The organism is Pseudobutyrivibrio xylanivorans, from assembly GCF_010906925.1.
Taxonomy (GTDB): Bacteria; Bacillota; Clostridia; order Lachnospirales; family Lachnospiraceae; genus Pseudobutyrivibrio.
Map to the genome: position 1 here is coordinate 230,686 of NZ_VTVE01000003.1, position 115,343 is coordinate 346,028.

Consider the following 115,343-nt stretch of genomic DNA (forward strand, 5'->3'; position numbering starts at 1 on the left):
AACTATAGACTTATGGGCAATCGAGACGTTTGGGACTATAGAGGCAAGGCAAATTTCGTTTCTCGATTGAACCAGAAATTCTATGAGTATGCTAATGAGCACACAGGATTTTACATTAATGATATTGATTATCTGGCAGCTGATTTTGGCATTTCTCAGTGGAACGATGCTAAATATTGGAACATGTACAAGTGCATAAATATGGATGCCATTACATATATTGCTCAGTCGGTAGCCTTCATTATTAAGTCTATCTACGGACGTAATAAAAAGGTGCTAGCACTTGATCTTGATAACACTCTCTGGGGTGGCATCGTAGGTGATGACGGTGTAGAGGGAATCAAAATCGGACCAGAGGTTCCACAGGGACAGGTATATGCCGAGTTTCAGCAGTACTGCAAGAATCTTAAGGATATAGGTGCGGTGCTTGCAGTAGATTCTAAAAATGAAGAGGCAAATGCCCTGGCAGGTCTTAATCATCCGGATGGGGTTCTTCGCCCAGATGATTTTGTAGACATCAAAGCAAACTGGGAGCCAAAGGATAGAAATCTGGAGCAAATGGCATCTGAACTGACACTTGGCGTCGATAGCTTCGTATTTGCGGACGATAATCCTGCAGAGCGAGAGATTGTATCAGCTCAGCTTCCTGGAGTAGCAGTTCCTGCTATGGATGGAGCGGAAAATTATATTAAGGTACTAGACCACAGCGGATATTTTGAGGTTACTAATCTATCTGCTGAGGATATGAAAAAGACAGATATGTATCATGCAAAGGCTGAGGCTTCAAAGGCCAAGGCTGCATTTGCAGATTATAGCGAGTATCTTAAGAGCCTAGATATGAAGGCAACCATCACAGGCTTTGAGCCTATAATTGTACAACGAGTTTCTCAGTTGACAAATAAATCAAATCAGTTTAATCTTACAACCCTCAGATGTAGCGAAGATGATATCAGAGCTATGGAAGAGTCAGATGACTATATATGCATGGCTGGCCGTCTTGTAGACAAGTTTGCGGACAATGGAATTGTCACTATAGTGGCTGGCAAAATAGTAGGGGATGCACTGGATATTAGTCTGTGGCTTATGAGCTGCCGAGTACTTAAACGAGGCATGGAGGACCTGATGATGAATCAGCTTGTGGCTGAGGCCAGAGCAAAGGGCATTAATAAAATTGTTGGACATTACTATCCAACACCTAAAAATGCCATGGTCCAGGATTTCTTTGATGACTATGGATTTAGTCTGACTGACACGGATGACGCTGGAAATAAAAAATGGGAGTTAAATGTTGGGGATTATAGTGAGAAAGTGAGTTATATAGAAAATGAAATCCTTGACAGAGAAGTTCAGTAGTTTTAAGAAGTATGTTTGGGTAGCAATTTTCGTTGGCATGTTAGCCTATGTTAGCTACCAGTATTTGTTTGGCAAGATTATTTATTTTGCAGCAGATGCCAAGACCGAGTTTGAAGCGTCAAAAGGCTCTGTGACTGTAGATGAGGAGGGTGCAGCAGGCTCTATTATATATGGCCATGCAGTATATCTTCCAAAGGGTACATACAAGATTGTAATCGATGGCGCCAATAAATCAGAGGAGAATACCTATGATTTCTTCTCAGCCAATTACGACAAGGTCTATGGCCAGGGGGTATTTGAGCCTGGCAAGAAAATAAAGCTTACCTTGGATGAGCCAATAAAGGACCTAGAGGTAAGAGTTTTCTACGGAGGCGATGGCAAGGTAACTGTATCTAGAGTTGCCATCACAAAAGTAAAGACTGTTGCCGACTATATAAAAGTATTTGCAGGCATTGCCGTGGCTACAGCTATTGCATTTGCCCTATATATTTGGCGAGAGAAGAAGGCTGCAAAAGTAATTTGTAGAGTGCTTGAGGCCGTAGCAGTAGCTGGATTTATCATTTTCCAATATCTGTTTGTAGAGGCTCTCTACAATGGAAGCACTCTATTTGATGCAGAGGTTATCTCGTTTTTAGCGAAAGATAGACCGGGCTACTATGTAATTGCAAACTTAGCAGGCTTGGCACTTCTAAATATAATCCTGTTGATGGCAGTGAAGCTGTACTCTATCTACATCCCTCTGGGGGTGCTTTTATCAGGAGTATTTGCACTGGTTGGATACAACTATTACGAGATGAGAGGCGAGGCATTTACTTTCTCCCAGCTACAGATGGCTGGGGAGGCTGCCAAGGTCGTTGGTGGATATACAATCGTCATCCCAAAGCTATTTTGGATTAGTCTGATTGTATCTATATTGGTAGCAGTATTGCTTTGGAAAAAGCCAGTTATTAATAATAGGTACGTGCGCTTGGCTGGTTTAGGCCTTGCCACATTATCATTTGGTCTCTACTTACATAATCTGGATGATTATATCGTGAAAAAAGAGGGTGAGACTGTTGTCTTAAACCTCCAGGAGTACTATACAAGCAACGGATATTTTGTAGGTACTATGAAGGCTCTGCCTAGAGAAATACAGGCTCCAGATGGATATTCAGAGGAATTTGTTGATACATTTATTGCGGACAATGGAATAGGTTCGACAGCTTTTGATGGCGAGAAGCCGGATATAATCTACGTCCAGTGCGAGTCCCTCTATGATATGTCAAAAATATATGATTGCAAGTGGAATACAGATCCCCTCAACTATCTACATGAGCTAGATGAGGATTTCTACGTAGGAGACCTTGTAAGTCCTCAGGCTGGCGGTGGTACGCTGAATGTAGAGTATGAGATGCTTACAGGCTATCGCCACTCTAACACAGGAGGATTTCCTCTCAACAATCAGATTTCTGATGGGGAGACATCACTTGTCAGCATTATGAATGACATGGGATATGAGACTGTAGGTCTGCACACCAATACAGGTGAGTTCTACGATAGAAGAACAGGATACGGCTATCTTGGATTTGATAGGATGATTTTCTCTGAGGAGCTTGGTGATACACCTGAGGAGTACATGACAGGCGCATGGGCCAATGATTTATATGCCTATATCTCATTGATAAATGACTACAATAATCGTGATAAGTCAAAGCCATATTTTGCCCACGTTGTGACAACTCAGAATCACGGTGCATACAGCTACTCATTCCACGGTGGTATCGAGATAGACATGAATACAGACATTCCTGAGAACAAGGAATTAAAGAACTATCTGAACCTAGAGGCAGCCTCTATGGAAGAGCTGAAGGCTCTCTTAGAGTACTTCTCGGCAGTTGATAATCATGTGATTATCGTATTCTGGGGAGACCACTGCCCAGCTCTCAGATATTTTGGAGTAAATCCAACCAGCACTGAGAAGATAATCCAGGAGTACCAGACACCTATTTTAGTTTGGAACAATTATGGCGCTGAGTTTGATTTCGGCGCTGACGTGCCAGCATACAGATTTACACCTATGTTTTTAAGCCAGCTTGGCATGGCAACAGATCCATATATGAACTATGTGGCTACTGCTGATGTACCTACGGTGGTATCCGGAAATATCAGCATCGACCCAGAGACTGATGAGATGATAGAGCTTACCGACGAGCAAAAGCAGGTGCTTTCTAACATGTGGATGATGCAGTACGATAGGATGTATGGAGAGAAGTATTCGGTGAGGTAAAATATTAAATAGAAGGAGCCTAAATTATTTAAGGTCTTCTTTATAAAAAAGGCCGCGGCGTGAGCCGCGACACTTTATCTTCACCATGAAATGAGAGCCCGTTGGTCGGGTTCTTATTTAGTTTATAAAAATATATAGACAAAATGAGATATCAAATTTTAGACAAATAAAAAGGCGCCGCTATAATAATGGTTACCACACAGGCAACTTATGCAAAAAATAAACGCACATCATTATAGGCTTACACGCCTAAATTTCTTATTGGAATTATATTCTACTATGTATATCGGAAAAAGGCAAGAAATAATTAATTACTTACCAAATTTCGCGGGTGGAAAGATGATTTTGTGATGTAATATGGGTTTATATAAGTCATAATAGAGTGAAAGGTTGTATTCATAAAATGAATAAACCGAGTTAGCAACATAATCAGCGGCTTGTACCGAATAAGCATCTGCAGCATCAGAATCTTTACTTTGAAAAGTAAAATTAATGTCATAACCTTTTTCATATATAAAGTGAAGTTGCAAATACTCATTTAATGAATTGACTGATCCAACCTTAGTAGTGTGATTGTCGTAAATTATATTTATGGTTTTGCCATTATCTTTAGAGCTTAATAGATAATCTAAAAGCAATCTCATTAAATAATTATAAAATATATTTTTTTCTTTAAGTAATGTAGGTTTAATATGAGATAAATCAGCAACTATATACGAAATTTTGATATCTTTTTTTGCCAAAGTCTCCGCAATATGATATTTAATGCATGGATAGGCGTCTTTGGCCTTTATTTCATGAGAATGCAGAGTAGCTAAATCAGGAAAGATATTTTTAGCTTTTCCTAATTTACGTTTCATTACATGGTTTAAAGTTTTATAATTTGTCGTTTCAACACAAGCGATAACAAAATATCTACCAGTTGAACCGAGATTTCCTGATTCATCGAAAATAAAATACTTTTCAGAATTCATTACACACCCCTGAAACATATGTTTGGTAAAGCTATGATATCAAAGAAATGATTAATTTACAAGAGCTAAAATGGGTAGGAGAAGAACTTCCAGATGATTTCATCTGCTCTATCTGTAAGCATCCAAAGGCAGATTTTGAAAAGATTGTAAGATAGAAAAGAATTGATGAATTAACAATTTGGTTGAGCACAACTTAACTTGCTAAATCCCTTATAATTACATATAATTACCTACAGCTAGTGACTGATTATTTACAGGTTAATAATTAGGATATAGATCCTGCGGATACACCTGTTAAGGCACTAGCTGTTTGTTTGTATACGGCATTATAGTGAGCTAGATAAATTTTGAATAATAACAGGCTGAAAAATTAAAATATATAAACTGATATAAGTCGAGAGAAAAAACATGCAGAAGAAAATATCCTTAGTAGTTTCAGTGTATAACGAAGAAAAAGGAATAGAGGAATTCTACGGTGCCACTACCAAAGTAATGGAAAGTGTTGTTAGTGATGGGAAATGGGACTATGAGCTGATTTTTGTCAACGATGGAAGTCTTGATGGCAGTCTTAATCTTCTCACTAAATTTGTAGCAGCTAATGACAAGGTTAAGGTAGTTAATTTTGCCGTTAACAGAGGTCATGAGGCGGCTATGATAGCTGGAATTGACTATGCAAAGAGTGATGCTGTGATTTGTATGGATGCGGATTTACAACACCCACCAGAGGTGATTCCTGAGATATTAAATAAGTTTGATGCTGGATACGATGTAGTATCTATGGTGCGAACAGGAAGAAAAGATGGAGGTATTTTTAAGAAAGTCACCTCATCAGCCTTCTATCGAATTATGAACAAAATGTCTAAGGCAAATTTTGAGAATAATTCGTCGGACTTTTTTGCTATCTCTAATCGTGTGGCTATGGTGCTCAGAGAGGATTATAGAGAACGAGTTAGATTCTTAAGAGGCTATGTTCAGAATGTGGGTTTTAAAAAGACTACTGTTGAATTTGAAGCGGGAGCAAGAGTAGCAGGTGAGAGCAACTACAACCTGAGGACTTTGGTGAAGTTGTCTCTTAATGCAATATGTAATTTTTCTGACGCACCGCTTAAAATAGGCATCTACGCAGGAATAGTGTCTCTGATAGCAGCCTTCATTTTGATGATTTATTCTGTAGTGCAGTTTTTCCTTGGAAATGCGCCAGATGGTTATTCGACTATAATAGTGGTATTATGTATCATGTTTGGCGTTCTGTTTATGATACTGGGATTTATATCAGAGTATTTGGCTATTATATTCCTAGAAGTTAAGGGGCGTCCTATCTATATAGTAGAAAGCATAATTCAAAAGGATAATATTGATGTTAAAGACAATAAAAGCGAAGATTAGAAATACTTCTCCAATGGAAAAAGACCTAGGATTAGTATTTGTAATAAGTTTTATAAGCATAATCATTTCCATGTTTACATTTGGACTCACTTTTATCCATTCCGATAATGCGGTTGAGATTTCAGCTATTCGTGCAATTGTAAAACATAAGGATATATTTCCTGAGCAATGGATATATGGAAATGGTGATATTAATCTGATGAGAATTCAGATTTTTCTTATGCTGCCATATTTTCTAATTGGAAACTTGCCTGTAGCAAGAATGATTGGTACATTGCTCATTATTATTTTTGCAAGTATAGCAATCATCAATATGTGCAAGCGTATTTTTAAAGACAACTCTTGGCTGTTAGCTATTCCGTTGTTTTCAGTTGTGGTAAGTGGAGTAAATGCTAGAGATGTAATTATCTACTCTGGCATGTATACATCTACAATACTATGGATTACGTTACTGCTGACTCTGTTTTTTGAGATTAGACAGGAGTCTGCAAATATAAAGAAAAAAGTTGCTTTTTGTATTATAGAAGCGCTTGTTTTATCTGGTGGCTTGAGATGGGCTGCTGAGATTACACTTCCATTTTTATTACTGGTATTTATAGATGGATTAGCAAAATATAACGATAAAAGCGTAGCTAATTTTTTCAAGAACATATATAAAAATTTATTGTACATACTGATTCCATCAGTGATAGGCTTTGGCTTCTTTAAAGTGTTAGGACGCAAGCTTACTTTTTTTGTAAGCCAGTCAAATGATTTGGTGCTTCCTGATACATTAGAAAAGCTAGGGAAAAATTTCCTTACAGTATTCAAAAACTTTTATCTTTGCTTTGGATATTTTGGAGGATCTTCTATCGCATCAATAAAGGGCCTGGCAACATTGGTAGTGTTTGTGGCATGTACTTTGATTTGTTTCATATTGCCTATTTCACAATTGATAGCAATAAAAAGAGAGAATGAATCTGTAAGATTTTTCCTTATTTATGCTTATCTTCATAATGTTATTCTTTTGGTGATTGCGATTTTTACTACTAAATTAAACGATTACCATATTATTACAGTAATATTTGTTGATGTTTTGATTTCTGCAAGATATGTTTATGCATACTTTTTGAACAAAAAGACGATGATTAGTGCAGGTATTGCAGCATCATTTGTTTTGGGAGTAATTGTATGCGTTTGTAGCATGCTAGAAGATTCGATTGGCTGGCATAAAATATATCAGCGTCAAAGAGAATTTGCTAATACAATAGCTGAAAAGGGTCTCGAGAAGGGCTATGGCTCATTTTGGAATGCATATGCTAACGAAGTGTATTCTGATGGGAAATTGAGACTTGGAGCGATTGTGGTAGATGAATACAATATCGCTACATACGAGTGCCTTGTAGATAAGACAGTCTATGAAGATGATGATTGTAAGACTTTTTTAATTCTTGATGAGAATGAGAATCAGGAATATGGCCTTATAGAGTACTATTTTGAAAAGCCAATCGATGATTGGTTCGAAGAGGATGTACCAGTATTTAATCAAAGAACAAAAAAGATGGAGAATCATAGACTCCATGTTTTAGTATATGATTATGATATATGCATCCGTTTTAATAATGGTGTATTTGATGGCGTAGTAAAGCCAACAGAAATGGTATTCAATTCCGAGGGTGAGAAGACATGGGAATATATCCTGATGGATAATGGGGGATTGGTTCATGGTCCATATACTCCTATCTACAAGGGGAAATACACTGTGACAATCCAGGGAACTAACGTGGATAATCTAGATATAGATTTCTCTACAGGATTTAAAGATGCTCTTTCATATAAAGTTATTGATAAAACTGATAATGGAGTAGTTGTTAGCTTGGATGTTAAAAAATCGGTAGATGATTTTGATGTAGTGCTTGAAAATAATACCAATGATGAAATCATATTAAAAAATATGCTTTTTGTGAAAAACTAGTTTGGAATATATTATGAAGAAATTATTAGAGAATAAGTATATAGAGAACTTTTTTCTGGCAGCGATGTGTGCGACAGTTTTCACAATGTCCCTATGCTACTGGATTCTCGAACTCACATACAAATATAATCAGAATACAGACTCATTTGTTGATATCAATTGGGTGGCAGGAGCGGGACTGATTATATCTGCCTATTTTCTTTTTCGTAAAAAGCGGATAGATATGGATCCAGCAATTTTGTTATTGTTGCAAGTGGCAGTATTACTAGCTGTTGTAGATTACAATAATGGCGAGTTTATTAAAGTGTGTTATGCTTGGTTTCTGCCAATCTCATACATATGTGGTAAGCTAGCTATTACCTATGATGATAAAATCATTAGCAATACTATAGACATTGAAAAAGATAAAAGAGTCGTAGAAAAAAGGACACTTCTAATTGTAGCGGCGCTTGTTATAGGTATGTTTTTGATTTCCTTTTCTGACTTTTGGCCTAACTGGAAAAGTGGATGGGCTTTTGGAACAGAAATATGGAGTTCTGCCTGGGCAGAAAATACAACTGCGAGAACTACCTTTGGTTTGGGATTTGTTCCTACCATAAGCATTTGTTTTATTATATTTTTTATTTATAAAAAGCATATTTTCCTATCGCTAGTAATACTAGTATCAAATATTGTCGTTCAGTACATATCATATAAGACAGAGGGTCGTACATTTATGATGATGCTTCCATTGGCTGGTATGGTGATGGGCTGCATGGCGCTCTATGATAATTGGAAAACAATAGATAAGAGAAAGAAGACACTGATAATTTTAGTACCATGTCTATTGATTGTACTTGGGGTTATCGCTTTTTATGCTAATGCATTTGGAATTCAGGATAGATATAATAATTCTTTTATGTCAGCAGGCGGTGGTTTTTTAAGAAACGAGAGAATCAGATTAAACGTAAATGCGATTAAAAACATTATAGCTTATCCCACAGACAATATTCATACACGATATGGACTCCATACAGGACATAATATAAGCATTACTTTTGGAGCAACTTATGATGTGACTATAATGATTTTGGTTGTGTTAGTTCGATTGTTCTATACAATTGAGGCTTTTAAGATGGCTTTTAACAAGAATATAGGATTTATAAAGTATATACTTTTCCCTATATTTGTTAATTTAAATATTTATTATTCTCTGGAGCCAAATGCAGCATGGGCTAGAGAATATTGGATGGCTGGACTATTAATAAGCGGTATGATTGCAGGATGGAACAGCAAGGGGAGTATTAGGAAAGGTTAATCCGCATGAACATTTTTAGCAAAATAAAGCACTGGCACAAGGTAGCATGGTTTTTGGTCGCATACGATTTTATTACAATAATTGCGGCTTTTTTCCTTGCGCTTTGGTTTAGATTTGATTGTAAATACTCGCTGATTCCGGACTATTATTTTATTCCGTACAAGCAGATTATATTACCATATGCGGTGCTCACAATACTTGTATATTATTTCTTTGGCCTTTATCGTAGTATTTGGAGATTTGCCAGCTTCTTTGAACTTAAGAAGCTTACTTATGCATGCATTACTTTGTTATTTATCAAGGCCTTTGTAGTCACTTCATTTGTCACTAGAATGCCTATCTCATACTATGTATTTGGTATAGGATTTCAGTTTTTGTTCTCTGTAGTGATTAGATTTTCCTACAGATTCATTTTGCTATTGAGAGATAGTAGAGCGGGCACAGAGGTTGAGAAAAAGGTAATGATTATTGGTGCAGGAGATGCTGGCCGAATGATTATCCGTGATATTAACTATGTTAACAATGGCAAGAACCATGCCAAGGTAGTATGTATCATCGATGACAACCCTAACAAATGGGGACGCTACATTGATGGCGTAGAGGTCGTTGGTAATCAGGACAAGATTCTTGCGAACGTAGAGAAGTTTGGAGTAAATGAAATTTATATCGCCATTGCCAATATTACTCCTAGCCGCAAGCGTAATCTTATCAATATTTGTAAGGAGACTAATTGTGTAATCAAGCAGCTTCCTAACATCTACGCGGAAAAGGCTGCTATTGTCAGTGTAGGTAGCCTTCAGAATATTACTATCGAGGACGTGCTTGGGCGAGATATTATTGATATCCATCACGAGGGCGTAGCCAATCAGCTGAGAGGCAAGGTAGTACTTGTTACTGGAGGTGGCGGTTCTATTGGCTCGGAGCTTTGCAGACAGATTGCAAAGTATGATCCAAAACAGCTTATCATTTTTGATGTATATGAGAACAATGCCTACGATATACAGCTAGAGCTTAAGAAGAAATTCCCTGAGCTTAATCTTGTGACACTGATTGGCTCTGTCAGAGATACAAGACGTCTTGAGAATGTTTTTGAGAAGTATCGTCCTAATATCTGTTATCATGCAGCAGCTCACAAGCATGTACCTCTTATGGAAGACAGCCCATGCGAGGCTATTAAAAATAATGCAGTAGGTACATACAAGACTGCATATGCTGCTATGAAATATGGCTGCGATAGATTCGTGCTTATCAGTACAGACAAGGCTATTAATCCTACTAATGTTATGGGTGCCACAAAACGTATATGCGAAATGGTCATCCAGACATTTGATAGAATGATTAGAGAAGGTAGAGTAGATGAGATACCTATGCTATTTTCTCATTCTGATGACAATAAAGATGTGATAGCAAAACAAGGTGGAGTAGAGAAGCCTCACACAGAGTTTGTAGCAGTGCGTTTTGGAAATGTACTTGGCTCTAATGGTTCGGTTGTTCCTCTTTTTAAAAAGCAGATAGCTGAGGGAGGTCCAGTTACAGTTACCCATCCAGATATCATCAGATATTTCATGACTATTCCTGAGGCAGTTAGTCTAGTGCTTAAGGCAGGCTCTAATGCAAGCCATGGAGAGATATTTGTTCTTGATATGGGTGAGCCTGTACGCATAGCAGACCTTGCTAAGAATATGATTGAGCTTGCTGGATACAAGCCTGATATCGATATAGAAATCAAATATGTAGGACTTCGTCCGGGAGAGAAGCTATATGAAGAAAAGCTTATGGATGAAGAGGGCCTCAAGAAGACTGATGACAAGCTCATCCATATAGCTGAGCCTATTCAATTTGATTCGGCTGAATTTATCAATGAATTAAATGATTTGATGTATTTTGCCTATGAAAATGAAGATGAGAAGGTGCTTGATATCATCAGAAAGACAGTGCCTACTTATACAGGTTGATTAATTTTTGATGAAAAAAATCTAAATAATGGCAGGAGTTTGCTTGTGAAAAAAATTCTGGTTACGGGAGCCAATTCCTACATTGGCAAGAATTTTATAGATTATGTTAATAGCTTGGGTGATTTTAAAGCCCAGGCTATTTCTGTTAGAGATGCTAGTTGGAAAGAGGTAGATTTTGGTCAATATGATGTGGTCTACGATGTGGCAGGTATCGCTCATATAAAAGAGACTGATGAGAATAGACATCTATACTATGAGGTCAATCGAGACTTAGCGGTGGCACTAGCAAAAAAAGCAAAAGAAAATGGTGTAAAGCAGTTTATATATCTTAGTTCCATGAGTGTATTTGGTATGATAGAGGGACATATAACAAAGGACACTCCAACGGGGCCAGTGAATGCCTATGGTAAATCCAAGCTGGAGGCAGAGCGTCAGATAATGGCTTTGGCGTCATCTGATTTTGTTGTGACAATAGTCCGACCTCCTATGGTCTATGGACCTGGCTGTAAGGGAAATTACCAGCTGCTTAGGAAATTTGCTCTTAAGATAAAGGCCTTTCCAAATGTAGATAATCAGCGCAGCATGATTAGCATAGATAACATGTCTAGGGCTGTGGTAGGGATGATAGAGCATCCGAAGACTAGTGTATGGCATCCACAAGATCCTGAGTATATCAGGACCTACGATATGGTAAAATCTATTACAGAGGAAGAGGGCACCAGGTTATTTACAATCAGAGGATTTAACTGGCTAATAAAGCTGCTTACAAAGCGCATAGGTGTCTTTAAGAAAGTATTTGGTAATCTTACATACGATATGGAGATAGATAAACATTGAAAAAAGAGCAGGGAATGGAAAATGCTAAATATATAGCTGGATTAGTATCCATTGTTATGCCTATGTACAATGCTAAAAGATTTATAGCAGAGGCAATTGAGTCGGTGCAGAAGCAAGACTACGATAATTGGGAGTTGCTAGTAGTTAATGATGGCTCTACAGATGGATGCGAAAAACTAGTTACTGAGATAAGCATACAGGATTCGAGAGTTAAGCTTATAAACAAGGAAAATGGTGGCGTTGCATCGGCAAGAAATGCAGGTATCGAAGCGGCACGAGGTCAATATATAGCTTTTTTAGATAGCGATGATAAGTGGCTAGAAGGAAAGCTAAGTAAGCAGATATCTTTTTTACAGAGAAGCAGTGACGCGGGAGAGCGAAGACAGTTTTGTTATGGAGCTACCTCATTTATGACTGAGGATGGGACTCCACTGGAAAAATGGTGGCCTGTGCCAACAATGGTTGACTATAAAAAACTGCTCCATGCTAATGTAATACCTTGTTCAACAGTGCTGATAGATAGAACCGGACTACAACCATTTTATATGCCTAATCAAGGTCACGAGGACTATGCTACATGGCTGACAGTTCTTAGGGATAATAGGATAAAAGCTTATGGTATAAATGAACCATTATTTATGTACAGAAGGTCATCTTCGGGGGTTAGCAGCAGCAAGTTTAAAACACTCAGTTGGACGTGGCATGTCTACCATGATAGCCAGGGGTTTAGCTGGCTCAAAAGTACCTGGTGCTTTTTGAGATTTGAGTGGTTGACAGTGTGGAAGTATTTACAAAGATAACATAGTATTGGGATTTTCATTTAGTAAAACAAGAGGAGGTATCATTATGGGAGCAATGGACACAAAGGCAATGTTTAAGTTATCTTATGGACTGTTTGTGTGCACAGCAGTGCAGGGGGCTAAGATTAACGGATGTATTATCAACACAGCTATTCAGGCTGCATCTGAGCCTAATACCATCACAGTGGCTATTAACAAGGCTAATTACACTCATGATATGGTAAAGGCTACTGGTGTGTGCAACGTATCGGTAATCAGTGAAGAAGCAAGCTTTGATTTGTTTAAGCATTTTGGATTCCAGTCAGGTAGAGATGTAGATAAGTTCTCTAACTATCCTGCAACTAATTACAAGACAGCTGAGAATGGTGTGCCTTACATTACAGCAGGAACTAATGCATACTTTTCGTTGAAAGTAAGAGATACAGTTGACTTGGGGTCTCATACATTATTCATCTGTGAGCCTACAGAAATGGAAGTATTAGCTTCCACTCCATCATGTACATACACCTATTATCAGGATAATATCAAGCCAAAGCCTGAGGCAGTGGGTACCACTCCTAAGGGTGAGACTATTTGGCGCTGCCGTATATGCGGATACGAGTGGGTAGGTGAAGAGCTTCCAGATGATTTCATCTGCCCTATTTGTAAGCATCCAAAAGCAGATTTTGAAAAGATTGTAAGATAAAGGAGATTTAATGAATAAATCATTGAGAGAAAGATTTCACACAGAACTAATAAAGCTTCCAGGACGACTGGAAAAGATAGTGGCAGCCATTCTATTTATAGGAGTAGGCTATGGCTGCGTACAATTATTTTTACATGTAATTGCATTTGCAGATATGCCACTGGGCGACTACATGGATGACATTTTGATAGTAGCATTTAATGTAGTCATTGTAGTAGAGTTTGTCCGTATGCTTATAAAACACTCTATGAATACAATTGTAGAGGTGCTTATATTTGCCATAGCTAGAGGGCTGGTAGTAGGTCATGAAAAACCAGTTTATGCATTGATTAGTATTGTTTCTATAGCGATACTACTTGCCAGCAGGAAGTTCTTGTTCTGCGAGCATGATTTTGAAGAGGAAGAGTAGGAGTTGAATAACATTAGTCTATCAACTATACTAAACCAGTAAAAACAATAAAAGAAAGACTAAAAGGTGACATAAATATGCAAACATACGGAGTTATCATGGCAGGTGGCGGTGGAACACGCTTTTGGCCATTATCAAGACACGAAGTTCCAAAGCAGCTTTTAAATCTTAGTGGTAAGGATTTAATGGTAAATGAGACAATTGACAGAGTGGCAACACTTTGCGATAAGTCCGATATATTCATCGTTACCAATGTAGATCAGGTTCCAGGGATGGAAAAGGCCACAACAGGGCGAATCAAGCCAGATCATATTCTTAGCGAGCCATCCGCTAGAAACACAGCGGCATGTATCGGATATGCAGCATTTGAAATTGTAAAGAAATATGGTGATGGTGTAATGTGCATCTTCCCATCAGATCACTATATCAAGAACGAGGCAGCTTTTACAGCTACTCTTAAGGATGCTATAGCAGAGGCAGAGCAGGGTTCTCTTGTTACTATGGGTATTACACCTACTTTCCCATGTACAGGTTATGGATATATCAGATTTGATAAGACAGAGACTGCTACTGCAAAAAAGGTAGTAGAGTTTAAAGAAAAGCCAGACTTGAAGACTGCAGAAGAATATGTGGCTAGTGGCGAATATTCATGGAATAGTGGTATGTTCGTTTGGAAGGCTTCTGTAATTCTTGCTGAGTTTGAGAAACTCCTTCCAGATGTATATGCATGTCTTACAAAGATTGCAGATGCTATGGGCACAGCTGATGAGAAAAAGGTAATTGATGAGGTATATCCTACAATTCCTAGTATCTCAATTGACTACGGCATTATGGAAAAATCTGATAAAGTAAAGGTTATTTCAGCTGAAATGGGCTGGAATGATGTAGGAAGCTGGGATAATCTTGGCGTTCTTCACGAAGCTGATTCAGATGGTAATGTATTTGCAGGAGACCATCTTGCAATTGATACAAAGGGATGTATTACATATTCCAAGAAGCGCCTTATTTCGACTGTTGGAGTTGAAAATCTTATCATTGTAGAAACTGATGACGCTATCATGGTAGTTGATAAGAGTAGAGCTCAGGATGTAAAGCTTATTGTAGAGGAGCTTAAGAAACAGGGAAGAAATGAGCTGCTTTAATCAAAGTAAGCTAATTTGCTAGAAATAAAGTATCAAAGTATAATAGGGGCTAGGTGTATTTCACCTAGCCTTTAATACTATATAAATATTTATATGGAGCAAATAAAATGAAATTATTAATAGATGCGCGAAATCTTGGTTCAAAGCCTAGTGGTATAGGAATATATGCCTATAACTGGATTAAGGCTTTTGAAGAGAATGGAAGCCTTGAAGTTCATGTGATAGTTGATGTTATCGAAAGTGCGCAGATTAAAGAATTAGACTTAAATGGTAGAGTTAAAGTGCATTGTTATGGAAGGACATCAAATAAGAGCGCAAATATATTTCAGTATTTTAAATATGTGAAGCGCCTGATAGAACAGGTGCAACCAGATATTTTTTGGGAAGTCAATAACCTGGCGCCAATAAAGATTAAAAATCCATACGGGAAATATATAGTTACTATTCATGATATGTTCCCTATAACTATGCCTGAGTGTTTCGGGAAGATATATCCATACTATTTTAAATATGGAGTTGCTAAGACAATTAAATGTGTAGATGCAATACTATATGACTCTAACTATTCCAAGAAGGAAACGGAGAAATACTTCCCACTGGCTAAGAAGAAAGATTCGTTTATTTCATACATAATCATTCCGCCTATTCCTGAAATGGATGTGGAGGAAAAAGATTATTTCCTTTATATTGGCAATCTTGAAAAAAGAAAAGGCACTGATATTCTTCTAGATGCATACCAGCTATACGTAGAGCAAGGTGGTACACGTGAATTAATATTAGCTGGGAAAATCAGGGAAAATGATATAGAGACAAGGATAAAAGAATTAGACAAAAAGCTACCAGGATTTCACTACCTAGGATATATAGATGATGAAACAAGAACTAGGCTCTATAGAGAATGTGGTTGCTTTGTATTTCCATCTCGAGCTGAGGGATTTGGTATGCCAATAATAGAGGCCATGCAGTGTGGCAAGCCTGTTATTGCTAGTGATTTGGAAATATTTGAGGAGTTGGTAGGACAAGCTATTGACATGTTTGAATATCGGAATGACTCAAATGACAGTGAAAGATTATTCCAAAAGATGATTGAACAAGATAATCTTTCAGATGAAAGAGATACGAAACGGGTTGTGAATAAATATTCTGCAGATAATTTAGATAAAAAACTGATAGATTATTTAGCAGAAATATAAACGAATAATATCAATGAGTTAATTGAGAAGAGGTCATTTAAGTAGATATATCAGTAAAATGCTGAATCATCAGTGGAATTCAGCATTTTTTATGTTAAATGTGTTATAATCATGTGCTAGAATGAAATAACTGTGTAAAGATAAAAGGTAGTAGTTATAAGTATGAGCGTAACTGATAAAATATATACGATGTTGGTTATCATAAAGCCAGCGTTGACAAAAGTAATACCATTGTCATATTTGCAGAAGAAAAAGTTGCAATATGTCAATTGGTCTACTAAGCGTCTGAACAAGGTAAAACTAAAGGCATACGATAAAAGCCTTTATCCTCATGGAGTAAATTTGATTGGACCAATTCAGGATCAGACTGGTCTTGGACAGAGCTGTAGACTATTGGCAAATGCGTTGGATAAAGCAGATGTACCACACAGCATAATTGAACATCATATTACAAAGAATAGAGATAAAATTGATCATACCTTTGACAGCGAAATAGTTGATGAGCAGAAATATGATATCAATATTTTTCATATAAATATGCATGAGTTTGCCTATGCATTCAAGCATTTCGGGAAAAAATATTGGGATTACCATTACAATATTGGATATTGGTTGTGGGAATTAGAAGAATTCCCTGAAGAGTGGGTCGGTTGCATTAGTGTACTAGATGAAATATGGACTCCTTCAGAATTTGTTAGCAATTCAATCAGAAAAGTGACAGATAAGCCAGTAAGGACGATTCCGTACATTATTGAGGCACCTATAGATAGCAAATACGATAGAGCCTATTTTAATCTGCCAGAGGATAAGTTCTTGTATCTCATGATGTACGCAAGCGATAGCATGACAGAAAGAAAGAATCCTATTGGTGCTTTAGAAGCATTTAAAAGGGCTTTTGATAAAGATGATGAAAGTGTTGGATTAGTTATAAAACTAAATGGCAACAATCAAGATGATATCGACTATATATCATCATTTTTAGATGGTTATAAGAATGTTTATTTCATGACAGATAGATTGACTAAGATAGAAGTAAACAGCCTTATTTCAGATGTAGATGTGTTTGTCTCTCTACATAGAGCAGAAGGATTTGGACTTGTTATGGCGGAGGCTATGCTAAATGGTACACCATGTATAGCTACAAATTGGTCCGCAAACACTGAGTTTATGAATGATGAAGTTGCCTGCATGGTTAAATATACTAAGGCGGCACTGAAAGAGAAAATTGGGCCTTATAAAAAAGGTAGTGTTTGGGCCGAGCCAGATATTGATAGTGCTTCGGGTTATATGAAGAAGTTATATGAGGACAGTGAGTACAGAAATAGACTTACAGAGAACGCACGAAAATATATATCAGATAAATTAGGTGAGAATTATGTTACTAGCCTTATTAAAGAGGCGATAGGAAGGATTTAACAAGATAATTAGTTATGGAAGATAGTAAGAAAAAAATATGTTTTGTAGTGCAACGATATGGTTTGGAAGTAAATGGTGGTGCGGAGTTACAATGCAGACTATTTGCAGAACACATGTTGGAAGCAGGTTATGAAGTCCATGTTATTACAACAAAAGCAGTTGATTATATGACATGGAAAAATGAATATACAGAAGATACAGAAACAATAAATGGTGTAGTTGTCCATAGATTTGCTACTGAAATAGAAAGAAAGAAAAAGAAGTTCGATTTTATAAATCGTATTTTCCTGACAGGTCTTTTGCCTAAATGGGCTGAAAAATACTGGTTCAAGGCACAAGGTCCATATTCTCCTGAGTTGGTAGAATACATCAAAGAAAATAGAAACAATTATGATGCATTTATTTTTTCTACATATCTCTATTACCCTACGGTTGAAGGTATGAACTATGTAAAAGATAAGGCAATATTTATCCCAGAGGCTCATGAAGAGCCAATGATTTACCTTAATGCTCTTAAAAAAGTATTTGAAATGCCACAAGCTTATTTCTTTAATACTGATGAAGAAAGAGTTATGGCTAATAAGCATTTTGATATTAAAAATATTCCATATGAAATAGGTGGTATTGGTATAGATAAGCTAGGCGATGTTTCGGCAGAGCGATTTAAGGAAAAATATGGATTAGATAGGTACTATCTGTATGTTGGAAGAATCGAGCAAGCTAAAAATTGTGAATTGATGTTTGAGTATTTCAACAAATATAAAAAAGACAGTCACGATGAGGATATAAAGCTTGTTTTAATCGGCAAAGAGTGCATGGATATACCTGAGAGTGATGATATTATCAAGTTAGGTTTTGTCAGTGATGAAGACAAAAATGATGCGATGGCAGGAGCTGTTGCATTACTTATGCCATCGAAATTTGAAAGTCTTTCAATGGTAGTTTTAGAAGCAATGAGTCTAAATACGCCAGTATTGGTTAATGGCGAATGCGAGGTCTTGAGAGGTCATTGTAAAAAGAGTAAAGGCGCATTTTATTATTATAGTTACGAAGAGTTCTTACATGAACTGAACTATATTAACCATAATACTGATGACATGAATCATATAAAGAAAAACGCTTGTGAATATGTTGAGAACAACTATAGTTGGGATGCTATAGTTAGAAAACTGTCAAAGTTGATTAATCTGACAATTAAGGAAAAATAGGTACTAAGTATGAGTAGAGAAAATGAATATCCAGAGATATTAGAAGAGATTAAAAAAGAGGTAAAGGACGTCGATTTGTGGGTTGCTAGTTTTGATGTAATTCCTGTTAGGATGGTTCAGGTGGATGAAACTGGAGCATATAATGCATTTTTAACAAATAAAATATCATCTCGACTTAAAGGCACATTATATTGTCATGTATTTATGAAAATGCCCAAATCTATGCAAAATTTCTTTAGAAGAATAGTTGGGAAAAATCCAAAATAAAGAGAGGTACGAGTCTATATGAAAATATTACAGCTTTTGCCATGTTTATCCTATGGAGACGCTATAGGTAATGATGTAATGGCATTAGATAAAACTATAAAAGAAATGGGATATGAGACTGCAATTTATGCAGATATTATCACAGATAAAATGAAAGACAAAGGCATTAGTGTAGACCGTATGCCAAAGCTGAAAGATGATGATATAATTATCTATCACCTTGCTGTAGCATCTAAAATTAATAAGATGTTACCAAAGATGAACGGAAGAAAGATAATCATCTATCACAATATTACTCCAGGTGAATTCTACAAGGACTATAGTAAGGAATATTACTATGCATGTGATGCTGGAATTAAGGAAGCTATTGAGTTAAAAGATGTCGCAGACTACTGCTTAGCTGATTCGGAATTTAACAAAAATGATTTAATTAAAATGGGTTATACTTGCAAAATCGATGTATTGCCTATTTTGATTCCATTTACAGATTATGAGAAAAAGCCTAGTGAAAAAGTAATTAATAAATACAAAGATGACGGATATACAAACTTTGTATTTACAGGTAGAGTAGTTCCAAATAAAAAGCAAGAAGATGTTATAGCAGCTTTTTATGCTTATCAGAAGCAGTACAATGAGAAATCTCGTCTGTTTTTAGTTGGCAATTACGCTGGAATGGACAAGTATTTAACCAGACTAAAAGAATACATAGACTATTTGGGCGTGGAAAACGTGATCTTTACTGGTCATATTCCATTTGATGAAATTCTTGCATATTATCATCTTGCTGATATCTTTATGTGCATGAGTGAACATGAGGGATTCTGTGTGCCTATAGTTGAGGCTATGTGTTTCAATAAACCAATTATAGGTTATGATTATGCTGCTGTCGGAGAGACAATGGGAGAAGGCGGCTTTTTAGTAAAAGAAAAGAATCCAATTGAAATCGCTGCAATTGCTAATAGAATTCTAACTGATTCAAAGTTAAAGGAAGAAATATTAGCAAAGCAACAGAGTAGATTGGCTCATTTTTCAAACGAGGGTGTTAAAAAATTATTTGAAGAGTATATTAAGAGTTTCATAGAAACAAAATAATAAATACTTCTTTTTGAAAGGGAAAAAATGATACAAACATTTAAAGAGATATATGATTATAGGGAAATGATATTTAGTTTGGTGAGAAAAGAGCTTAGAGGACGTTACAAAGGCTCAGCATTAGGGTTCATGTGGACTTTTATTAATCCATTATTACAGTTGATGGTTTACACTGTAGTTTTCTCGGTAATCATGAAGGCTGGCATAGATAAATATTATATTTTTCTATTTGTTGCACTTGTTCCATGGATGTTTTTTAGTTCTGCACTAACCGGTGGAGCGAGTTGTATTATGGCATCCCAGGATATGGTAAAGAAAATATATTTTCCACGAGAGGTCTTACCTATCGCATATATTACAAGTGGATTTGTGAATATGTTACTTACTTTCTTAGTGGTGTTTGCGGTCTTGATTATAAGTGGGTTTGGTATTAATCCAGTCGCCCTTTTATTTATGCCAATTATAATGATTATTGAGTATTTGCTCGCAATAGGTATTGCTTTTTTAGCATCTGCTTTATCAGTTTATTTTAGAGATTTACAGTATATTTTATCGATAATATCAATGGCTTGGCAGTTTTTGACTCCAGTAATGTATTCTCAGGAGATGGTAGAAAAGCAATTGGCTCATCATCCTATGTTGTTGAGACTATGGAACTTAAATCCTACCACTCCTATGATAAATGCATATAGAGATATTTTGTATTATCAGCGTATACCGGAGTTAAAGACATTAATAGCTGCAATAATTATGGGCGTAGTTGTATTACTAGTTGGTTTGATTGTTTTTGGTAAATTAAAAAGAGGGTTTGCAGAACAGTTTTAAGGGATAACTATAATGAACAAAGAGAATGCAATAGAAGTAAGAGATGTAAAAAAGACGTTTAAAGTATATTACGACAAGGGCACTCAGCTCAAAGAGAAGCTTCTGTTTTGGAATAGAAATAAATATGAGCGAAGAGAAGTTTTAAAAGGAATTTCCTTTGATGTAAAAAAGGGCGAAGTGGTTGGACTTATAGGCCATAATGGTTGCGGTAAGAGTACAACTTTGAAGCTTCTCACTAGAATTATTTATCCGGATAGTGGCTCTGTAGAGATGAAAGGTCGTGTGTCTAGCTTGATTGAGCTGGGAGCAGGTTTCCATCCGGATATGAGTGGTAGAGAAAATATATATACTAACGCATCTATATTTGGATTATCCAGAAAAGAAATTGATAGCAGAATACAGGATATTATCGATTTTTCAGAGATAGAAGAATTTATAGATAATCCTGTTCGTACATATTCATCTGGAATGTATATGAGATTGGCCTTTTCGGTAGCTATTAATGTAGATGCAGATATATTATTGATTGATGAGATTCTAGGTGTTGGTGATGCTGGTTTCCAGACAAAATGTTTTAATAAATTGCGTGAAATAAAGCAACAAGGGACCACTATAGTAATTGTTTCTCATGCAATGGGCCAGATAGAGCAGATTTGTGATAGATCTATATGGATTCACGAAGGTTTGATAAAGGCTGATGGAACGCCTAGAGAGGTGCATCCTCTTTACATGGATTACATGATAGAGGAAAGAAAGAGAATTGAAGAGAAGGAGCTGAAAAAGAAACGAGAATCTGGAGAGATTTTCGAAGAAGATTTAGTGGAAGAAAATAATGGCGCCGCTAATAATATGAGATGGGGCAACTTCTATTCTAAGTTTAAAAAAGTACAATTATTTGATAAAGAAGATAAGGAAATCACATCTTTTTCAACAGGAGATTCTGTTAGAATTCATGCAGAGTATGAATGCAGAAAGACAATTACCGATATGGTATTTGGATTTGGAATTTATACACTTGATGACGTCTGGGTATATGGTTCGAATACTATGATTGACAGAGGTGAGAATTTTGTAGTAGAAAAGGATGGCTCTTTTGATGTCATATTAAAGGATGTTCCAATAATGCCTGGCAAATATAGAATAGATGTCAGCTTGGAGAGCGCATCAGCTGTTACAGTGGATTTCTGGAGAGATACATTAGATTTTACAGTGTATTCAATTATTGACGATAGAGGAATATTTAGAATAGAACATGATTGGAAGACCCAAGCGTAGCATACAAAGTTGAGAGTACTTTGATAGTGTGCTATACTAGGTCAGTGATTTGAATGTCATTAATGAGGAGATTTTAAATGAAAAAAGCATTAATTACAGGTATAACAGGACAGGACGGAAGCTACCTTGCAGAGCTTCTTTTAGAAAAAGGATATGAGGTACACGGTATTACTCGTCGTATTTCTATATCTAACACACAGAGAATTGACCATCTTCTTAGAGATAATAAAATCAAGATTCATGATGGAGATCTTTCTGATGGTAATAGTATTACCAGAATTATTAGCGAGGTACAGCCAGATGAGATTTATAATCTTGCTGCACAGTCACATGTAGGCAATAGTTTTGATGTGCCTATCTATACAGGCGATGTTGACGCACTTGGCGTTTTACGTATCCTTGATGCAGTTCATCAGCTCGGTCTTGATAAAAAGACAAAGATTTATCAGGCATCTACATCTGAGCTCTATGGGCAGGTTGAGGAAGTTCCTCAGAATGAGAATACTCCATTCCATCCATTTAGCCCATATGCTGTAGCTAAGCAGTATGGATTCTGGATGATTAAGGAATATAGAGATGCTTACGGTCAGTTCGCAGCCAATGGTATTCTTTTCAACCATGAGTCAGAGAGACGTGGAGAGACATTTGTTACTAGAAAGATTACACTTGCAGCGGCTCGTATATCACAGGGATTACAGGAGTGCTTGTACCTTGGTAATCTTGACTCTAAGCGTGATTGGGGTTATGCCAAGGACTATGTTGAGTGTATGTGGTTAATTCTTCAGCAGGATGAGCCAGATGACTATGTTATTGCTACAGGTGTACAGCACACTGTTCGTGAGTTTGCTACACTTGCATTCAAGCATGTAGGTATTGATGTTGAGTGGCAGGGCTCAGGTATCGATGAAAAGGGTATTGATAAGGCTACAGGTAAGGTGGTAGTTGCAGTTAGCCCTGATTTTTATCGCCCTACAGATGTAGTAGATCTTTGGGGAGATCCTACTAAGGCTAAGACAAAGCTTGGTTGGAATCCACAGACAACAAGCTACGAGGATTTAGTTCGTATTATGGCTGAGCATGACTTAGAATTAGCTAAGCGTGAAAAAGCATTTCAGTAAGATATATTAGCAAGTAATGAAAGGGTATGCTCGTGCGAGGATACCCTTTTTGAGATTAAAGGAGAATTATTTATGAAGTCGCTTGTTATAGGTGGAGCAGGATTTGTAGGTGCGTATTTAGTTAGACATTTGAAAAATGATTTGGGACAGGATGTTGTTGTTACAAAGATGGAACACGAGAGTCTTGATATTGATGGTATAGATATGAATAGTATTGAGATAGAAAATCTCAATATATTAAACGAGGACGAGATAGTAGAACTTTTTAATAAAGATAGACCAGATTATATTTTTCACTTAGCAGCGCAAAGCTCGGTATCTGTATCATGGAAGAATCCGAAACTGACAGTAGATGTAAATATAAAAGGCGCGGTAAATCTGCTTGAAGCTTTACGTAAAATAGATTTTAAACCTAGAACACTTATAATCGGTTCGGGAGAGGAATATGGTCATATACGGGCCAATGAAACACCTATTACAGAGGATAATAACACACGCCCAGGAAACATATATGCAGCTACAAAAGCATGCCAAAATATGCTGGGAAAAATCTATGCAGATGCTTATGGATTAGACGTGGTTATGGTAAGAGCTTTCAATCACATAGGTCCTAATCAGACACCACTATTTGTTGTGGCAGATTTTTGCCAGCAGGTAGCTATGATTGAGGCTGGAAAACAGGAGCCTGTTATAAGAGTTGGAAATTTAAGTGCCGCTAGAGACTTTACTGATGTCAGAGATGTGGTAAGAGCCTATGCTATGTTAGTTGAAAAGGGCGAATCTGGAGAAACATACAACGTAGGAAGTGGTAAGGCTGTTGTTATAGATGATATCTTAAGGATGATTTTGAAGAATTCTACAAAAGAAATAAAAGTAGAAGTAGATACAAACAAACTTAGACCAGTGGATGTGCCTATTATTGAGGCGGATATTACAAAATTACAGCAGGCTACAGGATGGGCAAAAGAGATTGAGTTGGAACGGACCATTAGGGAGACGCTTGATTATTGGAGAGTAAAAGTATGAGAAATCGGTATAGAGTATTAATAATACTCGAAGTAGTTCTGATAATGTTAATTCATTGTGCTTCTATAAAGTATTTTTATGGTTTTACAATGTCTGAAGATGAGCTCGGATATTGGGGGGCAGCCGCCAAATTTGCAGGATTAAACTGGGGGAATGTACTTGAGAATACATCATACTATTCTTGGGGGTACAGTCTAGTACTTAGTTTGTTGCTTCGATTTGTTCATACTCCAATAATAGTGTATCGAATAGGACTGATAATGAATGCAGTCTATTTGGTGATATCATTTCTTGTCAGCACCGCGTTATTTAATAGGATATTTAAGGATACATCAAGAGAAATAATCAGTATAGTATGCTTTGTAGTAAATCTAAGCGCTGGTTATTATGTTAATTCTAAAATTGCATGGGCTGAGTGTTTCTTGGTGATGATGACATGGCTTGTATTGTATCAAGCTTATTTGATATATGAAAAAAAGACTGTTATGAGACAGTTGATTTTTGTTGTTGAATTGATTTATGTATATTTTGTACATATGCGGACAGTTCCATATCTAGTGTTTGGAATAATATATTTAGTTGTTGTAAATATATGTGATTCCAAAACACAAAATAGGAATATTAAGAAACAGGTAGTAATATCTGCCGTGCTTTTAGTGGTGCTTTGCGTACTGTTTATAAGCGGTAATTATATAAAGCAATATATACAAGCCAATTTGTATGGAAATAACATTTTAAATAATGACTATTTTTCAATTATTTCTTCTGTAGGGAGAGATTCAGTAGCTACTACAATAAAGAAAATATTGAACGAAGCAATGGGAGTTTTTTTCTATTTCTATTCAATTTCTTTTGGGATGATAATGTGGGGATTGATAGAAATAATTATTAAAACCAAAGAATGGATCAGAAACAGAGAGATTTCACTAGCCGCGTTTAATTATTTCGCAATGCTTTTGTTTATAGGAGAATGCGCTGTTACATGTGTGTTTATGAGAAATGATGGTAATACATCTAGAATTGACCAACTGATATATGGTCGCTATGCAGAGCATGCAATGGGATTTCTACTTATATATGGCATATTGAAATTTTTAACCATAGATAAAAGTAAGAGAAAAGTATTTTGGGGCCAATCTATATTTTATGTTCTGATATGTTTATTATTTAGTCATCACATAAAAGGGTGTGATTTTGGAGAAGATGTATACTATCAGTCTGCTTGTGCAGCAGGATTATTTAAAATCTGGCAGAAATATGGACTTAACATATTATACATAGCTGGAATGGTACTTTTGATAGGAGTATTATTATTAATTTCAACTATGATTAAGATGAAAACAAAAAGGTGTTTTGCATATGCATTCCTATCGGTAATCGTGGTGTTAGTGTGGCTTATAAACGGTAGAGCTTCAGTTAGTCAGTATGCCCCATACCAAGGAAAGGTAAAAATATTATTTGATAATCAAAATGCTCTAAGGGATTATAATGCAGATGATGAGATAGCTTTTGTATCTGATTCTGCATATAGTACTCGCGGCAATGTGCAATTGTATGTGAAGGACAAACCTATTCAATGTTTACATACTGATATTAGTATGGACGAATATAGCAAATATAAAATGATTATTACAGAATTTACAATGGACCAGAGTGAATTCGAAGGACAGTTAATAGACGCTGGATATGAGCTTAAGTCTGATTTGGGATTTTATAAGATATATAAGAATATGAATTAATAACAGAAGAGAAAGCCTTAAAGTGTAAACTTTAAGGCTTTGTATTATTAGAGTCATAATCAACTTTGCGCGAATGATACTGAATATCCTCTAGTATTTTTCTGTTAGCAGCAATAGTATCTCCAAGTAAACCGGCTATAAATGTCATAAAACTTGCAAGTAACAAAATAACTGCTAAAAGAAGTGATTGAATGTGCCCATCTGCTGTGTGATTAAAGTAAAAATATAAATAACGAATACAAATAAGTAAACCTAATGTAAAAGGTACCGTACTAACTAATGTGAAGAATTTGAGTGGCTTATACATGATATAAGCTCTTATGATTGTAAGCATAGACCTTTTGACATAGCCCAACATACTACTAAAGAGTCTTGAAGGGCGTAACTCTCCATTAGTACGAATTGGAACCCATGTCATAGGAAGTTTTGAACGACCAGCCTGAACGATAGTTTCAAGTGTATATGTGTAGTCATTTGTAACATTCAATCTGAGTGCAGCATTTCTGCTATATGCTCTGAAACCACTTGGAGCATCAGGTATATCAGTGTTTGAAGCTTTTCTTACAACCCAGCTTCCAAAATGTTGGAGTTTCTTTTTTACAAAAGAGAAGTGTGCTGTTTCATCAATAGGACGAGCACCAATAACGATGTCAGCTTCTTTGTTAATAATAGGACGAACAAGCTTTTCAATATCATCACCATTATATTGGTTATCAGCATCTGTATTTACAATGATGTCAGCGCCATTTCTAAGGCAAGCATCGAGACCAGCCATAAAGCCCTTTGCTAAGCCTCTGTTTTGAGTGAAACTAACGACATGATGAACACCCCAATTTTTTGCCACCGCTACAGTGTTATCAGAGCTGCCATCATTTATAATTAGGTATTCGATTGTGTCAATGCCATCTATATGTTTTGGTAAATCATTTAAAGTGACTTCAAGTGTTTTTGCCTCGTTAAGGCATGGTATTTGAATAATTAATTTCATACTATAAACCTCAGTAATAAGTTTTCTACTACAATATAATACAATAATGTGTTAAAATCATAAAGATTAAAATTGGAAATATTAGGAGGTATTTTTTGAAAATAGTACTTATAGGCCCAGTTTATCCATATAAAGGCGGTATAGCTCATTATACAAGTTTGTTATATAGAGCGCTTTCAAAAGAAAATGAGGTGACACTCATATCATATAAAATGCAGTATCCTAAGTTGCTTTTTAAGAAGGAACAGAAAGATTATTCTAGTGATACCTTTAAGGTTGATGAGGCAAAGTTTTTAATTAATACAGCTAACCCATTTAATATTATTAGTGTTGCAAAGCAAATTAATAATATGAATCCTGACGCTGTATTAATACAGTGGTGGCATCCTTACTTTGCACCATGTTACAAAATATTGACTAGTCACTTAAAGAGACGAATAAAAGTATTTTATACATGTCACAATGTCTTTCCACATGAAAGATTTCCAATGGATCGATTTTTGACTAAGCTTGTACTAAAAAAGGGGGATGGATTTATTGTTCATTCAAAAGAAGAGTTTAATGAGATACATCTAATAAAGAGTGGTGCAAATTGCATATTTAATCCACATCCTACTTATAATGCGTTTAAAATTAGAAATATATCGAGGAATGAAGCTGTTAGAGAAATAAGAGAAAAAGATGGATTACAAATAGATATAGACTCTCAGCTTCTATTGTTTTTTGGCTTTGTACGTGAGTATAAAGGACTAAAATATTTATTAAAAGCACTTTCTGCGGTTGCCACAAATTTACCTAAAAGCAAATTGATGGTGATTGGTTCTTTTGGAAAGGATAAAGATGATTATTTAAAACTTATTGATGATTTACATATAAATCATAATGTTTTTATAAAAGATACATACACACCAGATGATGAGGTTGAAAAGTATTTTGCTGCTGCAGATATAGTGGTAGCGCCGTATATAGATGCGACACAGAGCGGAATAGTCCAAATAGCATATGGCTTTGAAAAACCTTGTCTAGTAACAGACGTTGGTGGATTGCCAGATGTAGTGACAGATAAAAGAACTGGGTATGTTGTTAGTGCAGGCTCTTCTGAAGAAATATCAGAAGCAATAATGGATTATTTTTCTCATAATAGAAAGAATACTATGGTTGAAAAGGTACGAGAAGAGGCGTATCGCTTTAGTTGGGAACGTATGTGTGAAGCGGTGGGGCTTTTGGCAAGGTACGAGGATTCATGATTCTTAGATTATTTGAATATTTAGTTCATATACTTCTATGATAATTAGTAGAAAGAATATAGAGAAAGGAAAATTCCAAGTTTTATAAAAATTAATTGGATGAGTATAGAATATGGCAGTCAAATTATTATATATAGCACAAGTTGATGTGTATGCCAAATCAACGGATGGATTGATGCAGGAGAGCAAACGGCATCGAGATTATCTTTCAAAAATGTATGATGAAGATGATATTATTGATTTGATGATTTGTAAGGGTACATCGAATGGAAATAGGTTATATTACTATCCCTTATTAAATAAGGTTATAAATAGGATGTTATCTATTAAAGGGATGAGTTTTTCAAATCCGTTACTTTTTCCTATTGCTTTGTTGCGTGTTAGAAGGTTGATAAAAAAAATAAATCCCGAAGTAATATTTATGGATGGAAGTTTATTGGGAGGAATGCTGCCTAGAAAGATTAAAGCTGAAAAAATAGTTTTTTTTCATAATATAGAATCTGAAAAGGTAAACAATAAGATTAAAAATAAGGGTATACAGTATTATCCAACTTATATCGCAGCATTAAAAAATGAAAAACGAGCTGTTAAGAATGCGGATAAAGCAATATGTCTTAATGAAAGGGATGCAGATTTATTAGAAAAAATATATGGAAGAAAGGCTGATCTAGTACTTCCATGTAGTTTTTTTGATCGTTTTATAGAAAGCAAGGCTAAATATGACAATAAAAAGAAAATTTTATTTGTTGGAACATTGTTTGCATCAAACGAGGATGGAATAAGGTGGTTTGTTGATAATGTGATGCCTTATTTTAAAGATGTAATACTGTATATTGTTGGTAAAGGCTTTGAGAAAAAAAGAGATGAACTGTCACGGGAAAATGTTATAGTTGAAGGGTATGTTGAGAATGTAGAGGATTACTACTATCACATTCCAATTGTAGTTATGCCATTATTATATGGTGCGGGAATGAAGCTAAAAACAGCAGAGGCAATGATGTACGGAAAGTGCATAATTGCTTCGGATGAAGCTTTACAAGGTTATGAGGTAGATGAGGTCGAACATATATATAGATGTAATACGGCAGACGAATTTATTAGTTCATTGAAAACAGCGTTAACAATTGACTATAAAAAAGGGTACTTAGACGATGTGAGAAATACATTTTTAAAAAAGTATGAGTCAGCTGGACAGTTTGAAAGATTTAGAGATGTCTTTCATAAGTGACTATCCGTTTATGAAAATATAACGTTTGAAAAAATAACGGTAGTATGAACTAAGTACATAATATAATTCTGAGTTATAGTAAGCCCTAATGCAAATGGATACTAAGGGAAAGAAATGGTGGCGTTAGATTATGAAAAAAATTGTATTCATAACAGCAAATGATTTATTCGATGAGAACGGGAATGGTGGGAGTAAGTGTGCTAAAAGAAATTATGATTTGTTAGAAAAACATTTTGGGAAAGAGAATATTTCAGTTGTGTTGCTTACACTCCCTAAGTATATTACTGAGGTTAAAGGAATCACAATGAAATGTTTTCCGCAACCGAGAAATATATTTGATATTATTATTGCTAATTGTATGGGATGTAAAAAATATAGACATAATGATGAGCGGAAAATACGTGACTACATTGATAGTGTGCAACCAGATTATGTTTATTTTGAATGCTCTAATATCACAAAATTATTGAGAAAAAAAGCGCTTTATAAGCAGGTGGTTTTTTTTCAAAATGTAGAGGCTGACTATGCATGGAATAAGGTAAAAAAAGAGGGTTGGAGATATTTACCTGCTTTTTTTACTTCATTAATAAATGAAAAAAAAGTTAAATATGCTGATATATTAATATGTCTCAATGATAGAGATAAAAAGAGACTAAAAGAAAAATATGGATTTGATGCAAATTGCTGCTGGCCAATAACATTTAAAGATTTATTTGAGAAAAGTAAACTGCGCGTTAAAGAAAAAAATAAATTATTGTTTTTAGGAAGTAATTTTGGTCCGAATAGGGATGGTATTAAGTGGTTTATTGAGAATGTTATGCCTCATTTAAGCGGATATATTCTTGATGTAGTTGGAAAAGGGTTTGAGGAATTAAAAGATAGTTATGCAGGATATTCGAATGTCAATATTATAGGCACGGTTGATAATCCAAGCGATTATTATTATACGCATAATATTGTTGTAATGCCAATATTATATGGAGCGGGAATGAAAGTTAAGACAGCAGAGGCAATGATGCATGGAAATACAATAATTGCTACAGACGAGGCTTTGGAAGGCTATGAAGTAGATGGAATTGAGGGCATATATAGATGTAATACGGTTGAACAGTTTGTATCAACGATAGAGAATATAAAGCAAATTTCATGCGGATATAATGAAAATGTTCGAACATGTTTTTTGGAAAAATATGAAACAAGTGTACTTAAGGGGACTTTAAATAGTTTATTTGTTGATTGATATTAAATGAGAAATAATTATAAAGAGATGTTTAGTTTAGTGTTTAAAACCTTATGAGAGGGATGATAGAACGCTTGGAGAGCGATATATGAGTTATTTTGTTTTATTTCTAATAAATTTAGTTTTTATTTTTATTGGTGTAGTTTGTAAGTACGGGGAAGAACAAATTGATTTTGGTGAGTGCTTTATGATATCAAATGTATTATTTTGCATTAGATACTTAATAATTTCGATACCGTTATTATATTTTGATTATTTTTCCGTAAAAAAAACACTTGTTATATTGATTTTTTTGAGCGCTGCTTATACGGTAATCTCATTTATCAGAAAAAAAGGGTCTAGAAGAGTGACATTTAATAAAGAGTTCTTATTTATACTCCTTCTTTTTTTGTGTGTGTATCCATTAATAAGAATAACGGCGCAAGATATTAGTGATGTTTCTGATCAAGGGGCATATTTTAAGCACTATTCATTATTATATTATGGAGAAAGTTATAATTCTTTTGAATTAAATGAAAAGGGAATTATTTCTCAAAATGTTGATCAAGGAGTAGATGATTTACAAAAAGATTTGGTTTGTTTTTATTCGAAAGATAGTACAATTTATTCTATTCATGCAATAAAAACATGGTGTGTGATTTGGGCGCTATTTGGAAAAATATTTGGTTTTTATAATGGACTATTATCAATTAATTATTTATATTATTTATCGGCACTGATAATATTTTATATATTAAAAAGAGTTAGTGATAATAGGATTACTTACTTTGGCTTGTTTATATTATATTCATTATCACCAGTAGTTCTTTATATTGCAAAAGCAGGGTTGACAGAATCTTTATATGGATTGCTGCTATTGGCTGGATTGTATGCGCTGATTAGGAGTAAGAATGAAAAAAAGTGGGCTTGTTTTGCTGGGATTAGCTTTGGAATATCTTCTTTTGTGCATATTTCATATGTTGTCTTAATCTTCCCATTATTTCTTTTGTTATACATACTATCATTCTTCGATAGACGATATAATATAGTTAATGGCATGCAAATGTTACTTTACGCCTGCTCGTTATGGTACATTAAGAAATTATCTCCAATATATTGTGAAGATCAGTATAATAAGTTGACTGGCGGGCATAATATAGAATTATTTTGCTTTATTTCTGCTTTTAGCATAATTTTTGTGTTTGTGCATCCATTTTTACAAAATAAGGTAGTAGAAGCTGAGAAGTGGATTTATATAAAATCAGTTTTTGAACAACAAAAGAAATGGTTCAGTAGAGAAATAAAAGCTGCATTGATTCTAATAGTTGTATTAATTAAATATAGAGCATCAATATTAATTAATACTAGAGATTATGAAATTGTAGGAGATGGAGCGAGTTGGAATTTACGCAATTCTTATGTAGGAACCAACAATGCCTTCTATCATTTGAATATTGTAAATATTGCTAGAGCTACAGGCATTGTTATTTTGGTGGTGGTCGTCTTATTTCCGATTATTTCTAACCATATGACTAGAGAACTAGGATGTTATTATGGCGTGTTCTTATACTTTTTATTTTATAATTGTGTGATTACTATAGACACACCATTTAACTATTATGCGTCTAGGTATTTTTATCCTATATTGTTACCGATGGTTTTTATCATCTTTTCCGTACTACCGCTTAGTAAAAACGTTATAATTGCGTGCCTGATATGTGCAGTTATTTTTTGGTGGCAATTTCTACCAGCATTTGCTCAGGGAGGGCCTAAGGTTGGAGAATATGAAATACTTGAGGATACGCTGGCGAAAATTCCGGCGAATAGCATTGTTTTAATGGATGAAGATAGTTCAGATTTGAACACCATGCTGACTAGTAATTTGAGAATTATTAACCACAACCTAGTTTATAATTATAAGGATAAAGAGGAAATTCTAAATTATTACGAAAATCAGAGTGTGTATGTGATATCGAGTGATGAAAAAGACGGAAAAAAAATATTAGTAAATGGTGTATATAGCGTGCAGGGAAGTTTCGGTAACGGAGCAAATGGTTCTTATGCAACTAGTGTAGGTGAATCTTTTGTGTCTATGAATATTTATGAGTTGAGATAACTTGAAAAATAAGATAATAACCATGAAATTTAAAAGAACCTAAAAAGGATTTGTACTTAAATCTTATGCGAGGATATACTGAGAATAGAAATGTCAGACGATGAGCCAGGAGATAGTTATATGGAATGATAACACTTGTGAAAGGCTATTATTGCGTGGAAGTAAATTGTTTCATATTTTTTTGACTTTGGCATCTGAAATGGTGCCATTTGTTTTATCTTGGTAGTCTACAATAAATGTATACGATTAAAAATATAGTATTGAAATTTTATAAGTTACAAGGAAGGAGTAATAAGCTATAGCGGAACGTTATTATTGATATCGTTCAAGAAATGGTGATTTGTGGTATATGCAAAAAAACAGATATTATGGTTATGATTTGTTGCGAACAGTTAGTTGTATAACGGTTGTCATGTTACACATCTCGTCTATGTACATAAAAGATGATTTTAGCACGATAGTAAGTATTAATGACTATAATGTAGCAGGATTTTTTAGAGTAATGTCTAATCTTGCTGTGCCATTATTTGTTATGTTAAGCGGTGCTCTATTAATAGAAAAAACGGAGAATATTGATTATAAGAGCTTTTACAATAAAATGTGGAATCGTATTGCGTTTCCAACTATTTTGTTTAGTGCACTATATGTTTCTATGCATTATGGAGAAATATTCGTAGCAGAAACTATAGGTATAGAATCACAGGATGATAATTATCTTTTACCAATAATTAATTGGTTAAAGGGTGAACCAAATCAGACAATGTGGTTTATGTATATGATAATAGGATTATATATTATGACTCCAATTCTTATTGAAATTAAGAAGACTATTTCTATTAGGATGTGGAGGATGTTATCGCTTGGGCTATTTGTTTTAGGCATTATTATTAATTATACGTGTGAATTAAGCTGGGTTCTCTGGTGGACTGAATGGATTGGTTACTTCACTCTCGGGAATGTTTTGTGTGGATTGAGAAATAACTGTATGGCTAAGAAAGAAAAATGGATTATTTTTTGGGTATTACTAGTTTTTTCCTATGGAGTGAATGTATTAAATTGGTTAATTAATTCCTTTAACAAAGAGGAAATATCTATTCCGACATCTTTTTCTCTTTCGGTTATTATAGGCTCAATTTTGAGCTTTATAGCGTTTTCTTTATGGGAGGGGGAAAAAGAGAATATTGTTATTAATGAGGTGGCAAAATACTCGCTAGGAATATATTTAATTCATCCACTATTTGTTGAAGTGATGATGCAAGTGTGTGGTAGAGTGCTTAAATGGTTTCCTCCTGCTTATTTAACTCCTTTATACGCTGTGTTGATTACTATGCTTTCTTATTGGATGTCTATTATTTTGGATAAATTTGGATTGTTATGCAAGAAATAGAAATTGATTTATGTTATTAAATGAAAGGAAATAAGATTAATTTAAATTAATCAAAAAAGAACAGTATGATTGAATTGTCTATATGTATTCCTACTTACAATAGATGTGAATATTTAAAACAAGCTGTAGAAAGCGTAATTAAGCAATTAAAAGGCGATTATTGTGAGAAGGTTGAAGTAGTTATTTCTGATAATTGTTCTACAGATGATACGGATAAGATGATTTCTATTATAGAAGAACAGTATCCTGATGTGAAAATAGTATATAGTAAATCAGCTGAAAACTTGGGGGCAGATAGAAATTTCTTGAGAGTCATATCGTTAGCAAGTGGAGATTATTGCTGGTTCCTTGGTAGTGATGATATGATAGCAGAAGGAAGTTTGGAACGAGTGCTTAAAGAAATCAAAGAAAAGCATACCATATATATATCGGATAGGTATAATGCAAGATTGCAAGATATGGAAATAGAGGGAAAGCAGCGTTTTTTTAAAGAAGATGTATTAGGAAATAAGGTATTCTATTTTAAAGATGAAAAAGACTGGGATTTTTATTTGAACAGATGTATTTCGTTGGGGGCTATTTTTAGTTATCTATCATCTATTGTGTTTGATAGAGGCAAGTGGAATAGTATTTCAACTGAATATTATAATAAATATATAGGAACAGCATATATACATGTTGTAGTGCTTATGCTGGTTTTGAAAAACTTCCCTGAGGCATCTGTGAAATATTTGGCAGAACCTATTTCAATAAACAGAGAGGGGAACGATTCATTTTTTGATAATGATTACAAGAGAGTTATGTTAGATTATAACGGGTATATTAAAATAAGTAATTTGTTCGAGGAATCATTACTGATTAAGAATGGTATAAGAGAAGTTGTTAGGCGTGAAAGAAATAGTTTGAATTTTAAAATTTTACTTTTAACTAAAAATGACGATTATCAAAAATTAATTAATACTATGAGAGATTTGGGGTATAGTAAAGGCGAGATTAAACTCATAGACACACTGAGATCTTGTAGAATTATTAGTTTACCCTTAGCTTTAATTTTTAAGTTGAAAAAAATGATTCATAAAAAGGAAAAAATGTAATGAAAAAGGCAGAATTGGGTAAATATATAGCAGATAAAAAAACACTTATCAGTATGGTAGCAAATATGTTTATTAAAGGCGCGGGTTTTTTATTAAGCTATTTGTATATACCGTTATTGCTTTCTTATTTAGAAGATGAAAAATATGGATTGTGGGCGACAGTTCTATCTATTGGAACTTGGATAACGCTTTGTGATGTTGGAATAGGAGGAGGCTTAAGAAATATATTAACAGCTGAGATATCAAAAAAACAGTATGAAAAGGCAAAGGAATCAGTTTCTACAGCATTTTGTGTACTTTCAATTTTATCGTTTTGCTTATGGCTTGTTTTGGTTTTTGTAACTATATCATATGGATGGTCACGTTTATTTGGTACTAGAATAAGTTTAAATGTGGCAATGTTTATTAGCTATTCGTTTATTTGCATTAATTTGATTTTATCTTTAGTTAATGTAATCCTATATTCGTTACAGATTTCGGAGCAAGTAGGATTAGTAAATTTGTTGGGGGGAATAATTAATCTTATAGGGATAATGTATATAAGTTCATTTTCACACGCCAATATTATTTATGTGGCGATAGTTTATGGATTGAGTATTACGGTTCCTACGATAGTCAATAATTATTGGGTTTTTAGAAAATATTCGTATTTAAAACCTAGTCTAAAATTTTTTAATAATGGAAAAACCAAAGAGCTACTTTCTTTAGGAGTGATTTTTTTTGTATTACAAATAGCAGGTTTGATGCTGATGGCGACTGATAATATTATTATTACAAGATTATTTGGTAGTGCAAAGGTTACACCAATAGAAATAGCAAATAAATTATTTAGTATTATAAAAGCATTTTTTGCTGCATTAGTTATACCGGTTTGGTCACGAACTACTATGGCATTTACGGAGCGTGATTTCGCATGGATTAAGAAAATGTACAGTCAACTCATTTTATTTTTAGTTGTTTTTGGAGTTGGAGTTATAGTTTTGTGTACTATTGTCCATCCAATCTGTAAAATATGGTTAGGTAAAGATATTGAATTTGGTAATGGGGTTTTAACTATAATTGCATTTGGAACGTTTGCTGAAATGGTTAATACTGCATTTTATAGTTTATTAAATGGACTTGGAAGGATAAAGATACAGCTATTGGTTTCAGTTATACAAATAGTTTTAAACATTCCGCTTTCAATTTATCTTGCTACTTCATGCGGTATGGGAGTGTTAGGAGTAAAACTGTCTACTACATTATTGTTTGTGTTTGGCTGTTTTGTTTATATTATTTATACAAATATTAGCATTAAAAGTCTAGAATAGGTAAGATAGAATTTTTGAAATAGCAACAATATTACAAAAATAAGGAGATTATTAATGAAAGTAGTATTACTTGCAGGAGGATATGGAACACGTATTTCGGAAGAATCACAATATAAACCTAAACCAATGATTGAAATAGGGGGCAAACCAATTTTATGGCACATTATGAAAGAGTATTCGTATTATGGATACAATGAGTTTGTTATTTGTGCAGGTTATATGCAACACTATATCAAAGAATGGTTTGCTGATTATTTTTTGCATAACAGCGATATTACATTTGATTATACTAATGGTGAGAGAAATATCATTGTTCATGATCAGTATCTAGATAAATGGAAGGTAACAGTTGTTGATACAGGCCTTAAGACTATGACAGGTGGTCGTATTAAGCGAATCCAGAAGTATATTGGAGATGAGCCATTTCTAATGACTTATGGTGATGGGGTTTGTGATGTAAATATTAATGAGCTTGTTGAGTTTCATAAGTCTCATGGAAAGATAGCAACTCTTACAGCTGTTCGTCAGGACCAATCAAAAGGGGTTTTGGATATTGGTGGTGACAACGCGGTAAAGCGATTTAGAGAGAAGAGAGCATCGGATGGTGTGCCTATTAATGCTGGTTATATGGTCCTTCAGCCTGAAATATTTGATTACATTGAAGGTGATGATACCGTATTTGAGCGTGAGCCACTAGAGAAACTCGCCTCTCAAGGAGAGCTTATGAGTTACACTTATGATGGATTTTGGCAGTGCATGGATACCAAGCATGAGATGGACAAATTAAATGAGATGCTTGAAAAAGGAAAAGCTCCATGGAAAAAATGGTAATTTAAACTCGCTATGAAATAGTATATATAAATTTTAGGAATGAGGAATTTTATGTCTAATTGGAAAACCGAAGAAGAAGCTAGAGAGCAGATTAAGGCTCTTGTAGCAGATTTTTATCATGATTTTAAAGCTCCAAAGGAGTCAAAGGAGAACTTTAAGCCAGGCGATAGAATTAGTTATGCAAGCCGTGTATATGATGAGAAAGAGATGCAATCCCTTACAGATGCAATGCTTGATTTCTGGCTTACAACAGGTCGTTTTTCGGACCAGTTTGAAAAGGAGTTTGCACAGTGGATTGGTGTTAAGTTTGCTCACCTTGTAAACTCAGGTTCATCCGCTAATCTTATTGCATTTATGACGCTTACAGCGCCAGAACTTGGTGATAGACAGATTAAGCGTGGTGATGAAGTGATTACTGTTGCGGCAGGATTCCCTACAACAGTTACACCTATGATTCAGTATGGAGCAGTTCCAGTATTTGTAGATGTCACTGTTCCTCAGTACAATATTGATGTTACAAAGCTTGAGGCAGCACTTAGTCCAAAGACTAAGGCTGTTATGATTGCACATACACTTGGTAACCCATTTGATTTAAAGGCAGTAAAGTCATTCTGTGACAAGCACAATTTATGGCTTGTAGAGGATAACTGCGATGCACTTGGAACTAAGTATACAATCGATGGCGAGACTAGATTCTCAGGTACATGGGGAGATATAGGTACGTCATCATTCTATCCACCACATCATATGACAATGGGTGAGGGCGGTTGCGTTTATACTAACAACCCACAGCTTCATAGACTTATACTTTCATTCCGTGACTGGGGACGTGATTGTATTTGCCCTTCTGGTCAGGACAACTTCTGTGGACATAGATATGATGGTCAATATGGTCAGCTTCCACAGGGATATGATCACAAGTATGTATACAGCCACTTTGGTTACAACCTTAAGGTTACAGATTTACAGGCTGCAGTAGGCGTGGAGCAGCTCAAGAAGTTCCCTTCATTCATCGAGAGACGACGTCATAACTGGGCTAGACTTCACGATGCTCTTGCTAAGAGCTCAGCAGCTGACAAGCTCATCCTTCCAGCTCCAGCAGAGAATTCTGAGCCTAGCTGGTTTGGTTTCCTTATCTCTGTTAAGCCAGAGAGCGGTGTAAAGAGAAACGATGTTACAAAGTATATCGAGGAGCACAATGTTCAGACTAGACTCCTCTTCTCTGGTAATCTAATTAAGCATCCATGCTTTGATCAGATTAGAGATACAGATGCTTATCGTGTAGTTGGTGAGCTTGAGAATACAGAGTACATTATGAACAATACATTCTGGGTAGGTGTATATCCAGGAATGACAGATGAGATGATAGATTATATGGCACAGGTAATTGTAGAGGCTATAGAGCAGAAAAAGTAGGAGTTTAATAGAATGATATTAATGACAGGAGCAACAGGATTTCTAGGTAGTAATCTTGCAAAAGCGCTTGTTGAACGCGGATTTGATTTAATTTGTATTTATAGAAATAGTTCATCTTTTAGTAGACTACACGATGTTTATGAAAGGATAACTTGGATACAAAATAATGAGGACGATATAACAAAAGCGTTTGAAGAGCATGAAATCGATGTTATTCTCCATTGTGCCACGGATTATGGTAGAGATAATACTTCAATGATAAGTGTTATCAAATCAAACATAGAATTTCCGTTATATCTTTTTGAATTGGCTATAAAGAATAAAGTGAAATTTTTTATAAATACAGATACTTTTTTTGAAGATGAATTAAAGAATGGATGGATATCTAATTCAAAAGTGTATTTGAATAATTATGTTAAAACAAAGTTTTTCTTTAAAAACATAGTTAGTGAAAATATAGAGGCATATGATATTTCATTGATAAATATGAAATTGCAGCATATTTATGGAAAAAATGATGATGATACAAAATTTGTACAATTTTTGACAAATTCCTTAAAGAATAACATGCAAAAATTAGAGTTAACAGCGGGAGTTCAAACTAGAGACTGGATATATATTGATGATGTTGTGGATGCTTATATTATAGTGATTGATAATCTTTCGAAGTTTAAAACAAGCGCGGTTTTAAATTTTGAGGTTGGAACAGGTATAGAGACTTCCTTGCGAGATTTTTGTTTGTTAATGAAGCAGATAAGCAATGCTACAACAGAATTTGTTTTTGGAGCGAGGGAAATGAATGAAAATGAATTACTTAGTTCTAAAGCAGACAATGCTTCTTTAAGGCAACTAGGGTGGAAGCCTCAAATAAGTCTAAAAAAAGGAATTCAATTGTTATTTGATGAATCTGATCGAAAGTAGTCAGTAAAAAATAAGATATCAGTTAAGAATTATGATGAATATTAAAGAAAAAAATGTAAATAATAAAATAATAACATACGGGATTGTGGCGCTTGCTTCAATCCTTTTATTTGTATCATTGTTTGGAGTGACTTGTCTCAATCCATTAAATATAGAGTGGTTATTAAAGAATCCTGATTTGTATAATCATTATTTGAAATGGGATGCATTTAGACATAGTGATTTTACTTTTCCTATTATGGGAAGTAATACCATATCTTATCCAGACTATTCATCATACATTACAAGAGATAATGTATTGTTTCTTGAGCTAATTTTTAAGATATTATCTCCTATATTACCTGTGAGTTTCCAATACTTTGGAATATGGGGATTGATATGTTTTCTTTTACAGGGGGTATTTTCGGTAAAACTGTTTTCAAAACTCTGTGAGGATAACAACAAGATACTTGCCTCTAGCATTATTTACTTGGTCTTTATGTCTATTATGGGCAGGATGTATATCGGAACAGCTATGTCTGCTCAGTGGATGCTTACTTTGATGGCTATTCTATTTTTTGATTATGTAAAAAAAGTCTATAGCTTAAAGCAAGTATATTGCTATACTGGTATTATTTCTGTATTGGCAGGATTGATTTCTCCATTCTATTCAATTATGTTTTTATGTTTTTTGTTTGGATGCGCTGTTTGGGAAGGACTGAATAAATCTGAAGTAATTGCAATAAAAGCTTTTGGTATATCATTAGTTATTAGTTATATATTATTAATTATTTTTGGTGGAACTGATGAGCTTGGTAATGGTATTACATTTAAAATGCCATTGTTGAGTTATTATGCAAAGAGTGAAGATGCCTATAGGGTCTATATAGGATTAGGAGAATTATTACTTTTACTATATATAGGCTACACATTATTCGAAGGGAAAAAGATAGTAAATATTCTGAAGAATCGATGGAGATATATAGTTTCGATTCTAGTTATTATAGCGCTTGTTGGTACAATATTGGTGTTAAAACCATCAATTAGTAGAAATATTGTTCGTACCCCAGATGCATTGAGTTTTTATAACACTTTGTTAGAAACTATAGTGGTTGCAGCATTTGTGATTGTTATTCCTATAGCATATGCGATAGTTTATGTTTTAAAACTGTATGATAAAAAGAAAATAGCACTGATTTTTGCCATAGTTCTTTTAATGCAACTTGATAATATAAATTCTGTGTATTCAGCAGCACATAGTAAAGAGTATGCAGTTAATGTATATGATATTGTGTTAGAAGATACCGAGTTTTGGAAGAGTATAGCAGATGATGGTGAATTACACGAGCTAGTATTCATGTACAATGCTTCAAATGACGATTTGGTTCGATGGGCGCTTGATAACGAAATGGTAATATCTAAGGGTGCATATTCTAGTGATAATCATTTTAATATGTATAGTGAATTATTAGATGAACCTGATAAAAATACTATATTTATTTTTAACGCCGAAGATAAAAGTATTGATTATATGAACTATGATAATCTTCATTATTATCTAGCTGATGGATATGTAATTGGCTGTAAGAATGAATTGGAGAATGCAGAGAGTGAATCAATAACTGCAAGTCAGCTGTGTACACGAGTTTTTGAATCAGATGAAATATACGTGGAAAGTGGCTACACATTGTTTGGCAAAGAGTACATACTACAAGGGGGATATACTTTTGGACCATATTGTAGTGTGAATGATTACACTTACATGGCAGCTATAAAGGGATATAACCTTACTGATAATATAGATGTACAGGTATACTCTGAGCAGGGCAAGCATAATTATGAATACGAAGTGGTTGAAAAAACAAATAAGATGTTAGTTTTAAATGTGAATGTAGATGAGCCTGCGGATAGTTTTGAGATAATGATTAGAAACAATTCGTTTAAATTTGTAGTGGTGGATAATATTACATTGACGCCTATTGAAAAAGAAGAAGAGGGAGTAGAGGAATAATGGAAAAAAGTATAGCTGTAGCAGGAACAGGATATGTAGGATTATCACTAGCTGTATTATTAGCGCAGAATAATCACGTGACTGCTGTAGATGTAATACAAGAAAAAGTTGAGTTGATTAATAATAGAAAATCTCCTATTCAAGATGAGTATATTGAGAAGTATCTAGCAGAAAAAGAATTGGATTTAACTGCTACACTTGATGGGGCCTCAGCATACAAGGATGCAGAATTTGTGATTATTGCAGCACCTACCAATTACGATAGTAAGATGAATCATTTTGATACATCTGCTGTCGAGCAGGTAATAGAGCTTGTACTTTCTGTTAATCCAAATGCGATAATGGTTATCAAAAGTACTATACCGGTAGGATATACAGAGTCAGTTCGTAAAAAATATAATACAAGGAATATCATTTTTAGCCCAGAGTTTCTTAGAGAGTCAAAGGCTTTATATGACAATCTTTACCCATCTAGAATTATAGTGTCTACAGACAAAAATGATGAAAGATTAGTAAAGGCGGCCCATGAGTTTGCAGATTTACTTAAAGAGGGAGCGATTAAAGAAGATGTAGAGACTCTTTTTATGGGATTCACTGAAGCAGAGGCGGTAAAGCTTTTTGCTAATACATATTTAGCCCTTAGAGTATCATATTTTAATGAGTTGGATACTTATGCTGAATTAAAGGGATTAAATTCTCAAAAAATAATTGAGGGTGTAGGTCTAGATCCAAGAATTGGTTCACACTATAACAATCCATCATTTGGATACGGCGGTTATTGCCTACCAAAGGATACAAAGCAATTATTGGCTAACTATGCAGATGTGCCACAGAATATGATTTCTGCAATAGTTGAAAGTAATAGAACACGTAAAGATTATGTTGCAGAAAGAGTGCTTAACATAGCAGGATTTTATGGTGACTATAATCGTGGCGATTTTCCACCAAATGTTGAAAAAGAGTGCGTAGTTGGTGTATATCGACTTACTATGAAAAGCAACTCTGATAATTTTAGACAAAGCTCTATTCAGGGTGTAATGAAGCGAATTAAGGCAAAAGGAGCAACTGTAATCATTTATGAGCCAACTTTAGAGAATAATAGTACATTCTTTGGAAGTAGAGTGGTAAATGATTTAGACGTGTTTAAAGAAAAATGTCAGTGTATTATTGCTAATAGATATGACTCTTGTTTGGACGATGTTGCGGATAAGGTGTATACTAGAGACTTGTTTAGAAGAGATTAAAGGATATAGATAGTTTTATGTTTGGAATAATTGTACTAATACTCGCATCTATCATTGAGATGGTGCTTATAATTAAAAAGAAATCTATCGGCACATTATTTATTGCGGTATGTGTGGAATCTTTATTACTTGTTATATATTCCATATTAACCTATGGCCAGACATTTATTCATTCAGATGTAGCAACACCGATACTGTTATGGGAAAGTATAGTTAAAAATCATAATTTATTTCCTGCGTCTTTTAATTACGCCAATGGTGATGTTTGGTTTTTATCATTACAATTATTCTGTGCAATTCCTTCTATTTTTATTAAGAGCCAGAGTTTGGTTAGAATGTTGGCATCGGCACAATTTGTCATAGTTGCAGTATTAGGAATAGTATATGCTTCTAAGAAATTATTTAAGGATAATTCTTGGTCATTGATTGTTCCAATTATATTTCTGATGATAACTGGTCAGAGGAGTATGCTTATTTATGAGGCAGGATATATATCCCTTGTATTATGGCTAACTCTTGTTCCAAGTTTATTTTATGTAGTAATTAACGGGCGGGCCAAACTAGGAATAGTTCAGTTTTTATTGCTTACTGCATTGGTTATGGCATCGCCTATCAGATATGCTGCTGAGTTGATATTGCCTTTATTACTTGCTTACATTTACGTTGAGTTTATTGCTGAAAAGGCAGAGTTTACATTTAAATCATTTTATAAATCAATGATTAAGCCGGCGGTATTATTAGTAGTGCCTACAGTAATAGGTTCAATATTATATAGTTGGTTATGCTCTTGGCATAACATGAATATTACAGATACAAGTAGCACTGTTTTTGTTAGTTCTGTTTGGGAAATTTGGCAAAATATTCAATCGTCAGTCCTCAATCTTTATTCTTGCTTTGGATACTTTGGCGGTGCTTCTTTGTTTTCACTAGAAGGAATTAGTAATCTCATAAGCATCGTTTTATGTACACTAGTATGTATTGTTGTGCCATATTTACAACTGAAGCGATTGAATAATGAGTCTAAGAGCGTACAGTACTTTTATGTTTTTGCGATGGCGCACAATGCTGTTTTATTTATGACTTGTGTATTCTTTGGGCAGGCTGCGGTTGTAAGATATTTGCTCACAACAGTCGTATTGTTTATTGTGATTTCAGCTAGATATATCTATGCTTATTGGCTTAGAGAAGACGTAGCAGGAAGAGTACTTGCCTATAGCTTTATCTTTTGTGTGATAATTGAGGGTGGATTAATTACTTCCGGAACTTTCGGATGGAAAGATACTCTGTTGCAGAAAAAAGAATTGGCAAATATTCTAGAGGAAAATGATTTAAAAAAGGGATATGCTTCATATTGGAATGCATATAATAACGAGGTTTATGCAGATTTAGAAGTTGATTTTGGTGCTATAATTATTGAGTCAGATGGGCTGACACCTTTTTATTGGTTAGTGGATAATTCTGCTTTTACACCAGAATACGAAAAGACATTTTTGTTACTTACTACAGAAGAACATGACTCATTAGGGTTTAATATCGTTAACACATTTGGTGCTCCATCTCAGGAGCTTGATAATGGAGAATACTATATACTAGTTTTTGATTATGATATAGTTCAAAATATGAAGGGCTTTTCTACTAATAAACAGTAGAAAACCATAGGAGGTAAAAAAATGGAACCCATATCTTTTAATGTTCCACCATGTGTGGGAACTGAAATAGAATATGTAGCAGATGCTATTGCAAAGCATAAAATATGCGGCGATGGTGAATATACAAAAAAGTGTAATGCTTGGATAGAGGAGAAGACAGGTACGCCAAAGGCATTACTGACAACATCTTGCACACATGCAACCGAGATGGCAGCACTTCTTGCTGACATACAGCCAGGTGATGAAGTTATTATGCCATCGTACACTTTTGTTTCTACAGCTGATGCATTTGTTCTTAGAGGAGCAAAAGTTGTATTCGTTGACATTCGTCCAGACACAATGAATATCGATGAGAACAAAATAGAGGCAGCTATTACCAAAAAGACTAAGGCTATAGTTCCAGTTCATTATGCAGGAGTATCTTGTGAGATGGATACAATTATGGATATAGCACGTAGACATAATCTCGCTGTAATTGAGGATGCCGCCCAGGGTATCATGAGCACATATAAGGGACGAGCACTTGGTACTATTGGTGATTATGGCTGCTACAGTTTCCATGAGACTAAAAATTATTCCATGGGAGAGGGCGGAGCTATTCTCATTAAAAGCCCAGATATGGCAGAGCGTGCAGAGATTATTAGAGAAAAAGGAACTAACCGTGCCAAATTCTTTAGAGGTCAGATAGATAAATATACATGGGTAGATGCTGGTTCTAGCTATTTACCAAGTGAATTGAATGCTGCATATCTATATGCTCAGCTTCAGGTGGCAGATAAGATATATGATAATCGTATGGCAGCATGGAATAAGTATTATGAATTGCTATCACCACTTGCAGATTCTGGAAAGATTGATTTGCCAGTAGTACCAGAGGGTTGTGTTCATAATGCGCATATGTTCTACATTAAAGCAAAAGATATAGAAGAACGTACTAGATTTATTTCATACATGAAAGAAGCCGGTATAGGATGTGTGTTCCATTATATTCCATTGCATTCGGCACCTGCTGGACGCAAGTATGGACGTTTCCATGGTGAGGATATATATACAACCAAGGAGAGTGAGAGATTGGTACGTCTGCCAATGTTCTATGGTATCACAGAGGAGCAGGTAGAGTTTATTTGTGATAGAGTAAAAGCATTTTATTCTTAAGGCAATAGTTAGGAGTATAAAAGTGAAGATATCAGTTGTAATTCCCATGTATGGGTGTCGAGAAGCTATTGGAGAGCTACATTCTCGATTAGTGACTTCTGTTTCAAAAATAACAGATGACTACGAGATTATAATGGTTAATGATAATTGCCCACAGAACTCTTGGGAAGTAATAGAGGAACTTTGTTCTAAGGACAAACATGTTAAGGGAATTGAATTATCTAGAAACTTTGGTCAGATGAAGGCTATCTTAGCTGGTTTAGACAATGCAAGCGGTGATTGGATTGTTGTTATGGATTGCGACTTACAGGATAGGCCAGAGGAGATTATTAGATTATATGAAAAAGCTCAGGAAGGATACGATGTTGTATTTGCAAGAAGAGCACATAGACAAGATAATCCAATAAAAATCTTTTTAGCTAATCAATTTTATAAAGTATATCGATACGCAGTAGATGGCGAATATGATGGAGCTATTTGTAACTTCAGTATTGTAAAAAAAGAAGTGATAGAAAAATATTGCCAGATGCGCGAGCAGCACAGAGCATATGTTATGTATCTGCGTTGGCTTGGATTTAGGCAGGCAGTAATTGATGTAGAGCATAATGAACGATTTGCTGGTAAGTCTGGTTATAGCTTAAAAAAACGCTTGAACATGGCAATAGAATTGCTTACCTCACAATCGGATAAGATTCTCAGACTATTTATTAGATTGGGCTTTGGTCTCAGTTTTATTTCTTTTTTGGCTATTATAGGTTTAATTATATATCATTTTGTAGCAGATGTAGCAATTGGATGGACTAGTCTGATCGCAACCACAGTATTAATGGGAGGCTTGATTATTTCTGTTATTGGTGTGGTTGGAATCTACGTAGGCAATATTTTTATAGAGACAAAAAATAGACCTTTGTATGTTATAAGGCAAATATTAAATTCAGACAAATAAAATAGGAGCAGTCTATGAAAAAGATTGTAATTTTTGGCGCCACAGGAAATATTGGCGCCTATTTAGTAGATTATTGTAATAGTCATATTGATAAGTCAAAGTATGAAGTTGTGGCCGTAGGCAGGAGAAAGACGGATTTCTTTAATAAGCATGGAATAAGATACTGCCAGGTGGATATCACTAAGGATGAGGATTTTAAGAATCTACCTACAGATGATGTCTATGCGGTTATTAATACTGCTGGATTATTGCCAGCATATTTAAAGGAATATGACCCTTTTGCTTATGTTGAGACTAATATAAATGGCGGACTTAGAATTTTAGAGTATGCAAGAAAAAATGGCGCTGATAGAGCGCTATATACTCAGACTTGGTCTGAGCTTGGTGGTTATTGGGGAAAGGAAGAAGTGTTGTCTCCGGATATGCCACGTAAGCTTATTTATACTGGAGATCATGCTTTTTATGCTATCACAAAGACTATGATAGTAGAGACGATGGAGCATTATAAGCAGGAATACGGTCTAAAGAATTTTGTTTTTAGGTTACCTAATGTTTATTTGTATCATCCAGAGAAATACTACTACGTAGATTGCATAAAAAAGCCTATAGCATATCGATATATGATAGATAGAGCAATAGCTGGTGAGCCTATTGAAATGTGGGGCAATCCTGATGCTTTTAAAGATATTTTATATATCAAGGATTTGTGTCAGATGATGTATAAGGCTTTGTTTGCTGCTGTAGATGGTGGTACATACAATGCAGGAACTGGAATTAAGACCACATTGCGTGAGCAAATTCAAGGCATGGTAGATGTATTTTCCAGTGATGGACATAAATCTGAGATAATTGAAAAGCCAGATGGAGCTGGGTTTACTAGCTTCGTAATGGATATTTCTAATGCTAAAGCAGATTTAGGATACGAACCAGAATATACATATATCAAATATTTAGAAGATTATAAAAAAGAGCAGCAAGAGAAGAGGTTTGATGAGCTGTGGAAAAGATAAAACTAGCAATTATTGGGGCTTCATATTTACAGGAGCCTTTAATTCAAAAAGCAAAAAGTCGTGGGATTGAAACTCATGTATTTGCATGGGCAGCAGGTGATGTTGGAGAGAAAAGCGCAGATTATTTTTATCCCATTAGCATCACAGAGAAAGATGAGATTCTTGAAAAATGTAGAGAGATTGGTGTAGATGGTATTTGCACTATTGCTTCTGATTTGGCAGCTGTGACGGTTGGGTATGTTGCAAATGGATTAGGATTAATTGGAAATCCTATGGAAGCAGTTAATGTGTCGACCAATAAGCACTTGATGCGTCAGTGTTTTGAAAAAAATGGTGACCCATCACCAAAGAGCATTCAAGTTATTTCTGTAAATGATTTGGATGGTATTGCATTGGAATATCCTATAATTGTAAAACCAGTTGATCGTTCAGGTAGCCGTGGTATTACAAAATTAGAAACAGTCGACGGTCTAGAAGAGGCTATAAAAAGAGCGATTGAACAGGGATTTGAAAAATGCGCTCTAGTAGAAGAATTTGCGGTTGGCCAGGAGTATAGTGTTGAGTATATTTCGTGGAAGGGACAACACACATTTTTAGCGTTGACTAAGAAATATACTACAGGAGCCCCAGATTTTATTGAAACTGGACATATTGAACCTGCTCCTGTATCAAGGGATTTATTAGCTAAGGTGCAGGCAGTAGTCTCACATGCCTTGGATAGTCTCGGTGTGCAGTATGGTGCATCTCATTCGGAGATAAAGATTGCCCCAAACGGTGATATCAAAATCATCGAAATCGGAGCTAGAATGGGTGGAGACAATATCGGTGCAGCCCTTGTTCAGCTTTCAACTGGATATGATTTCATAGATGCAGTAATTGATGTGGCATTAGGAAATGAACCAAAAAGTTGCAAGAGTAAAGAGTCTTGTGCTGGTATCAGATTCGTATTTACGAAGAATGATTTGAAGTGTCTCGATGAGATTAAGCGTTGCAACCCTGAAATATTAATCGAGGAAGATGTTCATGATATCACTGATGAAAAGGTTGTAGACAGCGGCTCGCGGTTTGGATACTTTATGTTTGCAGCTGATGATATCAAAACTATTGAAAAATATATGCCTGAAATGGGCGTTGAATAATTGGAGATATAGATGATAAAGTCAAAAATCAAAACGCTTTTTGTGTTACATCTAATGCTTATGGTTTATTCAATGAGTGGAATATGTAGCAAGAAGGCAGCTGGAGTAGAGTTCTTAAGTTTAGAATTCTGTGTTTATTATGGTTTGATAATATTATTACTTGGATTGTATGCAGTTGGATGGCAGCAGATAATAAAGAGACTTCCACTCACTACAGCATTTGCTAATAAAGCAATTACTGTAGTTTGGGGACTAATATGGGGCCTTTTATTCTTCCATGAAAAGATTACAATTGGGAAGATTGTAGGCGTTGTATTAGTTATTGCTGGTGTTATTACATACGTATATGCGGATAGGGAGGACTCATCGGATGAATAAGAAAGAGATTTATTATTCCCTATTTTTATTAGCAGGAGTGTTCGCAAGTTCTATATCTCAAGTAATGCTTAAAAAGGCTGCACTGAAAAAATACGATAGTAAGATAAAAGAATACTTAAATCCATTGGTATTTTTTGCTTACGTTATTTTTGTTGGAACGACATTTTTATCAATCTTAGCATATAGAGGAATCCCTATCTCGATGGGACCTGTACTTGAGGCAACTAGTTATATCTATGTTACTATTTGGGGTGTAACCATATTTAAAGAAAAAATAAATGCACAGAAACTGATAGCATTAGTATTAATTGTTGCTGGAATTGTGGTATATTCCTTTGCGGGATAATTAATGTAAATACGATATAAAGGGCGCAGATTATGAATATATTTTCAAAGAAAGATACAAATATTGTAAAAGGAATAGCCATTTTAGCCATGGTATTCCATCATTTGAATTCTAATAATCCGGGAATTCCATTGAAGTTGGAAGGGTTTTCTGATTTAACACTTTTATTTGCTACAACTGGAAAGGTTTGTGTTGCCCTTTTGACAATTTTAAGCGGATATGGTCTTACATGTAGTTGGGAAAAGAGAAATATCTCTTCTAGTAATAATATAATAAAAAAGATAGGGCGAGGGTTCTTGTTTTCTCTAGAGCACTATATTCAATTATTGTCTATGTATTGGTGTGTGTTACTATTTGCATTCATATGTGTATATTTTTATTATGGATCGGTTATATCAGTATATGGAATTGAAGAAAAAGCATCTTTATATTTTTGGCTAGATGTTTTTGGAATTGGAGCAGTGTCAGATGGCCCTTCGCTTTTAGGTGGATGGTATCTTTCAGCAATTGTTTTACTGTATTTCTTATTTCCAATAATTTACATTCTTGTGAAAAAGCTCAAAATTTTTTCGGTGTTAGTATTGTATATTCCCTGGGTGTATTATTTGATTAAACAAGATTACAATATGCATACCGATTGGTGGTTGTTCTATGTGTATGCTTTTGCCTTAGGAATATATTTTGCATATAATAACACTATCGTTAAAGTTTCAAGTTTTTTCGATAATAAGAAATTACTAGTGTTATGTTTATTAGCTTTATCAGTATTTATAAGAGCTTTTGTGGCATTGCCTGCAGATGGGCTTGTAGCATGTGCTATAATCCTGTTTGCAAAGGTGGTTATAAATGAAGCAGGAGTATTTGGAAGAGCTTTATCCTATATAGGAGAGAATAGTGCTAATATATGGCTTATGCATATTTTTATTAGCATGTTATTAAATGATGCAGGCGTTATCGTGAATATTGGGCATTACATAATAAGAGTTGTTATATGCTTGGGTATTTCCATATTAATTGAATCAATGAAGACAGCAATTAATTATAATGGTTATGTAATGAGCCTTAGAAATAGACTTATGAAGATAGGATAGTAATAGTTAGTTGGTAATTTTGTAGGTATAAAAAATGAAGTGTTTAGTTTTAGCAGGTGGTGCAGGTGATAGACTCTGGCCACTTTCAAGAAAAGATTTTCCAAAACAGTTTATAAAGAGTGAGGGAGAACTTTCGCTTTTTCAGGAGACAATTACAAGAAATATTCCATATTGTGATGAATTTGTAATTGTTACAAACAAGAAATATGAAAATATAGTAAAGGGCCAATTGCAGCAGTTTCAGGGAATTTCCTACAGAATTATTCTTGAGACAGTTGGAAATGGAACTGCAGGAGCAATTGCTGTGGCGACAGCTGTTTTTTCTGCAAAGGAAGAAGTGTTGGTGGTTCCAGCTGATACTGTAATGGGTCAAGATGGTTATTCTGATGCTATATATAAGGCTAAGGAATATATTAAGCAGGGACAGCTCTGCCTATTTGGCACTACAGCTACTAGTGCTTCCACTGAGTATGGATATATTCAAACTGAAGGTGATAAAGTAATCAGATTTTTAGAAAAACCAACATCAGATTTAGCTGATAAGATTTTCTGGCAAGAGAATACGCTTTGGAATTGTGGAATGCTTATGTGTTCAAATAAGATTCTGAAGGAAGAATTAGAAAAATACTGTGGAAAGATACTGGTGGTTGTTTCAGAGGCAGTTGATAATTCTAAGACAACAAAACATGGCAGCATTTTGTTGGAAAGCAAAGATGATTCTAGAGTAAGTTTTGAAAGAACAGTTCTTGAAAAAAGTGATAGACTTGCAGCTGTAAAAATCTATTGTGATTGGAATAGAGTAAGCGATTTTAAGGCATATGAAGATTTGTATGGTGATGGCTCACTCAATACTATTTTCAATAAATGCGACGATGTATCTGTAATTAATAAATCTGAGAATCAGTTGATTGTAGTAAATGAGCTGGATAATTTATTGGTTGTTAATACTCCAGATGCTCTTTATATTTCAGATAAGGATAAGGCTGATGAGATAAAAGGAATTATTGATACAGAAGGTGATGAGAAAGATTATTTTGTTCGCACCCCTGTAATTTATCGTCCATGGGGTACACGAGAGCTTATTCAAGAGGCAGAAGGATATAGAGTAAGAAAGATATCTATCTACCCAGGTATGCAGCTTTCTAGTCATATCCATGAAAAGCGAAATGAAAATTATACTGTAATAACAGGCGTACTTACTGTTATACTTCCAGATAAAACAGTTGAAGTGGATAGTGGAGAGATAATTAATATCGAAGCTGGTGTGGAACACAGACTTCAAAATAATACAGATGAGACTATTATTGTTATCGAGGTAGATACCGGAAAAATTATTGATGAAAACGATATGGTCCAAGGCCAGAAGTCTTTTGATAAGGAGATCGAGCTCCCTTCATTATATCGACTTCATCCAGCATATAAGGATTACCTCTGGGGTGGAAACACTCTTGTAGAGAAATATGGCAAGGACTCTACTTATGAGATAACTGCTGAGTCATGGGAATTATCAGCGCATCCAGATGGTCCTTGTAAGATTGTTGGCGGCGAGCTAGATGGTACATCATTTGACCACTTCATCAGAACATATGGAGAGAGAGTTTGTGGATGGAAGAGCAAGACATTTGATAGATTCCCTGTATTAATAAAGTTTATTGATGCAAGAAATGCTTTATCTGTTCAGATTCATCCAAACGACGACTACGCATTCCCAGTTGAGAATGAATTTGGTAAGAATGAGATGTGGTATGTTATGGATGCTGCTCCAGGTTCTTATCTCTACTGCGGTCTTTCTAAGGAGTGCAGCAAGGAAGAAATCCGTGAGAGGATTGAAAATGTTACTCTGACAGAGGTACTAAACAAGATTGAGGTTAAGCCAGGCGATGTAGTATTTGTTCCTGCAGGGACAATTCATGCGATTGGTGCAGGCATACTTATATGTGAGATTCAACAGAATTCAAACTGTACATATAGAATGTATGATTATGGTCGCCGTGATAAGAATGGCAATCTGCGTGAGCTTCACATTGACAAGGCACTTGATGTAGTTAATGTGGATCCGTATATGCCAGAGTTAACTGGATTTAGTGATGCTGTAACTACTGCAGAGGGCTCGACAGAGCGTGTACTTAGCCGCTGTAAATATTTCCAGGTTACAGATTATAAGATTTCAGACCATGAGATTATTCAGGTAGATGATTCTTCATTCAAGGCGTTTGTTGTGCTAGAAGGAAACTGTGTGATTCGTTGTGGTGATGAAGAATGTCAGGCAAAGCCAGGGGATAGTTTCTTTGTAAGTGCAGGTCGCAAGAGAGTGCATATCGATGGTGAGTGCGAAGTTATAGTTACAAACATCTAACCAAAGTTTCAAAAAACAAAATAATAGTATATAATGGGCTATGGTTAACGAATATTAATCGTAGTCCAGTTTTTTAGAAGAGGTATATGTATGTTAGATTATAAAAAAGAATATGAAAGATGGATTAATTTTGATTTAGAGGATAAAGATTTATTACCTGAACTTCAGGCAATGTCAGGACAGGATATTGAGGATTCGTTCTACAGAAATCTTGCATTTGGTACAGGTGGACTTCGTGGTACTATTGGCGCAGGTACTAATAGAATGAATATTTACACTGTTTCTAAGGCTACTCAGGGGCTTGCTGATTATCTTATTAAGAAGTATGGCAAGCAGGCTAGTGTTTCAATTGGCTATGATAGCCGTATTAAGTCTGATGTATTTGCAAAGGTAACAGCTGGAGTGTTTGCAGCAAATGGTATTGCTGTGCATTTTTGGCCAGAACTTTTACCAGTTCCGACACTTTCTTTTGCAACTAGATACTTGCATACATCAGCTGGAGTTATGATTACTGCATCACACAACCCATCAAAATATAACGGATACAAGGTATACGGAGATGATGGTTGCCAGATTACAACAGAAGCAGCTGCAGAGATTCTTGCTGAAATCGAGAAGCTTGATATCTTTGCTGATGTTAAGCATGGCTCATTTGATGATGGTGTAGCATCAGGGAATATTAAGTATATTGGTGAAGAGGTACTTACTGCGTTTATCGAAGAAGTAAAGAATCAGTCAATGCTTAAGGCTGGTGATGTTAATGTAAATAAAGATGTTGCTATCGTATATTCTCCGCTTAATGGTACCGGACTTGTGCCAGTTACACGCACACTCAAGGAGATGGGATATACAAATATTACTGTAGTAGCTGAACAGGAGAAGCCAGATGGCAATTTCCCTACATGTCCATATCCAAACCCAGAAATCAAAGAAGCAATGGCACTTGGCATGGAATATGCTAAAAAGTGCAACGCAGATTTACTTCTTGCAACAGATCCTGACTGCGATAGAGTTGGTATTGCTGTAAAGGATGTGGCAGGTATCCGCGGAGCTGCCGGTGAGTATGCACTTCTTTCAGGCAATGAGACAGGTATTCTTTTATTAGATTATATTTGCAGCCGTCGCATTGCTACAGGAACAATGCCAGCAGCACCAGTAATGGTAAAGACTATTGTTACATCTGATATGGCGACTCAGGTTGCAGACAACTATGGTGTTCGCACTATCGATTGCCTCACAGGATTCAAATTTATCGGTGAGCAGATTGGTTTAATGGAGTCTCGTGGTGAAGAAGATAACTATATCTTTGGTATGGAAGAGTCATACGGATATTTAACAGGCGGATATGTACGTGATAAAGATGCCGTTGATGGTGCGTTCATGATTTGCGAGATGTTTGCATACTATGCTACTCAGGGGATCGGACTTATCGAGAAACTAGAGGAGCTTTATAAGAAGTATGGCTACAGACTCAATACACTTCATTCTTATGAGTTTGACGGCGCAGCCGGCGCTGAGAAGATGAAGGGAATCATGGCTACATTCCGTGGCGACATTACTTCATTTGGTGGTAAGAAAGTAGAGAAACTTATCGATTACCTACCAGGTGTAGATGGTTTGCCAAAGTCAGATGTATTGAAGTTCTTGTTGGAGGATAACTGTTCAGTTGTTGTTCGCCCTTCAGGTACAGAACCAAAGGTTAAGTTCTATATTTCAATTTCAGATTCAAGCATGGAAGCTGCTAGTGAAGTGGAGAAGAAAGTGCTTGCTGATTTAGAAGAGATAATGGGAAAATAAAGTGAGATGATTGGAGCTGCCGTGGCTGATGCCACGGCAGCTTTTGCTAATACTACGTTTTAACCAATTATTTACAGGTTATTTTCTTTTTAAGCTTATTTAGAAAGAATTTATCCATTATTTTTCCAATAACCAAACTAACTACAATTCCCATAAATAGGTATATCACAAACCATATTCCGGATGTATCATATACAGGGAACGCGGTTAGTGATGATAAAGGCGCATCAGCAAAGATTATTTGTAAAACTATCGTAAATCTAAAAGCTAAAAACTGCCATATTACAATATGTATTGAATTCTTACCTAAATAACATATTGCATCAACAATTTTGTTTTTCTTAATCATTGAGCTCACAGATGACAAATATATGAAACTGAAAGTTGCAAATATCGCTCCGATCATAAATGATATCTTATTATCATAGGTATTATCTGCTATGCTGCCAGGGAAATGTTCTGACCAAAAGGCTGATATTGGCAACATCACCATTGTCATAATTCCGCCAACAACTTTATTGACATTGCACATTAAATACTTGTTATATATGAACCCCATGACATAAAAGCCTGAGCAAATCAAAGTCCTACTAATCCTATATGGAAATGTTATCTGAAATCCGAGTACCACAACAATCACACTTATTGGAAGTAAAAGAAAATCACTTATTTTATGTTTTGAAAAAGTGCGATATAAGCAATGAACCAGAACACTCACCCAGAACAATGCTGGTAAAAACCAAGTTGCTCCTAAAAAAGGAACTTTGCCAACGGTAGTGACAATCTCTAAGATTTCTTTTAAACAAACTTTGTATTCCCATTTTTTCCAATAAAATAATATAAAGAAAACAGGATAAAACAGCAGATTATAAATCCAAAAAGGTAGCAGTAAACTTTTAATTTTTACTAAAAAATATTCGCGTACTGTTTTATTTCCTTTATAAAGCATTCCAGAAATAAAAAAGAAAAATGGCATATGGAAAGATGAAATATAATTGGTAAATGGGCCAAAAGCATGAGCCCATACCACCATTATTATTCCTATTCCTTTGGCTATATCAAGAAAAAGTTTTCTATCTGAATCATATTTTTCGTCCATATACTCCCCCTAATAATCCATGTATAATACTACAAATATTTATAAACCTGTTTAAGGATTTTTATTCCACAGAAAGACTAATAAATACTTACGTAAAGCATCAAAAGCAACCCTATAATTGCAATAATGAATTGCTTTTGATGCTTTAGGCATCCGAACATATTTAGTATGAAGTCATGCTATCATTTTTTATTTGTGAAGTAAAGTAAGATTGATTCACAAATACATCGGCGAAGCCGATTACAATCCTTCCCTGCTCGCGACAGCGAGAGGGCTGGTTTGCGCGCCATGGGCGCGCTCTAAAGGGTGAAAGTCCCAAACACGCCCAGATAGTGGGAAGTGTATAGCTGAACGGCAAGGGTGTCCATCGCGAGGTGGAATCTGAAGGAAGCCGTAGGCAAATCTCTGGTCCGACGTACAGAAATCACATATAAGGCTAGGCTACGAGAGATAAGTTGGCCAGACACAACGAAGTCTAATTACTATCACCTTTGTAGTAGCAGAGTAAATGTGGCGGATATATGGAGAGAAAGAGTGCGTACCTTAAGCGTGGAGGTCTCACGGAGGTTTCATTAGCCTAGTAACAACGAACCGTGAGAAGTCAGCAGAACCCATAGTAGTGAAGAAGTCTCTGTAATGGAGATGGAGCGAAGGGGTGAACAATCAATAAGTTTGAGTATGTCTCGTTTTGCAGAGATGACAACATCTGCCGTAACCAATCGGGATAAAGATGGTCAAATCAAGCGAGGCGAAAAGGAAAGAACACATGGACACAAGTAATCTAATGGAGCAGATTCTATCTAGCGATAATCTCAACAGAGCGTATCTGCAAGTTGTACGTAACAAGGGTGCAGAGGGAGTGGACGGAATGAAGTACACAGAACTCAAAGAGCACCTTGAGTTAAACGGCGAAATCATCAAGGAACAGTTGAGGACTAGAAAGTACAAACCTCAGCCAGTATTAAGAGTGGAGATACCTAAGCCAAACGGAAGTGTCAGAAACTTAGGAGTACCTACAGTAACAGACAGATTTGTACAGCAAGCCATTGCACAGGTGCTTACACCAATCTTTGAAGAGCAATTCCATGACCATAGTTATGGATTTAGACCTAACAGAAGTGCACACCAAGCAATCTATACCGCACTAGACATAATGAATAGTGGCAATGATTGGATTGTAGACATTGACTTGGAAAAATTCTTTGACACAGTGAATCATGACAAGCTCATGACCATCATAGGTAGGACTATCAAAGATGGAGATGTAATCTCCATTATTAGAAAGTTCCTAGTCAGTGGAATTATGATTGATGATGAGTTCGAAGATTCGGTGGTGGGAACTCCTCAGGGAGGAAATCTATCGCCGTTATTAGCGAACATCATGCTCAATGAACTGGATAAGGAGATGGAAAAGCGAGGGCTTAACTTTGTACGCTATGCGGACGACTGTATAATCATGGTTGGTAGTGAAATGGCTGCTAACAGAGTCATGGGAAATATCTCACGTTTCATCGAGGAGAAACTAAGCCTTAAGGTCAATGTAACGAAGAGCAAAGTCGACAAACCGCAAGGGATAAAATATCTCGGGTTTGGATTTTTCTTAGACGACAAGACACTTCAATATAAGGCTATGCCACATGCAAAATCTGTAGAAAGCTTCAAGAGTAAGATGAGGTCAATCACCTGTCGTAGTTGGGGCGTTAGTAACAGCTACAAAGTGGAGAGATTAAACCAACTCATTAAAGGTTGGATTAATTACTTCAAGATAGGAAGTATGAGGAACATTTGCGAGAAACTTGATAGAAACATTAGGTACAGGCTTCGTATGTGCATTTGGAAACATTGGAAAACTCCACGTAAAAGAGCCAAGAATCTGATGAAGCTAGGTGTCAATAGACGCCTAGCTTACAGTACAGCATATGCAGGGCATCATGTGGCTAAGGTATGTAAGAGTCTTGCGGTTTCTCTCGCAATTAATAACAAAAGACTTGCCTCATTCGGTTTAGTCTCAATGTTAGACTACTACAATGAAAAGAGTGTCACTTGTTAAGTTGATTGAACCGCCGTGTACCGAACGGTACGCACGGTGGTGTGAGAGGTCGGCGGTCAAAGACCGCCTCCTACTCGATTGGAGTTCGGGCAGCCCTGGCCGCGGAGCGGGCGGATAGGGATGGTCCCCAAATAAGTGAGTGTAACAACTCAGTGATATAGTGTATAATAGAGTTGCGGCTTGGGCCGTGGCAAAGGAGACAAGAACAAAATGAACTTAGATTTTTATAAAGGAAAGAAAATATTAATCACAGGCCACACAGGCTTCAAGGGCTCGTGGATGTGCAAGGCTCTTATTAATGCGGGAGCTGAGGTGACTGGATATGCGCTGGCTGCACCAACTGAGCCTAGCCTTTTTGATATGCTTGGGCTTGCATCTCAGATGAATTCTGTGGAGGGAGACATCAGGGACCTAGAGCATTTGCTGTCAGTTTTTGAATCGGTTAAGCCTGAGATTGTGATTCACATGGCTGCACAGCCAATTGTGCGTGATTCATACAAGGACCCAGTTTACACATACGAGACAAATGTGATGGGTACTGTAAATATTTGCGAGGCTGTTCGTCGTACACCTAGCGTGCGTTCATTTGTAAATGTTACCACTGACAAGGTTTACCTGAACAAGGAGTGGCAGTGGGGGTATCGCGAGAACGAGGAGCTCAATGGATTTGATCCTTACTCTAATTCCAAGTCATGCTCGGAGCTTGTGACTAGCAGCTACAAGAATTCTTTCTTTACAGATGAGTACTATCAGGCTAACTATGGCGTAGAGGGGCCTGCGGTTTCTACTTGCCGTGCTGGTAATGTTATCGGCGGTGGAGATTTTGCTAATGACAGAATCATTCCTGACTGCATCCGTGCGGTGTCAGCTGGACAGGAAATCGTAGTGAGAAATCCATATTCTACACGTCCTTATGAGCACGTGCTTGAGCCAGTTATGGCATACCTGATGGTGGCTGAGGCTCAGTACAAGGACAAGTCATTTGCTAGCAGCTACAATGTAGGACCAAACGACAGCGACTGCTGGACTACAGGTGAGCTTGTTCAGCTTTTCTGTGACAAGTGGAATGGGGCTGTGGACCAGAGGGCAAGTGCCGCTGGAGCTGGAAATGCCGCTGCGACTCTTAACAAAGCTAGCTGGGTGAATAAGCATGACGGGGGCCCACACGAGGCCAATTTCCTCAAGCTTGACTGCAGCAAGCTCAAGAGTACATTCGGCTGGAGTCCAGTATGGAATGTGGAGACTACAATGGAAAAGATTGTAGAGTGGTCTGTGGCTTACCTCACTGGTGGAGATGTTGGTGCGGTTATGGATAAGCAGATTGGGGAGTTCCTTGCGTAATTTGTACATATGATATTTAATAGGCAGTCATGAGAATGGCTGCCTATAATTTTGAGTGATTTATCACTTAATAGTGTGCCAAAACAATATTTGGAATACAAAGTTTTTTTTGATGAATTTAAAGAATTTGAGAAGTCAAATAGAGTCATTGATAGAGCGTTTTGGACTTATGGGAGGTTGTTTGGGTGAATGAGAATAATGGAAATAAGGTTAAATCGGCCTTAGTGCTTACTACACAGACTTTAGCGGCACTTGGAAGTGTTGATCCAGTGTTTGCAGGAGTTTCGTTAATTACAGGTCTTATAAACGAATTGATTGTATGTCATGATGCTGAGCAGTTAGAAAAAAGATTAAATATGCTTGAGGATGAAATTAAGCGACGAGATGTTATGCTTGAATCTCTTCAAAATAGAATAGATGAGTTAGAAGAGCATTCGTACTACGTTTTACGTAATAATATTAGATGTTTTTGTTCATCTTCATATCCAGAGGTAGCAGAAATATATTCTAAATGTATAGTGGACTATTTAATTAATCAAAACCATGATATGGAAGAAGAAATATGTGAAATTTTGCAGCAATGCAATTCAAATGATATTCAGTTAATGAATTTAGTTAAGGAGTTTATCTATTCTGGAAGCCATGAGGAGGCTGAAGAGGAGAAAAAGAAGATTATAAAGGATGTAGAAGATATAAACAGTGGTGTAAAAAAATATCGAGATAGAAGCATTATTTATGGAGAGTACACTATTTTCTGGAAAGATTTCATGAAAGAAAATCATGTGAGAAATGTCGAGGATATGACTATGATGTTAAATAATCAATTAATGGCAGATGGCAAGGATTTAGTGTACGATTGGGCTTACTTATCGAGAGCAATTGTGAAACTAAGTAATTTGGGAGTTTTACAGCTAGAATATAGAAATAAATTGGGGACTAACTCTCCATTTAATATTGATAGATTTCATGTGACGTTGTTTGGAAGGAAGCTGTTGGAGTATTTATAAAAGAATAATTGGTACGATAATCAGTTAATAGATATAATGAATGTATGAAGGACTTTAATACTATAGTTAATGAGTGGGGGGATTATGGATATAATAAGTAAATTTTCAAAAAAAGCAAAGTCAGTATTTCATAATAAAAGCAACAAGGGTTCCATATCTATTCTTAATAAACCAATAAATGATCCAAAATATGATGCAGTAGATTTTGATAATTATGTAAAATCGATTGATTGTGCAATAGAGAATGGCGCAGAAATAATTGCAATTGAGTCTGATTTTGGAAACGGTAAATCAAGTGTTATAGAACTGTATAAAAATAGTAGAAATGTTTGTAAGCTTCGTGTATTAAAAAGATTGCTAAATTCTTATTTTAAGCGAATAATATCAATCAATCTTTGGCATGTTATGAATGAAGAAGCCGACACTATGCCTAAGGCTGAATTTAGAAAAGAATTGCACAAATCTTTTCTATATCAGGCTGTATCTGCAAAAGGTGCATTTAAAGCGGGATATATCAGTAGAAGATTGAGCCCTGATTATGGAATAGTATCTCTGAAGGGATCAGGCTTTCTTCATGGAACTATATGTTGGGCAGGATATATATTGTTATTATTGGGATGGTTGACAGGTGTATTCAAAGAAATCTTTGAAAAATATGTGACAATTTTTGTAGATAAAACAGTTGATGAAATTCAGCCATGTTTAATCGTGGCGGGATTAACACTATTATTTATTGCGTTGATGACGGGGGATTTTGTGTTTTCATCAAAAAGTTCTCAAGGAAAGCGTCAAGTGGATGAAGCCGTTCTTATAGATATTTTTCGGGAAGAATTTTATCGCAAGTGTTTTTTCAGGCATTATATTTTTGTTGTTGAAGATTTGGATAGAGATAATAATAAAGAGACTATAAAAAGCTTTATAAGGGAAATAAGAAGATATTATTTTCTTGAAAGAAGTTTGATAGAAAGATTACACCATAACAGGGTTACATTCATCATTTGTATAAAACCTGAAGTACTACTAAAGGAATCTGCATCAGAAGGATATAACGAACATGATGAAAGAGATGAGGAAGAAGGAGACGAAGGTGGGCCGGAAGTAGATAAAAAAGAGCTCAATAGCTTTTACACGAAAGCCTTTGATTATATTATAAAATTACCTCAAATATCAGTGGATAATCGAGAAGCAATATTGTGTTCGATTATGAATGATATAAAAACGGACCTTAAGAATATAGGGTTGGTTAATTCAGATGAGGCCATAACAATGGATTCAATAAATGGTCTTCAGTGGATAATTTATGGACAAAATGTTGATATACGTGAAATGAAAAATCGTTTAAATCAATCGTTGATAATGTATAAGAGAATTAAGCGACTTGAATTAGCGGATGAAGATGATGATATTTTTCAAAAGTGTGCAGTAGTTGTATATCTTAAAACGGAGTTCGAAAGTGATTATTACGCATTATCTGACGGCGATATGCAAAATGTTCTAGATGATTATCTCTGTAAAAGAGAAAACTACTTAACGCACCTTAAAGTTAGCCAACAATTTATCAATCAAATAAAAACTCTTGTGGAAAGAAAGCTGATAGATTTAAATTACAGATGTTATTTCTATAATATGCCTAAAGAGAGTAAGAAGTATACTTCTGATGAAATGAAAGTATATAGTAGCATAGTATATGGTGAAGTTCAGTTTGATTCAGCTGATTATGAAAGAATGATTTTGAACGTAGATGAAAAGGTTATAATAGATGCTTATGATAAAAGGGTTAAGTTAGGGATAGGTTTGCCTTTTTTTATAGTTCAACATCAAAAGAGTTTGAAAGTTGCTGATGAGTTATATAAAAATGATTTTGAAGAACTGATTTGTAATCAACCATATGATATGAATAATATTATAAGCACGAAAGAATTCATACGAAATGTATTAGAGTACAATATTGAGGCAGAAAAACGACAGGAATATTTAAGTTTTGTTGAAAAAAGCCTGTTATCATCTATTGCTGATAAAAATGTTTTATTTGAGATTAGAAAATATATATGCGATTTGTTTACAAGTGAAATAATGAATTTCAGTAATATGTATTTTGGTGATAATCCGCTAATTTCTGTAGATGAAATAAATATAATAAATACCCCTGAAATTACTATAGGATTGATAAATTTTGATAACGACTCAATTAGTGTAGATAATGCATCTGTTACATTGTTGCACAACAGAATATGTGATTCAGAAATAGCATACGAAGAGACAGTATTATTTTATAAGCAACTCATAGAAAAAATAGGAATTTCTGAAGTTCAAAATATGATTCTAGAATGGCTGGGGAAATATAAAATATTCGCGGAAATGCTTAACGTTTATTATGAAGAAGGATTAGATGAAGGGACAGTAGAAAAAAGCGATTTTGTGGGTGCATTAGAGTTGTGTAATCAAATTGATGAAAGCTCTCTTCAGCTATTTAGTGATATTGAATGGAATAAAGAAATTTCCAAAGAATTGGGAAACATTCTTTTAGAAAATAATTATATATTGGACTACTTAATTGGTGAAACGTTAAGAGATGATAGAAATATAAATTATAGAGATACACGCATTAAAGAAAGTATTTTAAATAATATAGAATATTTGAGAGAAAATGCATTAACTGCATATAGAGAAATTAGAAAAGATGTTCTTAATCAAAATATAAATGATCCTGATTATGATGCGATATTTGATAATGAGGATGGCCTAAGTAAAGAAGAACTGATGCAAATCCGGGATTATAGATATGCAATAGAATTACTTAAGAAACAGAAGAATATCAATGAATGTGTTGAGTATTTGCCTGAATACTTTAGTAATTGTAGGAGGAATACGACAGAAACATACGAGATAATACAATTTATTATTTCTTTACCAACGAAGGAGGCTTATGATTTATTTTATGGTTTAAAGATGGACAAGTTTTCGTATTCATCTATGAGTAATAAAAGGAAGAATGAATTAAACAAAAATATAATAGAATTATTTGCTGTAGATAAATCATTTGACGAAAAAATTAAATTCCTAAATTTCACAAAGAGTCCAGTGGTTGAATTGGAACGAGATATTAGTGATGAATTCGATGAAAGCAATGAAGAATTATATTTAAACTATGTAAATGGATTAAAAAGTATTAATGATGTCCAGTTAAATAACATTTTAAAATTCCAAAAATCTTATGTTTATAGTAAAGAAATAAATGATAAGTTATATGAAAATAAATATTATGAGTCGTATGTTTCTTCAAAGGTTCGTGGTGATGGTGTATTTAGAATAGAAGAAGATAAAAGGGATGTGCTGTGGAAAACATATATATTGGTTTTTCATAGGAGTGGACGTATCCCTACACAAAAGATAATGCGTTTAAATACGGAATTTGTAAATGAACTAATTAAACAGGGGGAATATGTAAACGCTGGTGAAAGGATTATTAATTATGCATATGGGGATCAAACAAAAGAATTGATGGAATATGTAATTGGAAAATATGATGATAAGATATTAATAGATTATTTCCGTCAGATTAAAGGTTTTGCAGATAAGGATGCAGCTCGATTTTATGTGAAAAAAGTTATTAATAATCCAGAATTGCTCATGGATGACTCTGTATATGCAAATTGTTATGATAAGTTAATCGACGCAGGATTAAAAGGATGGTATACGCGTAAACGAAATGAATGATAAAAACTGTGTTATGTGCGAAGATTATAGAGATGATCCTCAAAAACTATATAGTGGTATTGGTTATGCCATCGGTCTTGAGCACAGCTTGAAGATGAAGGAGATTTCCGAGAAGGATAGGCTGGATGGCGAGTATATGGACAAACTTGGTTTTGGTATGGATTCGAAGTGTTTCTTTGACTCACTGCTGGGGAAGTACGTTACATTACAGGTGTTTCGACCGCTATCGCGAACTTTATATTATTGATGCATGGGTATAAAATGTAAATTTGCAAAAAATATGCAAAATAGCCAACTATATTTGACTAAATATGAAAATAAGCATATACTCATACTTGGAAGGAAGGTATGAGTATATGCTTATTCAATTTTCTGTTGAAAACTTTATGTCTTTTAAAGAACGGGCAGTCTTGTCATTAAGCCCATCGAAAGATAGAGAGCACCAGGAGAATGTCAATAATATAAACGGATATCAAGCAACAAATTCTATAGCTATATATGGTGCAAATGCATCGGGAAAGACCAGCTTATATAAAGCGATGACAATTGCAACTATATTTATTAGAAATTCAAATTTATTGCAGGTCAATCAACCTATAGGTGTGATGCCGTTTAAATTTGATGAAAAAACTATGATGCAGCCATCAAAGTTTGAATTTATTTTTGTAGCGGATGATGGAAATAGATATGTATATGGATTTTCTGCTTCGCAAAGACGAGTTCACGAAGAATATCTGTATTTGTATAAAACGCATAAACCTACTTTAATATTCGAGCGTAATGAAAATGATGAGTATACATTCAAATCACAAAAGACAATATTAGAACCATTAGTACGTTTTAATTCACCTAATAAATTGTTTTTGGCTACAGCAACAAATTGGAACACTGAGAGTACGAAAATTCCATTTAGTTGGTTGACTGAGAAAATTGTGACATTTACTGATGCGCAAGCGTTAACTAATATTTCGCTAGGATTGTATAAGGGGGATAAGAAAGAGGAGTATTTAAAGTTTACAGAAGAATTGTTAAAACAGGCAGACATTAATATATCTAAAATTGATATAAAAATTAAGAAAACACCTTTAGGTTATCCTGGAGAAAACTTATTTCCTGGAATTCAAATCAATGGTCAGCCCATTACTCCAGGGCAACAGGGATTTATTGAACAATTTGAAGTCTTTACCGAGCATATAATTGGTGAAGAAAAAATATCGCATCAACTTGCGTTAGCAGAGGAATCGTTGGGTACAAATCAATTGTTTGTATTGGGGCCATTTTTAAAGGATGCATTTGAGAATGGAACAACGATATTTATTGATGAAATTGATAAAAGTTTACATACTTTTATTGTAAGACATATTGTAAATATGTTTAGAGATAAAGATATTAATAGGAATGGTGCTCAACTTATTTTTACGACCCATGACACGTCATTACTATCTTTAGAGACATTTCGAAGAGATCAGGTGTATTTTACAGAGAAAGACAATGTAACAGGAATATCAGATTTATATTCGTTGGATGAATTCTCTGTTCGTAAGACAGACAACATTGAGAAGGGATATCTTTTAGGCCGATATGGAGCAATACCATATATTCGAGGGGAGGAGTTTTAATGGCTAGGGATATTGACTTAAAAACTAGGGGCGTAAAAAGACGTCAGCAAAAAAAGGCATATTTGATTATTACAGAAGGTAAAAATAAGACAGAAACGTTATACTTTTCGCATTATAAAAAGCAAGGAACAGATTATGCAATAACCTTTGTTAAGGCAGGTAGCAACACAGATGCGAAATCTTTGTACAAAACAGTATCTCAAAGATGGAGAAAGGATGGTTTTAACTATAAATCAGGTGATAGAGCTTTCATTGTAATGGATATAGATAATGATAAGCGAAAAGCTGATAAAGTTATTGCGTTAATAAAAGAAAATAAGAATCCAGGAATAGTTTTTATTGTATCAAACCCAACATTTGAGATATGGTTTTTGTTGCATTATAAGTATACAACTAAAAGTTATACGAGCGGGAAGGCTGTGATAAGCGATTTGAGAAAAGAAATTCCAAAATATGATAAAACCATCGATGTATACCCTGTGTTGGAAGAAAAGGTTGAAAAGGCGCTTATTAATTCACGAAAATTGGAGAAGTTTTTTGAAGGTAAGAATTGGCCGGATAGTGAATGTAATCCGAGAACAGATGTTGGGAATATAGTGGAATTGTTATTTTAGATAGAAAATGGAATAAAAAGTCCTCAATCTTATATTGCAAACTAGAGGGGAAAATCTAGTAATAGAATTTATTAAGATAGGTAATTAATATATAAAACTGGATGTTAAGGTTCTAGATTACCCCATCGGCGAAGCCGATTACAATCCTTCCTCGCTCGCGTCAGCGAGAGGCTGTGGAGTCGGGCAGCCTGGCCGCGGAGCGGCCGGATAGGGATGGTCCCATAATAAGTGTGTAACAACTAGGTATATAGTGTATAATAAAGCTGCGGCTTGGGCCGTGGCTTTTATTTTTGTGGCGGAGAATTTTATGAGTGTAATTTTATTGATTTTAAAAATAGTTTTATGTATAGGGATAGTGCTTGGCGTACTTGGCTTGATAGATAAGCCATTTAGTATATATGCATTTGATAGGGCGCAGCGCAATCCATTGGAGGGGCAGGCTGTTGTGTTTATAGAAGATGACAGTGATGGGGCCAATGCCGATGGAGTGTGTGGGCATCTAGAGATAGCAGGCAAGGAAGCGGGCGTTGTCAGACATAAGGAATCTTTTTATGAGGTAGTAGTTAAGAGGCTAATTGACATAGTGTTGAGTCTTGGTGGTTTGATAGTGCTTAGTCCAGTTTATCTTTTTGTGAGCATTTGGATTTTGATAGATGACCCGGGGCCTATACTTTTTACCCAGAAGCGCCTTGGTAAGAATAAGAGATACTTTAAGCTGCACAAGTTTAGATCTATGAAGATGTCTACTCCACATGACAGGCCTACACATATGCTTGAGAATCCTGAGCAGTACATTACAAAGGCTGGAAAGTTTATTAGAGCCCATTCTTTGGATGAGCTGCCTCAGATATGGGATATATTTATTGGGAATATGAGTGTTGTGGGACCGCGTCCGGGGCTTTGGAATCAAGATGTGCTCACAGCTGAGCGTGACAAATACGGTGCCAACGATGTGAAGCCGGGGCTTACTGGCTGGGCGCAGATTAATGGCCGTGACGAGCTGGAGCTTTCTGAGAAGGCTAGGTTGGATGGGGAGTACGTTAGCAGGCTGGGATTTGCCATGGATGTGAAGTGCTTCTTTGGGTCTGTTGGAGTGTTCACTGGAGATGACAGTGTGGTCGAGGGCGGCACTGGGAATATGGGGAAGTAATCATTTTACCGAAACATTGGTTTCTGAATCCAATCTGGAAATATCATAAAATAGGTGGAGACAAAAGGTTGACACCTATTTTATTAGATAGTAGAATACGTAAAATAGGATTTATTTAAAAACGAGAAGAGAAAATAGCGTATCCGAAATACGTTCCGCCTAATGCTGTAAATTCACTTGCAAATTTGCAGCATGGGTTTTACAATTAGAAAAAAGGAGGTGTTCGGTATGCCAAATATAAAGCCTATATCAGATTTAAGAAATTACACTGAAGTTTTAAATGAAGTAGATAATACAAGTAGGGTTTATTTAACAAGAAATGGTAGGGGAGAGTATGCAATCCTTAAAATGGAGGAAATAGACGAATTGGATAAATATCGCGCAGCGTACTCGTTGTTTTCACATCTTAAGAAGGCAGAAGAAAGAGCCTCATCAGAGGGATGGATAGATGATGATGACTTAGATGAATTGATTGGAGAGTAATTGTTAATGAAAATAAAGTATTCACCAGATGCAGTTGATAAATTAAAAGATATAAAGACTGTATATGGCTGTAAAACATATCAAAAGATTAGATCATCAATTCAAGAATTATCTGTAATGCCGAAAAAAGGAGCACTAGTAGAAGACTATATCGGAATTCCTAATCCATATAGGTGCTTGCATATTTTAAAACACTATATTTTTTACAGAATAGATAAAAATAAAAAGTTAATATATATTACAGAAGTATTTAATGAACGGGAAGATTTCTTAAATGCGATGTTCGGAGTAAATTTAAGGACGCAAGAGAGTGTAGAGTATTGGGGAGACTGATAACAGTTTGTCTAGTATAAACGGTGCACTTTATATCAGATTATTCTAACAAGGAGTGGTAGTATGACAGCAAGTGAGCGTATACTTCAGATTTTAGATGAGAGGAAGATATCTCAAAAGGACTTTTCTGAAAAGACAGGCATTCCACAGAGTACAATTAGTGATTGGCGAAAGAAAAAGACAAATCCAGGCACAGATAAGATCATGATTATATGTAAGGTACTTAACATAACACCAGAGTGGCTTCTTTCTGGTATTGAGGAAGATGGAAACAGAGGGAAAAAGACTAATTATTACGTAATAGATAAACAATCGGAATTGGGCGAGTTGATGGTTGCTTATAATAGTATGGAGCCAAAGCAACGTGAGAGAATAATGGGATACGCAAAAGCGCTTCTTGATTTATAGGGGCGCATATATTTTTGAAGAGCAATCCGTAAAATAGGATATATATTGTTTTTTTTCTAAAGACGGATGCATAAATTCATGAGTAATCAATTGGGAGAGTATTGACTATGCGTATTATATGCGTATAATAATATATGTAATATAATATGCATTTTTAAGAAGTAACAAAAATGAAATTACAAATATTACTTAAAACTCTTGAAAATGCTGGATTTTACTTTGTGAGGCATGGTGGTAATCATGATGTTTATTCAAATGGTGATATCACAATTGCAATTCCTAGACATAGGGAGATTAATGAGATACTAGCTAAGAAAATTTTAAAAGAGGCGGGGCTATAGAGCCTGTGTTTTTTTATTTGCTGTAGATTTAATAGGAGGGACGACTATGAAAGGTGCATATCCAACATTTATTAAGCAAGTCGGGAAAGATTTTCTTGTTTATGTTCCAGACTGGGATAATTGCACATCAGGAGAAAGCTTGGAAGATGCCATTAGCATGGGAAGGGATATGATAGGTGTTTTAGGAATTACATATGAGGATGAGGGCAAAGAATTCCCAAAACCTTCCGATTATAAAATGGCGATGGAAAAAGCAAAAAAAGATAAAGAGGTAATGGATTTTTCTGATGGAATTTTAACGATGATTGATGTTGATTTTACAGAATATCGCAGGCAGATGGATAATAGAGCTGTTAGAAAAAATTGTACTGTTCCCTACTGGATGACTGTTGAGGCAGATAAGGTGGGATTGAATTATTCTAAAGTTTTACAAGATGCCATAGCAAGACTTTTGAATCTTAATTACAATGTCGGTAAATAAAAGAGATATTACATCGGAAAAAGGAGGGGGCCTATGTGTACTGCAGCAACATACTACAGCAGAGATCATTACTTTGGGAGAAACTTAGACTTAGAGTTTTCTTACAATGAAACTGTTACTGTCATGCCTAGGGGCTACAAATTCCCTATTAGACATGCCGATGATTTGGATAGTCATTATGCGCTGATAGGAATGGCTTTTGTGGTGGACGATTATCCGCTTTATTATGATGCCATCAATGAAAAGGGTGTGGGGATGGCTGGTCTCAATTTCCCTACCAATGCAGTATACAAGGAGTTAGAATCAGAGAAAGACAACATTACTCCATTTGAATTTATTCCATGGATACTAGGTCAGGCGGCTTCCTTAGATGAGGCTAGGGCACTAGTAGAAAAGATTAATCTTTTAAATGAAAATTTCAGTGAGCAGTTACCATTATCGCCACTGCATTGGATGATTTCAGACAAGACGGGGTCCATAGTTGTAGAACAGACCGAAGAGGGCCTACGTATATACGATAATCCAGTGGGCGTTATGACTAACAATCCAACATTCGATATACAGTTATTTGAACTGAATAAATACATGTCTCTTTCTACTGAGCCAGCTCAGAATACATTTGCGTCAAATATTCCACTACAGCAATACAGCCGAGGGATGGGTGCCATTGGTTTACCTGGAGATTTATCATCTACCTCTAGATTTGTAAAGGCAGCTTTTACTAGAATGAATTCGATTTCGGGAGAATCGGAGCTTGAAAGCGTCAGCCAATTCTTTCATATTCTCGGGTCGGTGGACCAGCAGCGGGGCTGCGTACACCTAGGCGAAGACAAATACGAAATTACGATATATACCTCATGCTGCAACCTTGATAAAGGTATTTATTATTACAACACCTACGAGAATCACCAGATTACAGCTATTGATATGCATAAAACGAACTTGGACGGAAATATATTAAGCACATATCCCCTGAGACATGGGGAGAATATTTTTTATGAGAGTTAATATCTATGTGTTATAATTACCAATATAAACAGGGGATGAAATATAATGTAATTATGGGGGACGACTATGACTACATTTTTGCCTTATTTTGTGGTGATTATGTTACTTGTGGTGGGGCTTGGATTCTTTAATGAGAAGATTACAGGGCTCACTGATGAAATTGCGCTGATGTTGTTTTCGATTGCAGTAGGCGGAATTTTGTTGTTATATAGATGCTTTTTTGCAAACGCAGACGTGCAGCTTATATTGGATGATATTCAGAGATTTGATTTGGAAGATTATTTGATGGATTGCGTCTTGTGCTTCATGTTGTTTGCAGGCAGCTGTCACATGAAGCTTAGAGACTTTGGACGCTTGGCACGTCCTGTTGCGTTGCTTTCTTTTTTATGCACCTTACTTGGTGCAGTTATCTACGGAGTGGCATTTTTCCTAGCAGGAAAATTATTGTCACTATCTTTCTCCCTGGCGGGATGTCTCATGTTCGGAGCAATCGTAGCCCCTACGGATCCTATCGCGGCTACCAGTATCCTTAAGAAATTCGGTTTGCCAAAAGACACATCATTCTTAATAGAAAGTGAATCATTGTTTAATGATGGCGTCGGTGTGGCGCTATTTGTGTGCTTCTCAGGTATGGTTAAAGCTTCTGAAAATGAAAGCGTACTTATTGTCATGTGCCGTGAGGTGCTGGGAGCCGCATTAGTTGGTATAGTGGTTTCTGCAATATGCCTTTTTGTTTTTGCACATACTAAAAATAATAATAGGCAAATTTTTTCAAGTCTGCTTGCTGTATCAACGGCATATTTATTGTGTGAGCATTTCGATTTTTCAGGTGCTATTGCGTCTGTAGTATGCGGAATCATGTATTCTCATTTTAGCACCAGTAGTGTTGATAGCCAGATTTTCAATGGCTTTTGGGGCGTGTTAGATGATTTCCTTAATTCAGTTCTTTATGTGATGTTGGGATTATCCTTCATAAAAGTGTTGACCATGCCTATAGTTATGGCTCTTTCTGCAGTGGCAATTATATGCAATTTCATAGGACGATTTTCATCGGTGGGTATCACCACGCTTTTCTTCAAAGAAATGCCTGATGGATATAGCAGGCTAAATTTTAGCAAGCTCCTCACATGGGCTGGACTTAAAGGTGGACTTTGTATTGCCCTTGCTATGAGTACCAATTCATTTATGTCTGATGATTCATACCGGATTATTCTGGGTGGAACTTACGGAATAGTCTTTTTCACCACAGTAGTACAGGGGCTCACAATGAGAAAAGTATACGAGAAAATCCAAAAAATCTGAGAGGAATATCGTGACCATATAGCTTTATTTGAAAGGGAATTAAATCATAAAAATTCCACAAAATATTTACATCGACTTTACATTCACCTACTACCATAGCACCATGATGATTATGACAATAATATTTTTGGCAGTAGGTTTTATCATGTTAATGGTAGGCTGTCGATATAATTTGTTTGGCCTACATTTTTATAGAAAAGAGAGGAGGAAGAATTAGAAGAAACAAATTGCCACAATCATCACATGGTTATTCGCATTTACGAAGTGTAAGCTTTACAAAAGAAAGGAGTTATTATGATACTCGTCTATGCATAGGCCATTATTTTTACGATAGAATAGATAATTATAAAATTTCAAGCTCCCCAAAAGATGTTGCAAATGACAATCTAATAAACTAATATGAAGTTAATAAACATGCCTAGTACTTGCAGGTACTAAGGATTAGCTGGGCAGAGGTGCTCAGCTTTTTTGTTATTTATATGTGGTACAAAATGTCAGCGCGAAATGTGTGGGGACAATATATTAATGAGTTACCACACAGGGGGGCAAAATGAAAATACTTGACTACAAAAATTCTCTAATAAACGACTATAAAAAGAACAGGCGCACTTTTATCTTTTACCTAATCTTGCGAGCACTTGTAATCCTGACACTCATCAGGTGCATTCTCACAAGAAATTATGAAAGTGCGGCCATCTGCATTTTGTCGTTGTTACTATTTTTGATGCCTGCATTTTTGCAGCAAAAAATGAAAATAGAGATTCCCGCAGTTTTTCAGGGTATCATATTTGGGTTCATCTATGCCGCAGAAATATTAGGTGAGGTAAATCATTACTACGTGCTGATTCCTGGCTGGGACACGATGCTCCACACAATGAATGGATTCTTGTGCGCCGCCATTGGATTCTCACTGATTTACTTGCTCAATCGTGGCAGTGAGAATATTAATTTGTCCCCATTCTATCTGACGCTAGTGGCTTTTTGCTTTTCTATGACAGTAGGTGTTCTGTGGGAGTTTTTTGAATTCACCATGGACTACTTTTTCTATCTGGACATGCAAAAGGATTTCATAGTGCAAAACATTGGCTCAGTTACCCTTGATCCAAACAATTCTGGGATGCCATTTTTCATTGGAAATATAACTGACACAGTTGTAAATACCGCCGACGGTAACGCCTATACAATTCCTGGTGGGTACCTGGATATCGGCATCATCGATACTATGAAGGATCTTCTTGTAAATTTAGTAGGCGCCGTAGTTTTTAGCATTATTGGCTACACCACACTAAAATTCTCCAAGAAATCCAAAATCGCCGAGAGCCTGATGATTAAACCTAATGATTAATTCATCCAAATTTCTCACAAAAAATTTACATAGACTTTACATTTACCTACTACCATGAGTCTGTAACGATTATGAAAGGTAGTAGGTTTTTTGTATTGGTACTTGCATTCTATGCCCAGGCCATGACCTACGGGATAGTTAGATGAGACATAAGGAGAGAAAATATGGATGCATTTTCGATAATATCATTATTAGGCGGGCTGGCCCTGTTTTTGTACGGCATGCGCCTAATGGGTGAAGGCCTAGAGAAACTGGCCTCAAATCGCCTTGAGAAAATACTGGCCAGACTCACTGGCAGGACATCTCACGCGGTAATTTTAGGTGCGGCCATCACCGCTATAATTCAGTCTTCCTCAGCCACCACGGTAATGGTTGTAGGTTTTGTAAATTCAGGAATAATGAGCCTCAGACAGGCGGTTGGTGTTATAATGGGGGCAAATATAGGCACCACCATGACCTCATGGATATTCTCCATGACTGGAATCCAAAGCGAATCCTTCTGGGTGAGAATGTTAAAGCCATCATCCTTTGCTCCAATCGTGGCAATGATCGGCATTATATTGCTAATGACAGCCCGTGAGAATATTAAGAAAACTCACGCCGGAAGCATTTGCCTAGGGTTTGGAATCCTAATGTATGGCATGGAGACTATGTCAAAATCCATGGTACCATTGGCAGAAAGTGACACTTTTGCTTCTATATTAATGGCAGTGTCCAATCCGATTTTTGGAATAGTTGTGGGAATGATTTTTACAGCAGTTATCCAAAGCTCCTCAGCATCAGTTGGAATACTTCAAGCTCTTTGCCTTTCGGGTACAGTCACTTTTGCGGCGGCTATACCGATAGTTTTGGGGCAAAATATTGGAACTTGTGCCACAGCTCTGCTGTCATCGGTAGGGGCTAGCAAAAATGCAAAGCGAGCTTCCATGATACATTTGTATTTCAACCTGATTGGAACTATTGTTTTTGTAGGAACTTTTTATACGGCCAACATGTTTTTTTATTTTGATTTTTTGTACCAAGCAGCAAGCCCAGTATCAGTGGCTATAATCCATAGCATTTTCAATATTGGCTGCACAGTGGTTCTCTACCCATTCGCTAACCGGGTAGTGACCCTAGCAGAGAAAACCATAAAAGACGATTATACTCACGTGACCGACCTGCGGGCAGGCATGAAAGTTTGATTATCTAAAGGAGATAGTATGGCTTTAATTTATATAGTAGAGGACGATGAGAATATCAGAGAAATAGAGGAGTTTGCCCTTGAGAATGCTGGGTTTTCAGTGAACAGCTTTTCTGATGCTGCAAGCTTTTTTGCCTCTCTTGAGAGAAAATTACCGGACTTGGTTTTGCTAGACATTATGCTGCCCGATGAGAATGGTAATGATATTTTGACAAATATTCGTGCAAGCGAAATAACTCAGAGCATTCCAGTAATTATGGTTACTGCCAAAACTACTGAGCTGGATTTGGCTAGAGGCCTAGAAATCGGTGCAGATGATTACATTAAAAAGCCATTCTCTGTAGTTGAGCTTACCTCTAGGGTGAAGGCTCTGTTGCGCCGCACTAGTTCTGACGGCAAGCAAATAATTCGCATAGACGAATTAGTATTAGACGAAGGTAAACATACAGTAAGCCTTGGGGATTCTCCAGTTGAGCTTACATTCAAAGAATATGAGTTATTGAAATATTTGTTAATGAATAGAGGGCTGGTTCTCAAACGTGCTCAGATAATGGATAAAATCTGGGGCATGGATTATGAGCTAGAATCCCGCACCTTAGACATGCATATTAAATCCCTGCGAACAAAACTACGTAATTACGGAGACAGGATTCTCACTGTACGAAATGTAGGTTACAAGTTTGAGTGACATATGGAGGTGTTATGGCACGAAAGATTTATCTTAGATTTGTATTTATGATTATTCTTGTGGCCTTGCTAGCAACAAGCTGTGGGGCTATGGCATATTATGCGCTTTTTGAAAAGCAGGTTCACGAGGATCTCCAGGTGACTGCTCAAATTCTCAGGGATACAGGGGTATTTCAAAATGCAGATATTGCTGCATTTGAGGCCAATCCGAAACTAGAAGAAGAAAAGCTTCGTGTTACCCTAGTGGACACCGATGGCAAGGTACTTTTTGATAACACCACACCTGCATCATCAATGAACAATCACCTTGACCGTCCTGAGATAGCGGAGGCTATGAAAAATAGCTGGGGAGAGGAAATACGTAAATCCGATACTATTGATCGAGTGGATTATTACTATGCAATCGTCCTAGACGACGGCCGTATACTTAGGATTTCAAAGGAAGTGGACAGCCTTTGGACTGTGATAATATCGGCGATTCCCTATTGCATGTCCATCATCATCATTGTTTCTATTATAGGAACCATCCTCTCGAAGCTTCTCACCCAAAGCCTTGTGGCGCCAATCATAAATGTGGCTGAGAATTTGGATGATGATGTGGAGGCGCCATATCCGGAGTTGTATCCATTTGTTAGCGAGATTAGAAAGCAACACGACAAAGTCTTAGAATCCGCCAAGAGAATTCAGGATTTCTCAACCAATGCCAGCCATGAGCTAAAGACTCCACTAACGGCAATTTCTGGATATGCACAGCTTATTCAGACCAACGAAATAGAGACAGAGCGACTACAGCATTTCGCAGGAGAAATCGAGAAAAATGCAAATCGTTTACTCAAATTAATAGATGACATAATAGCTCTTTCAAATCTAGATGCCCATGAGCTGCAGGATAAATTTGAAAAAGTGGATTTGTACGAGCTGGCAAAAGAAGAGATAGAGGTTTTAAAAATAAATGCAAATGCAAAAGACATTTTGCTAGAATTGGAAGGGGAGCCCACATACTTTCTTGGACGCAAAGATCTACTAGTGGAACTAATAGATAATCTTGTGGAAAACTCTATCCGCTATAACAACCCTGGTGGACACGTGTGGGTAAAAGTTCAGGAGGCTAATGGAAGAAAGATTCTATCTGTTGAGGACGATGGAATTGGAATCCCAAGCCAGGATTTTGAGAGGGTCTTCGAAAGATTCTACAGAGTGGATAAAAGCCGCTCCAAAGCCAGCGGTGGCACAGGCCTAGGTCTTTCCATTGTAAAACACATAGTGGAGTTGCACGATGGAACAATCCAGTTAGAAAGTGAACTTGATAAAGGAACAACCATAACTATTGTATTTTAGAAAAGGGAACACACCATGAAGAAACTACTTATAATTGGCGCCGGCGAGTACGGCCGTCTTGTAAAGGACTTGGCGCTTGAGGTTGGATATGACGATGCTGATTTTCTAGATGATAACAGCCAGCTTGCCATCGGTAAAATTGCAGACTACAAAAAGTTCGTAGGAGAATACGAGGAATTCATCGTAGCCATGGGCAATCCCCAGGTGAGAAAGAAATGTGTGGAGATGCTGTCAGCTGATTTTAAGCTTGCTATTATCATTCATCCTAGAGCCTATGTGAGTGGAGATGCAGCTATCGGAGCTGGCTCCATTGTAGAGCCAGGCTGCGTAGTGTACAGAGCATGCACCATTGGCCAGTCATGCCTTATTAATGCAGGCGCTGTGCTTAATCATGACAGCACAGTAGGAGACTTTTGCCAGATTGGATGCAACGCAGTGGTTACGGCCAGAGCTGTTGTGGCTGCTGGGACCAAGGTGGAGCACGGGAGTGTAGTTCATTCCGCTATTTAATTAAATGTTTGCAACTGCCCCTAATCCGTGCTACAATCAAACCAATATTATTTAACACAATTAAAGGAGGGTTTTACTATGTTTGAACAGATTAAATTACCATATGCAACAAATGCCCTAGAGCCATATATTGACCAGCTCACAGTGGAGACACACCATGGCAAGCACCATGCTACATACACCAAGACTTTCAACGAGTTAGCTGAGAAGGCAGGCATGGCAGATTTATCTGCAGAGGAGTTGCTTGCATCCCTTGATAAGGTTGGCGACGCTACACTTCGCCAGGGCCTTAAGAATCAGGGCGGCGGCTTCTACAATCACAATCTTTATTTTGAAATGTTTTCACCTAGCCCAGCTAAGGCGCCTACAGGCAAGCTGGCTCAGGCTATTGACGATACATTCGGAGGACTTGATGCTCTTAAGGAGCAGCTTACCACAGCAGCCACTACACAGTTTGGTTCTGGTTGGGCTTGGCTTTCTACTGACAAGTCAGGCAAGCTCACAGTTTCTAAGACAGCCAATCAGGACAACCCAATTTCTGAGGGCACAGGTATGATTCCTCTGGTAGCCCTTGATGTGTGGGAGCATGCTTACTACTTAAAATACAAGAATCTCCGCCCAGACTATATCAAGGCATTTTTTGAGGTGCTTGATTGGGCAAAGGTAAGTGCTAGATATGAGGAGATTGTAGGCTAATAGAATTGATCTGCAAAAGGGGGACCCATGACCAGACGAGAACGAGAAATCACAGATACAAATGAAATCAACCGCATCCTAGACACATGCAAGTATTTGCATCTAGGTCTAGTGGATGACGGTAAGCCATACGTGGTGCCAATGAATTACGGCATAGACCATGACGATGCAGACGGGCATTTGATTGTCTACCTTCACGGTGCTAACACTGGTCGCAAGCTAGACATCATTAAAAAGAATTCTGATTGCTGTTTCACAATGGAGTGCAATATCACACCATTCGAGGGTAAGATGGCATGCCAGTACGGTGTGGCCTATGAGTGTGTTATGGGCACAGGCCAGATTCATCTCATAGATGACCCTGCTGAGAAGGACCGTGCACTTCAGGCTATCATGAAAACTCAGACTGGCCACGACCATTTCCAGTTTGATGAGAGGATGGTTTCTATCGTTAGCGTCATGCGTATCGATGTGGATGAACTTTCGGCAAAGCATCGCCCACTTCCTGCAGCCATGACTGAGAGCTAGCGGAATCTAGCGGAATTCGCTTATTGATAAAAATGCGTCTATACCTTATAATCCTAGAGGGCTATTCTGACATTCCATCAGATGATTGCCCAGTATAGAAAAATGATGAATTAGGAATCAGGTATTAAAATGAATAAAGCATTTGATTTATTAGATATAATTGTTAGAAAGATTTTTGGATTAGTTTTCAAAATAATGCACAAGGAGTACACAGATGGGGTACACGAGGCTATGCTTCAGTTCGTTAAGTTTGGCATCGTTGGTGTGACTAACACATTTCTAGCCCTCGCCATCAATTGGATATCTCTAATCGTCCTTGAGAAGATGGGAGTATTAGTTGATAATCCTAGTGGTCAGGCTTCCATAGCCAATGTCATAGCATTTCTTCTCAGTGTGCTTTGGTCCTTCTACTGGAACAACAAGCTTGTGTTCGTATTAGAGGATGGCCAGCAGAGAAATCTACTACGCACCCTTTTGAAGACTTATGTTTCATACTCATTTACAGGAATCTTTTTAAATACACTTTTACTCTATCTATGGATTGATGTGATTGGCTTGTCCAAATTCGTGGCACCTCTTATTAATCTATTAGTAAGTGTTCCAATTAATTTCCTTATTAACAAGTTTTGGGCATTTAAATCGAAATAATCCATTTCAGTGGAAATACAAGTCCTAAATTAAATACTAATAATAATTCAGCCTTCTGGCGGTACTTGACCAGCAACATGGTTCGGTGCCCCCAGAGGGTTTTTTTATATGCAAAATAAAAATATTATTTTTTTACTACTTTCTAATTAAAAAGTGTTGACTTAGTAATAGGGAAATATTAGAATAGAAATCGCATAGTAGCAATATGGTACTCATACAAACGGGTTTAAATACTTAATAGAACCGGGGAGTCGGATTTTGCTAGGTAATTGTTATAAACGAGAATACATAGAATTATCATTTATGAACAAATTGTTATGCATAAGTGAATATTATATGTACAACTAATTGCTGAATTGTTACAATCAAAGAAGCGCACTAGAGCAATTATTAGCAAAAGGAATAAAGTGGTCAATAAGGCACTTTATAAAATATAGAAGAATAATGAGGTGAAAAAGATGGAAAAATTAACAAAGGAGGACTTGAGTGAATTAACTGGCATGACCTTTAAAATCGTTACAGTTAATGACTCGGTTGTAAGAAATTCTGACTGTGCTTTTTTTGCAGCACTCAATGATGAAGAGGCTAATGCATTTATCGAGGACATGAAAAAGGAAATTCCTGAGGGGGATTACAATTTTGCAACTAGACCATACGATGTGCCTAACCTATCCTATATCAACAAGATGTTTGACAACAACTATCGTGGATTTGAGATTGTAAATTCCGGATTATATGCACCAGCTGAGGAGCTCTACGAAAAGAGACAGGACGTAGTAAACAAAATCGCTAGTATTTACAACGATGACGGATGCCTATATGTAGGTCTTAATTCTCAGGGAAAGGCCATTGCCAATCCTGTTGGCGACATCCAGGTTACAGCATCATTTTTTACAAATGTAGAGGATGCTAATGAGCTTCAGGAAACTGGAGTCGCAGCCCACTCAATTGAAAGATGGATAGTTAATCCACCTGCCGACGCGACAATTTTTTCTATTGATGGCCAGGTTGTATACGGTTGGGAAATCGTAGAGGCAACAAACAAAGTTTGGTCTCAGTACATTGTGGGCTTAGACAAGCTCAAAGAATTGGTTGGTAAAAAGACACTCAGTGTACTTGTTACAGACGATGAAGCACAATCTCTTATCAAATACGAGGGAGTGCCAATCATGTTCCTGACAGCATCATCTATTAAGGATTTTGTTGAGGAGAACAAAGGTAAGATTGCCGAGAAGTTTTTATTGATGACAGTATCAAATGCTGAAGGCGTGAAGTTAGTGACTGGAAGAAGTAAATATGCATTTCTCGATACTGACGAAGGTAGATATGTATGTGCGAGAGAGGATTTGGAGAGCACATTTGCATAATGCCATTATGATAGATTAATCGATTGTAATTGAGAAAGGTTATAACAGTGATGGGAGAATATGCAGAAAAATCAACAAGCAGGGGAATTGGGTTCGATAATTCCAATGTAGCATATAGCGCTATTGGAATTAGTGATGTTGAAGTAGCTAATGAACAAGTTATGAAAATGTATGACGAAGTTGAGGCAACTGTTTATTTTACTTGTGCAAATGTGGCCGCTGCCCGAATTCGCGATAATGTTAATCTATACAATACTTTTAGTCGTGACGAAATCGACGCTTTGCTGTTCTATTGTATGGAGGCCTATCGACGAGTTAAGGAAAGAAGACCATTCGACGGCTCATCTCCATTTGAAGCATATATTACAAAATTTGTATTACCTACCGGCCGACAGCTTTACGCCAGAAGCAAGCAGACTGACTATGACCACCTTGTGTCAACAGCTGTAAATAAAAATGGTGAGAAAAGCTACTACGGTACAAATGGGAAGATGGTTAAATTCTCAACCATCAATGATCTTGATGATGAGGATGAATACAATCGCCTAGAATCAAGATATGAAGATGGATTTGAGGACCTGATTATTAACAAAGTAGACGCAGAGAATGTTCTTATCGATGAAGAGTTACTTTCAAAATTAGCGACTATTCATCCTCTGTTAAAAATTGTTTTTAATTTTTGGGCATCTGACTGCAAAGATGGATATTTACCATTCTATAAATATTTATCTGATGAGCGAGTTTTGCGCCTTGCAGCTAGAGATGAAAAATGTGCTAAATATGTTCTTCAGAAAGATGATGGTAAAAAATACATCAACCCTAGCACAGCTTCCAAACTGTTATATAAATTTCAGTCCATTCTGACCGCTGAAGAGGTCAAGGAAATAATTAGATTTGGAACCAATGTCACGACTAATCCATATCTGGGTTATATGATGAGTGGACCGATGACACTTTAGAAAGGAAATGTGAAAAATGAGTGAGTTACTTACTAAAGAATTGACTGTAAGACAAAAGGATATTCTCAAGTCAAAAGATTTACCACAGCAGTGGGATCAGCTTGACATGAGCATTCAGGAATCTATCGAGTCAATCGAAGAAATGCTCCAATTTTTAGAGCAGAAGTATGGCAAGACTTTTGTCTATGCAGGCTACAAAAAGGCAAATCGTACTTATCACGATGAAGAATCCCTTTTGGCTTACGCTGTAGGCGATGATCCTGAGACACAGAAATGTCTTGTAAATCGTACAAAAGATGGACTTGAAGACACATATGGTTGGGTACTTGCATTCCCAGTTTTCCGCAAAAAAATGCAAGATAAAGTCTCTGACTTATTAAATGATAACAATTATAAGCTATTCACCAAACTCCTTGGAGTTTCAAACGATGGCACAGTTAAAGCATCTACAGTTGTTGTAGTAATTGAAACAGCCTATGACAACGCTTCAAAAGAACTCTTTGACAAGGTGGCATCAAGACTAAGCAATGAGGAAGGAGTATACAAGATTCTCATGTATTGTGTCGCACCTGGCACAACTGAATCTATGGCTCAGCACAACTACGAGCAGATTATGAATTCAGACAATACATTGGGTAGATACTCTGCATTGGCTAGCGCAAGCAAGTAGAAGGGAGTGAGGTGAAAAAATGACAGATGAAAATTTAGCATTACTAGAACAAGTAACATATATCGATAAAAATGTCTTAGATGCAGCTGGAATCGATATGGATCTTCTTCCTATGGACAAAGGTGATACGCTCGAAGAGGTATTGGAAGTCTTTGATGAGGATGCAATTAAAAACCTAAGAGATCAAGGCGACACAGTTATAGAAGGCGCATTGCAAAGTGGTAATGAGTGGGCAGATATAATTGAAAAACTCAAAGCTAATCCAGAATTAATGAATCTTGAGGTCGTTAAGTCGGAGGCTACTGTTGCAGGTACAGCTAATCTTAATGTTTGTTATGAGAACCCTGCAACTGGTCAGGGAATTATCACATATAAAGGTACAAGTGGATACGAGGAGTGGTACGACAATACCTTAGGATTAACTCAGACAGAGACTCCGCTTCAGCAGGATGCGTTGAGATTCTACAATGAGTGTGCACAGCAGTTTGATGATATGATTGTAACTGGCCATTCAAAGGGCGGTAATAAAGCAATGTATGTAACAATTGCTGCTGAGGATGACAAGATTTCTCAGTGTGTTGCATTTGATGGTCAGGGATTTTCGAATGAATTCCATGAGTACTATGCTGATCGAATTGCTGAGAGAAGTGGCAAGATTACAAACTGTGCAATCAGTACTGATTTCGTCCATGGTTTAATGAAGCCAATTCCAGATATTAATTGGCAATTCTTCCAGGGCTTTGGAATGAGTAGTGGAGCAGAATACCACAGTCCAAACTCATTCTTCCAAACAGATGAAAATGGAATTATTACATCTGCATCTGGAGAACCTCAATTCGTTGGGGCTGAAGAAAATGAGAGTATTAAACATATAAATGGATTTACAACATTTATTATGGACAATTATTCCAAAGAAGATTTACAGGAAGCGGCCAGCTTCTTAGGGAATCTAACAGGATATGCTTGTGGCCAAGGTGATTATGGAAAAGCTCTTAATTATCTTGTTTCTAATCCAGAAACTCTTTCTAAGGTTAAGGGAATGGTCATGGATTACGGCAAGGCTAACAATCTTAACGAACAGGATTTTGATAACTTCGTTACAACTTTCTTTCCAGATCAGGAGATGGCTGAGAAGGTACAGACAATATGCCATTATGTAAAAAACAAGGATAACCTTATAGATGGAGGTTTGAAATTCTTGGTTGGATATAATGAAGGCGGATTAGAAGGAGCACCAGAGATGATAGATGGAGCATCAGAAGTAATTGGAGTAGGTCTTGAAGATTTGGGCGCAGGTCTCGGAGAGAAGATAGATGAAATCGGTGAAAAAATCGGTGATAAAATAGATGAGGGTGGTGAAAACCTCAGCTCAAAAATCAACGAAGGAAGCGATTCTATTGGAGACTGGCTTGAAGAAACAGGAGAATCAATTGGTGGACCATTTGATGAACTGGGAGATTTATTAGGTGGTGCCGTAAGAATTGGTGGAGATATTCTTGGCGGTGTTACTGAAATTGGCGGCCAGGCTCTTGGTGGAATAGCAGAAACAGCAGGCGATGTATTAGGCGGAATAGCTGAAATCGGAGGAGATGCTGCGGGTGCTATTACAAAGTTTGGCGGCGATTTTATATCTAACACAGTTGATAAAGCTAAAGATGTTTTCAACGGAGCTAAAGATGTTTTCAATGGAGTAAAAGAAGCATTTAGTGATGTTGGCTCATTTATTGGAGAAAAAATATTTGGCAAGACACCTGCAACAAAGGAGACGGCGGAAAATACTCCAGCTCCATCAGTAGAGCAGTCAAACGGCCAGAGTACAACTGAAGCAGCACAGGGCCAGAGTCAGGAAGAAAAAGGTATTTCTGGAGCTGCTGCTGGTGCTGTAGCTGGAGCAGTTGCTTCTGCAGGAGCTGCTACAGCCGGCGTTGTCGGTGCAGCTGCAGCGGAAGCTGCTAAGAAGGCGGCAGAAGCAGTAAATGCTGCAAAAGAATCTCATGCGCTTAATGAGGTAGAAGACCAGTATTCATACCCAACTGGTCAGACTATGGAAGATGTACTTAGCGGATTATCAGCAGAGGGCAATATTGTTATCATTAATCCAGTTATTATCAATGGCCAGGTTGAGGGTTCTACTATTGCTCCTTCATACAATGCAGGTAGCCACGCTGAGGACCCTTATGTAGTTCCATTGGATGCTAAGAAAATTTTGGATGTAGATCCGCTTGCTATGGAAATGAAACGACCTGTATCAAAAGAAGATATTGCAGGTGTTTTGAGTAGTGAGGGTGGAGATATTGCTTTAATCGGCGACATCGCTGCATTGTTCGGTGCATTATCTGAACAAGAGAATCAGCTTAGCCTTAGCGAAATAGCAGAAAATTGGCATCAATCTCATCCTATCGATTTTCAATCATATTTGGACGGTAAAGAAAATACAATGGGTGACATGAATGAAAGAATATCTGGTGCTTTACAAAAATTCCTTGAGGGACAGGGCGGTATAGAAACTGGTATTCTTCCTGCTGCTGGAATACAGAATGTTCTTCCATTTGATTCAAACTATACACCATATAACTTTACTAGTACGGAATATAAATCTATTATCATGCCTGAGGCAGATAATCAGATGCAGGCCACAAGAAGAATGGCAGCGCACTGCTAATATTAAACGAAAGAATTATAGTTAATATTAATTTATGGATGCGGCAAGCAATTGCTGCATCCCTTTCGTGTTTATTCTGTTAGGGAGATAACTATGAAAAAGAAAATAATTATTGCGACAATGCTATCTGTATTTAGCCTTTACTTTGTGGGATGTAAAGATGAAAATCATACAAAAGTAGATGTGGATTCATATTTGAAAGAAAACGGTTTTGCAAGCTGTCAGGTAGAGGGTGATTGCCAAGTAGCTGATGGGAAAAAGCAATACTGGGATGTGTATGATGAAGAGAATGGTGTGCATTTTAATGTCATAAATGTCACTGATGAATCCGGTTGGATGGGCAGTCAGGAGATGTATGACAATTACGATGCAAAACTAGTGGAAGAACACGTAAAAGATCTTCCTGAGCATGAAGGTGTGGAAATTGTTACGGGAGACATGTGGTCAGAAAACGCCAGCTTTGAATTTGAATATACTAATTTAGATGAACTAGAGGAAAAATATAATATCGTAAAAAGCTGTGCAAAATATTTGGATGATTTAAGTTCTGATGTTGAAATTAGAGTTTCGGCTAATTTGGCTGGACCTAGAGTAGATTATTACAAAGACAAAACTATTGATGGGATTTTAAAGTACACTGATGTTGCTCCGCTAAGCAATTATTCCGCTATTAAAAGTGGAGAAACACTAGATTACATCAAAAAACAATATTTTCAATTGGGATATACATACCGTTTTCCAGAAATTGAAGAGGAAATGAAAAGTTCTGATATAGACACATTCTTTGAGGATAAATACACTAATTGTGCAGCGGTATATCATAGTGGTGACCCAGCTGATGAAACAAATGAAGATTATGCGGTATATGATGATATCTATACTGATGGCACTCTTACTTTTGGAAATCTCTATTATCTATTAATTGATGAGGGATTTGACGTAGAGGGCTCTGTAGACAACTTTACTGTTCAAGGAGTAGATGGACAGATGTGTCAATTCTCTTATGGATATGCCGGTAGCGGCGAACATGGTACCTATTATTTAGTGGATGATGAAGAAGTATCATGTGATTGCAATTACTTTAAACTATATAAGAAAACAATCTATGATTTATTTGGATTAACTGTTGAAGAATACAGTGAGTAACAATTAATTGGAAACTTATTAATATCTTATATAAAAAAGGAAAAATTGTTATGACAGAGAAATACAGTAAACTAACTTTAATATGGGCAATAACATCAATATTTTTCTATTTTACAGGTTTCGTTGCGCTAGTGTATTCGGCCAAGGCAATAAAGGCCGGCGGAGAGGATAATAAACAAAGAAAAAGAGGAGCAACTATAGCAAAAGTAGTATTAATTTTTTATCCAATTTTTGGTTTAGTCTCATGTATGAATGCGATAACTAACTTTCAAATCCCAGGCTAATGCCAACAAAGAAATCTAATGCATAATATTGCCCTGCAGAGAATCTCTGTAATATAATAATTGCTATAAGAGCAAAGGGGCGCAGTCCATGAATGATTTCATCAAACAGTTATCTAGAGAAGATGTGTTGGCAAATCTCTACATAAGGACAAATAAAAAGTTTCCGCACAAGCATGAGCTGGAAGCTTATGATGTTGTTATGATAGACTTCTACCAGTATACAGGGCTGTTTTATTATTATAAAAATGCCATTCGATTTGAAGTCACAAAAGAGATAATGGAGCATTTTTTGCTCACTATTGATGAAATGATTTGGACAGTCAATGCCAATACAGGTGATGACTTTGTTCTTTTGCCAGAGGATGATGCTGGAATCTATAGGCTCATCGACAAGAATGGAGACAGTGTAGAGCGTATTTTGCTTAATAACACAAAAATAGATACGTATTTACGGACTATTGATGATGGTTTTGGATTGGAGATGTATCCTGCGAAATATAATCAATGGTACGTTGTAGCTATTGCGATTCCCGGGGATGATGAGTATGTAGAGGACTATCGCAGCTACATTAAAAGTCAATGCAGAAATCCCATAGATATGTACTATGGCATTGATTCTGACGGAAATATAATTGAACAAGAGATGTAAAAAGACCTGACTATGAGGTGAGCCTCCGAGTCAGGTCTTTTGAGTTACAAAAGAGAATTAAAATTTCTATTCATTAGATGTAGTGATATCTATTTGGAAAGATCTATTGTATTCCTCTGAACTACTTTTCACCATATAAGCCCAGAAATAAATATAATCTCCAGTTTCTTCAGTTGTAATATTGTAGTCGCCACTGTTAATTGCAATAGTTGACGCATCTATGTCATTAGGACGATTAAAATATACATAAAAGTTATCTTCATTTGACTCTATATAATAAGAACCAAGCAAAGTCTTGCTGCTGTCAGCATTCCAAGCTGTACTATCAGTTTGTTCTATGCTAATAGGCTCCTCAGTTAGGCCGCAAGCTATGACTCCATTACATTCTGCGCTGTTAACAGTAGCGATATATGGCTCAGCCCCATCTGCCATTGACTCGCTGTACCATAGATACTGATTTATATAAGGCAGAATAGATTTTAAATTGTAGCCAGTGTCTGATGCGATAGTATGTGAATCAGGATCTGGCATTTTAGCATTGGACTTGTAATCAATTATGGCTATGGAGTTACAGTCCAGTTTTGATACAAGGTCATCTAATGGAAAATCCGTCAGATTCTGATTACATGTTTTAATGATAACTTTGGCAGCATAGTTTTCTTTATCAAAATAATCGCTGTAATTATCACCAGTAAATTTCGCTTTAAAATAGTAATTTGTTTCATAGAAAGGAAGAGAAACATCTTCTACTGATGGACATTCACTCTTAATATATGATTTAAGTCCATCAAGTATTTCTGTCTTTTCGTAGTCATCTGCTCCGTCTACTGTATCTTCTTCACCAGAAATTTCCACAGTGAATTCCTTACCTTCATATTCCATTGATACATGAACCGTACCTGTAGCTGCAGGAGTAAGATTTGGGACAGTATTATCTGATGGAAAAACATTAGCCACATCATTAACTGAAGGAGTAAAACCATATTTTTCCTCAATATAGTTAATGGCGTTTGCTTTACCTGTTTTTTTATAAGCCTTCATCTGGGAAACATCATCTAAACTGTATCCGCATCCTGCAAAAGAAAAGGACATTATTAATGCTAATGAAATAGTTTTTAAAAATCTACCTTTCATAACTTAGTATATTACTCCTTTGCTATTATTGTTTTAATACGAAATATTATACTGCAAGCCTTGTAACAAAGCAAATAAATAAAAAGAAAAAAGAATTCTCGGTAAATGGAAAAAAACAATTTCTTTTTGTTGAAATAAAAATAGGGAAAAGAAGAAGGTTTTTTCAAAGAAAGAGGATATAAGATGTCGGAGCTAAATTACGTTAAGAGCGAGCCGAAAGAACATATTTTAAAATCAGAGATTTATGAGGTTCAGTCATATTTCAATGACCCTGACCTTATGGATATATATAAGCGACTTAAAGCTAATGTAATTGATATTAACGGTTCGAGCATTGTAAAAACAGTACAGGGAACAGAACAGGATTTCCTTGAAATGATGAACAGGGCAAAGCGATTTCTTGTTCAAAACTATTATGGATTAAAGGATGATGAACAGAGAAAAATATTAGAAATGTTCCAATCAGCCGTGTTTGGATACTATGTTTTGACTCCTCTTTTGGATGCTGTTGATGTATCTGATATAAAAGTCCTGGCCTGGAACAGAGTTGTTTGTAAAGCATCGGGAAATCGATATGAGACAAACGTGAGCTTCCTGTCAGAGCAGGATTACAATGATTGGTACGAGCGATTACAAAAGATTCATCGAATAAAAAACAACATCCACAATGCGGCAACATATTGTACGGATAGAAAATGTGATGATTCCTATTATCTTCGAATCGATTGGCAAAATCGTCGATTGGTTTCGACAGATGACAATAACATCCACATCAGAAAAATCCCTACCAAAAAATATTCTTGGGATTATCTGAAGGAAGCAGGAATGGTCAATGATGAGATGATTGAGTATTTCAAAGACCGTATCAACAACAAATACGGATTTTTGATTTCTGGTGCCGGTGGTTCCGGTAAGACATCGCTTTTGAACAAGCTGCTGGATTGGATTCCTTTTAATGAGTCAGTTTTGATATCTCAGGAGTCGGACGAGTTGTACTCAACGGTACATCCGCAGATGCAGTTTGAGCACACCATGACTCTAGAGCAGGGACAGGAAAGTGCAACTTACTCACTAGAGGACGAGCTTAGATTGGGATTGCTTCAGGATATTGATAATTTTGTCATCGGTGAGATAAAGGGTGCAGAGGCATTATATGTATTTACTACAGCCTTGAACACCGGTGCTAGATTCCTTGGAACAATACATAGTAACGACGCTGCAAGCTCAGTTACACGTCTTGCCCAGTGTGCTAGATATAAATCAGATTATCCTATGGAGACATTGGAAGAAATGCTTACAGTCGTTCCATTTGTTTTAGTTCATATGAGCCATTTCGGAATCAGAGAGATTCTTGAAATAGAGGGATACGATTACGAGTATCAACGTTTGAAATTTAGAAAAGTATATAAGAAACACAATGGTTAGTAGATAGAAAGGATTTAGAAATGGAAAATCATAAGTTATTTTTACATGAACAGACAGTTGAAGTTGAAAGCACAGAAAAACATGAGACTATACAAAAAGTTGAAATCAATGAAGGCACATCAGGTGGAGACATCACTGAGAGATTGGATAAGTACAGACCATTGGAGCAGGAGCAGAGATTAGTTCCAAACTATGACACTGAAAACTTCAATCCAAACAAAAAGAAGCTAGTTACAACAGAAAAGACTAAAACAGTAGTTAAGAAAAAGAAAATAAATAATCCTGCACAGGAGGCAATGCTTCGCCAAAAAAAATTAGAAGCAGCTGCTGATCGTCAGTTAAAAAAGGAAGAGGCAGCTGCAAAAAGAAAACAGAGAATTGCTGAAAAAGCTCTCAGAAAAGAGGAGAGAAAGGCAGAGAAGGCCCACAAGAAAGAGATTGAGCGTCTTAATAGAATGCTCAGACCAGTAAGCCGAAAGACATTTGAGGCACTTGGAATTATTTCATTTGATTCTAAAGTAGCAGCTATTAGAAAAACTGACGACCATTGGATTAAGACATACAAAATCGAAGGTATGAACCCTCACAATAGAAATGAGTTTATCGATCAGCTGGTTAAGGTACTGACAATCAGAGCTAGAATCACATCTAACTTCCACTTGGCAGAGACAGGAAAACTTATCAGAACTGATTACCTCACATTTTTCCTAGATGCAGAAATCTACGAGACAGTCAAGCTGACTCTTGATGCTGAGGTGGAGAGAATCAATAGGATTCTTCCAGAGATTAATATTGTAGAGATTTCAATCAATTGCTTGATGAATCAGGTTAGAAGAAACTTCCTTTATGATGGCGCAGACGAGGATTTCTCAGTCATGGTAAAGAGAAAGAACAACTGGAAGCAGAACGCATTTAATGACATCCAGGTTACAGATGATTATTTCTCTATTAGTGAGAAAACTGGTGCTTGCTTACAGGTAATCCAGTATCCTGGCACAATCGAAACTGATTTGCTCAGTGAGCTTCTTAAAATCAATCAGCCAATCATGTTCGTGACAGATATTCATCCTGTAAACCAAGAGGCCAATGATGATTACAAGCGCGTAATCGAAAGACGTTTCAATCAAAGAATAGACGAGTTTGAGAATTCATTTATTAATGTTGGATTTACAGTGGTAGTAATCACACAGACACTCAGACAAAAGGATGAGGTTATCGATTCGGTTGAAAAACTTTTCTGCGACAAGCAGATGGTAATTTCGCCAGTATACGGAAATATAACTGATGTATTAGAGAGTAGTTTTTCTTATGGAATCAAGGATTATCATTCTATGAGAAATATTCCTATGGACCAGGTAAAGAAGCTGGTAGTGTAAGTTGGAGGATTTCTAAATGGTATTAACAGAATATGCCCGCACAAAATTAATGGATGAGCCGCTACACGAGAAATTTGAAACAGTGCAGCAGGTGTTTTCCATTGTCAGTGTGGATGATACAGGAATATTTGAATTACCAAATTCATATTTTTCAAAACAGTATAAATTGTCAGATGTTAACTTTCTGGGCGTTACAATTGAGGAACAGGCCGCTATTATCCGCTGGTTCTCAAAGGTTCTAGAGACTGTACCTTGTAGATTTTCCTATATTGTAGCCAACGAGTATGTAGATGAAGTTGAGTTCAAAAATCAAGTATTATATCCACTTGCAAATGACGAGCTAGACAATCTCAGACACGCTTTTAATAGAGTAATTGCAGATAAGCTTACAGATGCAAAACAGGGATTATATCAGAGCATTTATTTCACACTTACATGTAAAGCTGATGATATGAAAGATGCTAGAACAACATTCTCCACAATGGATACAGCCATTAGAACAGCTTTTATTGAGCAGGCTACTGATGGTGTGTCAGGTTCTGTCATGACAGAGGTTGGCATCAATGAGAGAATGCAGCTTTTATACAATTTTACTCACATTGGTTTAAATACAAGCTTTAAGTTTGATTTTGATGAAGAAGTAAAATATAGACGAGATTGGTTAAATACAATTTCGCCGGGGTCGCTGAGATTTGAAAATGAGATTTTTTACATGAATGGCAAGGTGGGAAAAGTTATCTACATTGATGACTATCCACGAGTACTTGAGGCTGACATTATTAGTAAGCTTTCTCAGGTCAACTGTACATCGTATATTTCAGTAAACAATGAGATTTTGCCTACTGAAGTTTTGAAAAAAGAACTTCAGAGAAAGCATATGAAGGTCGGTTTGAAAATCGAGAATGAAAAAAGTAGAAACCGAAACCAGCATGATTATTTGGCAGACGCTTCTGCAACTCTTCTTGCGTCAAATAAAAAGATTGAAGATTTTGAGCGAGAAATTGAGGACGAGGACCAGAAGTATTTCAACACAACAATAACAATGCTTTTTATGGCTGATGACCTAGAGCAACTTCAGAGTATTGAAAACAAAATCATTACTCAGGCAAGCTTAAAATCAATTCAGTTCAAGCCTTGTTTCGCAATGCAGAGAGAGGGCATCAACACTTCATTAGGTCTTGGAATTCAGGAGTTCAAGCATGTATGTAACATGTCCTCTACATCTGTAGCCATGTTTATGCCATATAAGACTCAGGAGCTTAATGATGAGGGCGGCGTATACTACGGAATCAATCAGCTTTCTAAAAATGCGATTTTTGCAGATAAGAAGCGATTGAAAAATAGAAACAGCTTGATTCTCGGTCAGTCTGGTTCTGGTAAGTCAGTAGCTGCAAAGCTTGAGACAATCTGTTCATATACCGTATATACGGAAGATCAGTTTTTGATGATTGACCCTAATGCGGATTACTTTGAAATCGCAGGCATTGTTGGTGGAACAGTTATTTCCTTTGACCCACAAAAGCAGCTTTTTGTAAATCCTCTTGATGTTGATTTTACAGATGTTGAGTATAGCGATTTGGAAGGTGTTATTTACGAAAAAGCCGACTTTATCCAGACTCTTATCAGCTCATGTATCAGAAGAGATCTGAGCGAGGATGAGCTTCCGGTTTTGAATAAGGCAATCGAGAAAGTATATAGCGAGAATTATTCAACTAGAAGACAGCTTAATGGTCTGGGAAATGCTGAGTCAGAGTTTGTCATTCCAAAGCACATGCGAAGCGAGATGTACTATGGAAATGAGAAATACACATCACTTTCTAGAGAAGAGCAGATACGTCAGTACTCACCAACACTACAGGATATTTATCAGTGCTTGGTTGATATGAATGATTTCCATGCAGAGCATGTGGCCAAAATGATGGATACATTTGTAAATGGTGCCCTTTCACTATTTAACCACCGTACAAATGTTGATTTAAATAGTAGATTCATTTCATTTGACCTGTCACAGACACAGGAAAACATGAGAGTAACTGCCATGGTAGTTATGATGGAAATGGTTAGAAATACAATCCGTAAAAACGGACGAGAGGGAAAATGGACTCATGTATATATCGACGAGTTCCATGAGCTTTTGGGAATTGAGTGCGTAGCAAAATTCGTTTTGAAGCTCTGGAAAGAGGTTCGAAAAATGAGTGGTCTGATGACCGGAATCACTCAGAACATGAGTGACTTAATGCGTTCAGAAAATGACATGAACCTTGCACAGATTTTCTCAAATACAGAGAGCTTTTTCCTTTTATCACAGTCTACTCAGGATAAGGAATTGCTCATGAAATTTTTACCAGGTATTTCAACAGCGATGTTTGCTTATGTTGATAATGCAGCAAGTGGTACAGGCTTGCTGAAAATGGGACCTGTAACTGTTCCATTTGACATGGTAATAAAGAAAAATAGCGAGATTTATAAACTTGTAAATACAGATGCCGGTGTCATTAGAGGAGCATAAGTATGAAAAATTATGGTACAAAGCGATTGTCCAAGGACGAGCTAGTTCACGCTAAAAAAATTGGAAAGCTGTTGGAAGACGGCGATCCATCACTGGGGCATAGCGACAGATTATTACGAGAAGCTACAAAAAACATTATAAACTTTGGAGGCGGTTCACCGATTGGCAAGGATAGATTTGGTGAAGAGACTTTCGATCTGGAGGATTTTGAAGAAGAAGCTGAAGAAGAAGTTTATCAGCTGAAATCAGGCAAGAAAGAAAAAAAATCTTTCTTTAAGAAAAAGGCTGAGGAGGAAGAAGAAGCTGAAGAATCTGTAGATTTAAAAAAGGTAATATCGCCCAAAACAAAGGATTTCAAAGAATTAAAGAAAGACTTGGCCGGAAGCTACATGATGAATGCCAGAGGAGGCAGAAGAGGTCGCGGCAAAGACGACGAAAAGGATGACGGTAAGGAAATTGCTGGCAAGATGCTTGGCAAAATGATTATCGGCGGAGCCTTGATGATTCCGGGAGCAAATGTAGTCGGTGGCATGAACAAAATGGTGCTGAATAAGACTCCCGCCAAGGTGGATAACAAAGAGTTTACCCCGGAAGAAAGAACTGCAATTAAAAAGCAGACAGTGGCCAACGTAATGAAAGAGAACAAGTCTCTTTTGGGAGACCCACCTCTTGAAGGCGGAGCCGATGGTGGCTCAGGGATTGGAGACATTTTCAAGGGCCTAAGCGGAGGCAAGGCAGCTCTTTTAGGTCTTGCTGGCAAAGCAGAAGCGGGAATGCAAGGCTTGCTTGCAGCGGCTTCAGCGAAATTTGGAGCGTTGATATTTCCGTTTGTCAGTGTGACAGTAATATTTGCGACAGTATTTTTCAATTTTCACGCGATATCTTCAAGTGTCCTGGAAGGATATGCCACCGTCCGTGGTGAACTTAGGGAGAGTCAAATATCTCCAGATATAATTGAAGATATGATATTGGAGCGAGGGTATACACTTGACCAAGAGGGGAATAAAGTATCTACTCTTCCGGAAGAACAGCAACAACTCTTACGATTTTTGTTTTCTACGGTAGGATGTGGCTATTCTCAGGCGTGGAATAAAAGAAAAGGGCCAGATAGTTATGATTGCTCCGGCTTGGCCTATGTGTCAGAGCACAGTATAGGCAAAAATGTGCCAGATGACTGCGCAGCTGGAGAAGCCTATGGATTGTTTCAAGACGGCAAAATCATAGAGGATGTTACCACTGATTTGGAAATTGGTGATTTGATCTTCTATGGTGGCCATGATAACGGTCGTTATCTAGGAATATATCATGTGGCTATTTATGTTGGAAATGGTCATGTTGTAGAGGCGTATAACTCGAAAAGAGGCGTAATATACGGGCCGGTTAGAACGAAAAATGCAATTATGATAGGCCGCCCGTAAAGAGTATATTTAATAAAAAGGAAAAGAAAAATGGCTGGTATAACAAAATCGAAAAAAAAGGACCCAGGTACAATAATATTAACCTGGTTGGCTGTAGCATTAATACTTGCTTATTTAGGTATGATGTTCGGCGCTGTATGGGATAGAAGAGGTGGATTCACAACTTTATTCAGTAATTTTGCTGACTACTACTTTACATTCCCACCACATCTTATTGTGCAATACACCAAGTATTCTAAGTACTTTATAGTTGTATTTGAGAGTATTTGGACATTGTTTTATCTGTGGAAATCTACAAAAGTATCATACGATTTCGCAGGCGAGGAGTACGGTGATGCCCAGTGGACAACAGCAAAGGCATTTACCAATGAGTTTGGAAATCACGATGAGAATAATTTGGTAGAGGTTAATTTTGGTGACAAGGAAGAAGAAGTTAGAAGAAAGTTTCCTACACTTCAGTTTCCATACACTGTTAACACCAAAAACTACTGGATTGCAGAGGGTGTTTATCTAAATATTGACAACCACAAGACATCCAACTTAAATGCACTTGTTGTAGGACCTCCTGGTACTGGTAAATCATTTAGATTGGCCCGTCCAGTACTTTCTCAGCTGGCTGGTAACTACGTAGTTACTGACCCTAAGGCTGAGCTCTTCCATCAGACTGGTCAGTATTTTGAGGATAACGGATATGAGGTAATGGTATTAAATGTAGAGTCTCAGGACGCTATGAAGGATTCAATCCACTTTAATCCATTTAGATATATCAGAAATGAATCTGAGATTATGTCAATGGCTCAGATTCTCATGAAGGCTACTACAAAGCCAGATTCAGATGCTGGTGCTAATCAGTTCTTTGAGGATTCTGCAGAGATTCTTTTGACTGCTATTTTATATATTCTTCATTATGATAGACCGGTTGAAAAACAGAACTGGAGAGAGTTTGTAAAGCTACTTGAAGCTACAGCGGTACATCAGAATGAGATGGGTAAAATCGAGAACTATGGTATGCCTCGATACAATCCTGATGGAACCATCATGACAGACCACAGTGGTAATGTCATGGTTCAGGGTGGTCCAGACTGTGAACCGGGTATTCTCAAAATCATCACTGACTGTGACAAGAGATGGAGAGAATCTCCAGAACACAAGGGAGATGGAAGCCACTTCCCAGGATATGTTGATATTGAAAAATACTACAATGGTGCAGCAGAGACAACTTCATCAATCGTTGCATCACTTGACGCGCACTGTCGCTACATGAAGCTGCAGTGTGTTCAGGATTTGCTTAGTGAAGATGAAATCGAGATTGGTAAATCATTTGGTTATAGTAAGCCAGATGAGAATTCAAAAACAGGTAAGAGAATTCTCTATCTTGTTACATCAGAGAATCAGCATTACTTTGACTGGATTGTATCTGTCATCTATTCATTATTCTTTGATGAATTATACCATCTTACAATGATTGACCCATGGTTTAATGAGACATTGCCTCATCACCTTACTTTCCTGATGGACGAGTTCGCCAATGTAACATTGCCAGATTCATTTGTTGAGAGACTTTCTACAATGCGAAGCAGAAATATGTCTGCATTTATCATTGTACAGAACTTGATTCAGTTAAAGAGAAAGTTCCCTAAATATGATATGGACCACGATTTGATTGGTAACTGTTCTGTAATCGAAATCCTTGGTGCGCCAGATCAGGATTCTTGTGAATACTTGAGCAAGATGTTTGGTAACCAGACTATCCACAAGAGATCTATGGGAAATACTTATGGTATGCAGGGTTCATCTAGTCATACTGATGACATTATGGAGAAGCCACTTTTCTCAGCTCAGCAGATGTATGGAATGAAAAAAGATGGACCAGCGGCAATTATTGTAAAGGGTTCTAATCCACTTTACGAACCAAAGGTTGCCTTCGAAAAGAGTCCACTTATGCCGCTGTTATGTAGAAAAGACCCTTACTATGAGCCAAAGCAGAGGATTCGAAATGTAGTAGAAGAGCCTGCTGCAGCAGCTCCTGTTGTTGAGAGGGAAGTTGATTACAGTCAATTTGGCACTAGAAGAATAATTGTGAAAAAGCTAGTGACAAAGGGATTTAATGCAGACCAGATTGATGCAATGACACCTGTTATTATGAACGTGCACACAAGACTAGATGATATATATGCATTAATTAATCCAAGCATGAGCGTAGAAGAGATAGAAGAGAAGCTATACGCAAATTAATAGAATCATTTTATTTAGAAAACAAGCCTGTCACTTTGATATGTGACAGGCTTGTTGGTTTGTTAGGCGAAAAGTAATGGGAACATACAGATATTTTTCGATTTTGGAAAAAAGATAATTTATTTTATTAAATAATATATGAAGGGGAGATGCGGATGATGAGTACACATCATTAAAAAAATAAAAAATTTTTTTCAAAAATGGAAAAAAGGCATTATCCTTTTTGAAATATATAAGAACAGCAAAGAAAGATTAATTTTGTTGAAAGGAGAAATACATGAATTCTATAGCAAAGCTGAATTACCTTATGTGCGTGGCAGGAGACTTTACAGGTCCAATTAGAAAGCTCGCAAAGGTATTAATTACAGTTTCAGGTGCATTGGGAGCCGTCATTGTTATTTATGGAGCAATTAGATTTGCGCTGGCGTTCCAGAAACTTGATCAGCAGGGCGAACATCAGGCTACACTTACAATTGTTGCAGGTGGTATCTTGATTGGAATTTCTGCGGTGTTAGGTGTTTTAGGCGTAGCAGTATAATGTTATCAAGACATAATGAAAGCATAAGTGTCTGATGATTAGTTGGGCGCTTATGCTTTCTTTTATGAGGTGGAAGAGATGAAAGACGTAATAAGAGCACTTTTTGCTGCTGGATTTAAGATATGGGACAATTGTATTAATTTTGCTGGAAAACAGTTTTATCTTTCAACCCAGGAAGCCGGAGAAAAGATCGGAATATGGGATACCATTGAGAATCTTTTTTTTGCAGTAAAAAATAGTGCGATACCACTTGCTACATTGTTTTTTATTATAGCTATATATAAATCAGTAGTAAGTTCGCCTCCTGAGCAAGCGTTGAAAAAATTTTTATCAGATGCACTTAAATATGCAGTAGTACTTCTTGTAATAGATAAACTGGATAAAATCATCTTAGCAATAATGGAATACGCCAATTTATTTGCCAAGAGCTTTGGTATGGCGGGAGAATCAAATCTTTCAAATGGGAGAGAAGCAGCCAATGTAAAAGCATGTGTTGAGAGTTTAGATATGGATTTGGGCGGAGTTGACGTTATGGATTTTGGCGCAACGATAGAGAATTTTTTCGAACAAATGGGTCCTTTTATACTGCTTTTTATATCAGGAGTTATAACAATTTTGGTTTTAGTCGGTTCAGGATTGACAGTCATAGGTATTGCTTACCAAAGGATTATAAAACCTTTAATAATGATACCATTATCAGCAATCGTATTAAGTATGAGTTGTTGTTCTGACGAAGGCTCAAAGACCTTATGGAGTATGGGAAAAAGTTTTTTGGGACTATGTATATCAGGAGGATTTTTTGTGTTTGCCATAAGGCTGGGACAAAATATATCAGGAGCGTTATTAACATTGGCGCCAGTTAGTGATGCTTCAGGTGGTGATGCAACAGAGGTGTTGCTTGCAGTAGTTGGAGCTAATATGTGTGCAATAATAACAACAGGACTTTTAAAATCAATGGATGCGATGGTACAGAAAACATTTAGCTAAGTGGGAGTGTATAAAATGGCAGTACAATTTGAAAGAAATATTAATTTGGAAGATATCGATAGCGATGCATTGTTTGGAATAGAGTATTTAGCTCATCAGACTGTTGGGCAAAAAATAATATTATGGGGAAATGTCATTATAGCCGTATTTGGATTTGTATTCTTACAATTGGTTTATGACGCGCCAGTATTAATTACATTTCCTGTGTTATTTGTTTTCTTGTCGATAGGATTTTTGTTTGGAGCTAATCAAAGCGAAAATCTATCTATAGCAGGATATTTAAAATTGTTGTTTTTTAAACCTAAAAAATATTTGAACTTTAGTTCTACAGAAGATATCAGCTTAATGAAGGAAGAGGCTGTGAAATTAAAGAATGAGGCTGAGATTCAGAAGAAGAGAGAGGTATCAGCTACCCCAGAGGGTCAGAGAAGAAGTCTCATAGTAGTAATTGTATTAATAGTTACATTTATAGTATTTGCAATGGTAATGTTTGGACTGAAAACATATAAGGTAAATAATTCGGTTCATCATACAGTTGGAGCGTTGGTTCAACAACAGAGTCTACTTTAGGAGATAATCCATGCAAATTGATTATGTGAGTGTTTTTGAAAAGCTTAAAGAAAGAGACATATTATTTAACGGTAGAAACAATCTTGCAGTAAAAAAAGAAATAGAGCCATTTATAAATCTTAGAAATCTTAATGAAAGAATGGCTTATAAATATTTGTTGGTACAGTACGAGTTTTATATTTTTCATTCGCTGTATTGTGTCGATTTGATAGAAGCGGGTGTTTGCGAAAGTGATATGTTGCAAATTGGCTTCACAAGCTTTGAAATAGATACAGCAAGGCGGCTTTTAAAACGGTACGGCAGAGCCTTTGAAAAGAAGAAGTATCTCTATTTGGCAAATATAAAGATGGGACTCATAGCCAGTGCCATATGTTTGATACTTGAAAACAAGCCACTGGATTCAGTTCCTATAGAAATATTAGCATCTGCTAGACGTAGAATAAAATATGCAAATGATGAGTATAAGAAGGAGTTAATGATAAGGAGTTCATAGAATGCAAAAAAAGATTCTAATCATAATTATCATTGTAGCATCAGTGTTAATGATTGCCAGTGTAGTATTGTCTCAAACGGGAATACTAGATGCTGGAGAAGCCCAGGCGGCTGGAGATGGTAGCATAGAAGTAATAAATAATGTAGAAGAATTAGAAGATGAATGTTTCTATATCTGGAAGAATTGTAAGGGTAAGAAGATAGATGCAAAAGATAATGAGTTTATCCTATGCCCAGAAGAAAGATCCAATATCGATTATGAAGACAAAGACGATGGAGGAGCTAATTACACTGTTTGGGTAGATTCTTCTAAGGATGGATTGATTCCTACTTTGACCAGTTCAGATATGTTATTATATAAGAGCAAGAAGGGCATCCCTGAGACGTTTGATTTTTTGAGATTATATGAAAATGGATATTCAATAGGTGTTACTTCCCTGGCGCCAGATGATGGTCATTATTATATTAGTGGCTATGATGGTGATATTGATGAATATGTTAATATTAAGAGTGATGCTGGTGAATTGGATGGGTTAAATGTCGAGAGGCTTTATTTTGATAAAGTTGGTGGCGTTTCAGTTGATGAAAACAACATATCTGCGTCAGGAATAATTACTGGATTAAAGAAAAATAAACAGTATGTGTGTGAGTTATATACGGGCACATATTATCAGGATTATATGCTTACATCTAATCAGCATACATTTACTGAGTTTGAGGATTTTGAGTGTAAAGGATATAGTTTCTTACATTCGAGCTGTATTTCGGTTGAGATCCCAGAGTGGTTGTGTACAGGCTACTATTACTTAAATGGTGAGGCGCTGTTTAGATATGTAGATGATAATGATGTTGCAATCTACAATGGCAAGCCATATGATAAAAATATTGATTGGAATGTGCCATTGATTCAATACAATGAAATGGGACAAGTAATATTTGACCCTTCGCAGCCAGTTGATGAAGAATCTATAGCTATAGAAGTGGAGGGAGAACCTGAAGGAGATGAACAAGTCCCTGAAGTAGCAGGTGGAAATACAGCGACTTGGACTTATAATATAGTAAGCGATGAGGCATTTTGTGCAGTAGTTAATGTTACCGCACTTGAGAATAGTGAGCCGGCATATCTATTCGTTACACCTCCTGATGGAGAAGAAGTCAGCTATGAGGAGAAAGACAACCAGATAGTAGTTAACATAGCTAAGCCACAAGAGGGTGAGTACACATTTAGAATAGAAAATATTACAGGAAGAAAGTTTTCTGTTTTATACTCAACCGGTGAGACTTACTATGGAGAAGGAGAGTAGCTAATTTCAACATAGAAATTGAACTATAAAGTAAGCTTAAAATACATCGAACAAAGGAGAATAGTTAAAATGAAAAAGATGAAATTAGTATGGTTATCAATGGCTCTTGTGGGTGCAGTTGCATCTTTTGCAGCCTGTGGAGACAAAGATGGGGAAAATGGACAGCCTTCTGTGGAAATCGGTGGTGACATCGAACCAGAAGGAGATGAAGATGTACCTGAGGGAGGAGCTTTTGGAGCAGAAGTTGCCGAGGACTATCCTATTTCTCCAGAAATGCAGAGCCAGTTAGATGCTTTGGATACTAATTATAAAAAGGTGAACTGGCAGATTGCATATGCACCAGCAGATAATGATGGGATCATTGTATCTGAGACATCTTATATTAATACTAAGGGAAGTCATCATTTAGTCGTAGCATACACAAATCTTACTGATGAAGGTGTTAGTATGTCTTTCGAGGGCTATGCTCAAAATGTATCTGGCGATGTTGTAAAAGATTTAGTAGAAACAGATGTTGAGCTGGGTCCAAAGATTACTATCGTTAGAGATTTAGATTTTGAAAATGATGAACCATCTGGTGAAATTGATTGGAAAAACTTTTCAGTTGTTGCATCAGAAAAAGAATATGTACCATATCAGATTGGTGCTGAATTGCTAACAGAAAACGATGGTGAATACTATATCCAGGGGTCAGTTACAGTAGAAGAAGAATTAGATGTACCAATTGATGGAGATCTTGGATATGGATTTGTGCTTGATGAAGACGGAAATATAATTGAGGGAAATAAGGTAATTACTAATCGAAAAATGAAGTTCTTTACGGATTCATTTGGGGGTAAAAATGCAGATGTTGTATATTATACAAATATCTACAAAGCTTATTAATTGTAAGTTATGAAAATGAGAGAGACTATGTTATAGGCTATCAAGCCTGGCTGCATATATGCAGTCAGGCTTATTTTTGCATATAAAAATTCACGGTCTTTGAAACACCAATTCCACCTGTATTAACATCATTTGAATACCAATCTAGGTAGTTCTATATAGGTCATTTTATAAAAACTACGGTGTTATTAATGATTTTAAGAATAACACCGTAGAAAAATTAAAATATTTCACTAGGTGTATATTATCTCTAGTCTTTTGGAGGGCATCATCAATATTGTGAGAAATAATCACCTATCTTTTCGCAGCTATAATCTCAAATTCTTTAAATTCCTACGGTGCAAAAACCATTTTTTGTATTAAACCCGTAGCTTTTGAAATCCAGTCCAATAGTTATGCCACAGTAGCATTTTGGACCACTAACCCCGTCCCCTAGGACCATTTTAAAAATTTATAGAAAATGGAAAAAAATGATTTTGTTATTTAAATTATTAATGTGGGTAGGAAGACTATTTTATTCATAGAAGATATTTTAAATAGAAAAAATGGGAGTGTTTTGATGAAAATAAAGCTATTAATTTTAGGTATACTAAGCGTCTTAATGTGCCTATGTTTCGTGGGGTGCCAAGGAAGAGTTGATACGAAATCAGAACTTAAACATTATTTGCATTCCAATGGTCATTGGTTATGTAGTATTGAAGAGGGGCCTGTTGAGACCGGTCATGGTGATTTCTATTGGAATGTATATGACAAAACAAATGAAATACACTTTACAGTTTATCAAGAATTAACAGAAGATTTGTATGGTTCAGTAGAAGTTTTTGATAACTATAATGCGAAATTAGTGGAAAAACATATAGATGATTTTCCTGACCATGAAGGTGTTGAGATATACACAAAGGCAGAGTGGGATACAGATCCTATTTTAAGGTTTGAGTTTGCAAATGTTGAAGATTTGGAAAAGAAATGTAAGGTTGTGGAGAAATGTGCAGAATATATAGATACACTGGAGAAAGATATGCATATAGCTGTTTCTGCCAAATATAATAGCCCTCGTGTGGAGTTTTTTAAGGATAATTCTCTGGATGATATAATGGGCAATTTGGATTATGGTTATGGCCTAACTTATGAGGAGATTGAAAATGGTGAATTATTAAAAATGATAAAAGATAAATATTTTAGTTGGGGATACCAATATCGTTTTCAAGAAATAGAATCCGAAATGACAGAAGAAGATATTAAAAATTTTTGGGATGATTCATTTAATAGTTGTATAGTTGTTTATCACAGTGGCGATGAGGATGCCCCTAATAATAAGGACTTCAAAGTGTATGATGATATATATGGTGGTGGATATATTACCTATGGCAATATGTATTATTTATTGATTGAAGAAGGTTTTGATGTAGAAGGTACGACTGACGATTTTACAGTAACTAACATAGATGGACAGAGCTGTAGGTTTTCATATTCATTTGTAGATGACAGCAAGTATAAAACATATTACTTAGTTGATGGTGAAGTAGTACAATGCAGCATTAAATATTTTATGTTAAATACAGTAGAATTTAAGGATTTGTTTGGCCTATCAATAAAAAGTGCAGCAGAGGTTTCAAACACAAATAAATAAAAGCGGAAAGGAAAAGGTAATGGACCAGTAACCCCGTCCCCTAGGATCATTTTGGGCTATTAGTCAAAACTGGTAAGGTTGCCTCTTAGGAATACGTTTTCTTTCCAGGTGTCTTTTATGGGATGGAGAGTATTGCTTTTTACCAGATAATTGAGGTTCTGCCTTGTGCAACCAAGAATATCACATGCAGTTGAGGTATTTACTATGCAGTGATTAGCGAAATCTTTGAAAACAGAAGCAAATATTGGCAGGATTACTCCTTGATTTAGCAAGACAGTTTTACTGATGGAAATAGAATTGTTAAAGGTGATTCCATATCCTCCTGCATCAACTTTCAGAGTCGAGATTATCCTGTTGTTGGAAAGAATAGTTTTTATTTTTGGAACATCATCTATACAGCGCTTTAGATCAATTTCCATGGCTGTATCGTTTTTGAGAAGACATATTATTCGATTATCAACTATAGGAAAGCTCTCGAGTATATTACTAACCTGACGTTCCTTTACCCAATCAGGCAAGTCATTCTCTGAGATTTCAGCTATATAACAAGAATCTTGAGAGGAAATTCCGTTGCTTAATGCAAGTAGCTTACCTTCATTATAAGTGGTGAGCTTGGCATTTTTCAGAATGAGGCCTATATTTTGACGGCCGGTAGGAATAACTCGTTCTTCGACCCAGAGTTTGGAAATATCTTTTGGTACGGTAAAAATATTATTTTTTACTAGCGACGAAAAAAGAATCGGCGCCGTCCACTCATCCAGAAAATCAGCTAATTCTATTACAAACTCATTGGAACGCTCGTAAAAGAAAAGATATCCAATTGCTTTATTAGATTCAATATCCTTATCATGAATTGCAAATATTCTCATAGTATTTATACCTCGATGAAAGCATCTCCCAAATCTTGTCTATATGTTCTACGGATAATATTTTATCCAAATCCTTAAAAATATAATCGCGACTATCTTCAGTTAGCCTCCCTTTGAAAATATAAGGCCTGTTAGATAGAAGAGATATGTTCTCTAATGTTGATCTTGTGCCTATAAAATTCTGACAAGCTCTATCTTCTTGAATATCAAATTTATTAATATCATCCTCAGTAAAACATGAACATAAAAAGGATAAGCCGTGGTCAAAAAGTGGAGCAATTCTTAAGGTCTTCTTTCGGGCATTCCTAAGAACCTCTATATTAGCACCATGTCTATCACGATTGAGAATTAGATAGTCTATAACAATCATAGTATCTATGTATTCCTGCCACCCCTGAGCTACGCAAAAATCATAGTGACTCTGCCCCTGTGCAGCATTGACAGAATAGTAGTTATCTAAAGCGGCTTTCGTCTCTTTGGGCTGTTTAAAATCCTCTGAAGCGCATAGCCATGTTTCGTATATGCGGCCCTCTATTTCAATGTCTGCATGAATTAACTGATAGTGCAGATGCTCTACCTGGAGAATGGTCAGAAGTCTATCGACAATAATCTCGTTAACGCATTCGTGGCCAATGATTCCCTTTTCTGTATCAAAAAGAGAGAGCTTATAGTATATCTTATGTCCGTCAATTGTCTCCTGAGATTTCAAGTAAGTTCCGACAGTTCCGCTGGAATTACGGGCGTGAGACCATTTGAGATGTGTTAAATTCTGTTTTTTTAGTATAACCTTTGTCTCCAATATATCATCCTCCTATGCTAATAATACAATGTTATTTGACGTGCGTCAAATAGATTCTATAATAATCACAAGTTTGTGACGAAAATGAACCACTAATCCCGTCCCCTAGGACCATTTTAAAAATTTATAGAAAATGGAAAAAAACGATTATGTTTTTTAAATTATTAATGTGGATAGGAAGACTATTTTATTCATAGAAGATATTTTAAATAGAAAAAATGGGAGTGTTTTGATGAAAATAAAGCTATTAATTTTAGGTATACTAAGCGCCTTAATGTGCCTATGTTTCGTGGGGTGCCAAGGAAGAGTTGATACGAAATCAGAACTTAAACATTATTTGCATTCCAATGGTCATTGGTTATGTAGTATTGAAGAGGGGCCTGTTGAGACCGGACATGGTGATTTCTATTGGAATGTATATGACAAAACAAATGAAATACACTTTACAGTTTATCAAGAATTGACAGAAGATTTGTATGGTTCAGTGAAAGTTTTTGATAACTATAATGCAAAATTAGTGGAAAAACATATAGATGATTTTCCTGATCATGAAGGTATTGAGATAGATACAGAATCTTCGTGGAGGGGATATCCTATTTTGAGGTTTGAGTATACAAACATTGAAGATCTGGAAAAGAAATATGAAGTTGTGGAGGAATGTGCAGAATATATCAATAAACTGAAAAAAGATATGGAGATAGCTGTTGTAGGTAAATATAACAGCCCTCGTGTAGAGTTCTTTAAGGAAAATTCCTTAGAAGATTTTTATGATTATATAAATAATGGTGATGTTTGCAATTATTTGGATATTAAAAGAGGCGAGGCATTAAAAACAATAAAACATGAGTTATTTGATTGGGGATATGAATATCATATTCCTGAAGTTGAAAACGAGATGACAGAAGATGATATTAGGTATTTTTGGTCAATTCCTTATCATCATCGTATAGCTGTATACCGTAGCGGAAGTCCGGAAGATTCAAACAATAAGGACTACGATATTTATGAGGATATATATATTAATAGCGACATTAATTTTGGAAATCTTTATTATCTATTAGTTAAAGAAGGCTTTGACGTAAAAGGCACAGTAGAGGATTTTACGATTACTAATTTGGAAGGTCAGAATTGTCAATTTTCGTATGCATTCGCCGAAGGGGGTGAGACATATTATTTAGTTGATGGAGAGAAAGTTTTTTGTGATACGAATTATTATGGATTGTATAAAGGAACTATACATAAATTGTTTGGTCTGACGGTAGAGCCTGTAGTGGATGATTCAGATATTAATAAATAAAAGCGGAAAGGAAAAGGTGAGAATATGGCAAATGATAATTATTCAGAGGGAAAGTATTCAGATGAGCAGATAGCATTATTGGAGCAGATTACCTACATAAGTAATGAGGTATTGGCTGCTGCGCACATACCAGATGAGGGAGAAACACCACTATGTCTTCCAATGAAAGAAGGTGTTAAAGTAAAAGACCTCTTAAAAGACTTTACGCCTGAAAAAATAGAGAATCTTCGAGAATGCGGAGATGATATAATTAGCAGTTCGCGTATCAGTGGTGCTGAGTGGGCCAGTATTATTAAGGCAATTAAAGATGATCCAGAATTGATGTCATTAGAAGTAGTCAAATGCCAAAAAAGTGATGATGGTGGAGCAAATTTAAATGTTTGTTATAAGGACAATGAAACAGGTGAAGGCATTATTACATATAAGGGTACTACTGGTCATGATGAGTGGTATGACGATTGCATGGGCATGGTGGAGACCGATACTGATGATCAAAATGCAGCCTATGAATTTTATGAAGAGGTGGAAGACCAGTTTTCAGAGATAACTGTTGCGGGTCATTCTAAGGGGGCAAATAAAGCTATGTACGTCATGATTCGCGCGGATGATGACAAAATTAAAAGGTGCGTAGCTTTTGATGGTCAGGGATTCTCCAATGAATTCTTAGAACACTATGCAGGAGAAATAAAACGTCATGGTAGAAGGATTATAAATTATGCTCTTAGCGTAGATTTTGTTCACGCATTGTTAAAGCAGATTCCTAATGCAGAAATGGAATTTGTTCAGGGATATTGTTTAGGTGATGGTGGACAGTATCATAGTCCTAATTCTTTTTTTATCATGGACGATAATGGGAATATTCAAATGCAGAATGGTGAACCGCAATTTGATATAGTTCCTGAAGATGATGACAATATAAAGCACATTAATGGTTTTACTACATACATAATGGATAATTATCCTAAAGAAGATTTGGAAGAGATGGCCGATTATATGGGGAATTTCGTAGCGCTTTCTCTGGGTGATGAGGATGCAAAAGGGGCTTTCAAATATCTTCTGTCTGAACCAGAAAAACTTAAAAAGATTAAAGAAATGATTCTTGAATATGGCAAGGAGAATAATCTGACGGAGCAGGATTTTAATAGTTTTATTGGTACATTTTTCCCAAATGAAGAGGATGCTCAGCTTGCAGAAAGAATATGCCATGCACTTAATGAAGATGGAATATGTGATGCGCTAATTGATTATTCAGAAAATCATGATAATGGTCTAGTAGGTTTTGCTTCACAAATACAAGATATAGAATATTTGCTTGATCAAGGGGCTGCAGGTACAGGCGCATTTTTGGGAGGAGAAGTTGAACAACAATTCCAGCAATGGGGTTCAGAAATAGATGCAGCCAGCGCTTCAGTAGGTGGGAATGTAGGAACGATAGGAGAAGGACTGGGGAATGCTGTGGAATTTGTCGGGGATATAGCTGGTCAAGGTATTGAAGCAGCTGGAGAATATGGCCCAGAATTATTTACGTTTTTATCAATGCAAGCGATTCCGGTGCATCAGCCAGATTTTGAAAATTATTTTAGTGGATTTTCTATTCATGATGGAGTATCAAATTTTGTGGATAATATGCAAAACATGATTGTAGAAATTGGTGACAATTATCATTTCACGATACCTGAATTGATCCAGCAGGTTAATACTGGAGAAAACAAACAGTTCAATGAAACATATACTCCGATTGAAAATATTGATGAGTATATGAATTCTGTTCGAAAGAGCATTATCAAACCATCAGAAAATCAGCCACAGCCAGTAGCTAGGAAAGCATTTGCTCATTGTTAAACGCATTAAGAAATTGTAGTGAGACATTTACTAAAATGGACCACTAACCCCGTCCCCTAGGTCCATTGCACATTGATACCTAGGTACGTAAAAATATCATAATCATAGGAGGAGACTGGAGAATAATGAAAAAGAAAACAATGAAAATTTTGGCCATGTGTCTATGCTTATCCTCGGTTTTGATGGCATGTGGAGACACCAAGGCACAAAAGGTTACCAAGCAAGAGACGGTAGCTGAAAAAGATTTATCTGTAGAAGAGAAGGATACAAAAAAACAAGGTTCTGGCAAACCTATGGACATAGAATGTGTAACATCTTTTGATCAGATAGATGCAGACTATCTGGCAAATATGACATTTGTGTCAGAAAAGACAGTTGAATATATACAAGCAAAAGACTGTCCATGCACAAATCCGTCCTATAGTAAATATATGTACGAGGACGACAACTGGGATAAACATCTTAATTTTGATTCATACAAATTAGTGGGCAGGACAGTGGCTCCTTGTCATTTTGAAAACAACAAAAATATAGTTGGATTTATATACGAATTACATTATAGCCAGCATACAGAGGTAACAACCTATGCAATTTTATTTTGGTATAACGTTTATCCTATAAAAAGTGAGGTGTCTGATGTAACATGTCACGACTACGGTGGAATTACAGAAGCGGATGGACTGAAGTACTTTGGTTACAGCAGTCTAGATGAACTGAAGGAGAGTTTGAGAAAACCATTTAGACTTGAAGATGGTGAAGAGATTGTAATTGAACCGGTAGAATAGTTGGATAGCATAAACGATATGGAGAATTAATCATGAGAAAAAATAGATTACTGGCACTGGTCATAGCGGGAATAATGATGACTGGTACCGCTTGCGGAAGCAAGACAGATGATGAGGCTGAAAAGCAGACTCCTGAAAATATAAGTTCATTAGCAGATGAGTATGCTAAGAAACTTGGAATGGAATTTGATGCTCCAGAGGGCATTGAGAATGTTAAGTATACAGTGGACACAAAAAATCACATAGGCCAAGTTGAATTTACAGAATCAGGCGTAGATTATGTGTTGAGAATGAAGAAAGCTGAACGCCCAGATCGCAATATTTTAGGAATTGATTGTGAGTGGGATTATGATTATGAGAAACGATTTGGAGAATATGTAGTTGACATTGATAGAGGGCATACAGATGATAAAACTGTAGATTTAGCTTCTTGGATGTTCGACGATACTGATTGGATTTATACAATGGCAACTACAAATGCAGGCAAGGAAGGCGTAGATATTACAGGAGTTGTAGGAACAATTATTGATGTCCACGAGGCAAAATATCAGGAGCAATTAGCTGCATTTTCAGGGTTAGAGGTTTCTCAGTTACCTGATAGTATCTACTCTTCATCTACAGATCAAATCTTGTCTGCTTCTAATGAAAATGGAGTGATTTCTGTGACATTTGAAACTGTGTATGATTATGAAGGACTAATTGAAGGTTTACCGGTCAACCGCCGTGGAACACCGATTATTCCTAATTTTACAATATCTGGTAATGCAGATGAAATAGAGTATGGAATTATAGGTGTAGACAGCGAGTTTGAGGCTAATTCAAATGCCGACGAGATGATAAAAATATTGCAGGATGCTATTAATAATCCAATTCCAGGATGTCCAAGCGTTGACTTTTCTGTTGAAAATGGCAAAATTACAAGAATTTGGATTCTGTACGCATAAAATAAAGGCCCTGTGCACAGGGCCTTTTATTTATCTATCTTAGTTCTTAACCTCGCCCTCATGCTCCATGAGAGTTGCAGATATTACACTGCCAAGGCTGACAAGTTCATTTACCATGTCGCTGCCGGACTTTGTCTTCACCTCGATGATGAGGGTCACGGCTGAGCTTGTTGCTGACTTTGAGTCTACCTTGAAGCTAGATGCATTTTTCTTAACAACATCTATTGCCTGCTTTTCTGCAGCAGAATCATTTAATTTTAAAATCAAAAGCTGTGGTGCTGAAAATGCTGGAACAAGATTTAAAAGCACGATTCCGATTGTGACAAATACAGCGATAAGTACGCCTAGTGAGAAGAGGCCAGCGCCGCAAATGATACCAGTGCCGATTGACCAGAACAGGAAGAGCAAATCCATTGGCTCTTTGATGGCTGTTCTAAATCTTACGATTGAAAGAGCACCGACCATACCAAGAGAAATAACAAGATTTGACTGCATAGCCAAGATGATGCCGGCTGTAATCTCTGAAATGATTGCCATTGAGATGGCGTAGTTCTTATTGTAGAAGCTGCTTCGGGTGATGAAGCGATACACCATGAAAATGTAAAGTGCAATTAGGAATGTCTCTATTAAAACAACGGAAACATATTTTGCTGACATATCAGCTGTAGAAAAACTCTCAAGAACTGATTTCTTAATAATATCTGAAAAACTCATGATAATACCTCTCTTACTATTGCGTATTTTGAAAATGATTGTCGCTGTAAATTATTAATATCAACTAGCTGTAAAATGTGTCGTGGCAAAAACTCGTCGTATTTTACCTCAAGTATGTGCATGCCAGGATTCATAACTGGCAGGGCAAATTCCTCATCGTTGTCTAGGAAACGCTCCACCTCGGTGCTGCCGCGCAAGTTCATGTCAAATGTGATTCGCACATTTCCGGCTGGCTCAACAAATGCACATCTGTCATATTCTACGATGCATTTTGGCTGCATTCCCGATTTTAGGTTGGCAGCTAAAAGCTCTGTGGTGAGACGTCCATTGGTCTCATCATAACCACCTGCCAGATAGCTTTTAACCTGGTTAATATCAAGGCTCTCTGACTCTTTTTTAGTCATGCCCCGCTTTTTATACTTTTTCTCCAGATTAATGTAGTCTAAATTGCCACGGTAAAAACGGATTCTATATTTAAATCGATCGTCGGTGCCCGCTAGATTTTCACCTAAACAGCTATCAAAATAATCATCGAAATAAAGGCTTCTGATGGTGTAAAAATCACCTTGCTGATGTTCGTCATTTTCCATAAATGGCGCCAGCCTGTATCTCAGTTTTTCGATAGTTAAATCAGACACCATAAATTTCAATTCATGGCGATATTCCAATTTTACTTCCTCGCTATTAGTTATTGTTTCAAAACTCGATATTGCTATAATAATACATAAGTATTTTGAAAGGCAATCTATTTAGATAAATGACAAAGAAAAAATTAACCTCAATAGTGATTATTGGGATTTCATTGATAATAGCTACAGTGGTTTTGATCACTCACAAAAGCGATATTGCAGTGACTCATTCCAGTGACTTATACATAGATGATGCTACCTATGAGAGTATTGTCACTAGCCGTATGCCAAGTGAGCTGCCCCTGACTATCAATATTTCTTTTGATGGGCAGAGCCTTATCTATGACAGCGATACCAATAGTTTTTACTATTCTGTTGTGGAGAATTCTGACACCGCTTTTTGCCCAGAGGTTCTCACAGATGAGGGGCTGACTGTATCCCTCCACGGCCCTGAGATTTCTCCGGAGATTATTGCGGCTAACCAGCCTATAGAACTTGTTATTTATAATAAGGAAAGTTTTAGCATAGCAAATCTTGTTTGCACCACTCTTCCTGTGGTGAACGTGGCAATTGATGAGGCTACTGTAGCAGAGCAGGGACTTGATGATACATTTGACATCATTTCTTATACGGGAAGCTCTATTTATGTTTTTGATAATCGTGCTGATTTTGACGACGTGAGTCGCACCACTATTTCCGATGCCAAAATCAGACGTCATGGTCAGTCCACTGCAGGTTATCCATTAAAGGGCTATCGTTTCAGCCTGCTTTCAGATAAAAATGATTTCGAGGGAGAAAAAAGAAAAGAGAATCTCCTGGGCCTTCGAAAAGATGACGACTGGGTGCTGTCCGCATCATATCGTGATTACGAAAAGGTGAGAAATGTTTTCTCCATGAATCTCTGGTATGAGTCCTGCACAGACCACAATCAGTGGCGGGTAAACAATTCCACCCAGTACAAATATATCGAGCTATTTTTCAATGGTCACTACCATGGCCTATATGCTCTATGCTACAGGATTGATGCCAAGGAACTTGGCACCGGCGAGGGTGAGAGTACCTTTAAGAAAAAGGACTGGACCATGAGTGAGTACGACCTGGATCTTACATATGAGGAGTATCCTGATGGCTCAGGTGGCGCATATGTGTTGCCGGGATATTCTATAAAAGATGGAGATGCAGCCGACTACAACACTTTGCTTCAGCTCTATATAAATATGAATTATTCACCTGACCCAAATGTTGTCAGGATGACCACTGACATGGACAATGCCATCGACCTTTGGCTCCTTTATAAATTGACACAGGCGGTTGACAATGTCTATGGTGGCAATGTTAAAAATATGTACGTGACCATCAAAAATTCAGATCAGGGTATCGAGGGCCATGAGCTTCTTTTTACGCCTTGGGATATGGATCAGACTTGGAGATATGTTTCCGAGGCTGCCGAGGGTCAGTACAGCAGGCCAGACTATGATTTGCCTCTAGAGTGGGGTACTGTTTATCGCCTTATAGCAATCGGAGATGCTACTATCAATTCCGAGATAAAGGAGCGATATCAAGAACTTCGCGCAGATGCTTGGTCTGATGAAAATGTTTTGGCAATGCTTGATGAATACGAGGCTGACATTTATGGCTCGGGCGCATTTGCCCGTACACAGGCAAAATATATGGCAGGCTCCTACAACGACCCAAGCGTTGGTCTATCAGAATTTAAATCTTATGTGTTAGCAAGGCTTGCTTGCATGGATGCATATATTGGTGCGCTTTAAATTAGGTATTTTATGGAACAATCGACTTTTAGAAATTCAAAGATAACAAAATCAATATTGCTCCTTGTTGTTGCATGTCTTGTGCTTGTGGCTGTTATTTTTATAGATAACAGGCTTCACGGTGGATTTTATTGGGATAAGATTCAGCTTAGTGATAGGGATTTTTCAGCATATAGCCAGAGTATCACAAGCGATACACCTCTTGTGACAGATATATATTTCAATGATGAAAAGCTAATCTATGACTATGTAGACAATACATTTTACTATTCAATCACTGGCGAGGATGGATACACTCCATTTATAACTTTGGCGGACGCTGGTGCATCTACTAAGGATTTGCTTTTGGCTCAAAGTCCTAGGGTGGCTATCTACCCGGGTGAGACTATGAAGCTAGTATTGTACTCGGGTGATTCCGTCAGCATTTCTAATTTGGTATTTACAACACTTCCAGTGATGAACATTTCTATTTCACCAGAGACTATTGATGAGCTGGGACTTGATGAGACCTTTGCTATCTATGATTATGCTCCTGTTGAGATGGATTTATTTGACAACAGTGATGATTTTGATGGAGCTAGCCGTAGCATTCACAAGTCAGCCAAAATCCATATGAGGGGCGGCACTACGATCGACGCTCCTCAGAAAAGCTATCGCATGTCGCTGCTTGATGATTCCGGGAAGATGGATTCTAAGTCCAAGACGGACTTGTTAGGACTTCGAGAGGATGATGACTGGATTTTATTTGCAGCATACTCTGACTATGAGAAAATCAGAACAGTGTTTTCTATGAACCTGTGGCATGATATGGCAGCTGGTGACAATGAATGGAACGCACCGGTTTCCAATGAGTACAGATTTTTTGAGCTATTTATAAATGGCAGATACCACGGCCTTTATGCTCTCACATATCCAATCGATGACAAGGAATTCAAGCTAAAGGATGATGAGACTCTTTTCAAGAAAAAGGATTGGGCAGGTTCCGAGTATTCAATTGATTTAGAGTATAGTGAGTATGAGGACGGCTCTGGCGGAATATACATTTTACCTGGTTATTCTGTGCAGGATGGAGATGCCGGTTCCTTTGAACAGCTTCACAATCTCTACTATGAGATGGCATACTCCGGAGAGCCAGCTACAATTAGGGCTACTTCTGATATTGATAATTCCATTGACCTGTGGCTTTTTTACAAACTGACTCAGGCGGTGGACAATGTATACGGTCAGGGAGTGAAAAATCTCTACACTGCCACCAAAAAATCCGACGAAGGAATTGATGGCTACAAGCTTCTCTTTGCTCCATGGGATATGGACCAAACATTTGGAAATAGATATGTGGATGGCGAGGGCAGACACGGCATTTCTTCATATTTTAATACGCCGGACTATGACCTTCCTATGGAGTGGTCTACAGTTTATTTTCTCATGCAAGCTGGGGACCTTGAGATTACCTCTCAGGTAAAGGACCGCTATCAGCAGCTTAGATCAGGACTTTGGTCTGATGAGAATATTTCTGCCATGATTTCAGAATATGACTCTGAAATATACGGCTCGGGAGCCTTTGCGCGTACCATGAATCGCTGGCCAGATGGCAACTACCACGACCCTACTGTGGGACTGTTGGATTTTGAAAACTATGTACTAGCGCGTCTTGCTTGCATGGATTTATATATCCAGTCACTTTGACATAGGCTATCAGTGTTTTATAATGGGATAAAATAATTTTGGAGAATAAGTAGTGATTACAGATATTAAAAATTACTTAAAATCAAAAACTAATATAAAAAATGGATTGTTTCTAGTGCTTTGTCTTGTGCTAGTTCATTATGGACTTTACTACGGCATTCTTACAAATGTGAGGGTTATGATAATTACAGGAGTATTTATTGTCGCCCGCAGCATTTATTTGACCAGGATACCTTTTGATATAAATATGCTCTTTTTGTTTGAGGGATTTGTTGTGAAGGCCATGCTTGACCAGCACACCGGCAAGGCTTGGAAGGTACCTACTACGCTTGCTATGCCAGTCCTTATGTATCTCTTCGGAAAATATTTAGTGGCAGTTCGTTCTACTAAAAAGACTAAGACTGTGACTAAAATCACACCAGAGGGTCCGGTGAAAGCAGAGGTAGCTAATCCTACAGTTGAGAAGACTACTGGCGTATTTACAGCTTGCGAGAGAGCAGTACTTTCTGCTTTTTCTGTTGCAATTGGCATGACTATTTATGGCCTTATGAATTATCACCTTACTCGTGAGAATCAGGTTATAGCGAGAATGGGCTATTATTTCCTTGCTTTTAGAGATGGTGAGTTTAGCAGCAAGAATACATTCCTTTTCTCATTTATTCCGGTTGCTTCTATAGTTGTAGCAATCTTGGCCTTTGTCTTTTATAAGCTTGCAGCTAAAAACCAGCGCTTAAACAAGATTAAGCATTTTGTATTGCTAGGCGTATTTGTTGTTATATCAATAATCGCGATTCGTATATACG

General features: G+C 36.5%; 100 protein-coding genes (2 of these 100 only partly in view). 92 read left to right on the plus strand and 8 right to left on the minus strand.

The genetic code is table 11. The features are described 5' to 3' along the window. Both F0Q01_RS10395 and F0Q01_RS10400 read left to right on the plus strand, forming a co-directional pair. Window positions 1-1,353 carry the 3' portion of an HAD-IIIC family phosphatase gene (locus F0Q01_RS10395; protein ID WP_090488697.1) on the plus strand. Its footprint begins 438 nt before the window's first position, so the window shows 1,353 of its 1,791 coding nt (coding positions 439-1,791); its start codon lies off the left edge, out of view; its stop codon occupies window positions 1,351-1,353. After that, window positions 1,325-3,619, plus strand: coding sequence for an LTA synthase family protein (locus tag F0Q01_RS10400; RefSeq protein ID WP_090488699.1), 2,295 nt, complete (start codon window positions 1,325-1,327; stop codon window positions 3,617-3,619). The genes F0Q01_RS10395 and F0Q01_RS10400 overlap by 29 nt, the downstream gene beginning before the upstream one ends. A gap of 311 nt (window positions 3,620-3,930) precedes the next feature. Here the strand turns inward: F0Q01_RS10400 and F0Q01_RS10405 are convergent, their stop codons facing one another. Continuing rightward, a complete protein-coding gene (locus tag F0Q01_RS10405; protein WP_090488700.1) occupies window positions 3,931-4,593 on the minus strand; it encodes a DUF3800 domain-containing protein in 663 nt (220 codons plus the stop codon). A 408-nt stretch (window positions 4,594-5,001) separates the two neighbouring features. Here F0Q01_RS10405 and F0Q01_RS10415 point away from each other — a divergent pair, with 408 nt between their 5' ends. From F0Q01_RS10415 to F0Q01_RS10505, 19 genes are all read left to right on the plus strand, one after another. Continuing rightward, window positions 5,002-5,979, plus strand: a complete 978-nt coding sequence (locus F0Q01_RS10415) for a glycosyltransferase family 2 protein (protein ID WP_090488702.1) — start codon at window positions 5,002-5,004, stop codon at window positions 5,977-5,979. Further along, complete coding sequence (locus F0Q01_RS10420; RefSeq protein ID WP_090488704.1) at window positions 5,951-7,933, plus strand: hypothetical protein; 1,983 nt, start codon at window positions 5,951-5,953, stop codon at window positions 7,931-7,933. The genes F0Q01_RS10415 and F0Q01_RS10420 overlap by 29 nt, the downstream gene beginning before the upstream one ends. Before the next feature lie 13 nt (window positions 7,934-7,946). Continuing rightward, entirely contained in the window at window positions 7,947-9,230 is a 1,284-nt protein-coding gene (locus F0Q01_RS10425) for a hypothetical protein (protein ID WP_090488706.1), read from the plus strand. 5 nt (window positions 9,231-9,235) lie between these two features. Continuing rightward, window positions 9,236-11,185, plus strand: coding sequence for a nucleoside-diphosphate sugar epimerase/dehydratase (locus tag F0Q01_RS10430; RefSeq protein WP_090488708.1), 1,950 nt, complete (start codon window positions 9,236-9,238; stop codon window positions 11,183-11,185). A gap of 45 nt (window positions 11,186-11,230) precedes the next feature. After that, window positions 11,231-12,022 carry an NAD-dependent epimerase/dehydratase family protein gene (locus F0Q01_RS10435; protein ID WP_090488710.1) on the plus strand — a complete coding sequence of 264 codons (792 nt, stop codon included), beginning with the start codon at window positions 11,231-11,233 and terminating at the stop codon, window positions 12,020-12,022. After that, the gene (locus F0Q01_RS10440) at window positions 12,019-12,822 is read left to right on the plus strand and encodes a glycosyltransferase family 2 protein (RefSeq protein ID WP_090488712.1); all 804 of its coding nucleotides are present in this window, start codon (window positions 12,019-12,021) and stop codon (window positions 12,820-12,822) included. The genes F0Q01_RS10435 and F0Q01_RS10440 overlap by 4 nt, the downstream gene beginning before the upstream one ends. A gap of 55 nt (window positions 12,823-12,877) precedes the next feature. Further along, entirely contained in the window at window positions 12,878-13,507 is a 630-nt protein-coding gene (locus F0Q01_RS10445) for a flavin reductase (protein WP_090489001.1), read from the plus strand. A gap of 10 nt (window positions 13,508-13,517) precedes the next feature. Next, window positions 13,518-13,916 carry a hypothetical protein gene (locus F0Q01_RS10450; RefSeq protein ID WP_090488714.1) on the plus strand — a complete coding sequence of 133 codons (399 nt, stop codon included), beginning with the start codon at window positions 13,518-13,520 and terminating at the stop codon, window positions 13,914-13,916. Window positions 13,917-13,993: 77 nt separating this feature from the next. Next, complete coding sequence (locus F0Q01_RS10455; protein ID WP_090488716.1) at window positions 13,994-15,058, plus strand: mannose-1-phosphate guanylyltransferase; 1,065 nt, start codon at window positions 13,994-13,996, stop codon at window positions 15,056-15,058. Between the two features lie 107 nt (window positions 15,059-15,165). After that, on the plus strand, window positions 15,166-16,251 hold the full coding sequence (locus tag F0Q01_RS10460) for a glycosyltransferase family 4 protein (RefSeq protein WP_090488717.1): 1,086 nt from the start codon (window positions 15,166-15,168) through the stop codon (window positions 16,249-16,251). A 162-nt stretch (window positions 16,252-16,413) separates the two neighbouring features. Then, window positions 16,414-17,667: a glycosyltransferase family 4 protein gene (locus tag F0Q01_RS10465; protein ID WP_090488718.1), complete on the plus strand. Its 1,254-nt coding sequence runs from the start codon at window positions 16,414-16,416 to the stop codon at window positions 17,665-17,667. A 14-nt stretch (window positions 17,668-17,681) separates the two neighbouring features. Further along, a complete protein-coding gene (locus tag F0Q01_RS10470; protein WP_090488720.1) occupies window positions 17,682-18,875 on the plus strand; it encodes a glycosyltransferase family 4 protein in 1,194 nt (397 codons plus the stop codon). Between the two features lie 9 nt (window positions 18,876-18,884). Continuing rightward, window positions 18,885-19,142, plus strand: a complete 258-nt coding sequence (locus F0Q01_RS10475; protein ID WP_090488722.1) for a hypothetical protein — start codon at window positions 18,885-18,887, stop codon at window positions 19,140-19,142. A gap of 18 nt (window positions 19,143-19,160) precedes the next feature. Next, window positions 19,161-20,234, plus strand: coding sequence for a glycosyltransferase family 4 protein (locus tag F0Q01_RS10480; protein WP_090488724.1), 1,074 nt, complete (start codon window positions 19,161-19,163; stop codon window positions 20,232-20,234). Between the two features lie 27 nt (window positions 20,235-20,261). After that, window positions 20,262-21,059 carry an ABC transporter permease gene (locus F0Q01_RS10485; protein WP_205467980.1) on the plus strand — a complete coding sequence of 266 codons (798 nt, stop codon included), beginning with the start codon at window positions 20,262-20,264 and terminating at the stop codon, window positions 21,057-21,059. Window positions 21,060-21,071: 12 nt separating this feature from the next. Next, window positions 21,072-22,334 (plus strand): ABC transporter ATP-binding protein, encoded by a 1,263-nt coding sequence (locus F0Q01_RS10490; protein ID WP_090488726.1) that lies wholly within the window; start codon window positions 21,072-21,074, stop codon window positions 22,332-22,334. A gap of 77 nt (window positions 22,335-22,411) precedes the next feature. Continuing rightward, window positions 22,412-23,452 (plus strand): GDP-mannose 4,6-dehydratase, encoded by a 1,041-nt coding sequence (gmd, locus tag F0Q01_RS10495; RefSeq protein ID WP_090488728.1) that lies wholly within the window; start codon window positions 22,412-22,414, stop codon window positions 23,450-23,452. A 72-nt stretch (window positions 23,453-23,524) separates the two neighbouring features. Beyond that, window positions 23,525-24,478 (plus strand): GDP-mannose 4,6-dehydratase, encoded by a 954-nt coding sequence (locus tag F0Q01_RS10500; RefSeq protein ID WP_090488730.1) that lies wholly within the window; start codon window positions 23,525-23,527, stop codon window positions 24,476-24,478. Next, window positions 24,475-26,217 carry a hypothetical protein gene (locus tag F0Q01_RS10505; protein ID WP_090488732.1) on the plus strand — a complete coding sequence of 581 codons (1,743 nt, stop codon included), beginning with the start codon at window positions 24,475-24,477 and terminating at the stop codon, window positions 26,215-26,217. Before F0Q01_RS10500 ends, F0Q01_RS10505 begins: the two co-directional genes overlap by 4 nt. Before the next feature lie 31 nt (window positions 26,218-26,248). On the opposite strand, the gene F0Q01_RS10510 is transcribed toward F0Q01_RS10505, so the two are convergent. Continuing rightward, the gene (locus F0Q01_RS10510) at window positions 26,249-27,205 is read right to left on the minus strand and encodes a glycosyltransferase family 2 protein (protein ID WP_090488734.1); all 957 of its coding nucleotides are present in this window, start codon (window positions 27,203-27,205) and stop codon (window positions 26,249-26,251) included. Between the two features lie 95 nt (window positions 27,206-27,300). Here F0Q01_RS10510 and F0Q01_RS10515 point away from each other — a divergent pair, with 95 nt between their 5' ends. The 22 genes from F0Q01_RS10515 (at window position 27,301) to F0Q01_RS10620 (ending at window position 55,075) form a co-directional block, all read left to right on the plus strand. After that, entirely contained in the window at window positions 27,301-28,452 is a 1,152-nt protein-coding gene (locus tag F0Q01_RS10515; RefSeq protein ID WP_205467981.1) for a glycosyltransferase, read from the plus strand. A gap of 112 nt (window positions 28,453-28,564) precedes the next feature. Then, on the plus strand, window positions 28,565-29,680 hold the full coding sequence (locus tag F0Q01_RS10520) for a glycosyltransferase (protein WP_090488738.1): 1,116 nt from the start codon (window positions 28,565-28,567) through the stop codon (window positions 29,678-29,680). Between the two features lie 130 nt (window positions 29,681-29,810). Further along, the gene (locus tag F0Q01_RS10525) at window positions 29,811-30,920 is read left to right on the plus strand and encodes a glycosyltransferase (protein WP_090488740.1); all 1,110 of its coding nucleotides are present in this window, start codon (window positions 29,811-29,813) and stop codon (window positions 30,918-30,920) included. Between the two features lie 88 nt (window positions 30,921-31,008). Beyond that, entirely contained in the window at window positions 31,009-33,015 is a 2,007-nt protein-coding gene (locus F0Q01_RS10530; protein ID WP_090488742.1) for a hypothetical protein, read from the plus strand. A gap of 349 nt (window positions 33,016-33,364) precedes the next feature. Beyond that, window positions 33,365-34,402: an acyltransferase gene (locus F0Q01_RS10535; RefSeq protein WP_090488744.1), complete on the plus strand. Its 1,038-nt coding sequence runs from the start codon at window positions 33,365-33,367 to the stop codon at window positions 34,400-34,402. A gap of 65 nt (window positions 34,403-34,467) precedes the next feature. Then, window positions 34,468-35,496 (plus strand): glycosyltransferase family 2 protein, encoded by a 1,029-nt coding sequence (locus F0Q01_RS10540; RefSeq protein WP_090488746.1) that lies wholly within the window; start codon window positions 34,468-34,470, stop codon window positions 35,494-35,496. Beyond that, entirely contained in the window at window positions 35,496-36,806 is a 1,311-nt protein-coding gene (locus F0Q01_RS10545) for an MATE family efflux transporter (RefSeq protein WP_090488748.1), read from the plus strand. The genes F0Q01_RS10540 and F0Q01_RS10545 overlap by 1 nt, the downstream gene beginning before the upstream one ends. Before the next feature lie 54 nt (window positions 36,807-36,860). Continuing rightward, entirely contained in the window at window positions 36,861-37,637 is a 777-nt protein-coding gene (gene rfbF / locus F0Q01_RS10550) for a glucose-1-phosphate cytidylyltransferase (RefSeq protein ID WP_090488750.1), read from the plus strand. 51 nt (window positions 37,638-37,688) lie between these two features. Then, window positions 37,689-39,053 (plus strand): lipopolysaccharide biosynthesis protein RfbH, encoded by a 1,365-nt coding sequence (rfbH, locus tag F0Q01_RS10555; protein ID WP_090488752.1) that lies wholly within the window; start codon window positions 37,689-37,691, stop codon window positions 39,051-39,053. A 12-nt stretch (window positions 39,054-39,065) separates the two neighbouring features. Then, complete coding sequence (locus F0Q01_RS10560) at window positions 39,066-39,974, plus strand: NAD-dependent epimerase/dehydratase family protein (RefSeq protein WP_090488754.1); 909 nt, start codon at window positions 39,066-39,068, stop codon at window positions 39,972-39,974. A gap of 31 nt (window positions 39,975-40,005) precedes the next feature. Continuing rightward, on the plus strand, window positions 40,006-41,964 hold the full coding sequence (locus F0Q01_RS10565) for a DUF6311 domain-containing protein (protein WP_143096657.1): 1,959 nt from the start codon (window positions 40,006-40,008) through the stop codon (window positions 41,962-41,964). Continuing rightward, window positions 41,964-43,208: a nucleotide sugar dehydrogenase gene (locus F0Q01_RS10570; protein ID WP_090488758.1), complete on the plus strand. Its 1,245-nt coding sequence runs from the start codon at window positions 41,964-41,966 to the stop codon at window positions 43,206-43,208. The genes F0Q01_RS10565 and F0Q01_RS10570 overlap by 1 nt, the downstream gene beginning before the upstream one ends. A 17-nt stretch (window positions 43,209-43,225) precedes the next feature. Then, window positions 43,226-44,857 carry a hypothetical protein gene (locus tag F0Q01_RS10575; RefSeq protein WP_090488760.1) on the plus strand — a complete coding sequence of 544 codons (1,632 nt, stop codon included), beginning with the start codon at window positions 43,226-43,228 and terminating at the stop codon, window positions 44,855-44,857. 21 nt (window positions 44,858-44,878) lie between these two features. Then, entirely contained in the window at window positions 44,879-46,012 is a 1,134-nt protein-coding gene (rffA, locus tag F0Q01_RS10580) for a dTDP-4-amino-4,6-dideoxygalactose transaminase (RefSeq protein ID WP_090488762.1), read from the plus strand. A gap of 22 nt (window positions 46,013-46,034) precedes the next feature. Next, on the plus strand, window positions 46,035-46,958 hold the full coding sequence (locus F0Q01_RS10585) for a glycosyltransferase family 2 protein (RefSeq protein ID WP_177209286.1): 924 nt from the start codon (window positions 46,035-46,037) through the stop codon (window positions 46,956-46,958). Between the two features lie 14 nt (window positions 46,959-46,972). Further along, complete coding sequence (locus tag F0Q01_RS10590; RefSeq protein WP_090488766.1) at window positions 46,973-47,968, plus strand: NAD-dependent epimerase/dehydratase family protein; 996 nt, start codon at window positions 46,973-46,975, stop codon at window positions 47,966-47,968. Further along, window positions 47,956-49,107: an ATP-grasp domain-containing protein gene (locus F0Q01_RS10595; protein ID WP_177209287.1), complete on the plus strand. Its 1,152-nt coding sequence runs from the start codon at window positions 47,956-47,958 to the stop codon at window positions 49,105-49,107. The genes F0Q01_RS10590 and F0Q01_RS10595 overlap by 13 nt, the downstream gene beginning before the upstream one ends. Window positions 49,108-49,119: 12 nt before the next feature. Then, the gene (locus tag F0Q01_RS10600) at window positions 49,120-49,485 is read left to right on the plus strand and encodes a transporter (protein WP_090488768.1); all 366 of its coding nucleotides are present in this window, start codon (window positions 49,120-49,122) and stop codon (window positions 49,483-49,485) included. Beyond that, window positions 49,478-49,831 carry a multidrug ABC transporter gene (locus tag F0Q01_RS10605; RefSeq protein ID WP_090488770.1) on the plus strand — a complete coding sequence of 118 codons (354 nt, stop codon included), beginning with the start codon at window positions 49,478-49,480 and terminating at the stop codon, window positions 49,829-49,831. The genes F0Q01_RS10600 and F0Q01_RS10605 overlap by 8 nt, the downstream gene beginning before the upstream one ends. 32 nt (window positions 49,832-49,863) lie before the next feature. Further along, window positions 49,864-50,922 carry an acyltransferase family protein gene (locus tag F0Q01_RS10610; protein WP_090488772.1) on the plus strand — a complete coding sequence of 353 codons (1,059 nt, stop codon included), beginning with the start codon at window positions 49,864-49,866 and terminating at the stop codon, window positions 50,920-50,922. Window positions 50,923-50,956: 34 nt separating this feature from the next. Beyond that, entirely contained in the window at window positions 50,957-53,278 is a 2,322-nt protein-coding gene (locus F0Q01_RS10615; protein ID WP_090488774.1) for a type I phosphomannose isomerase catalytic subunit, read from the plus strand. Between the two features lie 90 nt (window positions 53,279-53,368). Then, window positions 53,369-55,075: a phospho-sugar mutase gene (locus tag F0Q01_RS10620; RefSeq protein ID WP_090488775.1), complete on the plus strand. Its 1,707-nt coding sequence runs from the start codon at window positions 53,369-53,371 to the stop codon at window positions 55,073-55,075. A 67-nt stretch (window positions 55,076-55,142) separates the two neighbouring features. Here F0Q01_RS10620 and F0Q01_RS10625 read toward each other — a convergent pair whose 3' ends face one another. After that, a complete protein-coding gene (locus tag F0Q01_RS10625; RefSeq protein ID WP_090488777.1) occupies window positions 55,143-56,174 on the minus strand; it encodes an acyltransferase family protein in 1,032 nt (343 codons plus the stop codon). Between the two features lie 766 nt (window positions 56,175-56,940). On the opposite strand from F0Q01_RS10625, the gene ltrA reads away from it, so the two are divergent. The 30 genes from ltrA to F0Q01_RS10775 all read left to right on the plus strand — a co-directional run bounded on the left by ltrA (window position 56,941) and on the right by F0Q01_RS10775 (window position 86,700). Next, window positions 56,941-58,224, plus strand: coding sequence for a group II intron reverse transcriptase/maturase (ltrA, locus tag F0Q01_RS10630; RefSeq protein ID WP_163927229.1), 1,284 nt, complete (start codon window positions 56,941-56,943; stop codon window positions 58,222-58,224). Window positions 58,225-58,434: 210 nt separating this feature from the next. Next, window positions 58,435-59,565: a CDP-glucose 4,6-dehydratase gene (gene rfbG / locus F0Q01_RS10635; RefSeq protein ID WP_090488781.1), complete on the plus strand. Its 1,131-nt coding sequence runs from the start codon at window positions 58,435-58,437 to the stop codon at window positions 59,563-59,565. A gap of 185 nt (window positions 59,566-59,750) precedes the next feature. Next, a complete protein-coding gene (locus F0Q01_RS10640; protein ID WP_090488782.1) occupies window positions 59,751-60,572 on the plus strand; it encodes a hypothetical protein in 822 nt (273 codons plus the stop codon). A gap of 84 nt (window positions 60,573-60,656) precedes the next feature. Next, window positions 60,657-64,289 carry a hypothetical protein gene (locus tag F0Q01_RS10645; protein ID WP_090488784.1) on the plus strand — a complete coding sequence of 1,211 codons (3,633 nt, stop codon included), beginning with the start codon at window positions 60,657-60,659 and terminating at the stop codon, window positions 64,287-64,289. Further along, entirely contained in the window at window positions 64,282-64,536 is a 255-nt protein-coding gene (locus F0Q01_RS10650; RefSeq protein ID WP_090488786.1) for a hypothetical protein, read from the plus strand. The genes F0Q01_RS10645 and F0Q01_RS10650 overlap by 8 nt, the downstream gene beginning before the upstream one ends. A 109-nt stretch (window positions 64,537-64,645) precedes the next feature. Further along, on the plus strand, window positions 64,646-65,908 hold the full coding sequence (locus F0Q01_RS10655) for an AAA family ATPase (protein ID WP_090488788.1): 1,263 nt from the start codon (window positions 64,646-64,648) through the stop codon (window positions 65,906-65,908). After that, entirely contained in the window at window positions 65,908-66,522 is a 615-nt protein-coding gene (locus tag F0Q01_RS10660) for an RloB family protein (RefSeq protein WP_090488790.1), read from the plus strand. The genes F0Q01_RS10655 and F0Q01_RS10660 overlap by 1 nt, the downstream gene beginning before the upstream one ends. Window positions 66,523-66,829: 307 nt before the next feature. Then, on the plus strand, window positions 66,830-67,672 hold the full coding sequence (locus F0Q01_RS10665; RefSeq protein ID WP_090488792.1) for a sugar transferase: 843 nt from the start codon (window positions 66,830-66,832) through the stop codon (window positions 67,670-67,672). A gap of 228 nt (window positions 67,673-67,900) precedes the next feature. Continuing rightward, complete coding sequence (locus F0Q01_RS10670; RefSeq protein WP_090488793.1) at window positions 67,901-68,155, plus strand: prevent-host-death protein; 255 nt, start codon at window positions 67,901-67,903, stop codon at window positions 68,153-68,155. Window positions 68,156-68,161: 6 nt separating this feature from the next. Then, entirely contained in the window at window positions 68,162-68,488 is a 327-nt protein-coding gene (locus F0Q01_RS10675; RefSeq protein ID WP_090488794.1) for a type II toxin-antitoxin system RelE/ParE family toxin, read from the plus strand. A gap of 63 nt (window positions 68,489-68,551) precedes the next feature. After that, entirely contained in the window at window positions 68,552-68,896 is a 345-nt protein-coding gene (locus tag F0Q01_RS10680) for a helix-turn-helix domain-containing protein (protein ID WP_090488795.1), read from the plus strand. 170 nt (window positions 68,897-69,066) lie between these two features. Next, complete coding sequence (locus F0Q01_RS10685; RefSeq protein WP_090151030.1) at window positions 69,067-69,237, plus strand: type II toxin-antitoxin system HicA family toxin; 171 nt, start codon at window positions 69,067-69,069, stop codon at window positions 69,235-69,237. Window positions 69,238-69,283: 46 nt separating this feature from the next. After that, the gene (locus tag F0Q01_RS10690) at window positions 69,284-69,718 is read left to right on the plus strand and encodes a type II toxin-antitoxin system HicB family antitoxin (protein WP_090488797.1); all 435 of its coding nucleotides are present in this window, start codon (window positions 69,284-69,286) and stop codon (window positions 69,716-69,718) included. Window positions 69,719-69,751: 33 nt separating this feature from the next. After that, window positions 69,752-70,726 (plus strand): choloylglycine hydrolase, encoded by a 975-nt coding sequence (gene bsh / locus F0Q01_RS10695; protein WP_090488798.1) that lies wholly within the window; start codon window positions 69,752-69,754, stop codon window positions 70,724-70,726. A 66-nt stretch (window positions 70,727-70,792) separates the two neighbouring features. Beyond that, complete coding sequence (locus F0Q01_RS10700) at window positions 70,793-72,028, plus strand: cation:proton antiporter (RefSeq protein WP_090488800.1); 1,236 nt, start codon at window positions 70,793-70,795, stop codon at window positions 72,026-72,028. Window positions 72,029-72,578: 550 nt separating this feature from the next. Further along, a complete protein-coding gene (locus F0Q01_RS10705; protein WP_090488801.1) occupies window positions 72,579-73,373 on the plus strand; it encodes a hypothetical protein in 795 nt (264 codons plus the stop codon). Window positions 73,374-73,537: 164 nt separating this feature from the next. Further along, on the plus strand, window positions 73,538-74,557 hold the full coding sequence (locus tag F0Q01_RS10710) for a Na/Pi cotransporter family protein (RefSeq protein ID WP_090488803.1): 1,020 nt from the start codon (window positions 73,538-73,540) through the stop codon (window positions 74,555-74,557). An 18-nt stretch (window positions 74,558-74,575) separates the two neighbouring features. Continuing rightward, entirely contained in the window at window positions 74,576-75,244 is a 669-nt protein-coding gene (locus F0Q01_RS10715; RefSeq protein WP_090488805.1) for a response regulator, read from the plus strand. A gap of 14 nt (window positions 75,245-75,258) precedes the next feature. Next, window positions 75,259-76,581: a sensor histidine kinase gene (locus F0Q01_RS10720; protein WP_090488807.1), complete on the plus strand. Its 1,323-nt coding sequence runs from the start codon at window positions 75,259-75,261 to the stop codon at window positions 76,579-76,581. A 15-nt stretch (window positions 76,582-76,596) separates the two neighbouring features. Next, entirely contained in the window at window positions 76,597-77,091 is a 495-nt protein-coding gene (locus tag F0Q01_RS10725; RefSeq protein ID WP_090488809.1) for a hypothetical protein, read from the plus strand. Window positions 77,092-77,169: 78 nt separating this feature from the next. Then, window positions 77,170-77,787, plus strand: coding sequence for a superoxide dismutase (locus F0Q01_RS10730; RefSeq protein ID WP_090488811.1), 618 nt, complete (start codon window positions 77,170-77,172; stop codon window positions 77,785-77,787). Between the two features lie 27 nt (window positions 77,788-77,814). After that, entirely contained in the window at window positions 77,815-78,315 is a 501-nt protein-coding gene (locus tag F0Q01_RS10735) for a pyridoxamine 5'-phosphate oxidase family protein (RefSeq protein WP_090488813.1), read from the plus strand. A gap of 129 nt (window positions 78,316-78,444) precedes the next feature. Continuing rightward, window positions 78,445-78,963 carry a GtrA family protein gene (locus F0Q01_RS10740; RefSeq protein ID WP_090488815.1) on the plus strand — a complete coding sequence of 173 codons (519 nt, stop codon included), beginning with the start codon at window positions 78,445-78,447 and terminating at the stop codon, window positions 78,961-78,963. Between the two features lie 458 nt (window positions 78,964-79,421). Continuing rightward, window positions 79,422-80,330, plus strand: a complete 909-nt coding sequence (locus tag F0Q01_RS10745) for a hypothetical protein (protein ID WP_090488817.1) — start codon at window positions 79,422-79,424, stop codon at window positions 80,328-80,330. 29 nt (window positions 80,331-80,359) lie between these two features. Next, entirely contained in the window at window positions 80,360-81,289 is a 930-nt protein-coding gene (locus tag F0Q01_RS10750) for a hypothetical protein (protein WP_143096658.1), read from the plus strand. A gap of 16 nt (window positions 81,290-81,305) precedes the next feature. Further along, a complete protein-coding gene (locus F0Q01_RS10755; RefSeq protein ID WP_090488821.1) occupies window positions 81,306-81,959 on the plus strand; it encodes a hypothetical protein in 654 nt (217 codons plus the stop codon). A gap of 19 nt (window positions 81,960-81,978) precedes the next feature. After that, window positions 81,979-84,621, plus strand: coding sequence for an Mbeg1-like protein (locus tag F0Q01_RS10760; RefSeq protein ID WP_090488823.1), 2,643 nt, complete (start codon window positions 81,979-81,981; stop codon window positions 84,619-84,621). 93 nt (window positions 84,622-84,714) lie between these two features. After that, window positions 84,715-85,767, plus strand: coding sequence for a hypothetical protein (locus tag F0Q01_RS10765; protein WP_090488825.1), 1,053 nt, complete (start codon window positions 84,715-84,717; stop codon window positions 85,765-85,767). Window positions 85,768-85,817: 50 nt separating this feature from the next. Next, window positions 85,818-86,051 carry a hypothetical protein gene (locus F0Q01_RS10770; RefSeq protein WP_090488827.1) on the plus strand — a complete coding sequence of 78 codons (234 nt, stop codon included), beginning with the start codon at window positions 85,818-85,820 and terminating at the stop codon, window positions 86,049-86,051. An 88-nt stretch (window positions 86,052-86,139) separates the two neighbouring features. Next, complete coding sequence (locus F0Q01_RS10775) at window positions 86,140-86,700, plus strand: hypothetical protein (protein ID WP_090488829.1); 561 nt, start codon at window positions 86,140-86,142, stop codon at window positions 86,698-86,700. Between the two features lie 66 nt (window positions 86,701-86,766). Here F0Q01_RS10775 and F0Q01_RS10780 read toward each other — a convergent pair whose 3' ends face one another. Beyond that, a complete protein-coding gene (locus F0Q01_RS10780; protein WP_090488831.1) occupies window positions 86,767-87,834 on the minus strand; it encodes a hypothetical protein in 1,068 nt (355 codons plus the stop codon). 183 nt (window positions 87,835-88,017) lie between these two features. Between F0Q01_RS10780 and F0Q01_RS10785 the strand changes: the two genes are divergently transcribed. From F0Q01_RS10785 to F0Q01_RS10840, 12 genes are all read left to right on the plus strand, one after another. Next, window positions 88,018-89,259, plus strand: coding sequence for an ATPase, T2SS/T4P/T4SS family (locus F0Q01_RS10785; protein ID WP_090488833.1), 1,242 nt, complete (start codon window positions 88,018-88,020; stop codon window positions 89,257-89,259). 20 nt (window positions 89,260-89,279) lie between these two features. Continuing rightward, a complete protein-coding gene (locus F0Q01_RS10790) occupies window positions 89,280-90,635 on the plus strand; it encodes a cell envelope integrity protein TolA (RefSeq protein ID WP_090488835.1) in 1,356 nt (451 codons plus the stop codon). Window positions 90,636-90,651: 16 nt separating this feature from the next. Continuing rightward, the gene (locus F0Q01_RS10795) at window positions 90,652-93,144 is read left to right on the plus strand and encodes a VirB4-like conjugal transfer ATPase, CD1110 family (protein WP_090488837.1); all 2,493 of its coding nucleotides are present in this window, start codon (window positions 90,652-90,654) and stop codon (window positions 93,142-93,144) included. Window positions 93,145-93,146: 2 nt separating this feature from the next. Further along, window positions 93,147-94,562: a C40 family peptidase gene (locus F0Q01_RS10800; RefSeq protein WP_090488839.1), complete on the plus strand. Its 1,416-nt coding sequence runs from the start codon at window positions 93,147-93,149 to the stop codon at window positions 94,560-94,562. A 30-nt stretch (window positions 94,563-94,592) separates the two neighbouring features. After that, window positions 94,593-96,797 carry a type IV secretory system conjugative DNA transfer family protein gene (locus tag F0Q01_RS10805; protein ID WP_090488840.1) on the plus strand — a complete coding sequence of 735 codons (2,205 nt, stop codon included), beginning with the start codon at window positions 94,593-94,595 and terminating at the stop codon, window positions 96,795-96,797. 277 nt (window positions 96,798-97,074) lie between these two features. Further along, on the plus strand, window positions 97,075-97,335 hold the full coding sequence (locus F0Q01_RS10810) for a hypothetical protein (RefSeq protein ID WP_090488842.1): 261 nt from the start codon (window positions 97,075-97,077) through the stop codon (window positions 97,333-97,335). A gap of 78 nt (window positions 97,336-97,413) precedes the next feature. Further along, window positions 97,414-98,322 (plus strand): hypothetical protein, encoded by a 909-nt coding sequence (locus F0Q01_RS10815; RefSeq protein ID WP_090488844.1) that lies wholly within the window; start codon window positions 97,414-97,416, stop codon window positions 98,320-98,322. 15 nt (window positions 98,323-98,337) lie between these two features. Then, the gene (locus F0Q01_RS10820) at window positions 98,338-98,892 is read left to right on the plus strand and encodes a hypothetical protein (RefSeq protein WP_090488846.1); all 555 of its coding nucleotides are present in this window, start codon (window positions 98,338-98,340) and stop codon (window positions 98,890-98,892) included. A 10-nt stretch (window positions 98,893-98,902) separates the two neighbouring features. Continuing rightward, the gene (locus tag F0Q01_RS10825) at window positions 98,903-99,385 is read left to right on the plus strand and encodes a hypothetical protein (protein ID WP_090488848.1); all 483 of its coding nucleotides are present in this window, start codon (window positions 98,903-98,905) and stop codon (window positions 99,383-99,385) included. A 1-nt stretch (window position 99,386) separates the two neighbouring features. After that, complete coding sequence (locus F0Q01_RS10830; RefSeq protein ID WP_090488850.1) at window positions 99,387-100,688, plus strand: hypothetical protein; 1,302 nt, start codon at window positions 99,387-99,389, stop codon at window positions 100,686-100,688. A gap of 69 nt (window positions 100,689-100,757) precedes the next feature. Continuing rightward, window positions 100,758-101,573, plus strand: coding sequence for a hypothetical protein (locus F0Q01_RS10835; RefSeq protein ID WP_090488852.1), 816 nt, complete (start codon window positions 100,758-100,760; stop codon window positions 101,571-101,573). A 496-nt stretch (window positions 101,574-102,069) separates the two neighbouring features. Further along, window positions 102,070-103,203, plus strand: a complete 1,134-nt coding sequence (locus F0Q01_RS10840) for a hypothetical protein (protein WP_143096659.1) — start codon at window positions 102,070-102,072, stop codon at window positions 103,201-103,203. A 59-nt stretch (window positions 103,204-103,262) separates the two neighbouring features. On the opposite strand, the gene F0Q01_RS13780 is transcribed toward F0Q01_RS10840, so the two are convergent. Together F0Q01_RS13780 and F0Q01_RS10850 are read right to left on the minus strand one after the other, a co-directional pair. Then, window positions 103,263-104,072 (minus strand): hypothetical protein, encoded by an 810-nt coding sequence (locus tag F0Q01_RS13780; protein ID WP_205467982.1) that lies wholly within the window; start codon window positions 104,070-104,072, stop codon window positions 103,263-103,265. Beyond that, window positions 104,050-104,871 (minus strand): hypothetical protein, encoded by an 822-nt coding sequence (locus tag F0Q01_RS10850; RefSeq protein ID WP_090488856.1) that lies wholly within the window; start codon window positions 104,869-104,871, stop codon window positions 104,050-104,052. The genes F0Q01_RS13780 and F0Q01_RS10850 overlap by 23 nt, the downstream gene beginning before the upstream one ends. Before the next feature lie 169 nt (window positions 104,872-105,040). Here F0Q01_RS10850 and F0Q01_RS10855 point away from each other — a divergent pair, with 169 nt between their 5' ends. From F0Q01_RS10855 to F0Q01_RS10870, 4 genes are all read left to right on the plus strand, one after another. Further along, on the plus strand, window positions 105,041-106,168 hold the full coding sequence (locus F0Q01_RS10855; RefSeq protein ID WP_143096660.1) for a hypothetical protein: 1,128 nt from the start codon (window positions 105,041-105,043) through the stop codon (window positions 106,166-106,168). 24 nt (window positions 106,169-106,192) lie between these two features. Beyond that, complete coding sequence (locus tag F0Q01_RS10860) at window positions 106,193-108,010, plus strand: Mbeg1-like protein (protein WP_090488860.1); 1,818 nt, start codon at window positions 106,193-106,195, stop codon at window positions 108,008-108,010. Window positions 108,011-108,135: 125 nt separating this feature from the next. After that, entirely contained in the window at window positions 108,136-108,795 is a 660-nt protein-coding gene (locus F0Q01_RS10865; protein WP_090488863.1) for a hypothetical protein, read from the plus strand. Window positions 108,796-108,827: 32 nt separating this feature from the next. Further along, complete coding sequence (locus F0Q01_RS10870) at window positions 108,828-109,739, plus strand: hypothetical protein (protein ID WP_090488865.1); 912 nt, start codon at window positions 108,828-108,830, stop codon at window positions 109,737-109,739. Between the two features lie 39 nt (window positions 109,740-109,778). Here the strand turns inward: F0Q01_RS10870 and F0Q01_RS10875 are convergent, their stop codons facing one another. Continuing rightward, entirely contained in the window at window positions 109,779-110,453 is a 675-nt protein-coding gene (locus tag F0Q01_RS10875) for a DUF4956 domain-containing protein (RefSeq protein WP_090488867.1), read from the minus strand. Then, window positions 110,450-111,121 carry a polyphosphate polymerase domain-containing protein gene (locus F0Q01_RS10880; RefSeq protein WP_090488869.1) on the minus strand — a complete coding sequence of 224 codons (672 nt, stop codon included), beginning with the start codon at window positions 111,119-111,121 and terminating at the stop codon, window positions 110,450-110,452. The genes F0Q01_RS10875 and F0Q01_RS10880 overlap by 4 nt, the downstream gene beginning before the upstream one ends. Before the next feature lie 89 nt (window positions 111,122-111,210). Between F0Q01_RS10880 and F0Q01_RS10885 the strand changes: the two genes are divergently transcribed. The 3 genes in view from F0Q01_RS10885 to F0Q01_RS10895 are tightly spaced (at most 52 nt apart) and all read left to right on the plus strand, a layout consistent with a single transcriptional unit that may run on beyond the window. Next, entirely contained in the window at window positions 111,211-112,854 is a 1,644-nt protein-coding gene (locus F0Q01_RS10885; protein ID WP_090488871.1) for a CotH kinase family protein, read from the plus strand. A gap of 12 nt (window positions 112,855-112,866) precedes the next feature. After that, the gene (locus F0Q01_RS10890; RefSeq protein WP_090488872.1) at window positions 112,867-114,540 is read left to right on the plus strand and encodes a CotH kinase family protein; all 1,674 of its coding nucleotides are present in this window, start codon (window positions 112,867-112,869) and stop codon (window positions 114,538-114,540) included. A gap of 52 nt (window positions 114,541-114,592) precedes the next feature. Beyond that, window positions 114,593-115,343, plus strand: the 5' portion of a protein-coding gene (locus tag F0Q01_RS10895) for a hypothetical protein (RefSeq protein WP_090488875.1). It continues 377 nt past the right edge of the window; 751 of the gene's 1,128 nt are visible here — the first part of the coding sequence; the start codon lies at window positions 114,593-114,595; the stop codon falls past the right edge of the window.

Coding starts and splice junctions, on each gene's coding strand:
- F0Q01_RS10645 (WP_090488784.1), top strand. CDS start 60,657: ATGGATATAATAAGTAAATTTTCAAAAAAAGCAAAGTCAGTATTTCAT.
- F0Q01_RS10890 (WP_090488872.1), top strand. CDS start 112,867: ATGGAACAATCGACTTTTAGAAATTCAAAGATAACAAAATCAATATTG.
- F0Q01_RS10830 (WP_090488850.1), top strand. CDS start 99,387: ATGCAAAAAAAGATTCTAATCATAATTATCATTGTAGCATCAGTGTTA.
- F0Q01_RS10710 (WP_090488803.1), top strand. CDS start 73,538: ATGGATGCATTTTCGATAATATCATTATTAGGCGGGCTGGCCCTGTTT.
- F0Q01_RS10875 (WP_090488867.1), bottom strand. CDS start 110,453: ATGAGTTTTTCAGATATTATTAAGAAATCAGTTCTTGAGAGTTTTTCT.
- F0Q01_RS10500 (WP_090488730.1), top strand. CDS start 23,525: ATGAAGTCGCTTGTTATAGGTGGAGCAGGATTTGTAGGTGCGTATTTA.
- F0Q01_RS10835 (WP_090488852.1), top strand. CDS start 100,758: ATGAAAAAGATGAAATTAGTATGGTTATCAATGGCTCTTGTGGGTGCA.
- F0Q01_RS10870 (WP_090488865.1), top strand. CDS start 108,828: ATGAGAAAAAATAGATTACTGGCACTGGTCATAGCGGGAATAATGATG.
- F0Q01_RS10810 (WP_090488842.1), top strand. CDS start 97,075: ATGAATTCTATAGCAAAGCTGAATTACCTTATGTGCGTGGCAGGAGAC.
- F0Q01_RS10660 (WP_090488790.1), top strand. CDS start 65,908: ATGGCTAGGGATATTGACTTAAAAACTAGGGGCGTAAAAAGACGTCAG.
- F0Q01_RS10885 (WP_090488871.1), top strand. CDS start 111,211: ATGACAAAGAAAAAATTAACCTCAATAGTGATTATTGGGATTTCATTG.
- F0Q01_RS10665 (WP_090488792.1), top strand. CDS start 66,830: ATGAGTGTAATTTTATTGATTTTAAAAATAGTTTTATGTATAGGGATA.
- F0Q01_RS10730 (WP_090488811.1), top strand. CDS start 77,170: ATGTTTGAACAGATTAAATTACCATATGCAACAAATGCCCTAGAGCCA.
- rfbF (WP_090488750.1), top strand. CDS start 36,861: ATGAAAGTAGTATTACTTGCAGGAGGATATGGAACACGTATTTCGGAA.
- F0Q01_RS13780 (WP_205467982.1), bottom strand. CDS start 104,072: ATGAGAATATTTGCAATTCATGATAAGGATATTGAATCTAATAAAGCA.
- F0Q01_RS10485 (WP_205467980.1), top strand. CDS start 20,262: ATGATACAAACATTTAAAGAGATATATGATTATAGGGAAATGATATTT.
- F0Q01_RS10560 (WP_090488754.1), top strand. CDS start 39,066: ATGATATTAATGACAGGAGCAACAGGATTTCTAGGTAGTAATCTTGCA.
- F0Q01_RS10625 (WP_090488777.1), bottom strand. CDS start 56,174: ATGGACGAAAAATATGATTCAGATAGAAAACTTTTTCTTGATATAGCC.
- F0Q01_RS10715 (WP_090488805.1), top strand. CDS start 74,576: ATGGCTTTAATTTATATAGTAGAGGACGATGAGAATATCAGAGAAATA.
- rffA (WP_090488762.1), top strand. CDS start 44,879: ATGGAACCCATATCTTTTAATGTTCCACCATGTGTGGGAACTGAAATA.
- F0Q01_RS10820 (WP_090488846.1), top strand. CDS start 98,338: ATGGCAGTACAATTTGAAAGAAATATTAATTTGGAAGATATCGATAGC.
- bsh (WP_090488798.1), top strand. CDS start 69,752: ATGTGTACTGCAGCAACATACTACAGCAGAGATCATTACTTTGGGAGA.
- gmd (WP_090488728.1), top strand. CDS start 22,412: ATGAAAAAAGCATTAATTACAGGTATAACAGGACAGGACGGAAGCTAC.
- F0Q01_RS10825 (WP_090488848.1), top strand. CDS start 98,903: ATGCAAATTGATTATGTGAGTGTTTTTGAAAAGCTTAAAGAAAGAGAC.
- F0Q01_RS10520 (WP_090488738.1), top strand. CDS start 28,565: ATGGCAGTCAAATTATTATATATAGCACAAGTTGATGTGTATGCCAAA.
- F0Q01_RS10600 (WP_090488768.1), top strand. CDS start 49,120: ATGATAAAGTCAAAAATCAAAACGCTTTTTGTGTTACATCTAATGCTT.
- F0Q01_RS10815 (WP_090488844.1), top strand. CDS start 97,414: ATGAAAGACGTAATAAGAGCACTTTTTGCTGCTGGATTTAAGATATGG.
- F0Q01_RS10475 (WP_090488722.1), top strand. CDS start 18,885: ATGAGTAGAGAAAATGAATATCCAGAGATATTAGAAGAGATTAAAAAA.
- F0Q01_RS10420 (WP_090488704.1), top strand. CDS start 5,951: ATGTTAAAGACAATAAAAGCGAAGATTAGAAATACTTCTCCAATGGAA.
- F0Q01_RS10790 (WP_090488835.1), top strand. CDS start 89,280: ATGGAAAATCATAAGTTATTTTTACATGAACAGACAGTTGAAGTTGAA.
- F0Q01_RS10800 (WP_090488839.1), top strand. CDS start 93,147: ATGAAAAATTATGGTACAAAGCGATTGTCCAAGGACGAGCTAGTTCAC.
- F0Q01_RS10745 (WP_090488817.1), top strand. CDS start 79,422: ATGGAAAAATTAACAAAGGAGGACTTGAGTGAATTAACTGGCATGACC.
- F0Q01_RS10525 (WP_090488740.1), top strand. CDS start 29,811: ATGAAAAAAATTGTATTCATAACAGCAAATGATTTATTCGATGAGAAC.
- F0Q01_RS10785 (WP_090488833.1), top strand. CDS start 88,018: ATGTCGGAGCTAAATTACGTTAAGAGCGAGCCGAAAGAACATATTTTA.
- F0Q01_RS10720 (WP_090488807.1), top strand. CDS start 75,259: ATGGCACGAAAGATTTATCTTAGATTTGTATTTATGATTATTCTTGTG.
- F0Q01_RS10705 (WP_090488801.1), top strand. CDS start 72,579: ATGAAAATACTTGACTACAAAAATTCTCTAATAAACGACTATAAAAAG.
- F0Q01_RS10805 (WP_090488840.1), top strand. CDS start 94,593: ATGGCTGGTATAACAAAATCGAAAAAAAAGGACCCAGGTACAATAATA.
- F0Q01_RS10450 (WP_090488714.1), top strand. CDS start 13,518: ATGAATAAATCATTGAGAGAAAGATTTCACACAGAACTAATAAAGCTT.
- F0Q01_RS10605 (WP_090488770.1), top strand. CDS start 49,478: ATGAATAAGAAAGAGATTTATTATTCCCTATTTTTATTAGCAGGAGTG.
- F0Q01_RS10505 (WP_090488732.1), top strand. CDS start 24,475: ATGAGAAATCGGTATAGAGTATTAATAATACTCGAAGTAGTTCTGATA.
- F0Q01_RS10655 (WP_090488788.1), top strand. CDS start 64,646: ATGCTTATTCAATTTTCTGTTGAAAACTTTATGTCTTTTAAAGAACGG.
- F0Q01_RS10460 (WP_090488717.1), top strand. CDS start 15,166: ATGAAATTATTAATAGATGCGCGAAATCTTGGTTCAAAGCCTAGTGGT.
- rfbG (WP_090488781.1), top strand. CDS start 58,435: ATGAACTTAGATTTTTATAAAGGAAAGAAAATATTAATCACAGGCCAC.
- F0Q01_RS10725 (WP_090488809.1), top strand. CDS start 76,597: ATGAAGAAACTACTTATAATTGGCGCCGGCGAGTACGGCCGTCTTGTA.
- F0Q01_RS10530 (WP_090488742.1), top strand. CDS start 31,009: ATGAGTTATTTTGTTTTATTTCTAATAAATTTAGTTTTTATTTTTATT.
- F0Q01_RS10620 (WP_090488775.1), top strand. CDS start 53,369: ATGTTAGATTATAAAAAAGAATATGAAAGATGGATTAATTTTGATTTA.
- F0Q01_RS10470 (WP_090488720.1), top strand. CDS start 17,682: ATGGAAGATAGTAAGAAAAAAATATGTTTTGTAGTGCAACGATATGGT.
- F0Q01_RS10540 (WP_090488746.1), top strand. CDS start 34,468: ATGATTGAATTGTCTATATGTATTCCTACTTACAATAGATGTGAATAT.
- F0Q01_RS10760 (WP_090488823.1), top strand. CDS start 81,979: ATGACAGATGAAAATTTAGCATTACTAGAACAAGTAACATATATCGAT.
- F0Q01_RS10690 (WP_090488797.1), top strand. CDS start 69,284: ATGAAAGGTGCATATCCAACATTTATTAAGCAAGTCGGGAAAGATTTT.
- F0Q01_RS10770 (WP_090488827.1), top strand. CDS start 85,818: ATGACAGAGAAATACAGTAAACTAACTTTAATATGGGCAATAACATCA.
- F0Q01_RS10765 (WP_090488825.1), top strand. CDS start 84,715: ATGAAAAAGAAAATAATTATTGCGACAATGCTATCTGTATTTAGCCTT.
- F0Q01_RS10795 (WP_090488837.1), top strand. CDS start 90,652: ATGGTATTAACAGAATATGCCCGCACAAAATTAATGGATGAGCCGCTA.
- F0Q01_RS10590 (WP_090488766.1), top strand. CDS start 46,973: ATGAAAAAGATTGTAATTTTTGGCGCCACAGGAAATATTGGCGCCTAT.
- F0Q01_RS10865 (WP_090488863.1), top strand. CDS start 108,136: ATGAAAAAGAAAACAATGAAAATTTTGGCCATGTGTCTATGCTTATCC.
- F0Q01_RS10780 (WP_090488831.1), bottom strand. CDS start 87,834: ATGAAAGGTAGATTTTTAAAAACTATTTCATTAGCATTAATAATGTCC.
- F0Q01_RS10430 (WP_090488708.1), top strand. CDS start 9,236: ATGAACATTTTTAGCAAAATAAAGCACTGGCACAAGGTAGCATGGTTT.
- F0Q01_RS10565 (WP_143096657.1), top strand. CDS start 40,006: ATGATGAATATTAAAGAAAAAAATGTAAATAATAAAATAATAACATAC.
- ltrA (WP_163927229.1), top strand. CDS start 56,941: ATGGACACAAGTAATCTAATGGAGCAGATTCTATCTAGCGATAATCTC.
- F0Q01_RS10735 (WP_090488813.1), top strand. CDS start 77,815: ATGACCAGACGAGAACGAGAAATCACAGATACAAATGAAATCAACCGC.
- F0Q01_RS10670 (WP_090488793.1), top strand. CDS start 67,901: ATGCCAAATATAAAGCCTATATCAGATTTAAGAAATTACACTGAAGTT.
- F0Q01_RS10510 (WP_090488734.1), bottom strand. CDS start 27,205: ATGAAATTAATTATTCAAATACCATGCCTTAACGAGGCAAAAACACTT.
- F0Q01_RS10465 (WP_090488718.1), top strand. CDS start 16,414: ATGAGCGTAACTGATAAAATATATACGATGTTGGTTATCATAAAGCCA.
- F0Q01_RS10680 (WP_090488795.1), top strand. CDS start 68,552: ATGACAGCAAGTGAGCGTATACTTCAGATTTTAGATGAGAGGAAGATA.
- F0Q01_RS10685 (WP_090151030.1), top strand. CDS start 69,067: ATGAAATTACAAATATTACTTAAAACTCTTGAAAATGCTGGATTTTAC.
- F0Q01_RS10860 (WP_090488860.1), top strand. CDS start 106,193: ATGGCAAATGATAATTATTCAGAGGGAAAGTATTCAGATGAGCAGATA.
- F0Q01_RS10425 (WP_090488706.1), top strand. CDS start 7,947: ATGAAGAAATTATTAGAGAATAAGTATATAGAGAACTTTTTTCTGGCA.
- F0Q01_RS10575 (WP_090488760.1), top strand. CDS start 43,226: ATGTTTGGAATAATTGTACTAATACTCGCATCTATCATTGAGATGGTG.
- F0Q01_RS10535 (WP_090488744.1), top strand. CDS start 33,365: ATGCAAAAAAACAGATATTATGGTTATGATTTGTTGCGAACAGTTAGT.
- F0Q01_RS10445 (WP_090489001.1), top strand. CDS start 12,878: ATGGACACAAAGGCAATGTTTAAGTTATCTTATGGACTGTTTGTGTGC.
- F0Q01_RS10405 (WP_090488700.1), bottom strand. CDS start 4,593: ATGAATTCTGAAAAGTATTTTATTTTCGATGAATCAGGAAATCTCGGT.
- F0Q01_RS10455 (WP_090488716.1), top strand. CDS start 13,994: ATGCAAACATACGGAGTTATCATGGCAGGTGGCGGTGGAACACGCTTT.
- F0Q01_RS10700 (WP_090488800.1), top strand. CDS start 70,793: ATGACTACATTTTTGCCTTATTTTGTGGTGATTATGTTACTTGTGGTG.
- F0Q01_RS10615 (WP_090488774.1), top strand. CDS start 50,957: ATGAAGTGTTTAGTTTTAGCAGGTGGTGCAGGTGATAGACTCTGGCCA.
- F0Q01_RS10400 (WP_090488699.1), top strand. CDS start 1,325: ATGAAATCCTTGACAGAGAAGTTCAGTAGTTTTAAGAAGTATGTTTGG.
- F0Q01_RS10675 (WP_090488794.1), top strand. CDS start 68,162: ATGAAAATAAAGTATTCACCAGATGCAGTTGATAAATTAAAAGATATA.
- F0Q01_RS10545 (WP_090488748.1), top strand. CDS start 35,496: ATGAAAAAGGCAGAATTGGGTAAATATATAGCAGATAAAAAAACACTT.
- F0Q01_RS10480 (WP_090488724.1), top strand. CDS start 19,161: ATGAAAATATTACAGCTTTTGCCATGTTTATCCTATGGAGACGCTATA.
- F0Q01_RS10610 (WP_090488772.1), top strand. CDS start 49,864: ATGAATATATTTTCAAAGAAAGATACAAATATTGTAAAAGGAATAGCC.
- F0Q01_RS10650 (WP_090488786.1), top strand. CDS start 64,282: ATGAATGATAAAAACTGTGTTATGTGCGAAGATTATAGAGATGATCCT.
- F0Q01_RS10415 (WP_090488702.1), top strand. CDS start 5,002: ATGCAGAAGAAAATATCCTTAGTAGTTTCAGTGTATAACGAAGAAAAA.
- rfbH (WP_090488752.1), top strand. CDS start 37,689: ATGTCTAATTGGAAAACCGAAGAAGAAGCTAGAGAGCAGATTAAGGCT.
- F0Q01_RS10570 (WP_090488758.1), top strand. CDS start 41,964: ATGGAAAAAAGTATAGCTGTAGCAGGAACAGGATATGTAGGATTATCA.
- F0Q01_RS10775 (WP_090488829.1), top strand. CDS start 86,140: ATGAATGATTTCATCAAACAGTTATCTAGAGAAGATGTGTTGGCAAAT.
- F0Q01_RS10490 (WP_090488726.1), top strand. CDS start 21,072: ATGAACAAAGAGAATGCAATAGAAGTAAGAGATGTAAAAAAGACGTTT.
- F0Q01_RS10755 (WP_090488821.1), top strand. CDS start 81,306: ATGAGTGAGTTACTTACTAAAGAATTGACTGTAAGACAAAAGGATATT.
- F0Q01_RS10740 (WP_090488815.1), top strand. CDS start 78,445: ATGAATAAAGCATTTGATTTATTAGATATAATTGTTAGAAAGATTTTT.